This window comes from Roseofilum acuticapitatum BLCC-M154 (genome assembly GCF_030068475.1).
In the GTDB taxonomy this organism is placed as follows: Bacteria; Cyanobacteriota; Cyanobacteriia; order Cyanobacteriales; family Desertifilaceae; genus Roseofilum; species Roseofilum acuticapitatum.
Window position 1 is genome coordinate 1 of sequence record NZ_JAQOSP010000116.1, and the last position, 115,343, is coordinate 115,343.

At 45.5% G+C, this 115,343-nt stretch carries 102 protein-coding genes and 3 pseudogenes (1 of these 105 running past the window's edge); 51 read left to right on the forward strand and 54 right to left on the reverse strand.

Annotation, left to right across the window (positions count from 1 at the left end; translation table 11 throughout):
• Window positions 1-225: 225 nt before the first annotated feature.
• Both PMG71_RS18190 and PMG71_RS18195 read right to left on the reverse strand, forming a co-directional pair.
• A complete protein-coding gene (locus PMG71_RS18190) occupies window positions 226-1,623 on the reverse strand; it encodes a D-alanyl-D-alanine carboxypeptidase (protein WP_283755135.1) in 1,398 nt (465 codons plus the stop codon).
• Window positions 1,624-1,723: 100 nt separating this feature from the next.
• Window positions 1,724-3,235 carry an ABC transporter permease subunit gene (locus PMG71_RS18195; protein ID WP_283755136.1) on the reverse strand — a complete coding sequence of 504 codons (1,512 nt, stop codon included), beginning with the start codon at window positions 3,233-3,235 and terminating at the stop codon, window positions 1,724-1,726.
• Between the two features lie 149 nt (window positions 3,236-3,384).
• On the opposite strand from PMG71_RS18195, the gene PMG71_RS18200 reads away from it, so the two are divergent.
• From PMG71_RS18200 to PMG71_RS18215, 4 genes are read left to right on the forward strand one after another with little or no spacing between them, the layout of a single operon-like run.
• The gene (locus PMG71_RS18200) at window positions 3,385-4,137 is read left to right on the forward strand and encodes an amino acid ABC transporter ATP-binding protein (RefSeq protein ID WP_283755137.1); all 753 of its coding nucleotides are present in this window, start codon (window positions 3,385-3,387) and stop codon (window positions 4,135-4,137) included.
• 34 nt (window positions 4,138-4,171) lie between these two features.
• The gene (locus PMG71_RS18205; RefSeq protein ID WP_283755138.1) at window positions 4,172-4,378 is read left to right on the forward strand and encodes a HindVP family restriction endonuclease; all 207 of its coding nucleotides are present in this window, start codon (window positions 4,172-4,174) and stop codon (window positions 4,376-4,378) included.
• Window positions 4,375-5,322: a DNA cytosine methyltransferase gene (locus PMG71_RS18210; RefSeq protein ID WP_283755139.1), complete on the forward strand. Its 948-nt coding sequence runs from the start codon at window positions 4,375-4,377 to the stop codon at window positions 5,320-5,322. Before PMG71_RS18205 ends, PMG71_RS18210 begins: the two co-directional genes overlap by 4 nt.
• A complete protein-coding gene (locus tag PMG71_RS18215) occupies window positions 5,322-6,209 on the forward strand; it encodes a DNA adenine methylase (protein WP_283755140.1) in 888 nt (295 codons plus the stop codon). The genes PMG71_RS18210 and PMG71_RS18215 overlap by 1 nt, the downstream gene beginning before the upstream one ends.
• Before the next feature lie 157 nt (window positions 6,210-6,366).
• Here the strand turns inward: PMG71_RS18215 and selD are convergent, their stop codons facing one another.
• Both selD and PMG71_RS18225 read right to left on the reverse strand, forming a co-directional pair.
• A complete protein-coding gene (gene selD, locus PMG71_RS18220; protein ID WP_283755141.1) occupies window positions 6,367-8,604 on the reverse strand; it encodes a selenide, water dikinase SelD in 2,238 nt (745 codons plus the stop codon).
• Between the two features lie 34 nt (window positions 8,605-8,638).
• On the reverse strand, window positions 8,639-10,213 hold the full coding sequence (locus tag PMG71_RS18225) for a B12-binding domain-containing radical SAM protein (RefSeq protein ID WP_283755142.1): 1,575 nt from the start codon (window positions 10,211-10,213) through the stop codon (window positions 8,639-8,641).
• A gap of 187 nt (window positions 10,214-10,400) precedes the next feature.
• Here PMG71_RS18225 and PMG71_RS18230 point away from each other — a divergent pair, with 187 nt between their 5' ends.
• The gene (locus PMG71_RS18230; RefSeq protein ID WP_283755143.1) at window positions 10,401-11,150 is read left to right on the forward strand and encodes a GDSL-type esterase/lipase family protein; all 750 of its coding nucleotides are present in this window, start codon (window positions 10,401-10,403) and stop codon (window positions 11,148-11,150) included.
• 80 nt (window positions 11,151-11,230) lie between these two features.
• On the opposite strand, the gene amt is transcribed toward PMG71_RS18230, so the two are convergent.
• Window positions 11,231-13,732, reverse strand: coding sequence for an ammonium transporter (gene amt, locus PMG71_RS18235; RefSeq protein WP_283755144.1), 2,502 nt, complete (start codon window positions 13,730-13,732; stop codon window positions 11,231-11,233).
• A 149-nt stretch (window positions 13,733-13,881) separates the two neighbouring features.
• Between amt and PMG71_RS18240 the strand changes: the two genes are divergently transcribed.
• Complete coding sequence (locus PMG71_RS18240) at window positions 13,882-14,520, forward strand: ThiF family adenylyltransferase (protein ID WP_283755145.1); 639 nt, start codon at window positions 13,882-13,884, stop codon at window positions 14,518-14,520.
• 56 nt (window positions 14,521-14,576) lie between these two features.
• Here the strand turns inward: PMG71_RS18240 and PMG71_RS18245 are convergent, their stop codons facing one another.
• On the reverse strand, window positions 14,577-14,795 hold the full coding sequence (locus PMG71_RS18245) for a hypothetical protein (RefSeq protein ID WP_283755146.1): 219 nt from the start codon (window positions 14,793-14,795) through the stop codon (window positions 14,577-14,579).
• Entirely contained in the window at window positions 14,792-16,558 is a 1,767-nt protein-coding gene (locus PMG71_RS18250; RefSeq protein WP_283755147.1) for a S8 family peptidase, read from the reverse strand. The genes PMG71_RS18245 and PMG71_RS18250 overlap by 4 nt, the downstream gene beginning before the upstream one ends.
• A gap of 189 nt (window positions 16,559-16,747) precedes the next feature.
• Here PMG71_RS18250 and PMG71_RS18255 point away from each other — a divergent pair, with 189 nt between their 5' ends.
• The 4 genes from PMG71_RS18255 (at window position 16,748) to thiD (ending at window position 20,506) form a co-directional block, all read left to right on the forward strand.
• Window positions 16,748-17,167, forward strand: coding sequence for a hypothetical protein (locus tag PMG71_RS18255; protein WP_283755148.1), 420 nt, complete (start codon window positions 16,748-16,750; stop codon window positions 17,165-17,167).
• Between the two features lie 98 nt (window positions 17,168-17,265).
• Complete coding sequence (locus PMG71_RS18260; RefSeq protein ID WP_283755149.1) at window positions 17,266-18,099, forward strand: cell division protein FtsQ/DivIB; 834 nt, start codon at window positions 17,266-17,268, stop codon at window positions 18,097-18,099.
• 301 nt (window positions 18,100-18,400) lie between these two features.
• Window positions 18,401-19,687, forward strand: a complete 1,287-nt coding sequence (gene ftsZ / locus PMG71_RS18265) for a cell division protein FtsZ (protein WP_283755150.1) — start codon at window positions 18,401-18,403, stop codon at window positions 19,685-19,687.
• 12 nt (window positions 19,688-19,699) lie between these two features.
• Window positions 19,700-20,506, forward strand: coding sequence for a bifunctional hydroxymethylpyrimidine kinase/phosphomethylpyrimidine kinase (gene thiD / locus PMG71_RS18270; RefSeq protein ID WP_283755151.1), 807 nt, complete (start codon window positions 19,700-19,702; stop codon window positions 20,504-20,506).
• A 96-nt stretch (window positions 20,507-20,602) separates the two neighbouring features.
• Here the strand turns inward: thiD and PMG71_RS18275 are convergent, their stop codons facing one another.
• Genes PMG71_RS18275 through PMG71_RS18285 form a run of 3 tightly spaced genes read right to left on the reverse strand, consistent with a single transcriptional unit; the run spans window position 20,603 to window position 22,887 of the window.
• Window positions 20,603-20,920, reverse strand: coding sequence for a nucleotidyltransferase family protein (locus tag PMG71_RS18275; protein WP_283755152.1), 318 nt, complete (start codon window positions 20,918-20,920; stop codon window positions 20,603-20,605).
• A 44-nt stretch (window positions 20,921-20,964) separates the two neighbouring features.
• Complete coding sequence (locus PMG71_RS18280; protein WP_283755153.1) at window positions 20,965-21,675, reverse strand: HAD-IA family hydrolase; 711 nt, start codon at window positions 21,673-21,675, stop codon at window positions 20,965-20,967.
• An 18-nt stretch (window positions 21,676-21,693) separates the two neighbouring features.
• The gene (locus PMG71_RS18285) at window positions 21,694-22,887 is read right to left on the reverse strand and encodes an NAD(P)/FAD-dependent oxidoreductase (RefSeq protein WP_283755154.1); all 1,194 of its coding nucleotides are present in this window, start codon (window positions 22,885-22,887) and stop codon (window positions 21,694-21,696) included.
• A gap of 278 nt (window positions 22,888-23,165) precedes the next feature.
• Here PMG71_RS18285 and PMG71_RS18290 point away from each other — a divergent pair, with 278 nt between their 5' ends.
• A complete protein-coding gene (locus PMG71_RS18290; RefSeq protein WP_283755155.1) occupies window positions 23,166-24,020 on the forward strand; it encodes a prohibitin family protein in 855 nt (284 codons plus the stop codon).
• Between the two features lie 231 nt (window positions 24,021-24,251).
• On the opposite strand, the gene PMG71_RS18295 is transcribed toward PMG71_RS18290, so the two are convergent.
• The 6 genes from PMG71_RS18295 to PMG71_RS18320 all read right to left on the reverse strand — a co-directional run bounded on the left by PMG71_RS18295 (window position 24,252) and on the right by PMG71_RS18320 (window position 31,093).
• Window positions 24,252-25,190: an XDD3 family exosortase-dependent surface protein gene (locus PMG71_RS18295; RefSeq protein ID WP_283755156.1), complete on the reverse strand. Its 939-nt coding sequence runs from the start codon at window positions 25,188-25,190 to the stop codon at window positions 24,252-24,254.
• A 405-nt stretch (window positions 25,191-25,595) separates the two neighbouring features.
• Entirely contained in the window at window positions 25,596-26,618 is a 1,023-nt protein-coding gene (locus PMG71_RS18300) for a ParA family protein (protein ID WP_283755157.1), read from the reverse strand.
• Window positions 26,615-26,896 carry an ATP-binding protein gene (locus PMG71_RS18305; protein ID WP_283755158.1) on the reverse strand — a complete coding sequence of 94 codons (282 nt, stop codon included), beginning with the start codon at window positions 26,894-26,896 and terminating at the stop codon, window positions 26,615-26,617. The genes PMG71_RS18300 and PMG71_RS18305 overlap by 4 nt, the downstream gene beginning before the upstream one ends.
• 13 nt (window positions 26,897-26,909) lie before the next feature.
• Window positions 26,910-27,857 (reverse strand): GUN4 domain-containing protein, encoded by a 948-nt coding sequence (locus PMG71_RS18310; protein WP_283755159.1) that lies wholly within the window; start codon window positions 27,855-27,857, stop codon window positions 26,910-26,912.
• 188 nt (window positions 27,858-28,045) lie between these two features.
• On the reverse strand, window positions 28,046-30,334 hold the full coding sequence (locus PMG71_RS18315; protein ID WP_283755160.1) for a heavy metal translocating P-type ATPase: 2,289 nt from the start codon (window positions 30,332-30,334) through the stop codon (window positions 28,046-28,048).
• Between the two features lie 636 nt (window positions 30,335-30,970).
• On the reverse strand, window positions 30,971-31,093 hold the full coding sequence (locus tag PMG71_RS18320; protein WP_283755161.1) for a photosystem II protein Y: 123 nt from the start codon (window positions 31,091-31,093) through the stop codon (window positions 30,971-30,973).
• A gap of 325 nt (window positions 31,094-31,418) precedes the next feature.
• Between PMG71_RS18320 and PMG71_RS18325 the strand changes: the two genes are divergently transcribed.
• From PMG71_RS18325 to PMG71_RS18350, 6 genes are all read left to right on the forward strand, one after another.
• Window positions 31,419-32,297, forward strand: coding sequence for a response regulator (locus tag PMG71_RS18325; protein WP_283755162.1), 879 nt, complete (start codon window positions 31,419-31,421; stop codon window positions 32,295-32,297).
• Window positions 32,297-32,599 carry a circadian clock KaiB family protein gene (locus tag PMG71_RS18330; protein ID WP_283755163.1) on the forward strand — a complete coding sequence of 101 codons (303 nt, stop codon included), beginning with the start codon at window positions 32,297-32,299 and terminating at the stop codon, window positions 32,597-32,599. Before PMG71_RS18325 ends, PMG71_RS18330 begins: the two co-directional genes overlap by 1 nt.
• A 60-nt stretch (window positions 32,600-32,659) precedes the next feature.
• A complete protein-coding gene (gene kaiC, locus PMG71_RS18335; RefSeq protein ID WP_283755164.1) occupies window positions 32,660-34,195 on the forward strand; it encodes a circadian clock protein KaiC in 1,536 nt (511 codons plus the stop codon).
• Between the two features lie 17 nt (window positions 34,196-34,212).
• A complete protein-coding gene (locus PMG71_RS18340) occupies window positions 34,213-34,707 on the forward strand; it encodes a hypothetical protein (protein ID WP_283755165.1) in 495 nt (164 codons plus the stop codon).
• 109 nt (window positions 34,708-34,816) lie between these two features.
• Window positions 34,817-35,515, forward strand: coding sequence for a calcium-binding protein (locus PMG71_RS18345; protein WP_283755166.1), 699 nt, complete (start codon window positions 34,817-34,819; stop codon window positions 35,513-35,515).
• 90 nt (window positions 35,516-35,605) lie between these two features.
• Window positions 35,606-35,941 (forward strand): DUF4870 domain-containing protein, encoded by a 336-nt coding sequence (locus PMG71_RS18350; protein ID WP_283755167.1) that lies wholly within the window; start codon window positions 35,606-35,608, stop codon window positions 35,939-35,941.
• 1 nt (window position 35,942) lies between these two features.
• On the opposite strand, the gene PMG71_RS18355 is transcribed toward PMG71_RS18350, so the two are convergent.
• The 3 genes from PMG71_RS18355 to rimO all read right to left on the reverse strand — a co-directional run bounded on the left by PMG71_RS18355 (window position 35,943) and on the right by rimO (window position 39,286).
• Window positions 35,943-36,389, reverse strand: coding sequence for a hypothetical protein (locus PMG71_RS18355; RefSeq protein ID WP_283755168.1), 447 nt, complete (start codon window positions 36,387-36,389; stop codon window positions 35,943-35,945).
• Window positions 36,390-36,437: 48 nt separating this feature from the next.
• A complete protein-coding gene (locus PMG71_RS18360; protein ID WP_283755169.1) occupies window positions 36,438-37,874 on the reverse strand; it encodes a DEAD/DEAH box helicase in 1,437 nt (478 codons plus the stop codon).
• 89 nt (window positions 37,875-37,963) lie between these two features.
• The gene (rimO, locus tag PMG71_RS18365) at window positions 37,964-39,286 is read right to left on the reverse strand and encodes a 30S ribosomal protein S12 methylthiotransferase RimO (RefSeq protein ID WP_283755170.1); all 1,323 of its coding nucleotides are present in this window, start codon (window positions 39,284-39,286) and stop codon (window positions 37,964-37,966) included.
• A 406-nt stretch (window positions 39,287-39,692) separates the two neighbouring features.
• Between rimO and PMG71_RS18370 the strand changes: the two genes are divergently transcribed.
• Both PMG71_RS18370 and PMG71_RS18375 read left to right on the forward strand, forming a co-directional pair.
• Complete coding sequence (locus PMG71_RS18370; protein WP_347179330.1) at window positions 39,693-40,376, forward strand: Crp/Fnr family transcriptional regulator; 684 nt, start codon at window positions 39,693-39,695, stop codon at window positions 40,374-40,376.
• Window positions 40,377-40,434: 58 nt separating this feature from the next.
• Window positions 40,435-42,225 (forward strand): M61 family metallopeptidase, encoded by a 1,791-nt coding sequence (locus PMG71_RS18375; RefSeq protein WP_283755172.1) that lies wholly within the window; start codon window positions 40,435-40,437, stop codon window positions 42,223-42,225.
• Between the two features lie 139 nt (window positions 42,226-42,364).
• Here the strand turns inward: PMG71_RS18375 and PMG71_RS18380 are convergent, their stop codons facing one another.
• The 3 genes from PMG71_RS18380 to leuS form a co-directional block, all read right to left on the reverse strand.
• The gene (locus tag PMG71_RS18380; protein WP_283755173.1) at window positions 42,365-43,453 is read right to left on the reverse strand and encodes a PDDEXK family nuclease; all 1,089 of its coding nucleotides are present in this window, start codon (window positions 43,451-43,453) and stop codon (window positions 42,365-42,367) included.
• 2 nt (window positions 43,454-43,455) lie between these two features.
• Window positions 43,456-44,016 carry a Uma2 family endonuclease gene (locus PMG71_RS18385; protein WP_283755174.1) on the reverse strand — a complete coding sequence of 187 codons (561 nt, stop codon included), beginning with the start codon at window positions 44,014-44,016 and terminating at the stop codon, window positions 43,456-43,458.
• Window positions 44,017-44,099: 83 nt separating this feature from the next.
• Window positions 44,100-46,658 (reverse strand): leucine--tRNA ligase, encoded by a 2,559-nt coding sequence (gene leuS, locus PMG71_RS18390; RefSeq protein WP_283755175.1) that lies wholly within the window; start codon window positions 46,656-46,658, stop codon window positions 44,100-44,102.
• Window positions 46,659-47,087: 429 nt separating this feature from the next.
• Here leuS and PMG71_RS18395 point away from each other — a divergent pair, with 429 nt between their 5' ends.
• Entirely contained in the window at window positions 47,088-47,288 is a 201-nt protein-coding gene (locus PMG71_RS18395) for a hypothetical protein (RefSeq protein ID WP_283755176.1), read from the forward strand.
• On the opposite strand, the gene murG is transcribed toward PMG71_RS18395, so the two are convergent.
• Window positions 47,285-48,355: an undecaprenyldiphospho-muramoylpentapeptide beta-N-acetylglucosaminyltransferase gene (gene murG, locus PMG71_RS18400; protein ID WP_283755177.1), complete on the reverse strand. Its 1,071-nt coding sequence runs from the start codon at window positions 48,353-48,355 to the stop codon at window positions 47,285-47,287. The two genes, PMG71_RS18395 and murG, sit on opposite strands and share 4 nt — an antisense overlap.
• 186 nt (window positions 48,356-48,541) lie before the next feature.
• Here murG and PMG71_RS18405 point away from each other — a divergent pair, with 186 nt between their 5' ends.
• Complete coding sequence (locus PMG71_RS18405) at window positions 48,542-49,369, forward strand: hypothetical protein (protein ID WP_283755178.1); 828 nt, start codon at window positions 48,542-48,544, stop codon at window positions 49,367-49,369.
• Window positions 49,370-49,456: 87 nt separating this feature from the next.
• The gene (locus tag PMG71_RS18410; protein WP_283755179.1) at window positions 49,457-50,386 is read left to right on the forward strand and encodes a hypothetical protein; all 930 of its coding nucleotides are present in this window, start codon (window positions 49,457-49,459) and stop codon (window positions 50,384-50,386) included.
• A gap of 43 nt (window positions 50,387-50,429) precedes the next feature.
• Here the strand turns inward: PMG71_RS18410 and PMG71_RS18415 are convergent, their stop codons facing one another.
• The gene (locus tag PMG71_RS18415) at window positions 50,430-51,728 is read right to left on the reverse strand and encodes a flavin-containing monooxygenase (RefSeq protein WP_283755180.1); all 1,299 of its coding nucleotides are present in this window, start codon (window positions 51,726-51,728) and stop codon (window positions 50,430-50,432) included.
• A gap of 146 nt (window positions 51,729-51,874) precedes the next feature.
• Here PMG71_RS18415 and PMG71_RS18420 point away from each other — a divergent pair, with 146 nt between their 5' ends.
• Together PMG71_RS18420 and PMG71_RS18425 are read left to right on the forward strand one after the other, a co-directional pair.
• Entirely contained in the window at window positions 51,875-54,919 is a 3,045-nt protein-coding gene (locus PMG71_RS18420; RefSeq protein ID WP_283755181.1) for a GAF domain-containing protein, read from the forward strand.
• 50 nt (window positions 54,920-54,969) lie between these two features.
• Window positions 54,970-56,256 (forward strand): hybrid sensor histidine kinase/response regulator, encoded by a 1,287-nt coding sequence (locus PMG71_RS18425; RefSeq protein WP_283755182.1) that lies wholly within the window; start codon window positions 54,970-54,972, stop codon window positions 56,254-56,256.
• Window positions 56,257-56,388: 132 nt separating this feature from the next.
• Here PMG71_RS18425 and bfr (PMG71_RS18430) read toward each other — a convergent pair whose 3' ends face one another.
• Window positions 56,389-56,856 carry a bacterioferritin gene (gene bfr, locus PMG71_RS18430; protein WP_283755183.1) on the reverse strand — a complete coding sequence of 156 codons (468 nt, stop codon included), beginning with the start codon at window positions 56,854-56,856 and terminating at the stop codon, window positions 56,389-56,391.
• Window positions 56,857-56,915: 59 nt separating this feature from the next.
• Window positions 56,916-57,380, reverse strand: a complete 465-nt coding sequence (gene bfr / locus PMG71_RS18435) for a bacterioferritin (RefSeq protein ID WP_283755184.1) — start codon at window positions 57,378-57,380, stop codon at window positions 56,916-56,918.
• 203 nt (window positions 57,381-57,583) lie between these two features.
• Here bfr (PMG71_RS18435) and PMG71_RS18440 point away from each other — a divergent pair, with 203 nt between their 5' ends.
• The gene (locus tag PMG71_RS18440) at window positions 57,584-57,826 is read left to right on the forward strand and encodes a (2Fe-2S)-binding protein (RefSeq protein ID WP_283755185.1); all 243 of its coding nucleotides are present in this window, start codon (window positions 57,584-57,586) and stop codon (window positions 57,824-57,826) included.
• 57 nt (window positions 57,827-57,883) lie between these two features.
• Here the strand turns inward: PMG71_RS18440 and PMG71_RS18445 are convergent, their stop codons facing one another.
• The 8 genes from PMG71_RS18445 to PMG71_RS18475 form a co-directional block, all read right to left on the reverse strand.
• Entirely contained in the window at window positions 57,884-58,720 is an 837-nt protein-coding gene (locus PMG71_RS18445) for an inositol monophosphatase family protein (RefSeq protein WP_283755186.1), read from the reverse strand.
• 27 nt (window positions 58,721-58,747) lie between these two features.
• The gene (locus tag PMG71_RS24000) at window positions 58,748-58,906 is read right to left on the reverse strand and encodes a DUF6760 family protein (protein WP_347179331.1); all 159 of its coding nucleotides are present in this window, start codon (window positions 58,904-58,906) and stop codon (window positions 58,748-58,750) included.
• The gene (locus PMG71_RS18450; RefSeq protein ID WP_283755187.1) at window positions 58,894-59,223 is read right to left on the reverse strand and encodes a hypothetical protein; all 330 of its coding nucleotides are present in this window, start codon (window positions 59,221-59,223) and stop codon (window positions 58,894-58,896) included. Before PMG71_RS18450 ends, PMG71_RS24000 begins: the two co-directional genes overlap by 13 nt.
• Before the next feature lie 129 nt (window positions 59,224-59,352).
• Entirely contained in the window at window positions 59,353-59,670 is a 318-nt protein-coding gene (locus PMG71_RS18455) for a hypothetical protein (protein WP_283755188.1), read from the reverse strand.
• A gap of 128 nt (window positions 59,671-59,798) precedes the next feature.
• Complete coding sequence (locus tag PMG71_RS18460) at window positions 59,799-60,317, reverse strand: phage tail protein (RefSeq protein WP_283755189.1); 519 nt, start codon at window positions 60,315-60,317, stop codon at window positions 59,799-59,801.
• Window positions 60,318-60,411: 94 nt separating this feature from the next.
• Entirely contained in the window at window positions 60,412-60,912 is a 501-nt protein-coding gene (locus tag PMG71_RS18465) for a phage tail protein (protein ID WP_283755190.1), read from the reverse strand.
• A 320-nt stretch (window positions 60,913-61,232) separates the two neighbouring features.
• On the reverse strand, window positions 61,233-61,736 hold the full coding sequence (locus PMG71_RS18470) for a phage tail protein (RefSeq protein WP_283755191.1): 504 nt from the start codon (window positions 61,734-61,736) through the stop codon (window positions 61,233-61,235).
• Between the two features lie 176 nt (window positions 61,737-61,912).
• Window positions 61,913-63,628 carry a phage tail sheath family protein gene (locus PMG71_RS18475; RefSeq protein WP_283755192.1) on the reverse strand — a complete coding sequence of 572 codons (1,716 nt, stop codon included), beginning with the start codon at window positions 63,626-63,628 and terminating at the stop codon, window positions 61,913-61,915.
• Between the two features lie 368 nt (window positions 63,629-63,996).
• Here PMG71_RS18475 and PMG71_RS18480 point away from each other — a divergent pair, with 368 nt between their 5' ends.
• The 3 genes from PMG71_RS18480 (at window position 63,997) to PMG71_RS18490 (ending at window position 67,868) form a co-directional block, all read left to right on the forward strand.
• Window positions 63,997-65,301: a Pvc16 family protein gene (locus tag PMG71_RS18480; protein WP_283755193.1), complete on the forward strand. Its 1,305-nt coding sequence runs from the start codon at window positions 63,997-63,999 to the stop codon at window positions 65,299-65,301.
• A gap of 161 nt (window positions 65,302-65,462) precedes the next feature.
• Window positions 65,463-65,663 (forward strand): hypothetical protein, encoded by a 201-nt coding sequence (locus PMG71_RS18485; RefSeq protein ID WP_283755194.1) that lies wholly within the window; start codon window positions 65,463-65,465, stop codon window positions 65,661-65,663.
• 210 nt (window positions 65,664-65,873) lie between these two features.
• Window positions 65,874-67,868, forward strand: a complete 1,995-nt coding sequence (locus PMG71_RS18490; protein WP_283755195.1) for an ATP-binding protein — start codon at window positions 65,874-65,876, stop codon at window positions 67,866-67,868.
• Between the two features lie 111 nt (window positions 67,869-67,979).
• Here PMG71_RS18490 and PMG71_RS18495 read toward each other — a convergent pair whose 3' ends face one another.
• A complete protein-coding gene (locus PMG71_RS18495) occupies window positions 67,980-69,959 on the reverse strand; it encodes a response regulator (RefSeq protein ID WP_283755196.1) in 1,980 nt (659 codons plus the stop codon).
• 477 nt (window positions 69,960-70,436) lie between these two features.
• Here PMG71_RS18495 and PMG71_RS18500 point away from each other — a divergent pair, with 477 nt between their 5' ends.
• The 5 genes from PMG71_RS18500 (at window position 70,437) to PMG71_RS18520 (ending at window position 76,229) form a co-directional block, all read left to right on the forward strand.
• Window positions 70,437-72,497 (forward strand): adenylate/guanylate cyclase domain-containing protein, encoded by a 2,061-nt coding sequence (locus PMG71_RS18500; RefSeq protein ID WP_283755197.1) that lies wholly within the window; start codon window positions 70,437-70,439, stop codon window positions 72,495-72,497.
• A 94-nt stretch (window positions 72,498-72,591) separates the two neighbouring features.
• On the forward strand, window positions 72,592-73,242 hold the full coding sequence (locus PMG71_RS18505) for a DUF3386 domain-containing protein (RefSeq protein ID WP_283755198.1): 651 nt from the start codon (window positions 72,592-72,594) through the stop codon (window positions 73,240-73,242).
• Window positions 73,243-73,316: 74 nt separating this feature from the next.
• Window positions 73,317-73,571, forward strand: coding sequence for a NifU family protein (locus PMG71_RS18510; RefSeq protein WP_283755199.1), 255 nt, complete (start codon window positions 73,317-73,319; stop codon window positions 73,569-73,571).
• 112 nt (window positions 73,572-73,683) lie between these two features.
• Window positions 73,684-74,973, forward strand: a complete 1,290-nt coding sequence (locus tag PMG71_RS18515; RefSeq protein WP_283755200.1) for an ABC transporter substrate-binding protein — start codon at window positions 73,684-73,686, stop codon at window positions 74,971-74,973.
• A gap of 143 nt (window positions 74,974-75,116) precedes the next feature.
• Window positions 75,117-76,229 carry a trypsin-like serine protease gene (locus tag PMG71_RS18520; protein WP_283755201.1) on the forward strand — a complete coding sequence of 371 codons (1,113 nt, stop codon included), beginning with the start codon at window positions 75,117-75,119 and terminating at the stop codon, window positions 76,227-76,229.
• Window positions 76,230-76,555: 326 nt separating this feature from the next.
• Here PMG71_RS18520 and thiS read toward each other — a convergent pair whose 3' ends face one another.
• Together thiS and PMG71_RS18530 are read right to left on the reverse strand one after the other, a co-directional pair.
• A complete protein-coding gene (gene thiS, locus PMG71_RS18525) occupies window positions 76,556-76,765 on the reverse strand; it encodes a sulfur carrier protein ThiS (RefSeq protein WP_283755202.1) in 210 nt (69 codons plus the stop codon).
• Between the two features lie 2 nt (window positions 76,766-76,767).
• Window positions 76,768-77,853: a thiamine phosphate synthase gene (locus tag PMG71_RS18530; RefSeq protein WP_347179333.1), complete on the reverse strand. Its 1,086-nt coding sequence runs from the start codon at window positions 77,851-77,853 to the stop codon at window positions 76,768-76,770.
• 240 nt (window positions 77,854-78,093) lie between these two features.
• Between PMG71_RS18530 and bchM the strand changes: the two genes are divergently transcribed.
• Complete coding sequence (gene bchM / locus PMG71_RS18535; RefSeq protein WP_283755204.1) at window positions 78,094-78,798, forward strand: magnesium protoporphyrin IX methyltransferase; 705 nt, start codon at window positions 78,094-78,096, stop codon at window positions 78,796-78,798.
• A gap of 105 nt (window positions 78,799-78,903) precedes the next feature.
• Here the strand turns inward: bchM and PMG71_RS24205 are convergent.
• Window positions 78,904-79,062: pseudogene (locus tag PMG71_RS24205) on the reverse strand (SDH family Clp fold serine proteinase); the annotation flags it as partial.
• Between the two features lie 2 nt (window positions 79,063-79,064).
• On the opposite strand from PMG71_RS24205, the gene PMG71_RS18540 reads away from it, so the two are divergent.
• The 3 genes from PMG71_RS18540 (at window position 79,065) to PMG71_RS18550 (ending at window position 83,029) form a co-directional block, all read left to right on the forward strand.
• Window positions 79,065-80,564, forward strand: a complete 1,500-nt coding sequence (locus tag PMG71_RS18540; RefSeq protein WP_283755205.1) for a DGQHR domain-containing protein — start codon at window positions 79,065-79,067, stop codon at window positions 80,562-80,564.
• Window positions 80,565-80,714: 150 nt separating this feature from the next.
• Window positions 80,715-81,746, forward strand: a complete 1,032-nt coding sequence (locus tag PMG71_RS18545) for a DpnII family type II restriction endonuclease (protein ID WP_283755206.1) — start codon at window positions 80,715-80,717, stop codon at window positions 81,744-81,746.
• Entirely contained in the window at window positions 81,743-83,029 is a 1,287-nt protein-coding gene (locus tag PMG71_RS18550; protein WP_283755207.1) for a DNA cytosine methyltransferase, read from the forward strand. The genes PMG71_RS18545 and PMG71_RS18550 overlap by 4 nt, the downstream gene beginning before the upstream one ends.
• Before the next feature lie 49 nt (window positions 83,030-83,078).
• Here PMG71_RS18550 and PMG71_RS18555 read toward each other — a convergent pair whose 3' ends face one another.
• Complete coding sequence (locus tag PMG71_RS18555) at window positions 83,079-83,924, reverse strand: shikimate dehydrogenase (protein ID WP_283755208.1); 846 nt, start codon at window positions 83,922-83,924, stop codon at window positions 83,079-83,081.
• Here PMG71_RS18555 and PMG71_RS18560 point away from each other — a divergent pair.
• A complete protein-coding gene (locus PMG71_RS18560) occupies window positions 83,923-86,862 on the forward strand; it encodes a GAF domain-containing protein (protein WP_283755209.1) in 2,940 nt (979 codons plus the stop codon). The genes PMG71_RS18555 and PMG71_RS18560 overlap by 2 nt on opposite strands.
• A gap of 21 nt (window positions 86,863-86,883) precedes the next feature.
• Here PMG71_RS18560 and PMG71_RS18565 read toward each other — a convergent pair whose 3' ends face one another.
• The 4 genes from PMG71_RS18565 to PMG71_RS18580 all read right to left on the reverse strand — a co-directional run bounded on the left by PMG71_RS18565 (window position 86,884) and on the right by PMG71_RS18580 (window position 88,583).
• Window positions 86,884-87,465: a hypothetical protein gene (locus PMG71_RS18565; protein ID WP_283755210.1), complete on the reverse strand. Its 582-nt coding sequence runs from the start codon at window positions 87,463-87,465 to the stop codon at window positions 86,884-86,886.
• 74 nt (window positions 87,466-87,539) lie between these two features.
• Window positions 87,540-87,896 (reverse strand): VOC family protein, encoded by a 357-nt coding sequence (locus PMG71_RS18570; protein WP_283755211.1) that lies wholly within the window; start codon window positions 87,894-87,896, stop codon window positions 87,540-87,542.
• Window positions 87,897-87,905: 9 nt separating this feature from the next.
• Entirely contained in the window at window positions 87,906-88,280 is a 375-nt protein-coding gene (locus PMG71_RS18575; RefSeq protein WP_283755212.1) for a J domain-containing protein, read from the reverse strand.
• A 105-nt stretch (window positions 88,281-88,385) separates the two neighbouring features.
• Window positions 88,386-88,583 (reverse strand): hypothetical protein, encoded by a 198-nt coding sequence (locus tag PMG71_RS18580; protein ID WP_283755213.1) that lies wholly within the window; start codon window positions 88,581-88,583, stop codon window positions 88,386-88,388.
• Here PMG71_RS18580 and PMG71_RS18585 point away from each other — a divergent pair.
• Both PMG71_RS18585 and PMG71_RS18590 read left to right on the forward strand, forming a co-directional pair.
• Window positions 88,582-89,745 (forward strand): pyridoxal phosphate-dependent aminotransferase, encoded by a 1,164-nt coding sequence (locus tag PMG71_RS18585; protein WP_283755214.1) that lies wholly within the window; start codon window positions 88,582-88,584, stop codon window positions 89,743-89,745. The two genes, PMG71_RS18580 and PMG71_RS18585, sit on opposite strands and share 2 nt — an antisense overlap.
• A gap of 171 nt (window positions 89,746-89,916) precedes the next feature.
• Window positions 89,917-90,504: a class I SAM-dependent methyltransferase gene (locus tag PMG71_RS18590; protein ID WP_283755215.1), complete on the forward strand. Its 588-nt coding sequence runs from the start codon at window positions 89,917-89,919 to the stop codon at window positions 90,502-90,504.
• 390 nt (window positions 90,505-90,894) lie between these two features.
• Here the strand turns inward: PMG71_RS18590 and PMG71_RS18595 are convergent, their stop codons facing one another.
• From PMG71_RS18595 to rpaB, 7 genes are all read right to left on the reverse strand, one after another.
• Window positions 90,895-91,815: a DNA adenine methylase gene (locus tag PMG71_RS18595; protein WP_283755216.1), complete on the reverse strand. Its 921-nt coding sequence runs from the start codon at window positions 91,813-91,815 to the stop codon at window positions 90,895-90,897.
• 119 nt (window positions 91,816-91,934) lie between these two features.
• Complete coding sequence (locus tag PMG71_RS18600; RefSeq protein WP_283755217.1) at window positions 91,935-92,909, reverse strand: Gfo/Idh/MocA family protein; 975 nt, start codon at window positions 92,907-92,909, stop codon at window positions 91,935-91,937.
• Between the two features lie 12 nt (window positions 92,910-92,921).
• A complete protein-coding gene (locus PMG71_RS18605) occupies window positions 92,922-93,818 on the reverse strand; it encodes a phosphate ABC transporter substrate-binding protein (protein WP_283755218.1) in 897 nt (298 codons plus the stop codon).
• An 8-nt stretch (window positions 93,819-93,826) separates the two neighbouring features.
• Window positions 93,827-94,708 (reverse strand): ACP S-malonyltransferase, encoded by an 882-nt coding sequence (gene fabD / locus PMG71_RS18610; RefSeq protein ID WP_283755219.1) that lies wholly within the window; start codon window positions 94,706-94,708, stop codon window positions 93,827-93,829.
• An 89-nt stretch (window positions 94,709-94,797) separates the two neighbouring features.
• Window positions 94,798-95,790, reverse strand: a complete 993-nt coding sequence (locus PMG71_RS18615) for a beta-ketoacyl-ACP synthase III (protein ID WP_347179327.1) — start codon at window positions 95,788-95,790, stop codon at window positions 94,798-94,800.
• Between the two features lie 50 nt (window positions 95,791-95,840).
• The gene (gene plsX / locus PMG71_RS18620) at window positions 95,841-96,896 is read right to left on the reverse strand and encodes a phosphate acyltransferase PlsX (RefSeq protein WP_283755221.1); all 1,056 of its coding nucleotides are present in this window, start codon (window positions 96,894-96,896) and stop codon (window positions 95,841-95,843) included.
• A 90-nt stretch (window positions 96,897-96,986) separates the two neighbouring features.
• Entirely contained in the window at window positions 96,987-97,712 is a 726-nt protein-coding gene (gene rpaB, locus PMG71_RS18625) for a response regulator transcription factor RpaB (protein ID WP_283755222.1), read from the reverse strand.
• A 229-nt stretch (window positions 97,713-97,941) separates the two neighbouring features.
• Here rpaB and PMG71_RS18630 point away from each other — a divergent pair, with 229 nt between their 5' ends.
• On the forward strand, window positions 97,942-98,928 hold the full coding sequence (locus PMG71_RS18630; protein ID WP_283755223.1) for a helix-turn-helix transcriptional regulator: 987 nt from the start codon (window positions 97,942-97,944) through the stop codon (window positions 98,926-98,928).
• On the opposite strand, the gene PMG71_RS18635 is transcribed toward PMG71_RS18630, so the two are convergent.
• From PMG71_RS18635 to PMG71_RS18645, 3 genes are all read right to left on the reverse strand, one after another.
• Window positions 98,920-99,825 carry a DNA adenine methylase gene (locus tag PMG71_RS18635; protein ID WP_283755224.1) on the reverse strand — a complete coding sequence of 302 codons (906 nt, stop codon included), beginning with the start codon at window positions 99,823-99,825 and terminating at the stop codon, window positions 98,920-98,922. The genes PMG71_RS18630 and PMG71_RS18635 overlap by 9 nt on opposite strands.
• 194 nt (window positions 99,826-100,019) lie before the next feature.
• Window positions 100,020-101,474, reverse strand: coding sequence for an HlyD family secretion protein (locus PMG71_RS18640; RefSeq protein ID WP_283755225.1), 1,455 nt, complete (start codon window positions 101,472-101,474; stop codon window positions 100,020-100,022).
• Window positions 101,475-101,509: 35 nt separating this feature from the next.
• A complete protein-coding gene (locus tag PMG71_RS18645) occupies window positions 101,510-102,940 on the reverse strand; it encodes a M50 family metallopeptidase (protein ID WP_283755226.1) in 1,431 nt (476 codons plus the stop codon).
• Window positions 102,941-103,231: 291 nt separating this feature from the next.
• On the opposite strand from PMG71_RS18645, the gene PMG71_RS18650 reads away from it, so the two are divergent.
• The 9 genes and pseudogenes from PMG71_RS18650 (at window position 103,232) to PMG71_RS18685 (ending at window position 113,059) form a co-directional block, all read left to right on the forward strand.
• Window positions 103,232-103,417 carry a hypothetical protein gene (locus PMG71_RS18650; RefSeq protein WP_283755227.1) on the forward strand — a complete coding sequence of 62 codons (186 nt, stop codon included), beginning with the start codon at window positions 103,232-103,234 and terminating at the stop codon, window positions 103,415-103,417.
• Between the two features lie 604 nt (window positions 103,418-104,021).
• Window positions 104,022-105,632 (forward strand): group II intron reverse transcriptase/maturase, encoded by a 1,611-nt coding sequence (gene ltrA, locus PMG71_RS18655; protein WP_283755228.1) that lies wholly within the window; start codon window positions 104,022-104,024, stop codon window positions 105,630-105,632.
• A 125-nt stretch (window positions 105,633-105,757) separates the two neighbouring features.
• A complete protein-coding gene (locus PMG71_RS24010) occupies window positions 105,758-105,925 on the forward strand; it encodes an HNH endonuclease (protein WP_347179334.1) in 168 nt (55 codons plus the stop codon).
• 26 nt (window positions 105,926-105,951) lie between these two features.
• Window positions 105,952-106,290, forward strand: a pseudogene (locus PMG71_RS24015) (dCTP deaminase); the annotation flags it as partial.
• Between the two features lie 612 nt (window positions 106,291-106,902).
• Window positions 106,903-108,652 (forward strand): annotated as a pseudogene (gene ltrA / locus PMG71_RS18665) (group II intron reverse transcriptase/maturase).
• Between the two features lie 32 nt (window positions 108,653-108,684).
• A complete protein-coding gene (locus tag PMG71_RS18670; RefSeq protein ID WP_283755231.1) occupies window positions 108,685-108,840 on the forward strand; it encodes a hypothetical protein in 156 nt (51 codons plus the stop codon).
• A 91-nt stretch (window positions 108,841-108,931) separates the two neighbouring features.
• Entirely contained in the window at window positions 108,932-109,906 is a 975-nt protein-coding gene (locus tag PMG71_RS18675; RefSeq protein ID WP_347179335.1) for an acetamidase/formamidase family protein, read from the forward strand.
• A 77-nt stretch (window positions 109,907-109,983) separates the two neighbouring features.
• On the forward strand, window positions 109,984-110,763 hold the full coding sequence (locus PMG71_RS18680; protein WP_283755233.1) for a sulfite exporter TauE/SafE family protein: 780 nt from the start codon (window positions 109,984-109,986) through the stop codon (window positions 110,761-110,763).
• A gap of 67 nt (window positions 110,764-110,830) precedes the next feature.
• A complete protein-coding gene (locus tag PMG71_RS18685) occupies window positions 110,831-113,059 on the forward strand; it encodes a ComEC/Rec2 family competence protein (protein WP_283755234.1) in 2,229 nt (742 codons plus the stop codon).
• On the opposite strand, the gene PMG71_RS18690 is transcribed toward PMG71_RS18685, so the two are convergent.
• Window positions 113,056-114,543, reverse strand: a complete 1,488-nt coding sequence (locus PMG71_RS18690; protein ID WP_283755235.1) for a DEAD/DEAH box helicase family protein — start codon at window positions 114,541-114,543, stop codon at window positions 113,056-113,058. The two genes, PMG71_RS18685 and PMG71_RS18690, sit on opposite strands and share 4 nt — an antisense overlap.
• An 88-nt stretch (window positions 114,544-114,631) precedes the next feature.
• Between PMG71_RS18690 and PMG71_RS18695 the strand changes: the two genes are divergently transcribed.
• A protein-coding gene (locus tag PMG71_RS18695) for an ABC transporter substrate-binding protein (RefSeq protein WP_283755236.1) crosses the window boundary here: on the forward strand, window positions 114,632-115,343 show its 5' portion. 821 nt of this gene lie beyond the right edge of the window; the window shows 712 of its 1,533 coding nt (coding positions 1-712); the start codon lies at window positions 114,632-114,634; the stop codon falls past the right edge of the window.

Consider the following 115,343-nt stretch of genomic DNA (forward strand, 5'->3'; position numbering starts at 1 on the left):
CCGCGAAGCGGAAATACCCTAATTAAAAATCCAGGGAGCAAGATGCTCCCACTCCAGTCATATCAAAGAATTCGAGGAGTGCGGGCATCTTGCCCGCTTCTTAACAAATTTTCATGTCCGCTTGCGGAAACCGGACTTGATATAAGTCAATGAGTAAGGTGGGCAGTGCCCACCCTACTTGTTAGTGTCTCTTTTCCCATTAATCTGGACTTCATATTACTTTTGCTATTGTACTTTTTGAATCCGAGATCCAGTGACTGGGGACAAACTGGGTTTTAAGTTTTCCGGTAAACGTGATACAGCTCCCCATTGGCTCACGAATTGACTAAGAAAGGCTTCTTGCTCTGGGCGAAAATCTTCGTAATAGCTGCCACCATTAAATATGGCAAACCAAATAACCCCCTTTTGGCTGGTGGGTAAGGCTCCAGCTAAGGTGCTGACGGCATAGAGACTGCCTGATTTAACGACGGCAAATTGAGGTAAGGAGCGGGAGTTTAAGATGCCTTCATCTTGTCCGACAATGGCGACGACATCACCAACCGTCATTTGATGGGGCTGTAAAAGTTTCTCAATTCCTAAGAATAAACCGATCGCCGCTCGTGGGGACATTTGGTTTTCTTCCCCTAATCCCGACCCATTAATCAGTTTGATCTCGGCTGGGGGAATACCGGCTAAAGCAGCAGATTTTTGAGCGACTATTCCTGCTCCTCCCACCATGCGGGCGAACATTTCAGCCATGGGGTTATTGCTGTATTGGTTCATTTTTTTCAGCAGTTCAGCCACGGGTAGGGAGGAATAGCGCAGGAGGGGTTTAATATTAGTGGGGGCAGTGGTGACGGTTCTGACCAAGCCTCCGGCGCTCAGTGCGGGTTGTGGGGTGTCTGCGGGTAGGGTTTCATACTGCATGTAGGCTTGATCGGGCCAAAGCTGTACATTTAAGCCTTGGCGTAAGAGAGCGCCGGAGGTTTTGGGATTGTCTTCATAGTTCATGTAAAATGAACCGACGATGACTAGATCTCCGGTGACTTGTTTGATTCCCATCTCGGTTAAGGCATTGCCGAGGGCGATCGCATCTTCCCAGACAAAAAACGGGTCGCGATCGCCGATAATCACTAAATCCCCCTGAATTACTCCATTTTGTAGGGTTCCGGTATAGCCAATTTGGGTAACAAATTGATGTTTGGGGCCAAAAGTGTCTAATACCGCTAGGGTGGTAGCAATTTTGGTCACCGAAGCAGCCGGTAAAGGGGTTGTACCTTGATGATTAGCCAGTAAAGTATCTTCCGACTGCATCCATACACCTTGACTAGCTTTGGCATAGCCTTTGGTCGCCATAGTATCAAGCATTTGCTGCACTTGGGCATTCACCTGGGGATCGGGATTTTCGGGGGCAGCCAGTTGGGTAGTTGGTGCTGCCACAGGGGTTGGACTCGGTGAAGGGCTGGGGGTTACCGCTTCCGGAGTTGTAGGTACATTCGGTTGAGACACATCTGGGGGAGGTGCTGGCGGTATAAAAGCATCTTCAGATTCACAGCCGATCAATCCTAACGTGGCGATCGCCGGTAAAATCATTCCAGCACCCATACGAGAAACCAAACGCAACATCATTAACTTTCTCTCCATTACCGATTACCAGCGCTACTCAAACCTTACCACTTTTTGCAGGTTATTTTTGACCACAGAGACACAAAGAACACTAAGAGATGATGGTAGCTTGAAGGTTTTAAGTTTTAAGCGCTTTTTTCGGGCGCTGTAAGGGGTTCATTCTTGCTTCTAACCATTTAAAGGCAAAGGAGGAGAGGGTGGTTAAGATCAGATACATGAAAGCGACGGCGAGATAAATTTCAAAGGCTCGATAGGTCGTTGCTACCATCAGTTGTCCTTGGCGGAAGAGTTCTTCAAAGCCAATGACAGCAACTAAACTGGTGTCTTTAACTAGGGTAATGAATTCGTTGCCTAAAGGGGGTAACATGCGCCGTAAGGCTTGGGGAAAGATGACATCTTGCAGGGTTTGTAGGGGACTCATGCCCAGGGATTGACAGGCTTCCCATTGACCTTTATCAATGGATTCAATGCCACCGCGCATGATTTCGGCGAGGTAGGCGGCGACGTTTAAGCTTAGGGCTAAGACGGCGGCGGGGAAGCGATCGAAGCTAAAGTCTAGACCTAATTCTCGGAATAAGCCGGGTAGTCCAAAGTAGATCATGAAGAGTTGGACGAGCATGGGGGTTCCCCGGAAGAAGTCTACATAAATGCGGCAGAGCAGGCGCAGGGGTTTGTAGGGGGAGATGAGGGCGATCGCCACTGCTGTGCCGCCAATTAAGCCAAAGCCAAAGGAAAGGGCAGTCAGCAGTAAGGTGATGGTGGAGCCTTGAACTAAGTTAGCAAAGAGTTTGCCCCAGTCGAACGTAATCACTTGTTCGGTTTCGAGGGAGGGAGGAACTAGGGGTAATTCAGGGGGTTCGCCAGCAAACCAGGTTTGATAAACAGCTCGATATCCGCCATTTTGAATCAGTAATTCTATGGCGTTATTGATGTCATCTATATAAGGGGAGTCTTTAGGTAGGGCAATGCCATAGTATTCTTCGGTGACTAATTCTCCGACGACTTTTACGCCTTGTAATCCGGCTTCTTTGATGGCATATAAGGTGACTGGGCCATCATTAACTACGGCATCGACTTTGCCATTGATGAGTTCTTGTAGGGCTAAGGATGCGGAATCAAAGGAACTGACGGTTGCGCCTTCTATGGTGCTGGCTTGCTGGGCCCCCGTTGTACCAATTTGAACGGCGATCCGTTTGCCTTCTAAGTCTTCAAAGCTTTGAATATCGGTGTTATCGTTTTGAACGGCGATCGCCAAACCCGCTTTAAAGTAGGGACGAGAAAAGGATATGGTTTGCGCTCGTTCTGCGGTGATCGTCATGCCACTAATGGCAGCATCTACGGTGTTGGATTGGAGGGCGGGAATAATGCCATCAAAGGGTAAGCTGATAAATTCAATGTTCAGTTCAGCCGCTTCACCAATGGCTTTCATCAGATCGATATCAAAGCCAATCAAGTCTCCCGTGGCTTGATCTTGCATTTCAAAGGGGGGAAAGGTGGGTTCGGTGGCGACTTGGAGGGTGGGGGGGGATTGGGCAATGCTGGATACACTGGTGAAGAGGACGACCAGCAGACAACTGGCGATCGCCAGAAAAACCTGTATTTTGCGGGTGAATCCCTTACTCCCCATCATCCTCAACCCTCTCCTCTAGATAGAATCACGTTAGACCGTTGTTTAGTATCGACGGTTGATTCTGCAATAAAAGTAATGGCGGATACATTTTATCGATAGAGGATTTAGATATCTTAAAACCCAACTCCCCTAACGATGGTTTAAAAACTATGGTCAACTCAGCAACTGCCGTTATTGAATGTCAAGACTTACACAAAAGCTTTCACGATCTGGAAGTGCTAAAAGGAGTGACAACGACACTGCATGAAGGGGATGTGGTGTCAGTGATTGGCCCTTCTGGATGTGGTAAAACGACATTTTTACGGTGTTTAAATCGTCTGGAGTCGATCAATAAAGGACGCTTGGAAGTAATGGGGATTGATATTTCCCATGCCCAAGTGAGTCAAGCTACCCTGCGCCAACTTCGCAGTCGGGTGGGGATGGTGTTTCAGCATTTTAATTTGTTTCCCCATTTAACGGTTTTACAAAATTTGATGCTTGCCCCCATTAAGGTCTTAAAAGAATCGGAATCGGAGTGTCGAGAACGGGCGATTCATTACTTAGAAAAAGTCGGGTTAGGCAATAAGGCAGCGTTTTATCCGGAGCAGCTTTCGGGGGGACAAAAGCAACGGGTGGCGATCGCCCGCAGCTTATGCATGAAACCCAGTGTTTTACTGTTTGATGAACCCACCAGTGCCCTCGATCCGGAGTTAGTGGGGGAAGTCCTCAGCGTCATGAAGCAACTCGCGCAAGAGGGAATGACAATGGTGGTCGTCACCCATGAGATGCAATTTGCGCGGGAAGTCTCTAATAAGGTGCTATTTTTCCACCAAGGCATTATTGAAGAGTCGGGCGATCCACAAGCGCTCTTTACCCAACCGAAGAGCGATCGGCTCAAATCTTTCCTCAGCCGTATTAGTTAGAGTTAAGCTTAAGGAAGATAACAACCACTCTTCCATGAATTCTAACCTTCTCAAACCCAGTTTATTTGGGATTCAATATTCCAATCGAGATTTTACACGAAAAGAAGCTTGGGGTAAAAATTGCTTTAATTCTTCGTTTCCAGCTTCTCTTTGTGCTTATTTACATAGTCGTAATTTAGACAATATCTACCTGAAACTCAATTCCAATTTAGCCGTTGAGCATTCCACTGAAGCACAATGAAAACAGTAGACTTATTTGCTGGATGTGGAGGAATGTCATTAGGATTTCAAGAGGCTGGATTTAATCTAGTAGCCGCTTTTGATATCTGGGAAAAAGCCATACAAACCTATCAAGAAAATTTTGATCATCCCATTTTCAAACAAGATCTATCTGCTGTAGATGCTTACGAGAGAGTAAGCCATTTTCAACCAGAAATGATTATTGGGGGGCCTCCTTGCCAAGATTTCTCTAGTGCAGGGAAACGGGATGAAAGTCTAGGTCGCGCTAATCTGACACTTAGTTTTGCTCATATTGTTGTGAAGCTTAAACCCCAATGGTTTGTAATGGAAAATGTAGCTAGAATTTCTAAAAGCCAGATTCTAAAAATTGCATATAACCAATTCAAAAAAGTTGGATATGGACTTACCTCTTGTATTCTAGATGCCAGTTATTGCAGTGTTCCACAAACGAGAAAGCGCTATTTTTTGATTGGTCATTTACAGGGTAAAGATGATGCTCTAAAGCCAATTTTGCAAAAAAATAAATCTGAGAAGCCGATGACTGTGTTTGATTATTTAGGGGAAAGTTTAGGCATTGAATGTTTTTATCGTCATCCCAGAAGTTATAAGAGGAGAGGTGTGTTTAGTATTTATGAACCGAGTCCTACCATTCGGGGAGTCAATCGTCCCGTTCCTAAAACTTATCAAAAACATCCAGGAGATGCCGGAGATATCGATCAACATTTAAGAGCTTTAACTACTTTAGAACGCAGCTATTTACAAACCTTTCCAAAAACATTCAAGTTTCAAGGGAATAAATCTGAATTAGAGCAAATGATTGGCAATGCAGTCCCCGTAAAATTAGCTGAGTATGTGGCTTTATGTATTAGAGAATATTTAGTTACTGGCGATCCCTTAACCCAACATAATGTTAATAAAGGTTCAATAACTATGGGGATATACTAATGGGTAAACGAATTGCTTTTGGGTGGTATGGTGGAAAATTTAATCATCTTAACTGGCTTCTTCCTTTATTGCCAGAAGCCACCCATTATTGTGAACCATTTGCGGGATCTGCGGCGGTTCTCCTCAATCGTAAACCTTCTCCTGTAGAAACTTATAATGATATTGATGGAGAAGTGGTCAACTTTTTTCGCGTTTTGCGCGACCAAAAAGAAGACATCATTCAAGCCATTGGATTAACGCCTTTTTCCAGAGAAGAACTGAGAATTGCTGTTGAAGAACCCAGGGAAAATTGCTCAGAACTCGAAAGAGCAAGGCGTTTTTTCGTTCGCGCTCGTCAGGTGAGAACGGGACTTGCTCAAACCGCTAGTGCTGGAAGATGGGCCCATTGTAAGCTCACCAGTCGAGCAGGTATGGCAGGAGCGGTTTCCCGTTGGTTAGGTTCTGTTGAAGGACTCTCGGAGATTGTACAAAGACTGTTACGGGTGCAAATTGAACAGGGCAGAGCCATAGAAGTGATTGGGCGATATGATAGTCTAGACACCTTATTTTACTGCGATCCTCCTTATCCCCATGATACACGAGGCGATCGCCATGCCTATGCATACGAAATGACGGATGATGATCATCGAGAATTAGCCGCAGTTTTGAACCAGGTTCAGGGAAAAGTAGCGATATCCGGCTATGATTGCAATCTCTTTGCTCATCTTTACAAAGATTGGAACCGTATTGAAGCACCCTCCAAACAATGTTTATCTGTTAAACAACCTCGGACAGAGGTACTTTGGACAAATTATGATATTCCAAAACAGGGAAGTACATGCCAGAACCCATCGACATCCTCAATGCCGCTTTTAGACAAGCTAATGCCAACTTACACTCCTCATTGATTGATGATATCAATATTAGACAAGCTGCTAACTATATCGGAATACTACTAATGGGTTCAGAAGCAGGCAAGATGCTCGCATTCCTGTTGCAGTGTGGGAGAGTCTTGCTCCCTAATTCCTTAATTAGGGTTGTTTTTCTGGACTTGATATGACTCAGTTATTCCTCATTAACACTTAACTGGATGGGGGGCAGATCGCCAGAGGGAAGATGAACTTCACCGATAATAGCGCTTTGGGTATAGCCTAAATCTTGCAGGAGTTTTAAGCATTCATCCGCTTGAGGTTGGGGAACTCCTGCAACTAATCCCCCAGACCATTGAGGATCGAAGAGGAGGGGATAAAGGGGATGGGAGCTAAAACTAGAACTATTTTGCAAATAGCGATCGCTCCCCTGGTTTTGCTCATAGAATGGACTCAACTCCATTTGATGTAAACTCTCTGATGCTCCTTCTAAAACTGGGAGACAATCCAAATTAAGGCTCAGACTCACAGAACCGAAATCCACCATTGTTCCTAGATGTGCCAATAAACCCAAATTTCCCACTGCGGTGCAAGCGGTGGCCCCGGTTTCCACAAAGGTTAGGGATGCGGGATAATTGGATTGGGTCATCGTCGCGATCGCCCCTTCTAACCATCTTGCCCGACCCTTATACTGCTCTTGAGCCGCTAGGAGAGCGCCAACCCCTAGGGGTTTAGTCAGGATTAATACTTGTCCCGGTTGTAATTTTTGGGGATGTAAAAGCTGTTCGGGATAGGCATAACCTTGACTGGCAAATCCCAAGGATAAACTCGGCCCCAAAGAAGCACGACATCCGACCAACTGGGTTTGACTAACCATCAGCGCTTTTAGAACTCCAGAGATCAGTTGATAGAGGGTTTCTTCCTGTTGCGGGGGGAGACTATTGGGCAATTCTATCCAACCTAATAGACTGTGGGGAGTTGCACCCCTGGCCAAAATGGGATTCAAACAATGATGGGTGGCCGATATGCCGAATACATAGGGATCGCGCAGACGATCAGTGAGTAAATCCATACTCTCGATTAGGATACCCGGACTGACCGATGAGAGGGCTAAATTGGCCCCAGGATGGGTGATATTGATTAAGGATTCTAACTTGGGTTTTTCGGTAATAATCCGTTGGATGGCTGAAGATATGCGCTCTGGGGGAATAGGAAGGGGAGTGAAGGGGGGAGCAGTGGGCGATCGCCCCAAATCCTCAAACTGAGCCATAAATCGGCGATCGATCCAATCCTTCCAGTGCCAGAGGAGCGGGTTGGGCCCCAGTCCCCACTTACCCCAAGAGGCGATCGCCTTCCCATCCCCCGTACCAATTAACCCTAAGATCTGCTCTTGGGGGCGATAGGGTTTCGGTGCTTTCCCCAAAGCAGCCTGTTTCAAATTTTCATATAAAGGCTTGCCTTGGCGCACCGCAAACACCCCCGCCTTGGGGCGCGTATAATTCACCATGGTAGCAATATCGCCAGCCGCAAACACCTGGGGATGGGAAATCGACTCAAGAGAATCCTTGACTAAAATAAACCCATCCTTATCGGTGGCTAAACCGGCCGCCTTTAACCAGGGGGGAGCCGAAGCTTGAGTCACCCAAAAGATGCGATCGCACTCTAAGCTAAATCCAGACTCACACTGAATTCCCTGCTCTGAAACCTGGCTCACCCGTTCCCCTAAATGCAATTGAATATCCCGTTTCCCCATTAACTGGGTAAGCCGTTTACGCACCACTCGGTTATGGGAAGGCATAATCTCTTGCCCCTGATGGAACAAATGAATTTCGGGAAACGAAGCCGTATACATGACAAAAGAAGCGTCAATATTCCGCATTCCCCCCGTCGCTTGTCGGCACACAAATAAACCCTGTTGCATCGTCAGGGCTAACTCAACGCCCCCTGCACCTGCGCCCACAATGGCTAGTTTTAGGGTTTTGGTCGGATGACGGGCAAAGGCTTCAATGGTCTCTCGCCAACGGTTGAGAAACTGGGAAACCGGTTTAGCGGGTATAGCATACTTATCCGCTCCAGGCACTTGGAGTTGGTTGGGGGTACTGCCAATATCAATCGAGAGCAGGTCAAAGCGGACGGGGGGACGATGGGCAAGAGAGACTTGGTTGCGCTTTAAGTCTAGACCAATGGCCTGATCTCGGTACAGTTGGGCCCCAGCAAATTGACAGAGATGGTGTAGGTCGATGTGAGTTTGGTCAAAGCTGTAAAACCCGGCAATATGCCCCGGTAACATCCCAGAATAGGGGGTGTGTAGGGTATCGGTAATTAGGGTAAGACGCACGCCTGGAATGGGATTGAGAGCAAACTGACGAAGGGCGATCGCATGGGCGTGTCCTCCACCAATCAATACAATTTCTTTGCTCAGGGTCTGGGCCATGGGTTTAGAGCATATAAAACTGAACTATAGTTTATCAAGCAACCTGCTCTCTTGAACTCAAGTTGGGTTGGTAGGCTTTCAGCCATGGACTGAGATGACCATTAGAGTCCGTAATGGCGATCGGATCGAAGTATCGAGCTTTATCGGATGGAGTAATGTTAGGGGGGTAGCGATCGTATTGAGGATCTAGCACATCTTTGCCGCCAATATAATTCCTGATTAAGGTTCGAGAGCTAGTCTTGGATTCATTAATATGGCTTAAGCTCCCCGTATAAAACAAGTACATGGCTACGGGATGATTGAGTCCCATCTTCACTGTCTTTTTCAACAGATTCCAAAAAAACGTTTTGCGATCGCACAACTGTATCGTATCCCGGTAAAGCAAACTAAAAAACTGACCGTAATCTTGGTGAGCATCAATGGTATTACCATAAGCCAAGGCCTGACCATCCAAATCTCGCAGTCGCAAATTCGGTAAAAGTTCCCCCTTCTGTGCGCTTTCCCAGAACAATTGTGTACCGACCAATGGGGATACTGTAGTAAAGAAAAGCGGGAATGTCAGATTGTCCAGCTCGACAAGCTTTTGAATCTCCTGCTTCATCTGAGCCACAGAGGAAATGCGAGGATCGAACATATAGGGATAGGTCAGGACTATTCCTTGCTGTTGGACAAACCGAATGTCATCTAATACGTTGTCAAGATTACTTTTATTTTGCTTTTTGTTATGGCGATCGAGAAAATCATTATCAAACGACTCAATTCCTGTAAAAAGAACCTTACACTTAGAGTCAGCCATCATCGCAATCATATCCCGTTTCCGGAGCATGTTTTGAGTAATTAGAGCGCCCCAACCGCGAATTTTTTTAGATTTTTTCAAATAAGAGCATAGCTCGGTCATGTAAGGCAAATTGTTAGAAAAGTTATTATCAATAAAGAAAAGGAGAGGGAAAAGTCGCCGAATACTAAATCTAGGACTTGTGGCAATGGCTCGCTCTATGCTCTGTACAACGGTATCGATGCGATAGGTTGCATGATTAGCTCCTTCTGCCGGAATCACACAAAAGTCACACTTAAAATTACATCCACGAGAGGCTTCAACAAAGTGGTATTGGGGACGAATGCCACTGCGGGCTAAAAGCTCGTACTTAACAATATAATTGCTGACTTGAGTTTGGGGAGAACGATAAATCTGCTTCAGAGTTCCAGATTCAAAGTCGCGCAAGACTTCTAATGTACACTCTACCCCTCCCACACTCACCGCATTAAAAAACTCTGTTGCAAATTCCGGAAATAAAGTACAGATGTTGCCTCCAGCAACCACAATTGATCCCTGTTTTTGGAAGATATAGGATAATTGGCGCATCCGATCAAAATCTTTTTGTAAACCGGTTAAAAAGACGAGATCAGCTTGATCCGGTTGGGTAATATCATAGGGGCCTTGATAACTTTCGTGGTATAGCTTAACATCATATTTTTCAGTATCGATCTGGGACGCAACATGCAAACCGGCCATCGTTTGCATGGTGATTTTTTCCTGTTTATAGGAGCGATCTTGGTGAAAATGGGTGCAGATAATTAAAATGCGCTGTTGTCTTTGTTTTTTTGCCATTACTTAGACCTATTCAATTCTACAATAATCGACGCAATCTTCAACACGAATAAGATAATCTACATTAGAGGTTTAATTTGTAAATTTTCTGTTACAGTGTACAACTATATATGAAGCGAGTTCATCAGCCTGCTGGTGAATTGCGCCTGATGATACGGCTGTCCACCCTAGTTTGAGCGTTCTGTCCATGCACTATTGTCCTATTGCATCAGCGTCCCAGAGTTCAACTCGTCCCTCTCAGAAGGGTTCTACCCTGAAAATCATTGCCTTTGGCGATAGTCTGGTTTATGGCTTTGGGGATGTGGAAGGTGGGGGTTGGGTGGAGCGCCTGCGCCGCTCGTGGATGGCTCCAGAGAGTGCGGGCCATGTAGTTTATAATTTGGGGGTTCGAGGCGATCGCACTCCGCAGGTTGTCCAACGGTTAGAATGCGAGTTTTGTCGCCGGGGAGAGTTGCGAAATCGTCTCCCAGATTTGTTGATCTTATCAGTAGGATTAAATGATTCCGCTTGTGTGTCTCGTTCCCAAGGGCGCAACTATACCGATTTTGATAAGTTTCAGGCCGAATTGAATTATTTATTAGATCAAGCCCAAGACCTCTGTCCCGTGCTATTTGTGGGGATGGTTCCGGTGGATGAGTCTAAAATGCCCTTTTTAGATTGTTTGTACTATAACCATGAGCAACAATATCGCTACAAAGAAGCCACCCGCCAAGCTTGCCAACAGCGCCAAATTCCCTATTTAGATTTATTCGATCTCTGGATGCAACATTCCCTCAGTTGGCAACAGGAGCGCCTCGGCTCCGATGGACTCCATCCGAATGTGTTGGGATATCAAACCATTTTTCAACAAATTTGTGCGTGGGAACCCATTCAGAGATTGGATCGGGGGGTTATTTTACCTCAAAGCGTGGGGCGATCGCTGCAATATAGTGCTTAGAGCCTATTTGAAGGTAGCGATCGCCTCTAAAGTCGAAAGCAGCGCAAGTAAGCAGAGGCGGCGAATGGGTTCGATATTAACTATTTCCGCTTAAAGACCACCAATGTAATATCATCATACATCTTGTGGGAGCCGATATAAGAGCGAACATCGGTAATTAGGCGATCGCGGATTTCCTCGACTGAATGATGCCACACCTGAGTGATGCGATCGCAAAATCGCTCTAAACCATAATGCTCACCCGCCTCATTTTCCGCTTCCGTAATCCCATCCGTATACAAAATACCACCATCCCCCGGATTCAAATCCACCACCACTGAGTCAAAAAACGCCGAAACATCCTCCAACAACCCCAAAGGAATCCCCAAATCAATCGTATCAACACGCTCTATCTTGCCCTCTGCACGCACAATCAATAGCTCCTCATGTTGACCACTCAACCTTAACTTGCCTTGGGCATAATCCAAAATACTTAACGTTAAATTTTTCTCCGATTTCATGCGTTGCACATTATGATAAATGGTGCGATTCAAAATATCTAAAAAACGCTCAGGATCGGCTTCTTGCGTTTCTAACAACGTCCGTACAGCCGTTTGCACCATAATCGACAACACCCCACTTTCTAAACCATGACCCGTCACATCCCCAATGGCAATTTTTACCCCCTGATTGTGAAATAAAACATCATAATAATCCCCGCCCACCTCCGTAGCCGGTTCCATAAATCCAGCAATGTCTAAATCTGGAATAGCAGCCAACTCTTCAACTTTTGGCAATAAAATTTTTTGTAACTTTCGAGTGACCTCCAACTCCGAACTCATCCGGACATTCTCCTCTTGAAGTCTCTGATTCAAAGCCAAAATTTCCCGATTCGCTTTCGCCAAATCTACTTCCGTTTTCTTCCGTTGGGTAATATCTCGAAACGTCCCTACATAAAATGTGCGATACTCTCCTAAATTCGCTTTCATTACAGTTGCTTCTAGAGGAAACTCTTCCCCATTCGATCTCACGCCAATCACCTCATGTCTGCCCGGTTTAATCAACTCTCGAATCACCGTTAACCGGTCAGCTAGGGGATAATCTGGAATGGCAATCAATTGATGAATCGATAATCCCATAAACTCCGAGAGAGAATAGCCAAAAATCTTTTCTGCACTGGGATTGGCTTTAGTAATTTCTAAATTGTCTAGGGTAAAAGTTAAAATTCCATCGCTGGCTGTATTAAACACCGCCTGAGTTTTACTCACCGCTTCCTCTAAAGCTGCCATCACCTGATTATAACGATGGGCAATTTGTCCCACTTCCGTAAAGGGTTCTACCGGTACACGCAGAGCTAGATCCTGATTATTTGCCTGCTCTTGCATCACTTGAAACAAATCGTGGATTTCAGTTTTTGCCTGATGCTCAGAAATATTCAATCCCACCTTTTCTTCTGCTAAAGAAACCCGCAGAGCAATCAACTGATTGAGACCCCACAAAATTCCGTAAGTCAGAGAAAATGCCCAAACTCCAGCCACCACAATTCCTAATACTTGAATACCAAATTGTTCCCGCACTGTTAACCCTGTTCCCAGAATTCGGGGATCGCCAAACCAAGCAACGGCCAAGGTTCCCCAAATGCCTGCTCCTCCATGAACCGCAATGGCATCAACCGCATCATCAATTTTGAAATCTTCCAAAATTTGAGCGACAATCATCATAATCGTTGCACCAATAGTGCCAATAATAACGGCTTCTAGAGTCGTCACCGCATGACAAGAAGCAGTAACAGCAACCAAACCAGCTAAAGACCCATTCATTAGGGCTTCAACCTGGGGAATTTTCCGCCGATACCAACCAATAGCCGCACCGGTAATCATTCCTGAAGATCCAGCCATCAGAGTATTGACCATAATTCCCGGTACTTTCTCGTTGAGGCTTAAGGTGCTACCCCCATTAAATCCTAACCAGCCGAACCAGAGGAGTAGAGTGCCTAAAACTGCCAGTTGCATATTAGACCCATAGATTTTGCGAGGGAGTCCCGAATACCGAAATCGTCCGGCACGGGGGCCAACCACCATTAAAGTGGCTAAAGATACCCAGGCCCCAATGCTATGAACAACGGTGGAGCCAGCAAAGTCTACAAATCCCAAATGGCCTAACCAACCAGCCGAATTTCCGGAGTTCAAACCATTCCAGGCCCAACAGCCAAAGATAGGATAAATGAAGCCAGAAACGAGACCTGCAACCACCAAATAGGAGACAAATTTCATCCGTTCTGCGACTGCACCGGAAACAATGGTAGTTGAGGTGCTGCAAAACATGGTTTGAAAGAGAAAGAAAGTGGCGACGGAGGGGGTACTAATATTAATAAAAAAGTTACTGGTTCCTAACCATCCGCTAGGATTTTCTCCAAACATTAGGGCATATCCGATCGCCCAAAACAGGCTCACCGAAATTCCAAAATCAGCTATATTTTTAACTGCAACATTGATGCTATTTTTGGAACGAGTCAGACCGGATTCTAGACACATAAATCCGGGTTGCATGAGAAAGACCAGCCCGGAACAGACTAAAACCCAAAGAATATCCGTCAGATTCATAAAATAGGGGGATCGGCGATCGCCCCAGAGTCAGCAGATCTTGCTCTCTCCCTAAATCCTTCTCTCAGGGTAGAGAGAGTTTTCTCTAAGGCTTAAGTTTTAACATTATACAATGGAGATCCCCATTCTCAGATCTGGCAGGCATTACCATGTCCATGTTTTTCCATGAAGAATTACACCGTACAGCCGCCGTAATCCAAAAGCTGCAAAGCTTTCCAGTCACCATTTGTGGGGCGGGTGCTTTGGGTGCAAATCTGACGGAGAATTTAGCCAGAACAGGACTCACTCAGATTAAGGTGATTGATGGCGATCGCATTGAGGAACGTAATCTCTCTACCCAACCCTATTATCAATCGGATGTGGGCGCTTATAAAGTGAAAATCCTCACCAATACCCTCTATCGCGCTTTAGGCATCAGTTTGCAGGGTATGAATCAACGCTTAACCGATGACAGCGTTCATAAATTGCTCAAAGGTTCATCTTTGGTGATTGATACGTTTGATAATAGTCCCAGTCGCCAAAGTGTCAAAGACTATTGTCAAAGCAACCAGATTCCCTGCTTACATATGGGATTAGCTGCTGAATATGCCGAAATCATTTGGAACGATCGCTATCGCGTCCCTTCGCCAGCCAATGATGATGTCTGTGACTATCCCCTAGCTCGCAATTTAGTCTTGCTCACGGTTGCTGTTGCTTCGGAAGCGATCTTAAAGTTTATTAGCGATCGACAGCAGCACAGCTATACCATTACATTTGCCGATTTTTCCATTACTCCAATCAATCTTTGATATCAAGGCAGTAGGGTGAGTATTTCCCACCCTACCAGAGAGCAATTGACACCCATTCAAGACAGCAGTTCAAAGGCATTGACTTCTAGTACCGGCCCGATCGCGGCCATGGTCATCACATCATCACGAATTGTGCCTTCAACTGAGCACTTAAGTCCAGGTTGGAGTATTTCAGGCGGAGCATCCATGAGTTCAAAGACCTCGCCTGTTTCAGACAGTAAGGCCCAAGTTCCAACGCCGATCTCTTGACGTTCAATGGTACCAGTAACTTTCATACAGTTTTTTGTTCTCCTATGACGGCTAAACGAGCAAGGGCAAAACATAAGAGGGCGTTTACCCCTAGGAAGAGTTGCGCGAACCAACCTGAACCTAACCATAGCATTTCTGGATCAATAACAGCACTGATTCCTAGGAAACTGGCAAATCCTAAGCTTGTGCCGATCGCCAACCATTTTCCAGAGGGATGCCCCAAGAGGGCAATCACTAGGATGAGGGGAATCAGAAAACTGGCGAAGATGGGGTTAAGTAGGGGACTGCCGCTAATGATATTACCCCATTCGGCGATCGAACTACCCATCATGCGGAAGGGCCATTGGGGGACATCAAAGAAATACAATCCTCGGAGGAAAAATAGGCCCGTACTTCCGGCCACTAAACCCATGCTTAACGACCCACTCCAGGCAAAGGGGAAATAGTTTCGCAGCAGCCAAGCGAGGATATAGGAACCGAGTACCATAGCAATTTTGGGCATTAAGGCGATCGCCCCGCCATCGATCCAGAAGCGAGGATTCAGATAGCCATTATCCCGCAACCACCGGAAGAAGTCTTTGAACGTAATCTGACCTTTGATCGCCAGTTTAACGGCGGCTCCGGCATCTAATTGACCCGCGCCAAAATGATTCAGGGGGTCTTCTTCCACTGCGCGAGATGATTCTTTGAGGATTTTGAGGACATCTTCGGGGTCTTCTACGCCCACTGATTTAATTAAAGCAGCAACTCCGGCTACATGGGGCGCGGCCATGCTGGTTCCCTGATAGCCTTCAAAGACGGCTTTTCCGGTTTGGGGATCGATGGTGTTTTGCAGAATTTTACCGGCTTCTGAGCCTCCGGGAGCCGAGAGGTCTACCCCCGCGCCAAAGTTAGAATAGGGGGCTTTTGCGCCAGAGGGATCGAGGGCAGAAATCCCGATCGCATGGGGATAGCGAGCGGGATAGCTGGCGGCATTTTGATTGGAGTTCCCGGCTGCTGCCACGATGACCACTCCTTTGTTATAGGCATAATCGATCGCTTCTTTGAGCAGAGCGCTTTCCCCTGCTCCCCCCAAACTGAGGTTAATCACATCGGCTTCATGGTCGGCAGCAAATTTAATCGCCTCCGCAATATCGGCCACCGTGCCGCCCCCGCTTGCTCCCAAGACTTTCAGGGGCATTAATTTGGCTTCATAGGCGATCCCGGCTACCCCATAGTCATTATTGGTGGATTGGGCAATGGTTCCTGCTACATGGGTTCCATGACCCGCATCATCCTTGGCTTCGATGCGATCGTTTACAAAGTCATAGCCTTGGGTAAATTTTGTATCCTTGAGATCGGGGACTTGAGTAATTCCCGTATCAATGACTGCCACGGTCACTCCTTGACCTTTGGTCTCATCCCAAGCCGATTCCATATTGATGCTGCGGAGGTTCCACTGTTTGGCATAATCGGGATCGTTGGGAATCTCTGTGGCTTGATAAATATAGTTCGGTTCAATACTTTCGGTATAATTTTTTAGGTCTGTAGCTTGCAATTGCTCCAATAAGAGGCGATCGCCTTCGATAATATATACATGATCGTCAAGAGAAAATTCACTATTGAGCCGGGGGCTTACGCCATACTCTTGATTTAAAGATTGCACCCATTCGGGAATTTGATTGGCTCGCTCTTCACGAAAATCCAGGATAATCGATTGATAGGTTCCTTGAGTGGCTAACCCTTCAGAGTTGAAAAGGGCAAACCCTAATGTAAAAATAAATAAGCATAGGAGGAGAAATTTTTTCATGGCTGACACAATCAATGATTCGGTGGAAACTACAGATACAGGAGTAGAAGCTAGGGGGAAGCTTTTACAACCATAACTCATCCTTTTGGGGATTTGGGGCCCATGGAGCCGAATTGTTAACGATTCTTTTCACGTTGGCGATCGCAAAAAAACAGTTTTCCTCTCTAGCCATCATTAACGAGAAAGATTATGGAACGTGGTTTACTCTGGTTGCCTTTACTGGCCGTATTTATCGGTTTAACCTGGGCCGGATGGAAGGAATACCAAAAATTACAGGTTTATGAAGAGTGGGCCAAAGGCTTCGATCGCTCCAAGTATGATATCTATGCTGCTTTGGGACAAAAAGGAGACCAGTTAACCTGGGGTCAACCCACAGCATCCGGGGTTATAAACTGCCAAACCCTAACTCTGACTGACTTACAAGAGGTTCAACTGTCGGTTGAGGGTAAGAGGGTTAAGGACGATCTCCCCCAAGGAAAAACAGTGATGTTAGTCCTACAGTTTCAAGGGAAAAGCGAATCTGTGAACATTCCTTTCACAGATCCCGAATTAGCCCAGCAATGGGGGAATTATTTAAATCAGGAGTGGTTACAGCAAAAACCCGCTTAAAAACCCTCTGAGTAGAGGGTAAGAGCCACTCATCACCATGACCCAAAAATTTGTAAGCTATATTCTCAACCTTTGATTCCCTCTTGCCTATTTAAGCAATGACCCTTATTCAACCGATTTCTAAACAGGAATTACTGGAACGACGCAGAAAACTCCGCCAAAAACAACGGTTGAAGCTCCTGCAAACCCTTTGGCAAACTGTAGCTGTTGGGGCGATCGCCTATGGGGGAGGATGGCTACTGACTCAGCCGAATTGGGCGATCCGCGATCCTGAACAAGTGGTAATTAGGGGCAATGAGTTGCTCACCACCGAAGCCTTGCGAGAGCTGTTACCGATTAAGTATCCCCAGTCCCTATTTCGAGTCCAACCCCATGAAATTGCCCAGACCTTAGAAGCCAAGGGGCCAATCGCTCAAGCCCAAGTGACGCGGCAATTATTACCCCTGAGATTAACAATCGAGGTGAGTGAGCGCAAGCCCGTGGCGATCGCCATGGACTCTGGACAGAGTAAAACTGTGGGTTTAATTGATGAACAAGGCATCTGGATGCCCCTGGAAAGCTACACCCAGTTAACCTCCTCTGCTCTTCCCACCCTAAAAATTATTGGCCCGTTAGCCTATTATCAGTCCTCTTGGGCCGAAATATATGGGGTTCTCAAAACATCTCCTGTTCAAATTATGGAGCTGAACTGGGAAGATCCCAAAAACCTCATCCTGACTACCGAATTAGGAAAAGTCCATTTGGGAGTCTATACCCCCCAATTGGCCAAGCAATTGCAAGTTCTCGATCGAATGCGACAGCTCCCGCAGCAGATCCCTCCGGGGCAAATGAACTATATCGATCTGAGAAATCCAGACGACCCATCCATTGAGATCAAGTCCTCATCTACTCAATATAAGCCATTTGATGCCGGCCAGATCCCTCAAGAATAAACTGTAAATTTAGGGAAGACTTAACGTTTCGAGATTCCCCTTTGCCTAGGTGAAAGATAGTTAAACGGCAACCACTGAACTAATGAGTACAAGCTATGATAAGCTTCATCAAGGGTATGGTGAATCGGCATCAGCCCTCACTTGAGGTGGAAGCCTGGGAGATCATCCCCATCAGCCATTATGATAGGGGTGAGGAATTGAGCTACTGGGTGCGATTTGTGTCTGCCAGAGTTGCGATGTTATTCCTTAGCCAACTTGATACTATACATTCATTGATATTTATTGTGTAAAGCAACGGCCCATGACACCTCCCAATCAGAAGCTGGGGCATGTCCCCCTCAACTCTAATCGTGATAGTCAATCCAATCCTTCAATGGGAGTGGATTCAGGTAATCCGTTTAAAAATGCTGGAGTTTCTTCTTCTAATTTCAAAGGGCATCAACAAATGGTAAGCGATGAGGATCAACTACAAAACATTACACCCAGTAGTGTAGCCAAAATTAAAGTGATTGGTGTCGGAGGCGGTGGCGGTAATGCGGTCAACCGTATGGTGATCAATGAAGTCTCAGGGGTGGAGTTTTGGTCAATTAATACGGATGCCCAAGCTTTGGTCAATTCGGCGGCCCTGAATCGATTGCAAATTGGGCAAAAGCTGACCCGTGGCTTGGGGGCTGGGGGGAATCCGGCGATCGGACAAAAGGCCGCAGAAGAGTCCCGTGACGAAATTAGTCAGGCTCTGGAAGGTTCGGATTTGGTCTTTATTACCTCTGGTATGGGAGGCGGTACGGGTACAGGGGCTTCGGCTGTGGTGGCTGAAGTGGCTAAAGAGGTGGGGGCCCTAACGGTAGGGGTCGTGACTCGCCCGTTTTTGTTTGAAGGCCGGCGGCGCATGAATCAGGCAGAACAGGGGATTGAAGCGCTTAAAAGTCGGGTGGATACCTTGATCGTGATTCCTAATGATAAGTTGTTGTCGGTGGTTTCTGAGCAAACACCAGTACAGGAAGCCTTTACGGTTGCCGATGATATTCTGCGTCAAGGGGTACAGGGAATTGCGGATATTATTACGGTTTCGGGCTTGGTGAATGTGGATTTTGCTGATGTGCGGGCGGTGATGGCGGATGCGGGATCGGCTCTGATGGGTATTGGGGGCGGTTCTGGGAAGTCGAGAGCGAGGGAGGCGGCGATCGCTGCCATTTCTTCCCCCTTACTGGAGTCTTCCATTGATGGGGCTAAAGGTGTGGTGCTGAATATTACGGGCGGTAGCGATCTGACTTTGGTTGAGGTGAATGCGGCAGCTCAGGTCATTTATGAGGCGGTCGATCCCAATGCCAATATTATTTTTGGGGCGGTAATAGATGAGAAACTGCAAGGGGAAATCCGGATTACGGTGATTGCAACTGGTTTTACGGGAGAACTCCCTTCTTCTAATACGGTACAGCAGCAGCGATCGCATCCTAATATCTATCAAGCGCCCTTAACTCCTTCTCCTGCACCGGCTCCTTCTCCGAGTCCTTCTCCCCTGAATCCTCAACCGAAAGGGCTGGATATTCCCGATTTCCTCCAACGTCGTCGTCCACCGAGAACCTAGAAGGAAGAGCAGATGAAGTCTAAAATTCCGGTTGTACTGACGATCGCCGGCTCGGATAGTGGGGGAGGTGCGGGTATTCAGGCCGATCTGCGTACCTTCGCCTTTCACTGTGTTCATGGTACGTCAGCTTTGACTTGCGTGACGGCCCAAAATACGGTAGCCGTGAACCGGGTGGATGCCTTGCCTCCAAAAGCAGTGGTGGCTCAACTTGAAGCGGTGGTTGAGGATATGGGGGTTCAGGCCGTGAAGACGGGAATGTTACTGAATGCAGGGATTATCAAGGCCGTGAGCGATCGCCTGCAAGCCTTGCAACTGCGTCCCCTGGTCGTCGATCCGGTGATGGTCTCCCGTAGTGGGGCCCCACTGATCGACCAGGAAGCGGTTAGAGTTCTGCAACAGGAGCTGATTCCCCAAGCCACTTTGGTGACCCCAAATCGCTATGAAGCACAGTTGCTGACGGGTGTAGAAATTAACTCTTTGGACAAAATGAAGGAAGCCGCAGAAACCTTGAAATGGCAATCTGGAGTCCAGGCAGTTTTGATTAAGGGTGGGGGAATGACCGGAAAATTACGGGCTGTTGATATTTTTATTGACGATCGGGATATTACGGTATTAGAAACAGAACGTATTGATACATCAAATACCCATGGAACCGGATGTACCTTATCAGCAGCGATCGCTGCTAATCTGGCTATGGGTCATTCAATTCGAGACTCAGTACAGAAAGCGAAAAACTATGTCACCCAAGCCCTGAAATGGAGTTTAGATATTGGTCAGGGAACTGGCCCAGTGGGTCATTTCTTCCCACTGATGCCTTAATTAAAGTTGGGTTGCAGCTCTCTAACCTACTCAAAATTTTCATTAGCTTGAATCAGTTGGATACTCTTGAGGATATCCATCAGATAAAGGCTAAGTTTACGCGACATCAATAGCTTCCTGGATAATGTTTGTTCGGATTTGGGGTTTGATATCACTTTGAATCACTAAATCAACATTTCTTTGAAAAAGTTGTTCAAGAAACAATTTGAGACCCATATATAGTCCCAGGGTAGGATCAACTTGAAACTCTACTAAGAAATCTAGATCGCTGGTGGATGTTGCTTGATTGCGGGCTGTGGAACCAAATAGAGCCATCGTTTTGATTTGGTATTCTTGGAATAAATTGGGTTGTTCTCGTAGAATTTGCAGAACAGTCTCGGCCGTGAGTCCATTTTCCTGGGTTTGATTAGTCATCACTGTATTGCTATTGCCTATTGCCTTGTCAGTCGATCCATTGCTCATACAAAGGCTTGAAAACAAGACCAGACTTTACCTTTAGCTACCTTAAATAACTCCGGGTGTTGAGATTGACGTTGTAGCCAAATGGGAGAAAGTCCAGCTTCTATTGCACCTAAATAATCATCTTCATAACTATCGCCAATATGTAAGGCTTCATGGGGTTTGTAGCCATGTTTGGCTAGAGCTGTATGGAAAATTTTTGGATCGGGTTTAGCCGTACCCACTTCGGTGGAAATGGTAATCGACTTGAAAAAAGGTTTTAGGCCTAAGGCGTTGAGAACCTTATGTAAGCGGGAGTCAAAGTTAGAAATAACCCCCAGTTCAATCCCTTGATTTTTCCAACTTAAGAGAGAGGATTTGACATCGGGATAAACAAACCAAGGGTAAAACGTTGAGAAATAATGATAGAGTTCATTGAAAAAGCGGTCAAAGTCAGTAAACTGATCTATCACCTCCGCTTGTTTAAAGGTTTCAAACGCGATCGCTTTCCACCACTCGAACTCATGGGACTGTCGCTCTTGAGAGTCAATTCCTGGAAAAGCGGCTGGTGGGGCCTTTTTGAAGCTCTCGCTAAAGGTTTGGTCAATCAGATCGGCAGAAACTTCAACCCCAAATCCTTGGGCAAATTGGCTATAAATTTCGCCGACACTGCCGCGTACTCCAAAGAGCGTGCCCACGGCATCTAAAAAAATAACCTTTGGTTTTGACATGGTGATGCCTTTGATGATCTAATTTAACATTATCTCTTGTAAGGGTTGTGTCATCCAGTTAAAAGCGACTTTTAATTGGTGGTTGAGGGTGGGTAAACGATAGAGATAAATGAGACGACGGGCAATGTGGGCTAGGGGGCCATCGAGTTGCAGTCCTAAACCGGTTAAGGTAGCATTATCGATACCCAAAGCCATCATTTCACCAAGATGAGAGTAGCGAACGGGGAGCAGGGGGCGATCGCATAAAGAGGCCCAGATATTCCAGGCACAATAGTCTGCCTGTTGAATGGCGGCTTGGGCAGTTTTGGGGAGCATTTGACCGGTGGCATCACAGCAGTCAGAAAGGTCGCCTAGAATGAAATAATGGGGACGATCGATCGCCTGTAGAGTGGTAGTAGTAGTAATTTGACCGCGAGCATTCTTTTTGAGATCTAAACCTTGGACACTGGGCGGAATTTGGGTTCCCACTGTCCATAACACTACATCTACGGGAAGAGTATCTTCTTGGCCTTTATACAATAGGGAAATAGAGTCTGGGGCGATCGCCTCAATGGTGGTTTCTAAATCGATCCATACTCCTTTTTGTTTTAAGGCGGCTTCGGCTGCTTTGCGGTTAAACTCTGGGGAATTGGCTAAAATACAATCGCCTTTTTCTACCAGGCGAATGCGTCCGCGATCGCCCAGGCGATCGGCTAATTTACAGGCTAATTCTACCCCACTATAGCCTGCCCCGGCGATCGCCACCCGAATTACTTCTTGCTCCGATGCGATTAAGGGGCGTAAACTTTCTTCTAAGCGATAGACATCTTCCAGAGTCCGAAAGGGAATCCCATATTCTTGGCATCCGGGAACCCAAGTTAACGGGGTTTCTCCTCCCAAAGCTAACACGATGCGATCGCCATGCAAAACCTGTCCTGAGTCCAGAGTAACCTCTTGAGTCTCCAAATTAATTTGGCTCACTTCTGCTTGCATAAACCGCACCCCAGTATCTGCCAACAGCTCTGCATAAGGCGGCGCTATTTCCCAAGTCTGCATTTCCCCAGTAATCAGCTCATATAATAGGGGCATAAACAAAAATCGGTCTTGGCGATCGATCAAAACAATCTCTGGCTTTTCCCGTCCCTCCCAAGAAAACTCACTCAAACGCAGGGCAGTATACAACCCCCCAAAACCACCACCAAGGATACAAATGCGCGTAGATCGTTGTGACATAACAGAAGACTCGGACATCCACAAGAGAACTTCTTACAGCATAACAATGAGTCATGAGTCATGAGTCATGAACAATGAACAATGAACAATGAACAATGAACAATGAGTAAACAAGCGAGCAAGATGCTCGCACTCCCCATCCCCCCATCACCCCATCACCCCATCCCCCCATCCCCCCATCACCCCATCCCCCCATCCCCCTATCACCCCATCCTCCCCATCTCCCCAAAGCACTGTAAGATGATCGAGGCAAGACACTCGATCGTAAGGAGGTTATCATGTCCAGAAATCAATCAGACCTTGGCGTATCCGGAATCCTATTTGGCATTATTGCTGCCTTAATTATCTTAATTGGCGCAAACAGCTTTGTGATTATCAATCCCGGTCAGGCAGGGGTTCTCAGCATTTTAGGGAAAGCCAGAGATGGGGCACTCCTAGAAGGCATTCACTTCAAACCCCCCCTCATTTCAGCCGTTGATGTTTATGATGTCACTGTACAAAAATTTGAAGTTCCTGCCCAAAGTTCCACCCGCGACTTACAAGAATTAACCGCTCGTTTTGCGATTAACTTTCGCCTCGATCCGCTTAAAGTTGTGGAAATTCGCCGTACCCAAGGAACTCTAGAAAATTTAGTTTCTAAAGTAATTGCTCCCCAAACCCAAGAATCTTTTAAAATTGCGGCAGCAGTGCGAACGGTAGAGGAATCGATTACCAAACGGGCAGAATTGAAGCAAGATTTTGATATCGCCTTAGATCAAAGACTGCAAAAATATGGCATTATTGTCCTCGATACCAGCGTCATTGACCTCACCTTCTCGGCTGAATTTGCCCGTGCGGTAGAAGACAAACAAATTGCCGAACAACGGGCGCAACGGGCGATTTATATTGCTCAAGAAGCCGAACAACAAGCCCAAGCCGATATTAACCGCGCTAAAGGGAAAGCCGAAGCTCAACGGTTATTAGCAGAGACATTGAGGGCCCAAGGGGGGACATTGGTGCTGCAAAAAGAGGCGATCGAAGCCTGGAAAGAAGGGGGGGCACAAATGCCCAAAGTTTTAGTCACTGGCGGTCAATCCAATTCCGGTGTACCCTTTTTATTCAATCTCGGTAATCTGGATCAAGCCGTAGATTAGTAGATTCCCAGTAGGTTTGGTCAGCACCTAACAAAATCTGTAGGGGCGAACGGCCGTTCGCCCCTACAAAAATGTCTCACTGTTATTTGAATTGGCTATAAATTCGGTGAAACACCATAATTTAAAAAAATTTAGGGAGCGAGACGCTCCCACTCCAGTAATATCAGAGGATTAGAGGAGTGCGGGCATCTTGCCCGCTTCTCTTTTTCCATTCACCGGATTTGATATGATTTAACTCTGTTTACGCAGTTTGCTACCCGCGAACATTAAGCCAACCAGGGCTAAACCAGCAACTGCGGTGGGTTCGGGAACGGGAATGCTAGGTACTTCTACTTCTTCAAACGTTCCTTTCAGAGCGATACCATCGTTGGTGCATTCAGCGAACAGATAAGAGACGAACTCACCCAGCATTTCTGGGGTTTTGGTGAAGCTAAAACCAAAGGTTTGAGTTCCCAGTTTATTGTTTTCTACTCCAAAAGCGTTGGAAAAGTTTAAACCTAAGTTGCTCAGTTGAGTTGAATTGAGCAATTGGAAATTGTCGTTTTCTACTTTAGTTCCAGACGCGATGGAAGTAGGAGCGCCACGGTTAGCAGTATAGAAAGAGGTTTCAGAGGCTTCTAAATCACCCAAGGATTTAACACCAGCATTGCGGTCTGCAACATTCTGGGCGCGGCCTTTGGTGTGGTCGTAATGTTTTTCAATTGTAGACCAACCAGAGTTAACAGCAGTGACGTTTTTGGTGGTGATATCTTTGTACAAACCTACAGGGTTGGTTCCTTGGGCCGCATCAAGGGTAGCGTCATTGAGTCCACGTCCGAAAGAGTCGTTGGTTTCGGCGAAATGAATACCGTATTGCTCTCCACCGACACTGAAGAGGAAGTCACTCCAACCGATATTTTTGTCGTTGGCACCGTTATAAGATGCTCCCTGTAAGCCTAGGTTAGTGTTGATCCCAACTGTGATGGTGTCTCCATCTTGGTGAACTGCCATACCATAGATTTCGTAGACAGATACACCGTTGACTTCGCCACCTGTACCGTCGTTGAAGTAGTCACGAGCATAGTTCCAACCGTTGACGAAGGTTCCGGCTTGGGCAACTCCAGTCATACTGAGTAAACAAGCGGTGGTTGCAGCAGTACCGATAAGAGTTTGAATAGAATTAAGTTTCATGAGGTTTGCTCCTTCTGTTCTGTGTTGTGTACTAAACCGCCGTCCTCAAGGTTAATCAAGATGAGTCGTCATCTTTGCTTTAACAGATGCACGGAACACTAACGACGTTCAGTAGGCTTTGTTTTTACCCTATATTCAGCATATGCCAGTTCTTCAACTGTGCCATCAGGAGAGTTGCTGAATTTAGATTGCACCTAAAATGAAGGATGGGTAAGGGATACGGAGCCGAGGAAAGGAATGCCCCTAGAAACCCGTATTTTTAAAGCCAAGCTTTATATCTCTGACGAAAGAATATAACAATTTACGCAAATCCCCTGTAGTTCTGGCAGGTTGTAGAGAAAGACTGCTAGAGCTGGCCCAGAGTAACCTCATCGTTGTCAGGGTCAACTCCGGATGAAGTGAGGATTAATTTTGGAGACCGACAGGATTTAAAGCTAACCCATCGGTTTGATCCACAATGTTTCGTGCTAATGCCTGGAAGTCTTTGTACACATTTTTTACAGCGTACACATGAGCGCCGATCGCCCCATCAGCCGGTTTAAGATGAAAGATGGGTTTGTGGGACTCTTGCGCCATGGGCATTAGGCTCTGATAATGTCTCAGGAGTGCCAAACAATTGGGATCGTTCGGTGGAGTTAAGATGGTATCACTCCGTTCTGCCAGGACTTCAACATTATAGATTTCTGGAATTCGGGCGATCCATTTTTGAAACGCTTTCACTGGACGGTCGTAGCGGACACCATGCTGGAGAATCACATAACCCATCGGTTGCATTTTCCCGGTAGGCAAATCTAGATCGGAGGCTGGATTTTTCGGAATCCTCTCTTGCCATTCTTCTCGCCATCGTCTTAGCGTTGGGCCAAGGTTTTTCAGTCCTTGTAAGGAAAACAGATCGGGTGAGAGCGGTACAACCACATAATCTGAAGCAATTAGAGCCGCTCGATTAATTGCACCCAAATTCGGCCCTAAATCAACCAAAACCACATCAGCATTGTGAATTTTACCCGCTTCAGTTAAGATTCTCCAAAACGCAGAGATCACCCTGAAGGCTCGTTCTTTGCGATCTAAACAATCTGGCCACTGAGAAGATAATTCATCTTCAAATCCAGATAGTTGCAAATCTCCAATTAACAGGTGCAATTCATCTTCTATTCGTTCTAGACTGGGAGACGCAATATCGCCAATTCCGCTCAATAATGGCTTTACACATCGAAAAATGGTGTCGTAGCGATTGAGGGAACTACTTTCTAAAATCTCTTCTAGTCGATCTTCGTCTAAAAAGGCTGCGGTTAAATTGGCTTGTGGATCTAAATCGGCCGCGATAACTTTGAGTCCTAAATCAAAATACATCCAAGCTAAATGATAGACCAGAGAAGTTTTCCCTACTCCACCTTTATTATTGAAAAAGGTAATAATCGGCGCGTTCATGGTTTTCTCCTGATAATCACCGAGATGTAAGAATCTTCCAAGATAAATTCTGCTGGTGGGTTGCCATTTTTTTGTAACTCTTTCTGAGCGATGGGAATACCAATCCCAAACCGTTGCACATAGCCTAAATTTTTCATTGCTTCGGCTAAATGGGGATTGCGATAAGGTGCATGGGTTTCTTCATAGGAGCGGAGTAAGTTGGATAGAGCTTTATCACCGAGGGGAAAAAACCGGGTTTGTACCAGAACCTGGGATAGGAGTGATAAAGTTAGCCACAAACCCGGTTTCTTATCAGGTTTGCAAGTGTTCTAGCAGTTGTTCGCGAGACCATTGTCCGAGTTTGAGCAGTGCGTCGGCAAACTTGTCTTTGGGAAGGGCGAGCATTTTCTCCTTGACGGCTAAGAGTTCTTCATCTATTTCGGTAAATTTGTCCTTGAAGAAGGCATCGATGAGAGTGGCTCGCTCTTCTTCCCGTTCCCTGGTGAGTTCTTCTTGGTAGAAGTTAGAGGATCTTACCTTTTCTCGTTCTGTAATGAGTTGTATCTGGGCTTCCATTTCTGGAATAGGTGGAAATTGAGACCATTCTTCACGACACAGAAGAACTTTATAAACAGATGGCGTTACTCCTCTTAGACAAGGTAAATGTCCTCTTACAGCTTTTTCAGGATCAAAAATCAAGTCTTCATACTCAATCCAATCACCATCTTTATACCAACAGAGAATATCAACTAGATCTGTAAATACTGTATCCCTAGATTCTAAGTTACCTCCCACTTGTTTATAAAATTGACTTTGAAGACTAAAGCCAAATTTTCCATGACTATATTTGAGCCAAAGACGCTCAATAATCTGTAAATCCTCAGAAGTAACCATTTGCCATTCACTTTGGCGCAAACCCTGAAACGACCTATTTCTCGTCAACTTAAGAAAATGTAAGCATGTTTCTTCGTGCGCTTCTTCCCAGCGTCCACTCCTGAACAGAAAATCTAACCGTAGATAATCTTGTCCAGAAGAAGATTGTAAGGGGATGTCATCTGAAGGTACATCGAGTTCACTTTCTGACTGTAAGGGTTGAGCGTCAGCAGGAGGAACCGGTCGTGCTTGTATCGTAGCGGATAAACCAGAACCTTTCATCTCTGCAAGCTGCACTTTAAGCGCTTCCTGTTCTTGAGTTAACCGATCCACCTGTTCCGCGAGCTGGATCAAACGCACCTCAAACCGAGTCTCTACCTCTTCCATAGTGTTCTCCAAGGGGATGTAAGATTGAGTGGGGGATGACCGGATGTTACCGTGATAACCGCGATCAACCCCACCCATGAGTATATCAGGATTGAAGCAATATTAAGCACTCGCTCGTGGTGAGGGCGGGTTTATAAAATTGATGGGTTGGTATTGTAGATTTGGGTAGAACCCGCCCCTACGGGGAATTAATGGGGTTGAAAGTTTTGTAATCTTAAGGCGTTGGTGACGACGGAAACGGAACTTAATGCCATGGCTGCTCCGGCAATCATGGGGTTGAGTAACCAACCGAAAATCGGATATAAAATACCGGCAGCAATGGGAATCGATGCGGTGTTATAAACAAAGGCGAAAAAGAGGTTTTGGCGGATGTTCTTTAAGGTGGCATGACTGAGTTGAATGGCGGTGATAATGCCTTGTAAGTCGCCAGAAATTAAGGTGATGTCACTGGCAGCGATCGCCACATCGGTTCCTGTACCGATCGCTATTCCGACATCTGCCTGGGCTAAAGCTGGGGCATCATTAATACCATCACCCACCATGGCGACGATATGTGGATGGGTAGGGGCGTGGGGCCCCTCGCCCCTACGGTTTTGCTGGAGCTTACGAATGATATCGGCTTTGTTTTCGGGACGGACTTGGGCGAAAATCTGGGTAATTCCCACTTGAGCGGCGATCGCCTCTGCGGTATGCTGATTATCTCCCGTGAGCATCACCACCTCTAACCCCATGCGCTGGAGTCGCTTAACGACAGCTTCCGAGGAAGGTTTCAGGGCATCGGCGATCGCCAAAATCGCCTCCACTTCTCCATCTACCGCCATCCAAATCACCGTTTTTCCGGCACTCTCCCATCGATCTTGATACTCGCTCAAGGGCGCATCCTGAGAAGTTTTCACCCCCAGATTCACCCCCAATTCTTCCATCCATCGCCGAGTTCCCAGTTGGATCAGGTGGTCAGAAATATACCCCTGCACCCCACAGCCAGGAATAGCCTTAAACTGCTCCGGCTCGCTCAAAGGTTTTTTCACCCCCTGACGCTCGCTATAGTCCACTACCGCCTTTCCTAGGGGATGCTCTGAGGATTTTTCTAGGCTGGCTGCCATCTCTAACAGTTTCAATTCATTGCCGTGGGCAGTTCCCAACGTGGTGATATAGTCCGTAACCGTGGGTTTGCCTTGCGTCAGGGTTCCAGTCTTATCTAAGACAATGGTTTGCACCTGATGAGCCAATTGCAAACTATCTGCCCCTTTGATTAAAATCCCCTGTTGTGCCCCTTTTCCCGTTCCCACCATCACCGAGGTAGGGGTGGCTAACCCCAGAGCGCAGGGACAAGCAATGACTAATACGCTGACAGTGGTTACCATGGCTAGGGTAAGGTTGCCGGTGAGCAGTATCCAGGTGAGAAACGTGAGGATGGCAATGACTAAAACCGCAGGCACAAACCAGGATGTCACGCGATCGGCTAGTTTCTGAATCGGAGCTTTAGAACTTTGAGCCTCTTTCACTAACTGGATAATCTGGGCTAAAACCGTATCTTTGCCGACGCGCAGGGCTTCGAGCTGAAAACTACCGGTTTGATTGATGGTTGCACCAATCACTTCATCACCGGGTTGCTTATCCACCGCCACACTTTCCCCGGTAACCATGGATTCATCCACCGTTGAGGAACCCTTAACGACTTTACCATCAACGGGAATTTTTTCGCCGGGACGCACCAAGAGGCGATCGCCCACCTGCACCTCAGTTAAGGGAATATCCTGCTCTTCCCCATCCCGAATTACCCGTGCTGTTTTCGGCTGCAAGCCAATCAGAGCGCGAATAGCCGATGAAGTTTTAGATCTTGCTTGATGTTCCAGCATTCTGCCCCACAAAATCAGGGTAATAATCACCACTGCTGCCTCATAATACACATCCGCGCTCAAGCCTGCGCCCACAAAAAAACCAGGAAACAGAGTCGGAAACAAAGAATAGAGATAGGCTGAACCCGTCCCCAAAGCCACCAAGCTATTCATGTCCGCGCTCTTGTGTTTCAAGGCTTTCCAAGCACCCACAAAAAACGAGCGACCACACCAAAACAGTACCGGAGTGGACACCACCCACTGCAACCAAGGGTTATGGAGCCACATGGGCCAACCCGGTATCGAAAGTCCCGTCATCATCGGCAAAGACCCCACCACCAACAGCAGCGAAGCGGCTCCCCCAAACCAGAGTTTATGCTGTAATTTCTGGAGTTCTGGATCAGCCTCTGCTTCCCCCTCTTCCTCTAAGGGAAGATTGGCTTGATATCCTGCATCCGCCACGGCTTGCTGAATAATCTCTAGACTAACCGCACGAGGATTATACTTAACCGTCGCCTCTCGCAGCGCAAAATTAACGGTACAGTCTGTAACCCCTGATACTCCTTCAATGGCACTTTCAATCCGTTGGGCACAAGCTGCACATCCCATCCCTTCTAACTGTAGCGTTTGTTTTTGCATTACCTTTACCCTCCAATCCATTCCCTAGAGTTTAAAATCTCCAGTTGGGTGGAGAGTCAAGTCATACAGCGCTTCGCGCTGTATCGGTGGACAGTAGGAAAAGATCCCCCCTTGCCCCCTGCTTTTTAAGCAGGATTTTCCGCAAGCGGACATGAAAGGGGGATCAAGATGTCCCACATAAAGCGCGAAAACTGCTGTATCAAGTCCGGATAAAGGGTGAAGAAGCGGGCAAGATGCCCGCACTCCTCAAATCCCTTGAAGAAGCGGGCAAGATGCCCGCACTCCTCAAATCCCTTGATATGACTGGAGTGGGAGCATCTTGCTCCCTAAATTTTTAATCAGGGTATTTCCGCTTCGCGGACATGAACAATCGGACTTGATATGATATCAAGTCCGGTTTCCGCAAGCGGACATGAAAATTTGTGAAGAAGCGGGCAAGATGCCCGCACTCCTCAAATCCCTTGATATGACTGGAGTGGGAGCGTCTCGCTCCCTGGATTTTAATCATGGTATTTCCGCTTCGCGGACATGAACAATCGGACTTGATATCAGAGGGAGGAAAAGGCGATCGCCAAAATTAAGGGGCTAGAGTTTTCTAGCCCCTTAACCCATAAAGGAGTGACCTGGTGTGGAAGTCTAAGCTTCTCTATTGTTTAAGAAGGTCTGAATCTGATTTAAAGCGGCTGCACCAATATTGAACAAAGCCCATCCTCCAGCTACAGCTAAGGGTAATAAAACGACCACTACGCGCCAATCCATGATCTATCCTCCAGATTCAGTAAAGTTATTTATCAATTTCTCATACTTCTAGTTGTACCGCAAAGTGGCAGAGTTGGGTAGGTTGGAGAGCGATCGCCGCCCCCTCTCTTCAGGCCCTCTCCCACATTCATTGAATTAAGAATAGCAATTCTATTGTATAAAAGCTTCATCCTAGTATAAGCTAAGTTCATTGATTTGAAAAAAATGTTTACATTAACAGGAGTAAACCCTATTTAGAGAGGGCATTTTGGCACAACTAAATTATACTTTAATTCATCCGCTTCATATTACCCAACCCACCGTTTTGGGTATGGAAGGTTAAGCCATGATCGTTTATTATGTACTATTAATTACCAAAAATACTAATGATTACACTCAAATTAATCGATTTTTAAATGATGTTCCCAGTTCAGCCACAGCCGATCTAGAGTTTCAAGTGGACTGCTGTCATAACTTAGAAGAAGCGATCGCCCAACTGCGTGCCAAACACTTTGATGTCTTGCTGCTCTCTCTCAATGCCGCAGATAGTCAAGCAATGGACACCTTACAGAGCTTCCAACAGCAGTTTCCCTACCTTCCCATTGTCGTATTGACCGATAGTAAGGATGAAACCCTGCGGGTTCAATGCCTGCAACTGGGGGCCCAGGGCTATCTGGTCAAAGATCAAATCGATAGTAAGCTGTTAGTCTACTCCCTCAGATTGGCGATCGAGCAAAAACGCGAACTAGAGATCCTACAACAAAATCAATTAAAACGACTACAAGAACAAGAAATTCTCGGACTAAGGCAAATTGCCGACACTGCCAAAACCCAGATTACGGCCAAGCTTTTCGGATTATCCCTATTACGAGAATCTTCCCCCGAAATTTTTCAGGAAATCGTGCAACAATATGGAGACTTGATGGACTTGTCTATGGAACAAAGAGCATATAAAGTTGAACATAATATTTCTGAACAGCTCAGAAACATGGGAGAACAACTCGGTTTCCTAAAAGCATCTCCTAGAGATATAGTTGATATTCATACTGAAGTGTTGAAACAAAAAACCCAGAAAAGTAATCCCGTAAAAGCCCAAGCTTATGTTTCCGAAGGACGATTAATGGTTTTAGAGTTAATGGGCTATTTAGCCTCTTACTACCGTAAATATTTTATTGGTTTAAGTAAATTAAACGTCACCAAAAACTACCAAAATCTGAAACCGTAATGCATTACTATTTACTCAAGCTCTATATTACTGGGAATACGCCTAAATCCCAGCGAGCGATCGCCAATCTTATAGAGATTTGTAATACTCAACTTGAAGATCAATATGAACTCAAAATAATTGACGTTTTAGAAGAACCTGAATTAGCGGAAACGGAACGAATTTTAGTCACTCCTACCCTAATTAAGCAACTCCCTCAACCCATTCAGAGGATTATTGGAGACCTCTCCAATGCAGATACACTACTCTTGGGACTAGATTTGATTCCAGAGAAGAGGCACAATGAAAGACAAGAATCTTAAGATTCCGATCTATTCTATCCTTAGCAATCAAAACACTGTTTCCGCTTCGCGGACATGAAGATGACTGTAGACAAGTATTCAGACTCAGACGCAATTGAGAAGCTCGAAACCGGTATTCCTGGATTTGACTTTCTCTCCCAAGGGGGACTACCCAAACACCGAGCTACCTTAGTGGTGGGCACAGCAGGGAGTGCAAAAACCGTATTTGCCACCCAATTTCTGGCTGAAGGGATTAAACGGGGAGACAACGGTATATTTATCACATTTGAAGAACCCCCAAAAGCCATCCGTAAAAATATGCGCGGGTTTGGTTGGAAAATTCAGCACTGGGAAGAGAATCGTCAATGGGCCTTTGTGGATGCTTCTCCCCAACCTGGAGATAAACCGATCGTCAGTGGGGAATACGATCTCGGTGCATTATTAGCCCGGATCGAATTTTCTATTCGTAAATATAAGGCTAAAAGAGTATCAATGGACTCTTTGGGGGCCATTTTTTCTCACTTGAGTGATAATGCACAAGTTCGCAGTGACTTATTTAAAATTGCCTCCGTCCTGCGAGAGTTAGAAGTAACTTCTATTCTCACGGCTGAACGTACCTCAGAATATGGGGAAATAAGTCGCTATGGGGTGGAAGAATTCGTGGCGGATAATGTGGTCATTTTACGCAATGTTCTCTGTGAAGAGAAACGTCGCCGCACCATCGAGATCCTTAAATATCGGGGCACAGAACACCAGAATGGGGAATTTCCGTTTACGATCATTCCTAGACAGGGGATTACGATCATACCCCTATCGGCGATCGAACTCGAACAACGCTCTTCTAATATTCGGATTAGTTCAGGTAGCTTAGAACTCGATCGCATGTGTGGGGGTGGGTTCTTCCGCGATTCCATTATTCTCGTTTCTGGAGCTACCGGAACCGGGAAAACTTTAATGGTGACCGAATTTATGGTAGGTGGGTTTAAAAATAACGAGCGCTGTCTGCTGTTTGCTTTTGAAGAGAGTCGCGAACAACTCTATCGCAATGCAATTGGATGGGGGGTAGATTTCCAAAAAATGGAACAAGAAGGCTTGTTAAGAGTCGTCTGTCGCTATCCAGAAACTACGGGTTTAGACAGTCATCTGATTCAGATGAAAGAAATTATTGAAGACTTTAAACCCAATCGTGTTGCTGTTGATAGTCTTTCTGCCCTAGAGCGGGTCTCTAACTTAAAAGGATTTCGAGAATTTATTATTGGCTTAACTTCTTTTATTAAACAACAAGAAGTCGCCGGATTATTTACCTCAACTACGCCCACATTGGTTGGGGGAACCTCAATTACGGAAGCCCATATTTCCACTATTACAGATTCGATTATTTTACTCAGGTATGTGGAAATGTATGGAGAAATGCGACGGGGACTGACCGTTTTAAAAATGCGCGGTTCGATGCATGATAAGGATATTCGTGAGTTTGCGATCGATGGGGAGGGAATGCACATTGGTAAACCTTTCCGTAATGTGACCGGTATTTTAGCCGGAAATCCTATGTATATTGCCCAAAGTGAGGTCGATCGCCTGACCGGTTTATTCGATCAAGGTGTTGATTTTAGCTAAAGTAAAAGAGTATTACGATGACTTCTCCCGAACCCTCCCAAGAAGATCGGCAACTCGAACAGGATGCTCGTGCGGGACGCGAGTTTTCCTTAGCCGAACTCATCTCTCGTGAAGGGGGAGATTTCTTAAAAGGGGAATCTCCTATTCCTAAACTCGCCCAAGCGAGGACGGCAATTAACCGTTTTATTGTTAATCATTTACCGGATTCATCTGGATGTTTACAATCGGTTTTACAAACCTGGGTCACTCTGGATGAAGCGAAGATAAGTCAACATTTAGACAAACCGTTACGCGCTCTTGAGGAAATCCTTATCTCCATTTTAGAGAATCAACAGTTACTTTATGAATTGGTTAAGCAAGTGGATTTTAAGTGGGGTCAACTCTACGACGAGAAACCCTATTTTCAGCAACCGGGCGAACCTCCTCATCCAGAGGATGAATATACCCATGAATCGGTCTATGAAACCCTGAATGAGTTTCTGGTCTGTGTAAAGTCAGGGAATGGGGAATAGAATCTCGCTTAAAGATTAAACTTTGTCGGTTTTTCTGGACAAATACCCCCTAGACTTGCGATCATGCAGGGGTGATAAGCGATTGTTTTGGTGGTGAGGAGAGAGAGTTATGGCAACCATTACGGGAACCCCTTTTAATGATTTTCTGGGTGGAACGCCCTTTTCCGATCTGATTTTAGGTTTGGAGGGTAATGATAGCCTCTATGGGGTTGATGATAACGATGAAATCTATGGCCATCAAGGAGTGGATTTAATTTTGGGTAACCGAGGAGATGATGCAATCTTTGGTGGCCAAGGGAATGATGTGATCTTTGGGGGACAAAATAACGATCGCATCTTTGGCAACCGAGGAGACGATCAGATCAATGGTAACCGGGATGAAGACCAGATTTATGGGGGCCAGGGAAATGATATTGTTCGAGGAGGCCAAGGAAATGACCAATTATGGGGGGATTTTGGGGATGATATTCTCTATGGGGATAATGGTAGCGATACGGTAACGGGGGGCGCAGGCAATGATATTTTTGTGATGGGTACGTCTGCTGCACCCAATGCTCGCACTACGGGGGGCCCTCGTTTGGAAGATGCGGATGTCTTTACGGATTTTCGTTTGGGAGAAGATGTTATCGGTTTAACGAATCGTTTGCGTTTTGAGGATTTGGAAATTTTGCCGGGAATGGGCAATCAAACGATTATTAAGGATATACAAACGGGGGATTTTCTGGCTATTGTTGAGGGGGTTAATTCAACTCAGTTGACTGCTGCTAATTTTCGGACTGTACCGGGTGAATTTACGATTTGGGTTTAGTTGCTTTTGAATGAGGTGACGGTAATCCGTATGGAAGCTCTCCCATGGGATTGATTATCATAAATATAGCAATTGTTCTTGGAGAAGAGAATGTACGATCCAGATAAGCGCAAGTTACTCTCGGCCCTATGTCAAGGCTCTATTTTCTTTAGTTTATTGTGGGTTTCGGTGGGAGTGCCGATCGCCATTTCGGTCATCTCTGACGATCCGGTAGTCAAGGAGAATGCGAAAGAATCGCTTAATTTCCACTTTAATGTCTGGTTATACGAAATCATTTTTGGCGTATTAACCCTGGTTTTAATTGGTTGGCCTCTGTTGGGACTGTTGCAAATTATGAGCGTGATCTTACCAATTTTGGCGATCGCCCATTGCCTGAGTCAACCGGAAACCAGCTATCGCTATCCCTTTATCTTTCGCCTCCTCTAGGTTAACTCAAATAGGCCATCACCCCACCGACCATTAAGCCGAAAGCCGAGGTGATGGCTAAAATAAAAAAGGCGTGCCACTCATTAAACCCCAAGGTTTGTAGATCTAGGCGAGCTAATGCACCGGCACAGAGCAATACAAATCCCCGATAAAACACATGAATTCGGGATAAAATCAATACTGAGAAAAAGCCTAGGGTGACCACCCCTAAAAACAACCCTAGATCGCTTTCAAATCCCTTCACTACCCCCTGCTTGAGTTGTCGCAAAGGAGCAGTAAGCAAGGCTGTAAAACTGAGGGCTAACAGGGTTGCCAGAATCCAAAGACGAACCTCCGCCGAAAAGGGCGAAGATTCGTTTAAGCCATTCAGGGGCGGTAGGGCTGCTGCAAAACTGGTATAAGAAATAAGCAAAATAGCCAGGGAAGGCCAGGGCAGCTTTTGAATCATTTTAAACTAAGACCTCCCTGATTATACTAGAACTAATTCAGCAGCATTTTAGGATTTATCACTTGCTCCTACTCTATCTTCGCGCTTATCTCGCAAGGAAGATGCACTTTTACCGCGTTTTACCAGCTTGGGCTTAGGAGTGCTGTATTTAACATCATCTTCCGTGGCATCGTAATCCGTTTGTGTCCAAGCGGGACGAGTGCTATCATAAGCCATTTGCAGGGCAGCCGCCGCGATCGCATGGGGTTCATAGCCTTCTTCACTCAATTTTGCCACCAAAGGCAAGAAGGAAGCCATCCGCTCCCCAGTCACTGCACTACCCACTTGCTCTTGCAAGCGGTCAATATGCCGGGCTTCAATCTGAGCGCGAGTGGGAATCCGATTCACCGTTAACCGTTGACGCACATAGCGTTCAATTTGGGTCAGTTTACGGCGTTCAAAGGATTGTACCAAACAGATGGCTGTACCATCCTTACCTGCGCGTCCTGTCCGACCAATACGGTGGACATAATTTTCCAGGTTATCGGGTAAATCGTAGTTAATTACATGGGAGAGATCGTCCACATGCAATCCTCGCGCCGCAATATCGGTTGCCACCACCCAACGCACCTGACGATGGCGGAAGCGAGTCATTAACCGCTCCCGTTGGGATTGGCTCAAATCTCCATGATACTCATCCACACTATAGCCAGCCGATTGCAGTTGACTGGTTAATTCAGCCGCTTGGCGACGGGTACGCACAAAGATAATCGCTGAATCCGGGCTTTCCATTTCTAGAATCGGTTGTAGGGCCCGTTGTTTCGTCCATCCTCGCGGAATCATATAGGCAATTTGCTCAATATGAACCGGAGCCGCTTTGGTACGCTCCACGGTCACCGTAATGGGAGATTTCAGGAACCGTTGCACTAGGGAGCGAATGGAGGGGGGCATAGTGGCAGAGAAACAAGCGGTTTGTCGCTCCGTGGGCACTTGGGATAAGATTTTCTCCACATCTTGGATAAAGCCCATATTCAGCATTTCATCGGCTTCATCTAAGACCACCCAAGAGAGGTCTTGGAGGGTTAATTCTTGGCGATCGAGTAAATCAATCACCCGTCCTGGAGTTCCTACCACGATATGCACTCCATTTCTGAGCCGTTGGATCTGGCGCTCAATGGACTGCCCACCATAGATAGCACTCACCCGAATCCGTTTATCTCCGGTTAAATCACGAATGGCTTTGCGGACTTGTTCTGCTAATTCCCGCGTTGGAGTCAGAACCAGGGCTTGGGGGTTGCGGGCCTCAAGATCGAGGCGCTCTAAAATCGGTAGGGCAAAGGTTGCGGTTTTACCGGTTCCCGTTTGCGCTTGGCCAACCACATCTTGATTCTGAAGTAGATGGGGAATGGCTTTGATTTGAATTTCTGTGGGTTCAACAAACCCAATGCTTTCTAGGTATTGGGCACGATTTTCAGAAATTCCGAGGTCTTGAAATGAAACAGTCATTAATACTCCTTAGTATGAATGGAAATTTTACGTCCGATGTCAACGTGAGTTAACGCCCGAAGGCGAGGGTTATTAGTCGAGGTATTGCTCTAAACCCAATCGCCATAGAGGTCATAGGCATCCGCATCTGTAATCTTGACCCCAATGAGTTTTCCTAGGGGTTCCGAATCGTCTTGGGGTCTGACATAAACCACGCCATCAACTTCTGGGGCAAATCGGGCAGAGCGACCGATTAAATCTTGGGTGTCTGGGAAGGTTCCTTCCACTAGCACCTGGACTGTTTTGCCAATTTCTGCCTGATTTCGCTTCAGGGAAATGGGTTGTTGTCGCTCCATCAGTTGATTTCGACGTTCTTGTTTGACGAGTTCTGGAACTGGGTTTTCAAAACTAGAAGCGGGGGCTTCTTCTTCGGGAGAGAAGGCAAATACGCCGACATGATCGAATTGATGACGCTCTACAAAGTCACACAAGTGATCGAAGTGGGTTTGGGTTTCACCCGGAAAACCGACAATAAAAGTCGTTCGGAAGACTCCATTAGGGATCGCTTGTTTCAGGTTCTCGATGATTTGATCGTTGACCTGACCTTGCCAAGGGCGATTCATAGCCCGAAGAATATCTGGATGGGAGTGTTGCAGAGGTAAATCGAGATAGGGGAGGATGTTGGGGGTTTCTTGGATGGCGGCAATCACCTCTGGGGTAAAGCCAGTGGGATAGGCATAGTGCATCCGAATCCAAGGAACATCCACCTGTCCGAGCGCTCTCAGGAGTTGAGCCAGTGCTGGCTTTCCATAGAGGTCAGCTCCGTAATTGGTGGTAATTTGGGAGATCAAGACCAGTTCTTGAACCCCTTCATCCGCTAACCGGTGGGCTTCAGCAACGATGGATTCGATGGGGCGCGATCGCTGCTTTCCACGCAGGTGGGGAATAATGCAAAACGCGCATTTATAATCGCATCCTTCGGCAATTCTCAGATAGGCCACCCCTTCGGTTGTTGTCCGATAACGGGGGGTTTGGTGGTCGGCGATGTAGGTGGGGTTGCTGGAAACGGCGATCGCCCGTTCGCCTCCTTGCACCTTCTCCATCACCTCTACAATTTTCTGATAATCTCCTGTCCCCACCACCGCTACCGCTTCCGGTAGGGCATCGAGTAGGTCTTGTTGATAATGTTGGGCCATACAGCCCGTAATCACGATTTTTTTATCAGCCTCTGCGAGTTCGACGAGGGTTTGAACCGATTCTTGTCGAGACTGTTGGATAAAACTACAGGTGTTAACAATGACATAATCGGCTAACTCTTCGTTTGAATCAACGCCGTAGCCTGCTTCAACGAGCAAACCGAGCATATGTTCGGTGTCGATTCGGTTTTTTTCACAGCCCAAGTGGGCGATCGCAATCGTTGGCTTATTGCCCATGGAGTTTTTCAATCAGTGGATCGCAGGATTTAGATCAGCTACACAAGGCTACAACAGCTTTGCTGCTCTCTCTAACCAGTTGATAATGCACCGCTTTCGTGCCGTTTGATCCACTCAAGAGGTAGTCCTCGGCAATTCACGGTGACTTTAACGATTATCCTAGCGCAAATTTGAAGTTTTGCAACATTCCTAAACATTTTCATTGGATCTGGGCGGCTCTTTCTCCTCTATTCCGTCGTGTCCTACTGCCCACCAACCGATAGAATTAACGTAGGATAGAACGATTAGGACTCGGAGCAGCTCTAGCCAAACTCAGCCGATCCGAAATCTTCTCTATCCTGTACTTCCCCAACCCTGGGCCGACCTCTAACCCCTTCTGTTAAGCTTAATGCCAACGCCTTTCATGTTGACTACTGAAGAATTTAGTGAACGATTTCCCCTATTCAATACCGCCAACCCGGAGACCCTCGATCGCCTATTGTCCATTGCCCAAGAACACGAATATCCAGCCCAACGAGCGGTGTTAATGGAAGATGCCTGGGGAAATGCGGTGTTTTTCATTGTCTCTGGTTGGGTCAAAGTCCGCCGTCTGTCGGATAAGAATGATATGACGATCGCCATCCTCGGCCCGGGCAACTTTTTTGGCGAAATGGCGATTTTAGATGAATCTCCGCGATCGACTGATGTGATTGCCCTCTGTCCGGTAAACCTAGTGAGTGTATCGGCCCAGCGTTTTATTCAAGCTCTGTTTAATGATTCCCAGCTCCATCATCGCATGTTGCAATTAATGGTTCGCCGTCTGCGTCAAAATAATGTCCGCTTTCAACTGCGAAACCAACCACCAGCCGTTAAACTGGCTAATACCTTGGTGCGGTTAGCCGAAGACTATGGCACGGATACTCAGCAAGGCGTAGTCATTTTTAATGCAGACTTTCAAGATTTGGCGGATGTCTCCGATATTGGTTTACAGGAAACTCAGAAAATTATGGAAAAGCTCCAAGAAAAAAAATGGATTGCGATCGATGCGGACAAAAACCGACTGTGTTTAATGAATAAAAAGCAACTCAAGCATTTAGCTGGCATGGCTTAAATCTATCTCCTGATGTCTATTCTTATCTGCCCTTAAATCATTCATGACTCAAGTTTCTATGTCTCAAACCACCCTCTCTGATAACGCTCAAGTAGCGCTCTTCTATCAAGTCAGTATGCCTCAACCCAGCAATCACTTCTATGAAGTGAGCCTACATATTTCTGCTTGGCAAGCTGACCAACTTGACCTGCTCTTTCCCGTTTGGAGTCCTGGCTCTTATCTTATCCGGGAATATGCTAAAAATTTACAAGACTTTCAGGTTCATGACAGAGAAAGAAATGCCTTATTTTATCACAAAAAGAGTAAAAATCATTGGCAAATTAATACCAAAAATAATTCAGAACTTTTTATTTCTTATCGCATCTATGCCAATGAACTCACTGTTCGTACAAGCCATTTAGATGCTTCCCATGGCTATTTTAACGGTACTTGCCTATTTTTCCAAGTTCTGGGCAAGGAACAAACCCCCATTAAAGTCAAAATTGTTCTTCCCGATCCCACTTGGAACATTAGCACCGCCCTCCCCAAAGTTGCCGGAAAAACGTCCACATTTCAAGCCCATAATTTCGATCATCTAGTTGATAGTCCCTTTGAAATAGGCGCTCATGCCATCTATCATTTTCAAACCCTCAACAAAAACCATGAATTAGCCGTTTGGGGACAAGGTAATCTGCTTGCCGAAAAAGCCATTCATGATATTGAAAAAATCATCCATGTTGAATCAGAACTCTTTGGCGGACTCCCCTACGATCGCTACCTCTTCATCCTCCACCTGGCTCGAAGTCGGGGCGGCTTGGAACATAGAGACTCCTGTTCCCTAATTTTCGACCGCTTCAGTTTCCGCGATCGCGAAAAATACGCCTCCTTCATGCAACTGGTTGCCCATGAATTTTTCCACCTCTGGAACGTCAAACGCCTGCGTCCTATTGGACTAGAAACCTACGACTATACCCAAGAAAACTACACCTCATCTCTGTGGTTTTGTGAAGGGGCAACCTCCTACTATGATATGATCATTCCCCTGCGAGCCGGAATTTATGATGCTCGCCATTTCTTGAACGAACTGAGCAAAGAAATCACCCGCTATCAAAACACCCCTGGGCGTTGGATTCAACCCCTGCACGAATCGAGTTTTGATGCTTGGATTAAGCTCTATCGCTCTGATGCCAACAGTCGCAATAATCAGATGTCTTACTATCTCAAAGGCGAGTTAGTCTCCTTCATTCTCGATCTGATGATTCGCGCTCACCATGAAAATCTGCGATCGTTCGATGATGTCATGATACAAATGTGGGAAAAATTCGGCAAAACCGAAACCGGTTATACTCCAGAACAACTGCAAGCCACCATCGAATCCATTGCCCATATTCCCCTAGAAAAATTCTTCCATACTGCTCTAAACACCACTCAAGATCTAGAATTCAACACCTATCTAAAACCCTTTGGCTTGCAACTCAAAGCTGAGATTAAATCTCTCGATATTCCCCATCTAGGTATCACCGTTAAATCTGAACATGGCATGACAGTTGTTAAATATGTAGAACTTGATTCTCCTGCCTATAATATCGGCATTGATGCGGGAGATGAACTGTTAGCCTTAGACGGGTTGCGCGTCAGTGCAGACGATCTCAATCACCGCTTAAAAGACTATAATCCCGGAGATTCCATTACCCTAACCCTCTTCCATGGAGATCAACTCAAAACCCTAATCGTCACCCTAGCCGAACCCAAACCTACTTCTTATTATATTGCCCCTTTACCGAACCCTTCATCCCTGCAATTGAAAAACTTTGAAGGATGGTTAGGAGTATCTTTGAAAAATGTCTTTAGTAACGGAGGAAAAGAGTAAAGAGGCAACATTAAATCACAAAAATATCGGATACAGGAATTACAAGGATGCCACTCTCGATCATGTGATGGTATTCTTCAACGCTGAAATGGGCAATTTTTGGAGCTATAATGGTCATTTCATCCTCCTTTCGATTTTCCTATCGCACTGACCAATCCTCTAACGCCATTTCAATTACGCTATCGACGGACTTAAAATCATCATGAGTTATAGGTCTCAGCTTCTGACGAGATTTAATCTGTTTTCGGTAATTCATATAGTAGTCTTCAAAAGAATAATATGTTTCATGTTTTTTAAACGAATATCTTAATTGTGTATTCAAGTAATTACTCATCCACGTATTATAGTCAGTTACCTTTGTCGCACGATAAAAGTCATCTGTTTGGATGCTAATTCCACCCAGTATTCTACTTCTTTGAAATCTTCTATTTCTTAAATTCGCTCGTTTTGGAATAATCCACATAGTTGGCAAGTGAACAACAAGAGATAATCTTTTTTCTTGATCTTTTGGGCCACAATAATAGCTGAAATGGGCGCAAGTTTTTTGGTGACTCATTTTTCCTTGCTTGTTAAACTTGCCAAATTTCAGATCTTTGGTATCATAATAGCGATTGGCCTCAGCCTCAAATTGAATCCTGGGATCATAATCCAGAATCTTCTGAATAATTTCCAAAATTCTATCTTTAATCTCTGGCTGTGTCAGTAAATAGGCTTGAAAAAAGGGTGGCAAAGAATCAAATAGGGAATCTTCATCCACTTCAATGTCTTGTTTGCGATAGACTTTTCCGTCCAAATCTCGCAAAATCAGACAATAACGGTTGTCTTTCGTGCGATCGATTTCATATTGTAACAGTAAGCTATTCGGCATGTTATGAGCAGCATACTCTTTAGCCGGAGTCGAAAAATCAGCAGCAATTGAAATTAAAGAAAACTCTTGTTTCCAGTCCACTGGTGCAAATTCTTCACCGTCAGGAGGATGGCGCATTAATGCTTTTTTGTATCGCAGTAACTGATTGAGGCTTGCTTTACCTCCGCTATTTTTCAGTTCGATAATCGCTAATCGGTTTTGTGCATCAACGGCTAAAATATCCGATCGATTTTTGTCATTAATGTAATATTGTTTAGCCACCGGATTTAAATCTAGGAGCTGAGGTAGATGCAGCCAGATAAACTCCTCAAGCAAGGCTTCTGATTTAAATAAGAATTTTCCTTTATGAAATTTGATCATTTTCAGATGACAAAAATATCGGATACAGGAATTGAAAGATCGGGAAATGCCAAGGGGGTGACTTCTTCTGTGACTGAAAAATCCTGCCTGTCTCGATAGTCATTTCCTTGAGGAAAGCGATAAACTATTACTATTCTAGAGTTAATATCCACAATCCAATATTCTGGGATATTTTCTTGGGCATAGAGTTCTTTTTTTGCGGACATATCGTAACTTCGAGTTGCCTTGGATACTTCAACAACTAGCTCGATATCCTGGGGAAAAGGGTGATGGTCGATATATTGCGATCGCGGCAACTTTGCGACCACAATATCGGGTTCTGGTTCCGATGTCGATAAGGTAATCGGTTTAGCTTCTCGGACATAGGCTCGTCCTGCGATTAGCCGTTCCAATTTTTTCGCTAAATTTTCTTCAAAATAAGCGTGTTCCGTGCCTTGAGGAGACATTTCTATAATCAGTCCATTAATCAATTCTACCCTGCGTTCCTTGAATATACCACTCTCGATCATTTGATGATATTCTTCAAGGTTGAAATGGGCAATTTTTGGAGCTACGATCATCATTTTATCCTCCCTTAGAAAGCCCTCTCCCTCCATCCCTCTCCCATGGGAGAGGGACTTTTTGGGGGATGAGGGCATAATCTCTCTTAACCAGCAACGACAAAGTTAACTAATTTGCGTTTAGGCACAACAATCACCTTCTTCACTTCCTTACCCTCAATATAGCGTTGAGCGACTTCTGAATCGCGGGCATATTGTTCTAAAAGCGCTTGATCTTCGGTGGCGGGGACTTCGATTGTGCCCCGTGTTTTACCCATAATTTGAATCACGAGGGTGATCTCATCGACGACTAGGGCGCTCTCATCGACAATGGGCCAAGATTGACGGTGAATGGACTCCTGATGACCCAAACTTTGCCATAATTCTTCTGCTAAGTGGGGAGCAAAAGGCGCAAGCAAAAGCAATAAAGTTTTGATGCCTTCTGTGTAAACGGGAGAGGATTTACAGAGGGCATCATTGAGGGCGTTACTGAGTTTCATCATCTCGGAAACGGCGGTATTAAACTGATAATCCCCTTCTAAGTCATCGGTGATTTCTTTAATGGCGGTATGGATGGCGCGACGGAGGTCTTTTTCGGCTTTGGAATTAGTGGCTTCCTTGTCAGAAGAAGCTTCTGAGAACTCCATCACCAAGCGCCAAACTCGGTTGAGGAAACGAAATTGCCCTTCTACATCGGCATCATCCCATTCGAGGTCTTTTTCGGGAGGGGCTTTGAAAAGGATAAACATCCGTGCGGTATCTGCGCCGTATTTACCCAAGACGGTTAAGGGGGCGATACCGTTGTATTTGGATTTGGACATTTTCTCATAGCAGGTGATGAGAGCTTCGCCAGTATTGGGATCAGTGGGTTGGCTCAAGTCGGCTATGTCATCGGTGCGAATATATTTGCCGGTATTGGGATTTTTGTAGGTAAGTGCCTGTACCATACCTTGGGTGAGCAACCGTTGGAAGGGTTCATCGAAATTGAGTAAGCCGCGATCGCGCAAAACCTTAGTAAAGAAGCGAGAATATAATAAGTGGAGAATCGCATGTTCAATCCCGCCCACATATTGATCCACCGGCATCCAATCATTGGTTTTCGCCGAATCAAACACTGCTCCATCATTCTTCGCATCGGGATAGCGCAGGAAATACCAAGACGAATCAATAAACGTATCCATCGTATCCGTTTCCCGTTTCGCCGGAGTGCCGCAACTCGGACAAGGGACATTCACCCAATCTGACAATTGCGCCAAGGGAGACGCACCCTTACCCGTAAACGCCACATCCTCCGGCAAGCGTACCGGGAGTTGCTCGTCGGGAACCGGAACCGCTCCACAATTGGGACAATGAATAACAGGAATGGGAACCCCCCAATACCGTTGCCGAGAAATCAACCAATCCCGCAAGCGGTACTGCACCCGTGCTTTTCCATATCCCTTACTTTGGGCATAATCAATGATTGCCTGTTTGCCTTGGGTGGAAGGAGCGCCGTTAAAAATCCCGGAATTCACCATATAACCCGGTTCCGTATAGGCTTCGCTCAAGCTTTCCGGCACTTCCCCTTGAGTTGGGGAAATCACAATCTTAATCGGTAATTCTTGCTGAGTGGCAAACTGGAAATCGCGCACATCATGGGCGGGAACCCCCATCACTGCGCCGGTTCCATACTCGTACAACACATAATCGGCAATCCAGATGGGAATCTCTTCCCCCGTAAACGGATTAATTGCCCGTCCTCCGGTGGGTATGCCGCGTTTCGGCTTATCTTCGGCCGTGCGGTCAATATCGCTCTCCCCTTCCAGGGATGTGATAAACTCACTCACCGCTTGCTGTCGGTCTGGGGTGGTCACTTGGGGGGTTAAGGGATGTTCCGGAGCTAAGACTACATAGGTCACCCCATAAACGGTATCGGGTCGGGTGGTAAAGACGGCAATTTTGTCATCGCGTCCAACAATGGGAAATTCCAGATAAGCGCCCACGGATTTGCCAATCCAGTTGGCCTGCATAAGTTTCACGCGCTCTGGCCATCCGGTGAGCTTATCCAAATCTTGCAAGAGTTCTTCGGCGTAGTCGGTAATCTTCAAGAACCATTGTTTTAAGAGTTTGCGCTCGACTTTGGCTCCGGAGCGCCAGGAATTGCCCTCGCTGTCTACCTGTTCATTGGCGAGTACGGTTTGGTCTACGGGGTCCCAATTGACGGCTGCTTCTTTCTGGTAGGCTAAACCCGCTTGGAAGAATTGTAAGAAAATCCATTGCGTCCATCGGTAATAGTCGGGGGAACAGGTGGCGACTTCCCGATTCCAGTCGTAGGAGAGTCCTAAGCGCTTGAGTTCTGCCTTCATCTGGGCAATATTTTGGTCAGTCCATTTGGCCGGATGGATGCCCCGCTCAATGGCTGCATTTTCTGCCGGTAGTCCAAAGGCATCCCATCCCATGGGGTGCAGGACGCGATAGCCGCGCATCCGATAGACCCTAGCGATCACATCAGTTATTGTATAGTTTCTGACGTGACCCATATGCAGGTTTCCTGAAGGGTAGGGAAACATGGAAAGGGCGTAGAATTTAGGTTTCTCTGGGTCGGTCAGTGTGGTGTCTACTCCTTGTTCTGCCCAGGTTTGTTGCCATTTTTCCTCGATTTCAACTGGATTATAGCGAGATTCCACGAGTTAAACTCCTGCGGGGTCATTCTTTACTGTTTGACTATTTTGACACAATCTGGGATGGGTCGGCCCGTTCTCTGGAATTTTGCGGGGCTATGGCCTGGGTTGGGGGGTCTGTCGGTCAGTAGAAGCCAGAGAATTTAACTTATCTTCATGAAGTTTTGTAAAAATATCCGTGGGTTTGCGGAATCTAGAATTCTAAAGCTGTAGTCAGCATTTGAGGATTAAGTACACTTATGTAAGCAAGAAATCAAAAAAGTTCAAAACTTTTAGGGAAAACTAGCAAATTTTGTAAATTTGCGGTTATGATGTTCAAATCTTAATAAAATCTAAAGTCAATACTGTGATGGCAGCTCAGTCAACCGACTGAGCCTTTGTGAAGGCAAACCCTACCCATCGGGTCATCTACTACTACCGGAGTGAAGCAATCTTATGTTAATTCGAGATATTGTTCAACAAAGTCTAACCGTTGGCTATCTGAGCCTGGATGCAGAAGAAAAACTGCGAGCCAATTTGAGCCACAAGTATGATGTGGAAGATTTCCGGGCATTTATGCAATTGCAGTTTGCGATCATGAATGGACAGGTAAGGCAGGAGGCTCGCGAACAGTTTTTGGTTGCAGTGACCAACTAAGTTAAGGGGCGCATCATGCTCAGGATTAATTGGGCTAACTGCTGGGCACTGTCGGGTTGAGCAAGGGCAGCCATGGCTTGTGACATTTTCTCTAGGGTTTCTGGAGATTGAAGCAGTTGAGAGACGGCTTTTTTTAGGGTTTCAGCCGTGAGTTGGTTTTGCTCAAAGAGTTGTGCGGCTCCGGCTTGGACGAAAATCCGGGCGTTATAGGTTTGATGATCGTCGGCAGCGTAGGGATAGGGAATGAGTAGTGCGGGTGTTTTGGCGATCGCCAATTCCGTCAATGTTCCAGCTCCAGCACGACTAATCACTAAACTCGCTCGATGGAGTAAAGCGCCCATATTATCGTAAAACGGTAGGGTTAAATAGCGCGGATGCTGAAGATTGTTCGCTTCGGGATCATTATTCCCCGTTAAATGAACGACTACCACACCTTGATCTAACCACTCTGGCGCGGCTTGGCGCACCAATTGATTCACCGCAACAGCGCCTTGAGATCCCCCAACCACCACAATAAGGGGGGCATCTTCAGGAATATCTAGGGTGAGGGGTTGGGGATTCAGAAAATCGGCACGCACGGGAGTCCCCATCGTCACGACATTGGCTCCCTTGAGATAACTTTGGGCGGCTTCAAACCCTACGGCTACTGTGGTACACCAGGGAGCCAGAAGGCGCGTAACTTTACCGGGTAAGGCGTTCGACTCATGAAGGAGAACGGGTAAATTGAGCGATCGCGCCGCTAGAATAACGGGAGCAGCAATATACCCTCCAGTAGTAAACACCCCTTGAAATCCACCAGTTTTCAGCAACCGACGACAGACTCCAATGGAACTCACCAGCCCTTGCAACACTCTAAGACTCTTGAGACTTAAGCCACCCTGAAAGCCTTCAACGGCGATCGTATGTAGGGGATATTGACTAGGGACTAACTCGGTTTCTAAGCGGTTGGGAACCCCCAACCATTCAATCTGGCAGTTCTCAAGTTGCCCAGCAACTGCTAAAGCGGGAAACAAATGCCCACCAGTTCCACTAGCGGCAATTAAGAGTTTCAAGGGTGAGTTTGACATAAAGGAGCTATATCTGAATCAGGTACTCTAGAGTATAGTAATAGGGTTTTGCGGGCAGTTTCTGCTAATCCGTTATTTTCCCATAAACCGTTTTACCTTCTCCTTACTTTCCCCCCTTCTCCTGTGGGAGAAGGGGTTGGGGGATGAGGGCAAAGGTTGAGACATTATTTTTAGATAGGTCAATCCATGAGCAAGAATATGATAAATACTATTTCCAGCCACCAGAGACGATGGGCAACATTACCCGGTAGTCGCCTTTGGGCTACCCTGCTGTTGAGTCTCTCCATCGTCACGACTGGGGTGGGGGTACAAGCGGCTGAAACCGTACCCAATGAACTCAAACAAGTGATCGAGCAAATTGACAGTAATGCCAGTCAACAGAACTTAGAAGGGGTTTTAGCCTTTTACGATCGCCAGTTCAAGAGTGACGATGGCTTAACCCGCTCTAGTCTGGCAGAAGTGTTAGCGGGATTTTGGCAGGATTATAGCCAGATTCGCTACAGCACCGAAATCGAGTCCTGGAAACAAGAGGGTAATGCTTGGATCGCGGAAACGGTGACTAAAATACAGGGTCAAAAAATGATGATGGGGCGATCGATGGATATGCGATCGGAAATTCGCTCCCGACAACGACTCGAAAACCAAAAGTTAGTCCAACAAGAAATTCTCTCCGAACGCACCATTTTAACCTCTGGAAATAATCCCCCCACCGTTGATTTTCTGCTTCCTGAACAGGTTTTAATTGGTCAAAGGTTTAGTGTAGATGCGATCGTTCAAGAGCCTTTAGGGAATGATGTTCTCTTAGGTGCTGTTCTAGAAGAGCCGATCAACGTGGACAATTATCTGGAATCTGAATCCATCGATTTGGAGTTACTCTCGGCTGGCGGTTTATTCAAATTAGGAACGGCTCCTGTTATTCCCGAACCAAGATGGATTTCAGCCGTATTAATTCGTGGGGATGGCATTACTATGATTACGCAGCGTTTAAGAGTCGTGAAGTCAATTAATAATTAACCCTGAATCAGGGCTGTGGGGATGTGGGGGAATGGGGAAATCGCCAATGACCAATGACCAATTATCAGCGTGAAGCGTTTAAGATCTATGTCTCAGTTCAAAATTGATGTATGGGGGATAGTATTTGCGAGTTTGATTGGGGTGAATCCCCTGTTAACAAACCCTGCATTTTCTTTTCCTGTACTGGCTCAAGATATCCCCATTAATTCTGATAAAATTCAGAGGGTTCCGCAATTTTTAGTTGATGCCGTTCGTTGGGATTTGAGCCTTGAATTAGGCGTACATCCCGATCGCCTTTCCTTTGTGCAAGCCAGTCGCCAAGAATGGCCCGATACCTGCCTAGGATTGGCGAGTCCTGGGGAATTCTGCGGTCAGCAAATCCTTCCCGGATGGCGCATTGTCCTATCCGATGGGTCTCGAAACTGGGCTTATCGCACCGATGTTCAGGGACAAATTAGGCGAATGGAAGCTATCCCCGAAGAGATTGCTTTTCCCCTATTTTTACAGGAAATTGTCCTAAAAGCGGCGGCTGAAGAGTCTCAACAACCCATCGATTCTTTGGCATTTCAACAAGCCCTTCCCCAAACTTGGCCCGATACTTGCTTAGGCTTAGGAGGCAATAATTGCACGGCGATCGCCATTCCCGGTTGGCAAATTACGGTCATTAGCAATTCTCTGGGTAAAACTTGGAACTATCGCACCAATCGCAATGGCTCTATTGTTCGGCAAGCGATCGAGGGATCTGCGGCTGGAACCATAGAAGGATTACCAACATCAGTCAGGCAAGCCGTCTTCAAAGATTTGGCCCGTCGCCGTAGGTTACCCATGCGTACCCTAGAAGTCGTAGAAGCTACTCCGCAAATTTGGTCTAATCACTGTTTAGGGCTGCAATTTTGGAATACCGAATGCCCAGCAGAAGAGCTAGAAGGCTGGCGAGTGGTGGTCAAAAATTCCCGTCGCAGTTGGGTGTACCGGACAGATAATCAAGGCGAGATTGTTTATCCCGAAAGCAATTAAATGAGTCATGAGTTATGAGTTATGAGTAATAAAGTCCCATTTTTTAAGGCAAAATTTGATTTTCAAAATCAGGAGACTGAGAATCGAGATAATGGGCAAATTTGCGAATCACAGGAAAAGTAAGACGAGCTAGTTTAAGTTGTCTCAAAACAGCTTGTGGATCGGATAAATGAGTTTCAGGTAATTCTTGACCCAGTTTTTTGAATACTAACCCGATAGGAATTTTTATTTGTTCTTGTAAGCGCAAACAGTTAACTAAAAATTGGCTGTAAGGGCCAATAATGGAACCGACACCGCCTCGTGCTTGTCCCCAACCAATATAGTAAATGCCTTTATAATCATCTAAAAAAGTCCCTGCATAACATTGAACCGTTGCCCCTTTAATCCGTTGCAGTTCATCCGGTAAAAAGGGATAGGCAAGATGATAGCCAGTGGCGCAAACCATCAAATCAACTGGGGCAGAAGTGCCATCTACAAACTTCACCCTAGAGTCATCTAAGCGATCGATACCCGGCTTAGGAATAATTTTCCCTTGTTTAATATAGTAAGGGACTTCATTATTAATCGTAGGATGTTTGGTAAATAGGCGATGGTTGGGTTTAGGTAAACCATAGCGTTTATGGGGGCCAAAGGTGAGGTTTATAATAGTATGAGCCATAGCTCGCTGTACCCATTCTGGCATCCACCATTGAACCAGATTAACAACCGGAATTCCGGCAAAGGTTTTGGGGATAAACCAAACGGACTCGCGCAAGCTCAAAAAAGATTTTTCGGCCACTCGTGCAGCTTCGGCGGCAATATCACAACCGGAGTTACCGCCGCCAATGACGAGGACTCGTTTACCGCGCAGTTGGTCGGGATGTTTGTAATCTTTAGAATGAATCATTTTGCCTGTAAACTCTCCCTGAAATTCGGGAAAGCGCTTGCACCAGTGATGGCCATTGCAGATTAATATGCCTTTGTAAATCCGTTCTTCTCCGTTGTCAAAGATAACCCGCCAAAGGTTATTGGAGATGGGATAAATGGTGGTGACTTTGCGGTTAAGTTCGATGTTTTCTTGTAATTGATAATGGTCGGCAAAGTTACGCAAGTAGGCTAACATTTGGGCGGCACTGGGAAAGTCGGGATAGTCCCCCGGCATGGGGAAATGGGGAAACTCGGTGACTTGGCGAGAGGAGATGATATGGGCAGTTTCATAAACACCGTGATACCAATTTCCGCCTATATCATCGCTGGCATCCACTTGATCGTAGGGAATTTGGGCAGATTTAAGGGCTGCGGCAATGCCGAGTCCGATAAAACCTGCCCCAAGGATGAGGTGTTTTTCAGTAGTTGGGGACATAATCCTAGTTAATTAACCATCGCGAACTACAAGAATGATGAACGAATGACAACAGAATAATTGAACTCTAGTAAGAATAGATGATTTTCGATAGAATAAATTGATTAGGCGCTGTTTCTGCTTCATCGCTCACCTTGACTTCATCTATGTGGAACTTTTTACAAAATATTTTCTCTCCTAGCCAATATATGCCCCATGGTTCGTGTTATTTGTGGCAAACCCCCCTGATTTGGCTGCATGTCACCAGTGATGCGTTGATTGCGATCGCCTATTTTTCTATTCCCGCTCTCCTGATTTACTTCGTCCACAAGCGCCGTATGCCCTTCATGGGCATATTTTACCTGTTTGGAGCCTTTATCATTTGCTGTGGCATCGGACACCTGCTCGATATTTGGACGCTTTGGCATCCCGCCTATTGGCTCTCTGGCATAGAACGGGCAATCACAGCCTTAGTTTCCTGTTGGACAGCCGCTCAAATGGTGGTGCTATTGCCCCAGTTCCTCGCTCTGAAAACTCCAGAAGAACTCGAAGCCATCAATCGAGAGCTGCAAGCAGAAATGGAGCAACGCCAGCGCACAGAACAGATTTTAAGCAATATTGTCACCGGAACGGCTGCGGTTACCGGAGAGAAATTTTTTCCCGCTCTCATCCATCATTTAGCTACTGCCCTTCAGGTAGAGTATGTGGCGATCGCCCAAAAAGTCGATCAAAATCTGCAAACCCTCGCCATTTGGATGGACAGTCAACTGCAAAACAACATCGAATATCCCCTGGCTGGAACCCCCTGCCAAGATGTCATCAAGCAGGGTCAACCTTGCTGGTATGGGGACAACCTACAAGCCCTCTTTCCAGACGATCCCCTCCTACCCCCCCTGAACGCTGTCAGTTATTTAGGCGTACCCCTCATCGATGAACAACAACAGATCATGGGCAACCTCTGCATTGTAGACTCCAAACCCCTACCCAAAGACGATCGCACCCAAGGACTCTTGCAAGTCTTCGCTGCTCGTGCTGCCGCCGAACTGCAACGGCAAGAAGCCACCGAAGCCCTCACCCAAGCCAAAACCGAACTCGAACAGCGCGTTGTTGAACGCACGACCGACTTAGAACAGGCCAATACCATCCTGCAACACATTGTCAAACGGGAACAAACCATCACCCACATTCTGGAGCAAATGCGCCTCACCCTGGACATCAGGGAGATATTTCAGTCTACCACCGAAGAACTCCGTTTAGCTCTAGAGTGCGATCGCCTCGTCGTCTATCGTTTCGATCCTGACTGGAGCGGCGAAATTGTTGCCGAATCCGTCACCCAAGGTTGGATACCCCTCCTCTCCCCAGACTGGGAAAGCCTACCCGAACTCTATCAAACCACCGACACCGAAGAATGCCGACTTAGCACCTCAGAACCCTTCATCGAAGATACCTATCTCCAAGAAACCCAAGGCGGGCGCTTCTACGAAAAAATTGCCTGTAGTAGCGTACCTGACATCGAAACCGCAGGCTTTAGCCCATGCTATCTAGCACTCCTGCGGAAAATGCAAGCTAGAGCCTATCTCATCGTTCCCATCTTTGCCCACAATAAACTTTGGGGATTACTCGCTGCTTACCAAAACTCTACGCCCCGACCATGGCAAACCCCAGAAATCACCATCTTCTCCAAAATTAGCAATCAATTGGGCGTTGCCGTCCAGCAAGCTGAACTCTTTGAGCAAACCCAACAGCAAGCCAAAGAACTCGCCCAAGCCAAAGAAGCCGCCGATAGTGCCAACCGCGCCAAGAGTCAATTTCTCGCCAACATGAGTCATGAATTACGCACACCCCTGAATGCCATTTTAGGCTTCAGTCAACTCATGACGGTCAATCCTGGCCTCCCCGAAAAATGCCGCCAATACATCGAAATTATTAATCGCTCTGGAGAACACTTATTAGCCCTCATTAATGACATTTTAGAAATGTCTAAAATTGAAGCGGGGCGTACCGTACTGCGAGAAAATGATTTTAACTTTCCTCAATTACTCAACAATCTTCAGGAAATGTTGGCTTTAAAAGCCGAAGGTAAAAACCTCAATTTACACTTTAATATTGACGCAGATGTACCCCAAATCATTCGTACCGATGAGAGTAAACTGCGGCAAGTCCTCATTAACTTATTGGGAAATGCGATCAAATTTACTCAAACCGGTTCAGTCACTTTAGACGTTCAACCCATTAGCCATCCAGAATCTTTAGTCCTCTACTTTGCAGTAGAAGATACCGGCCCAGGAATTGCCCCAGAAGAACAAAATAAACTATTTCAAGCCTTCGAGCAAACTCAAACCGGACTAGCTTCAGAAGAAGGAACAGGACTGGGGTTACCCATCAGTCAACAATTTGTAAAATTAATGGGAGGTGAAATCACAGTTGAGAGTCGTTTAGGTGAAGGGGCTAAATTTAGCTTTGTCATTCCCATCACTCCTGTGGTTTATGAAGTGATAGAATCTGAGAGAGAAAATTGCGGTCGTATCGTTGGATTAGCTCCCCATCAACCCACCTATCACATTCTAGTCATTGAAGATAATTCTGCTAATCGCTTACTGTTATCGGATCTTCTAGATCGCATCGGTTTTATGGTTACTACGGCTAATAATGGACTTGAAGGCATTGCGGCTTGTGAATCTGACCATCCAGACTTAATTTTTATGGATTTACAAATGCCACAAATGGATGGCTATGAAGCGCTGAGAAATATTCGACAGAAACAACAGAACAACCCTCAACTCGGTGCTGTTCCCGTTATCGCTATTAGTGCTAGTGCTTTTGAAGAAACCCGCCAGAATGTTCTGGATACTGGATTTAATGATTTTGTCCGTAAACCCTTCCAAGAACAAGAATTATTAGAGATCATCGCTAAACATTTAGATGTGGTTTATGAATATGAGCAAGAAGCCTCTGGAACGGTAAATGAATCGGCTTCATACTGCAATAATGACCCGGAATTAGAAGAGACTAGACTCGCTTTATGCCAAATGCCTCCGGATTGGATTGAAGCCTTATCTGATGCGGCAGCTCAAGGGAGTGACAAAATCATACTAGACTTAATAGAAGATTTGCCGGATGAACAGGCTTTACTGGCTTCCGATCTCACCGTAATGGCAATTGATTTTCGATTCGATCTGATACTGCAATTAGTCGATCAATTGGATCGATAAAAGATCGAGTTCTACTGATTTGATAAAAACTCTAAAAATGGTAACTTTCTATGATTTTATCTGAAACTGCATCCGATCCTATTGATATCTTGATTGTTGATGATACACCGGTCAATCTTCGTCTACTCTCGGATATGCTAGAACAGCGCGATTACAATGTCCGCAAAGCTCTGAATGGTAAAATGGCATTGCTGGCAACTGAAAATAAAATCCCTAATTTGATTTTGTTGGATATTAACATGCCGGAAATGAATGGGTATCAGGTTTGCGAACAGTTAAAACAATCGGAGAAGACTCAGCAAATTCCTGTAATTTTTATTAGTGCTTTAGATGAACCGACAGATAAAATCAAGGCTTTTCAGGTGGGGGGAGTCGATTATGTGACTAAACCCTTTGCTGTGGAAGAAGTTTTAGCCCGAATCACTCATCAATTAGAGTTACAAAGACTGACTCGTGATTTGCGCGATCGCAATCAAGAGCTAGAGGCTACTTTAACTGAATTAAAGATGACTCAAGTGCAATTAATCCAAAAAGAGAAAATGTCGAGTTTGGCAGAATTGGTTGCAGGAGTCGCTCACCAAATTAATAATCCAATTAGTTTTATTTATGGTAATTTTGAGCCGGCCAAGGAGTATATTAATGATTTAATTAAAATCATTCATTTTTATGAAGAACACTATCCAGAATCTTTGCAGAGAGAGGATAATCCTGTAAACGAATTAGATTTTGAGTTCCTGAAATCTGACTTAATGGATTTAATGCAATCGATGTATCATGGAGCCGATCGCATTCGCTCTATTGTTTTAACTCTGCAAAAGTTTTCCCATCTGGATGAAGCGGATGTCAAGATTTTAGGCATTAATCAAGAACTGGAAAGCACTCTAACCTTGATTCAATATAGTCTAGACTCTTATAAGAATCATCTATCTGTTCATTGGATTAAAGATTATGGTAATCTCCCTAAAATCACCGGTTGTCCGAGGGATTTAAATCAGGCTTTTTTAAATATTTTTAATAATGCTATTGAAGCACTAGAAGACTGTCCGGAAATGCTTGAACCTACAATTGGTATTCAAACGAAGGTTGCAGAAAATAATCGGGTAAAAATTGTAATTAAAAATAATGGTAGGGGTCTCTCAGACCAAGTACGCTCGCAGATTTTTAATCCATTTTTTACAACTAAAATGGATCGTAAAGCTCAAGGCTTAGGGTTGTCTATTAGCCATCAAATTATTGTGGAGCAACATGGGGGCAGTTTAAGTTGTGAGTGTTTGCCCGGTGGAGAAACGGCTTTTATTATTGAATTGCCGATTAAGGGAAAAATTAAGGAGCGGTAGGTTGGAGGAGTGCGGGCATCTTGCCCGCTTCTCTTTTGCCCTTTTCATGTCCGCTTGCGGAAACCGGACTTGAGATCGGGGATAAGGGAAAACCTGCCCTAACTCAAGACGACTAAAAATGATGAGGGTGGTCTACATCTGGGATTGTAGATAGTTGGGTAAGCCAATTTTCTCAATTAATCCCAATTGCTTTTCTAACCAATAGGCGTGATCTTCTTCTGTGTCTGCTAGAATGACTTTGAGGATTTCACGGGTTTGATAGTCTTGTTCGGTTTCGCAAATGGCGATCGCCTCTTTTAGGTCTCCAACAACCCTATACTCTAAATCTAGGTCGCTTTTAAGCATTTCTGGCACAGTGGAGCCGATGCTTAAGCCGTCCTGTTGGGATAAATCGGGGGTGGTTTCTAAAAATAATAACCGCCCAATAATGGCATCTGCATGTTGGGTTTCTTCTTCCATTTCATGGTTGATTCGCTCGTAGAGCTTGTTTAAGCCCCAATCGGCGTACATGCGAGAGTGGGTGAAATACTGATCCCTCGCTGCGAGTTCACTTCTGAGTAGTTTTTGCAGTTGGGCAATGACGCGATCGTTCCCTTTCATCTTTCGATTCTCATTTAATAACTGGTGTAGTTGATAATTGACCTAGGGATAGCCTATGGTTACATCATCGATTGTAAGTAGTTTTCTAATCCTGAATTTTGGATTAGCCATTGTTGGGATTCTAACCAATCAATGGATTCTTCTGTCTCCTCTAGAATGCCTTCTAGCATATCCCGACTGATATAATCTTGAAGGGATTCGCACAGTTGAATTGCCTGTTGCAGAGTAGTCCGGATCTCTTGATACATCGTCAAGTCGTTTTGCAAGACTTCCGGTACATCTTCGCCAATGAGCAGTTTCCCTAAATCTTGCAGGTTGGGTAAACCTTCTAGGAACAAAACTCGCTCAATCAGCTTGTCGGCGTGTTTCATTGCTTCAATCGATGCTTTGTATACTTTGTCGTTGAGCTGATGAAGTCCCCAGTTTTTGCAGATTCTGGCATGGAGAAAAAACTGGTTAATGGCTGTCAATTGAAGTTTGAGGGCAGCATTTAATTGGGCTTTGACATTGGGATCACCCTGCATTCGTGTACTCCTAACTGATTGATTAGACGGCTTTTAGAGTTTTGGTTTAGAACGGCTCTGGATTTCAAGCGGTCTTTGCCGATCCTACTTGACTTCCTGGGGGCTGTCAATGCATAATGGACTGGTTACTTGAGAATTCTTTTCATTAATATGGGATTAGGTGAAGAGAAGGTTTTTAAATCTAGTGGAGGCAGTGAACTGGGATGTACATTTGTATCTGTCATGCTGTTACAGACCGCGATATTCGCAAGGCGGTGGCTCAGGGAGCGTGTTCTGTGGATATGGTGTGCGATCGCCTGAAAGTCTCTAGTAGTTGTGGTCGCTGTTGGGAACATGCCCACCAAGTGGTGGAGGAAGCGATAGTTGAGCATCAAGCGCCGGTGGATATTCATGCGATCGCCCAGAAAACTCAAGAACGTTATGGCGATCGCCGTAAAGCTTCTTAACAATAACTTAAAGTTTGTTGCATTAAACTCTTAATAAGAGAAGTCCCTTAAATCCGCCTATTGAGTAAGAGTGACTAGCCAGGGTTGGAACAGCTCCACCCATTGGGAGCGACTAACGATCAGGGTGGGATAGGGACAATGATGATAATCTGCACCCACGATCAGGGGAAAGGGTGCGGAATCGGTGAGAGGAACCCAGACTGCACCGGCAGCATGGGCGATCGCCCAAACTGCGGCAATATCCCAGATTTTTGGGGTCGCTTCTACCCCACCGATAGCAATTCCAGCCGCAACGGTGAGCATATTGTAGGTTGCAACCCCCAACATACGAATTTTACAGGGAAAAGGGCCGCGATCGCTCTGCAATACAGAAATACTACGAGCGCAAAGATTAAAGAAATGATTTCCACTGGGGCGATCGGATGTGGGGGTAATCCCTCGATCTTGCAAAAAAGCCCCCACTGGATGGCCGTTGAGTTCTGGGGGAGCATTCCAAAACCCATAAAAGGACTGACGAGTGGGGGGAAAATGGACATAGCCAAAGACAGGAGTCCCTTGATAGAGCAGGGCCATGGAAATCCCCCACAGAGGAACCCCACGAGTAAAATTAGTGGTTCCGTCAATGGGATCGACGATCCAACAGAAGGGAGTATCGGGAAACTGTTTGGCCGCTTCCTCCGTTAAGACTCCATGATCGGGGAACTGGGCTAAAATCCGATTTTGCAGTTGGCGATCGGCCCATCGATCGGACTGAGTTACCAAGGAACCATCCGCCTTTTCCTCTCCCTGCACCCGGCCAAACTGCTTCAGGAGTTCTTCCCCGACTTCTTGGGTACTCACTCGCGCAAACTCCAACACTTGTTTCCACAGGGGATCATTGCTCAATTCCATCATGCTTTAGCCCAAATCAATACCATCAGACTACTCAGGATTTAACATCCCCGCAATTTCTACCACCCATTGCTGACGCTCTTGATGATCGAGGGCGAGAATTTCGGCCCTAGACCAGTGAAAATGAAAAGCGATAAAGGCTACCTCCCGATACAACTGGGGTAGGGGGTAGCCAGTTACTCCCCCGATAGAATTAATTCTGCCTCCGTAGGGTTAATGCTGTTGTAGACATCGAGCAGGTAATCTAAATCGATGAGAAAGAGGTTTTCTAAGGCTTCTGGAGTGAGGGAGGGGAGTGTACCGAGTTGCACAATGGTGCGCGAGAGCATGACGAGAGGGCGATAATCGGGGTAGTCGGAGAGAGTCGGGTGGCGATCGCCCATTATCTCATCTTGTCCTGTCGCTAGACGTATAATCCCTTCTCGATGCACCGTTCCTTCCTCATCCACCAACCCTTTCGGTAAGACAAAGCTAAACCCGATTAAATCATCCCTTTCTTCAGTCATATCAAGTCCGATTGTTCATGTCCGCGAAGTGGAAATACCATGATTAAAAATTTAGGGAGCGAGACGCTCCCACTCCAGTAATATCAAGGGATTAGAGGAGTGCGGGCATCTTGCCCGCTTCTTAACAAATTAACCGGACTTGATATCATTCTCTACCGGTTCCAACTCATTAATTTGACGATAAAAATCCTGAAGATAACTTAAATCTACAGCAAACATATTTTCCACCACAGCCGGAGAAATTTCCTGTAGTGTTCCCAATTGAATAATCACCCGCGCCAAAATAATCACCGTCGCATAAGCCGGATTATCCATCACCCTCGGATCGCGCATGGGGATAATCTCATCCATCGCACGAGATAAGCGCATCTTTCCCTGACGGTGCAGATTTCCCTCGGAGTCTAAATAGCCTTTCGGCAACGTAAAATCAAACTCAGTTTGCAGCATAGAGTAGTTTCAATTGATCGGTTAACTCGACGGAGCTTTGTGCTGTGATAGGGGGATAGGGAGATAGGGGAGCAGATAACAGATTTAATTTTTAATTTTTAATTTTTAATTTTTAATTTTTAATTCCCCTACGGGGGCGAAATCCGCTTAAACACCTCACAAGCCATTTCCAACTCTTCGCAAGCGAGTTCTGAACTCGAAGCCGTGTTATCCGTGACACTATAGCTAATCGGCCAAGCATTCTCAAACTGAAACAGAGCGCCAATATCACCATTCTGACGATAAATGGCGATCGACCCACTGCGGCGCTGCCTAGACCAATTCCCTTGCTGTACTGCATTCAACCAGTTCCAAAGAGTTTCTGAGCTACTTAATCCGCGTCTAAGGCTAATATTATCTACCGTTTTTTTAGCACCAGGCAGTTTAGAGGTATACAATCTGCCTCGCTTGGCTTTACCCCAAGGTTCCGGAAAAATTTCCGTAAATTCCACTACTTCTTGAGCAACCTTAAAGCCTTTGCACTCCATAAATAGTCCATCAACCCCATCCTTTGACTCATCTAAATGCAATTCCACGTAAAACCGGCAAGCCGTCAGAATTTCAGGGTACTTCAGTCTATTCTTAAAAGCATCTTTACTTTGTGCCATTTCTGTTTAAGCTTACAATCCATAAGATACTGGAAATCAAACCGATAAGACAAGGGATTAAAATCCCTTGTCTTAATTTAATTGTCTTCTGGAATTATACGGTTGGCACTGGTGCAATCTGTGTTCCTTCCGTCGGGACTTTTCTAATCCCAGTATGGCTAATTTCTATCGTTTCCTTAAATAAATCACTGCTGTCAGCGCCAGCTTGAGTTGTCGTATATTTAGCCGGAATAGCATTCAGAATATTATACCTTGCGCCTTCCTTCCCATCCTGCTTATACATAATCAAAGAAGCATCGCCAGCTTCTTGTACAGCAGTAGTTGTACCCCCAGTCATGGATGAGGGATGGGAGCTGGTATACCAGTTAATGAGCGCATCATTTTCTACGGTTGTCACAAACTCTAAGGTCATATTCTCATAGCTTACATGAGAAGGGGTAATCTGGGTTCCAGCAGACACATCCTTGCCGGCATAAATGGCTTGTCCTTCGGCTGCGGGTTCAATGCTCATGGAAATACCACTCACTTTTTGTAATTGTAGGGTGGTAATGCCTTTCAATTCAAAATAAAACCGGGCTTGGGTTAAATATTCCATAGTTGAATATCCTCTTTAGATAGTTAGGAGAAACGGAAAAAGGTACAGAGGTTAAGTTTCTAGTGCCCTGATGCAGCTCATTGGGTACTTTAGATGTTGGGTAATGCGAGCATCTTGCTCGCTAGAGGAAGGCAGCGAGCAAGATGCTCGCACTATATAGCAGTTTTTGCTGTTATGAGGTACATTAATGACTGTTTTGAACGATCGCTAAAATAGCTCAAAGCGCTACCCAGTCTGCTGTTTGTTCCCCCCATTCCCCCATCCCCCCATCACAGCGCGAAGCGCTGTATCTATTGCATCATTTTAGATGAAACCATCCACTAAGCTGCGTTTGACATGGCGACAACTTTAGTGATTTTCTCAGCGACAAACTCATAGGTTTCCATGACCAATTCCCCAGAAGTTGCATCGACATCAGAAACTGAATACTTTTTAATCCAAGCTCGGTCTAGATTCCATCGTAGAACTTCCTTATTACTAGGATCGTAGACAACCAGCGAACCGGATTTACGACTATTGGCCCAATTGCCACCCCCCTCTTCTTCTTTAGGCATCACATCGATAAACCAGTCAAATAGCCGTCGAGCTGCGCCTTGGGTATCATCATTGACGTAAACTTCAATGGTCATGGAGGGGTTGGTTTCATAACCGGCGACCGTGGTATGTCTGGCTCCACCATGTCTACCACTGTGAATGGGTTTATCGCCACCGGTTACTTTACCTTCATAGGTTAGAGCTGCCATACTTTTGACTTCTAATTCTTCTAAGCCTTCAAAGTTTAGATAAAATCGGTTGGCTGTAGTTGTATAAACTGGAGGTGCCATGGTGTGAGTTTCCTTTTACTGATGGGTAATGGGTAATAAGTAATGGGTAATAGGTAATGGGTAAGAATTTACAGCAGTTTTTGCGCTTTATGTGGGACATTGCCGATCCCCCTAAATCCCCCTTTTCAAGGGGGACTTCTAATGCCCCCCTTTTTTAAGGGGGGGGTTGGGGAGGATCAACCTTCGCCTTCAGCCGTCCACTGACTGATGCGGAAGATGACAAATTCAGCCGGTCGCACGGGAGCAATACCGACTTCTACATACAATCGACCGAGCATCATACTTTGGGGCGTATTGATATCGGCATCGCACTTAACATAGAATGCTTGAGCGGCAGATCCTCCCATGAGAGCGCCCGATCGCCACAAATCTGTTAAGAAGCTGGTAATCGTGCGTTTAACCCGTTGCCACAGGTCTTCATCATTGGGTTCAAACACTACCCATTGCATTCCATTTTCGATGGATTTCTCGATGTAGCTCATCAAGCGGCGAACGTTGATATAGCGCCATTGGATATTATCTGGCTCAACCAGAGTTCTCGCTCCCCAAACCCGAATGCCTCGGTTGGGGAAGGGACGGATACAGTTAATTCCGGCCGGATTGAGCAGTTCCTGTTCCCGGAAATTACAATCGTAGGCTAAACCCATCACCCCTCTAGGCACTTCATTGGCGGGTGCTTTATAAACGCCTCGCGTTTCATCGGTGCGAGACCAAACCCCAGCCATATAGCCACTGGGAGGAATTGCGACTGGGCGACCGGAATTTCTGGGATTGGGAACGCGAATCCAGGGATAATAGAGGGCAGCAAACTGGGAACGGCGATTAAATTCTTCTCGCAGCCAACGACTGATTTCTTGGGGTTTTACCCGGTCTGGGGGCGGATCGAGAATCACCATCCGGTTGGGAGCGTTGGGAATATCCCCATCGGCCGCTCCTTCACAGAGACTGACCATGACATCCATAATGCCGTGGAGTTGGTCGATGTTGATCAGCCCCGCTTCGTAGACTTTCATTAGATCGGGGCAAGCCATGATCGTTACTTCGTCAATCTCGAAGAGTCCGCGAACCCCGGTGCGGTCATCTCGTACCCCTTCAATGTGTTGGGAGAAGCGATCGGGGGGAGGCATCACCAGGGGAGGACTGATTTCATATACTCCATTACTGGGTCGTCGGGCTAGGGGAGAGCCACTTATGGATAGGTCTACGGCCGCAATATATTCCGATTCTTCTAAGGCCGTCACCACATAATTGGCCACAGAAGTCTCGATTTGGGGATTCATGGTCAAGTTTTCAAACCGTTCGAGTTCTTCATCTCCTTGGGCGACGACTACGGTGAAAAATTCCCCGGTATTGGCGGTGATGGTTGTGCTAGAAGCTTCTGACTCTTCCGGTGGCGGTTTGGGTTCTCCGTCCATAATTTGCACCCGAACGGAGCGATCCATGGGTACGAGGGCGGCATTGATGGAGCCACTATCGCCAGTGGTCGTTAGGTCAGAACCGGCACGGATGGAAAACTTCAGGGAGGGTCTGTTTCCCCGGTTCATAATGCTGGTTCCGGTTTCGGTGGCTTCGGGTTCTGGGGAACCAGGTAAGCGCGTGCCGATGCTGACGATCCAGCAACGGCCGCCGCCATTGAGGAACCATCCGTAGACACTTAAGGGGAGATAAGCGCCAAAGTCGGTAAACCCATCGGAGTTGGGTCGGCCAAAATATTGCAGATATTGATCCCAAGTGGTAACCAACATCGGTTTAAAGGGTTCTGCGCCCCCTCGGATGTCTTCGGTAAAACCGACAAAGCCACCTACAGCAGTCGGAACCCCTTCAATGGGACGACTGCCGCGATTGACTTCTTCGATATAAACACCGGGAGCGTAATAATCAAGTCTCGCCATAATGGATTCCTTCCGAATACCAAGTTACTGTGGAGATTTCCGGTTAAGAGATGACTGTATCCAAAAACGGAGATCAAAATCAGAAAATAGGGAGTTTTTCCTAAATTACTCTTGACCACGATAAGTGCAACGATACAATAACGGAATTCTAAATGGCTAGTTCTTTAAGAGATTTTTTTGAAGGTTTACTTTTTTTTACTTTTCTTAACGATTGATAATAATTAAGCAAAAAATATCCATAAAAAATGACAAAAATTAATCCATAGATGAATGGCCGATCCTAGGCTAAGATAGCGGCTAAGACCCGATGAGCTATTCTGGGGCAGGATCAGGGCTGGCAATAGAACTGAAGCGAGTGAGTGAATTTAATGGCTAATTATTTAGCGATCGCCACGGCCACAGCGACCATGCAGCGCATTATTCAACAAGCGATACAAACGGATGTGGATGGTTCTAGGGTAACTACGGTGCGCCCGGATGGTGCGGGGGGCGGTATCCCAGAGACTGGGGTTAATCTCTATTTATACCACATCAAACGCAATCCGGCTCTAACAAATCAAGATACTCCCAACTTTCAAAGACGGGGGGATATGGTTAAGCGCAGGCAAGCCGCCCTAGATTTATTTTACGTGATTTCTTGTTATGGGAATGATGCAGAATTAGAACCGCAACGACTTTTAGGGTGTGTGGCTCGTGCCCTAGAAGACCAATTGGTTTTTACACCGCAAATGATTCAGGAAACGATTAACGATCCGACGTTTGACTACTTAGAAGGGTCGGATTTAGCTGACCAAATTGAACAAATTCGGGCGGAATTCATCTCTGTTTCTACGGATGAACTCTCGAAAATTTGGTCGGTCTTTTTCCAGACTCCCCATGCTTTATCGGTGGTCTATAAAATTAGTGTGATTCTGATTGAAAGCGATGTATCGGCTAAATCTGCACTACCAGTGCGCGATCGCCGCATGATCGGCGGCCCCTTCCCCAAACAACCCATGGTCGATCAAGTCGTCAATACCACGGGCAAATATATGCCGATTTTAGCCAACAGCACCCTCCGTATTCGCGGCCGCTTCCTCTCCCATTCCGTCACCCAAGTGCGGATCAATCAAGCGGAAGTGACTCCGCAAATTATCAACGACACCGAATTAAACCTTCCCCTGCGTCTGGTTCCCAATAGCCATTTGCGGGCCGGAGTTCAGTCCCTGCAAGTGATTCATCCCCAACTTCCCTCCCTTCCGTCTCAAAATGGTCGCTCTCGTCCCCGTCGCAGTGCCACGACTGAACCCATTCAAAAAGTGGAATCTAATGTTTTTCCCTTTGTGATCCGGCCGAGTTTTCTGGGTTATGAACTGGTAGACATAGAAGGAACGGAAGAAGACCGACGCTTGGGTAAAGTGATTATTCGCACTAACCTCACCATTGGGCCGGGTCAGCGAGTAGTGCTGATGCTGAATGAATATTCTAGCGAAAGTGCGATCGCCTATCTCTTCAACAGTACCCCCATTCGCGACAATACCCGCACCCCAATCATTCCCATCAGCAACGTGCAACCGGGAGACTATTTTGTTCGCATTCAAGTTGACGGTGCAGAGAGCTTACTGGATGTAGATCTCGATCCCAATAGTCCCACCTATGAACAATATATCGGCCCCATTCTCAGCTTGGAATGATTTCATGCAGCGCTTTCTTCTCTGGGGGATGGGGGGAGTGGGGAGGGCGGGTTTCCGCAAGCGGACATGAATACAAAAATAGTTGTCAGTCTACAAGATTTGGGTATAACCCGCCCCTACAGAGATAGGTAGCGTAAATAAATAGATTTGATATTAGATTCATGAACGCTTACAAAGTCACTGCTATCCTGAAAGAAGACGGAACCTTACTACTCGAAGGATTACCGTTTCAGGCTGGAGACGCAGTAGAAGTGATTATTTTAGAACAGTCTAAAGAACATCCCCTTCAGGGTACAGTTTTACGCTATGACGATCCTTTTGAACCGGCTGTAGTCGATCAAGATTGGGATGTGTTGAAATGATTGTTTTAGATACTCAAATCTGGATCTGGTGGGTTTATATGGCGTTTTTAGATGAGTTTGAAGCGTGTGCCCCTCATCCCCCAACCCCTTCTCCCGCAGGAGAAGGGGAGCATAAGTCCCTCTCCCGTGGGAGAGGGATTTTCCTTCGGACATGAAAGGGAGAGGGCAAAAGCCTTATGTCCAAATTATTAACTAAATTTTTATTAAGCCATGACTGATTTATTCAACACCACCTGGCAAAACGCAAATCAACAGGCTTTAATCCAAGCGTTGGCACAACTGCAAACCAGGATTTCGGACTTCGTCCGACATGAAAATGACAAAATAAGTCGGGAATCGGTTACTGAGGAGATGGTTACCGATCAAGGGGAATCCATTCCCGATTTAGAAGAGTCTGAATTTGCTCTGGATCGACTGTGCAGTACGTTTAATCTTTCGAGTTTTGAGAGAGATATTTTACTCTTGTGTGCGGGAGCAGAATTAGATGAACAGTTTTTAGATTGGTTGAGCCATCTACAAGGAACAGGGCAGAAATCTTACCCTACATTTGGGTTAGCGTTGAAACTTTTAGATCGCCCCCATTGGAGCGCTTTAACTCCGGAATCTCCCTTACGGTATTGGCGCTTAATTGAATTGGGAGCGGGGCCGTCGTTTACCCTCAGTCCCCTAAGAATTGATGAGAGTATTCTGCATTATTTGGCGGGGGTAAAGACTCAACCGTTGCAACTCGAAGCGTTGATCCGACCCGTGGATGTTTCGGTATCCTTAATGGAACATGACCATGAGTTGATCCAAGTCTTGGTAGATACCTGGGTGGGTGCAGCGAATGGCCAGGAGTTTCCCTTGGTACAATTATGTGGGGAAGATAGTCAGAGTAAACAGGCGATCGCCGCTACCGCATTCTCTAGTCTTAATTTAACCCTCCATCATCTCGATCCCGCTCAACTTCCCTCTAGTCCCCATGATGTCCATCAACTGCTGAGATTATGGCATCGGGAAGCCTTTCTGAAAGGGTATGCGCTGTTGATTAACTGCGATCGCCTTGCTACTCCCCTGAACCAAAACCTCGCCCTAGTTAAGCTCATTCAAGAGATTAGCACGCCGGTGATTCTCACCAGTGGCGATCGGCTCTCCATCCCCAACCGCTCCATCATCAACCTCGAAGTCCACAAACCCACCCTCAGCCAACAATCCCAATATTGGCAAACTCACCTCGACGCTTGGGGTATCGAACTTAACGGCCAAGTGCAAACCCTAATCTCTCAATTCAACCTCACCAGCACCCAAATTCAAACCATCTGCGCCCATACCCTCAGTAAAAACCGCAATAAAACTCCAGAAATCATTACCCGTGAACTCTGGAGCGCCTGTCGCCACCAAGCCCGCCCCCGCATGGACGACCTCGCCCAACGCATCGAAGTCCAAGCCACCTGGGAAGATCTGGTACTTCCAGATACGCAAACGCAAACCCTAAAAACCATGGCCGCCCACCTGCGCCAACGGGCAAAAGTCTATGAAAATTGGGGCTTTCGGCGCAAAAGTGGACGCGGTTTAGGCATCAGTGCCCTATTTTCTGGCCCCAGTGGAACCGGGAAAACCACAGCAGCCGAAGTGCTTGCCAATACCCTAAAATTAGACTTATATAAAATTGACCTCAGTTCCGTGGTTAGTAAATACATTGGCGAAACCGAAAAAAACCTGCGCCGCGTGTTTGATGCGGCAGAAAGTGGGGGAACCATACTATTATTTGATGAAGCTGATGCTCTGTTTGGAAAACGTTCAGAAGTCAAAGATTCCCACGATCGCCACGCGAACATCGAAGTCAGCTATCTGTTGCAACGGATGGAAGCCTATCAAGGTCTCGCTATTCTCACCACCAACCTCAAAGGAGCCTTAGATAATGCCTTCATGCGACGCATCCGGTTTATTGTCCCCTTTAACTTTCCCGATATTAAACAACGGGCAGAAATTTGGCGCAGAATCTTCCCCCCAGAAACGCCGACTCAAGATCTCGATATGAACAAATTAGGAAAACTGAGTATTTCTGGGGGAAATATTCGTAATATTGCCCTGAATGCTGCATTTTTAGCCGCAGAAGAGGACGAACCGGTGCAGATGAAACATATCTTGCAAGCAGCGAAAAGTGAGTATGTCAAACTGGAAAAACCTCTGCTCGATAGCGAAGTCAAAGGATGGATCGCTTAATCTGGGACAATGGAACCTGATTGCCCTTCTGGTTGTACCATGCCTGCGTTAAGCCAGATGGCAAATACTATACAGCGCAAAGCGCTGTAAATAAGTCGGTTGAGGTCTTAATTAGTCTGAGTTGGCAATCTCTTCGGTAACTTGGGTAATGGTCTCGAAGTCAAAGTTGTTGACCAGATGAGTTAAGGTATGGCTGAGGGGGCGATCGCGCTCTTGAATTTCGGCAATCAGATCCAGCAGCAAATCGCTATCTGCTTCAATGGCTGCCTTCTGGAGGCGATCGAGCCAGGTTTGAGGGAGGGGTTTTAGGCGATCGGGGGTAAGGGCGATCGTCTCCTGCACATCTCCCTGGGCGATCGCTTTTTCCTCTTCATAAACATAGGCAATATCCAGATATTGAGCCATCTTTTCCAGCAATTCCACCTCATCAAACGGTTTACTTAAATAATCATCACAACCACTCGCCAACATCTTTTCCTTATCCTCAGCAAAAGCATTTGCACTTAAAGCAATAATCACCGTTTCTTTTCCCCCTGGAGACGACCTAATCCTTCGAGTCGCCTCATATCCATCCATCACCGGCATTGCCATATCCATCCAAACCAAATCAGGATGCCAAGTTTGCCACATTTCTATCGCTTCAAGTCCATTCAGCGCTTCCTGAACTTCAAACCCAACTTGTTTTAACAAATTCACCAGCAATATCCGATTCGCCCAATGATCCTCTACCACCAAAACCTTATACGTTGGATCATCTTTAGTCAGACCCATAATCTGACGATGGTGACTCAGGGAATTTTGAGTTGTCCAATCCGCCACTTTGACCGGAATAAAAAACTCAAACACTGTCCCTTTACCCAAAGTGCTACTGACCCAAATCTCACCCCCCATTAACTTGATAAATTCACGAGCGATCGGTAAGCCTAATCCTGTTCCCTGGTTGAGTTTCAGCCCTTGATTAGTTTGAAAGAAAACATCAAATAAATTATCCATCTCTTCCGGCGAGATCCCAATCCCCGTATCTTGAATCTTAAACATAAGACACTGATGGTTTTCTTCACCCTTTGGAGTCTCTTCTTCATACTGACCCACTTCAACTTTAATCCATCCCTTTTCTGTAAACTTAATTGCATTATCGACTAAGTTAATCAATATTTGCCTTAATTTACTTTCATCTGCTATAATCACTTCAGCACCATCATCTAGGATTTCAAAAAGTAAATTGACCGATTTGCATTCAACCTTAAGGGATAACATCTTTTCAAGGCTTTCCATCATCGTCCATAAATTGAAAGTAGATTCATTGAGATGAGACTTACCCGCTTCGATTTTAGATAGCTCTAAAACATTATTGATTAACTGTAATAAATGTTCTCCACTATGAATAATAATATCCAAATATTGATCTTTATTCTTATGCTCACCCTGTTCCTTTCTTAACACCTGGGAAAAACCCAAGATCGCATTTAAGGGGGTTCTTAGTTCATGACTCATGCGTGCTAAAAAATCACTTTTTGCTTGACTTGCTCGATCCGCTTTTTCTTTCGCAATTTGCAATTCAAGAGTTCTATATTTAATTCTAGATTCCAATTCTTGAGTCAATTTTTTCAAATCACATTCTACTTTTTCCCTTTCTTTAATTTCTTCCTGGAGCTGCTTGTTTTTCTTTTCTAAATCAAGATTTAAAGTTCTCAGAGTTAAATGGACTTTAATACGAGCTAACACCTCTTCTTGACGAAAAGGTTTCGTAATATAATCCACTGCACCAACATCAAAACCCCGCATTTTATCCTCAATTTCTCCTAATGCAGTCGTAAAAATAATCGGAATATCTTGAGTAGAAGGTGACGACTTGAGACGACGACAGGTTTCAAATCCATCAATACCCGGCATCATCACATCTAAAAGAATCAAGTCAGGTTGTGCATATTCAGCCTGTTCAATTGCACTTTCTCCATCAAGAGCCACTAAAATTTCCCATCCTAAATCTTTGAGAGTATCCGATAAAACTTTTAAGTTCGTCGGATTATCATCTACAATGAGAATAACAATGTCTTGAAAATCATTCTGAAAATCTGCAAAGGAATACATTAGAGGAGTTTTTTCTGTAGAACCACAATAGAAAGATGATGAATATCTCAATCTTAGGTTAAAACTGGATGAGATGACTACAAGAGTTAATCCTTATGATTTTACTGCCCTATTTACAGGGTGGTCAGATGGGTTTGATTTTAGACAATGAATCAGCGATTCGGTTCATCATTCTCTACTCATTTGGGATTTTCGTTAAATAAACTACTTAAAGTAAACTATAAATACTGAATTATTGTAACAATTATAATCTAAAACCAGTGTTAATGTAAAGTTTTGTTGAATTCAATCTAAGAATTTGAATATTGAGAATAAGTATCTCCTGAAGATGGGATTTTCCAGGGAAAGCGTTATAATAAAATCTACCCCGATCCAAACCATGGGTAAAGAGTGACATTAAGGGTTCATCAAGTTTAAAATTATTAACACTTGTCATGATCTATGGTGGAGACCAATCTCAAACCAAAGGAAACCAGTATGAGAGAGATTGAAGAGAATGACCCTTTACAACATCAACCGTTAGTTTCTAAACCAAAAAGCAAAATTTCGGGAGATCAATCTCTGAATCTATCTCAAGATATCCCCCTCAGATTACTGTTAGTGATTCCCTTTATTTTACAAATTGTAGGAGCAGTGGGATTAACGGGTTGGTTATCTTTACGCAATGGTCAACAAGCGGTGCGGGAAGTCACTTTACAGCTTAGGGATGAAGCTAGTGCTAGAATTAAGCAAAATTTAGATGATTATTTAGAAGCACCTCGAATTATTGCTGAAGTCAATACTAATAGCTTAGAATTAGGACAATTAGATCCACAAGATTATTCCCGTTTAACTCGTGCTTTTTGGCGACAGAGAGATTTGTTTGCTCCCATTAAGGTTTCAGCGATTTATTTTGGTACGCAAGAGGGAGAATTTACGGGTTTAGGATTTCAAAACGATCAAACTTGGCAAGTGGGAAGAGCGGGTATAGAAACTGGGTTTCACTTTTATAGTTATGCCACAGATAGTCAAGGGAATCCCACTCAACTTTTACAACAGGGAAATGCCTATGATCCGAGGGTGCGTCCTTGGTACAAAAAAGCGGTAGATACTCAAGAGGCGACTTGGAGTGATGTTTATACAGATTTTAAGGAACCGCGATTAAAAATAACGCTTGCTCAACCGGTTGTTGAGGAGTCTGGAGAATTGTGGGGAGTATTAGGAGTGGATTTTGTTTTATCTCATATTCGTACTTTTTTGCAAGCGATTAAAATTGGTGAGTCAGGAAAAACTTTTATTATGGATCGCTCTGGTTTTCTGGTGGCAACTTCTACGTCAGAATTGCCTTTTGTGATTAAACCAGAGACTGTGGAGCGCTTGCCAGCTATTGAGAGTGAGAATGGAGTGATTCAAAAAACTGCTTTATATTTGTACGATCGGTTTGGTGATTTAGAGAAGATTAGAACAGCGCAAAATTTAGAATTAAAGGTGGATCGGGAGCGATATTTTTTGCAAGTTTTGCCCTTTGAGCAAGGACAGAATTTAGATTGGTTGATTGTGGTGATGGTTCCAGAGTCGGATTTTATGGGACAAATTCATAAAAATACACAACGGACGATCGCTCTGTGTGTGATTTCCTTAGTGGTTGCTACGGGTTTTGGATGGGTGAGTGCAAAGTGGATCACCGATCCGATTATGCAGTTAAGTGCGGGAAGTCGTCGGTTAGCAAGTGCTGCTCTAACACGCTGGAGCCATGGGAGTTTAGCGGAGAATGTGGAGGTTAAAGGGGTGGCTGAGTTAAAAATTTTGGCCCAATCGTTTAATCAAATGGCTAATCAGCTTCAAGCCTCGTTTACGGCTCTAGAAAAAAGTAATGAGGAATTGGAGTTACGGGTGGAAGAGAGAACGGCGGATTTGCGTCGAGAGCAGGAGAAATCGGAGACGCTGTTGTTAAATATTCTGCCGGAGGCGATCGCGAAACAACTGAAGCAGGAAACCCAGGCGATCGCAGAACATTTTGAATCGGTAACTATCTTGTTTTCAGATATTGTGGGTTTCACGTCTTTATCGTCTCGTATGGCTCCGATAAATTTAGTCAATTGGCTTAATGAGCTGTTCTCTAGTTTTGATTATTTAGCCGAGAAACATGGTTTGGAAAAAATAAAAACTATTGGTGATTCTTATATGGTGGTAGGTGGTTTACCGGTTCCCCAAGCGGATCATCAAGCAATTATGGCTGCTATGGCCTTAGAAATGCAAGATTGTATACAACAGTTTTGTTTGAAAAATGGGGAATCTATACAAATTCGCATTGGGATTCATACCGGGCCAGTGGTCGCTGGAGTGATTGGTGTGCGTAAGTTTAGTTATGATTTATGGGGTGATACGGTGAATGTGGCTTCCCGGATGGAGTCTTCGGGGATGCCGGGAAAAATTCAGGTGAGTGAGCAATTTTATCAGTGTCTTCAAGACCGGTTTGAGTTTGAAGAACGGGGGATTATTTCGGTTAAAGGGAAGGGGAAGATGAAAACCTACTGGTTGGCAGGGGTAATGAGTTAGGATTAAAAACCTTATCTCCCTATCTCCCCATCCCCCCATTATGTAAAAATGGTAGATGTGCAAAATTGATGATCCGAATTAGATCGTAGTTAAGATGACTCAAACCACCAACGCCCGTGACCTTTTCCAAAGTGCTTACGAAAATCGTTATACCTGGGATGACCCGTTTCCCGGAATGAGTGCTGAGATTGATGTTGAACAAGGCAATGAAATCTATAGCGGTTCTATTCAGATTAACCGAGATCTGACGATTGAAGTTTCGGGGATTGAGAATGAGACGGTGAAAAAATCGGTGGAAACCCAACTGAAGGATATCATTACCCATCGTAAACGTAGTCCTTTTGAGGATACCCATGGTAAAAATAGTTTTACTCTGGGAGAAAGGGATGATACGGGAGCGGTGGAGATCCAGGTTTCTGGTGCAGCTATGGGTTCAGAATATAAAGTGCGCGATCGCACGATTTGCTATGTCAAACGGGTGGTCGGTCAAATGACCTTTTATATTGATACCCATGAAACCTTGGATACAGGCAAGGGCTATCTACCCACCCGTTATGATGCTGTGTTTCGCAAGACGGAAACGGGGGAGTTAATTCAGCAGGTGCAATTTGAAGACCGCTATCAACTCGTTGGTGATTATTTTATGCTCACCCATCAAACCCTGCATACGGAACGGCCAGAGGAAAAGGTGACGACCCAGTTTACTTATTCCAAGATTAAACTGTTGGAGCCGAGTCTGGTTTAGGGCGATCGCCGAATTTCATTAATCGCGTTAGGATAATTGAAAGCATTTGAAGTCCATTGTGGTGAATAAAACCTATGTCTAGCACTTTAACCCCTCCCCTGGAACTAACCCCGGATAATGTAGAAGCCGTTTTAGATGACCTCCGTCCCTACCTGATGGCTGATGGGGGAAATGTGGAACTGAGCGAAATTGATGGCCCCATTGTGAAATTGCGTTTACAAGGTGCTTGTGGCTCTTGTCCGAGTTCGGCAATGACGCTAAAAATGGGAATTGAACGCCGTTTGCGCGAATTTATTCCGGAAATTGCTGAAGTTGAACAGGTTCTCTAGGGCTGGTAATGGGCCGTGATTGTAGGGGTGGGTCTAAAACTCATCCCTACTGGTGAATTGATTATTGAGCCTAGATGCTTGATAATTATGGTTTTCCTGTTTAGGTTGGTTTATGATGCTCTCTGTTCGTCGCAAGTCGTTTTGGGTATGGATGGCGATCGCCTTTTGTCTCACTTGGCTGATCAGTTGTGGCACTCCCCAACCCAAGGATTCTGCTTCCGGGGAAGTGGAGTTCTGGACGATGCAATTGCAACCTAAGTTTACGGATTATTTTAATACCCTAATTGCTGAGTTTGAGGCTCAAAATCCTGGAGTGACTATTCGTTGGGTGGATGTGCCTTGGGCGGCAATGGAGAGTAAGATTTTAACGGCAGTAGCGGCGCAAACAGCTCCGGATGTGGTCAACTTGAATCCCAATTTTGCCTCGACCTTGGCGGCTCGTCAAGCTTGGTTGCCTTTAGAAGATCGCATGAGTGAGGGCGATCGCAACCTCTATTTACCGGGAATTTGGAAAGCCAATACCCTCAAGGAGATGACATTCGGTTTACCCTGGTATCTGACGACCCGGATCGTCCTCCATAATCAATCGATTTTACAGTCAGCAGCCATTACCGAACCCCCGAAAACCTATGCCGAACTAGCACAAGTTGCCCAACAAGTCAAGGAAAAAACCGGAAAATTTGCCTTTTTTGTTACTTTTGTGCCTGAAGATTCCTCGGAAGTCCTAGAGTCGATGGTACAAATGGGGGTAACGTTAGTCGATGAGCAAGGAAAAGCCGCGTTTAATACCCCTGAAGGAAAAGCCGCCTTTGAATACTGGGTTGATTTATACCAAAAAGGTTGGTTACCCAGGGAAGTGCTAACCCAGGGACATCGGCGAGCGATTGAGCTGTACCAAGCAGGGGAAGTAGCCCTATTATTTTCCGGGCCAGAATTTATGAATGCGATCGCCACCAATGCCCCCACCATCGCCGAAGTGACCCAAAGTTCTCCGCAAATCACCGGAAGCACGGGTAAAATCAACGTCGCCGTCATGAACCTAGTCATCCCCCGTCAAACCGATCAACCCGAAAACGCCCTCAAATTCGCCCTCTTCGTCACCAACCCCGAAAATCAGCTTGCCTTTGCCCAAGCTGCCAATGTCTTACCCTCTACGGTAGAATCCGTACAAGAGTATCAAACCCAACTTAAATCCACCGCCCAATCTACTCCCCTAGAAACTGCCCGCTTGATCGGCTCCCAACAATTGGACTCAGCAGAAGTGTTAATTCCCGCCATGAAAGGACTAACCGAGTTAAAAGCAGCCATTTACGACAATCTACAAGGGGCAATGTTAGGGGAAAAAACAGTGGATCAAGCCCTATCAGACGCAGCCGAAACCTGGAATAGTATGAGTTTTTAGGGCTATGCCATAAGAGTCTCAGGGGATTGCCAGGCTACCCACCCCCAACGATGGTGACAATAATGCCGCTAGGATTACTGATTTATTCTCCGCGCAAAAATAGGTAAATTTGACGATCCTCGTAAGATTGAGAAACAATCACCATGGAAAACGATAAAATCCAATCCTTGTCAGTATCCTCTGCACTCTTAGCGCTTACCGCTACCGTTGGACTGAGTGCGATCGCCGCCCCCGTACAAGCAGGTACAATCCGTCACGATCGCTCCGACTCCCAATATCGCAATCTGGCTAACTTATTTCCCAGCGTCGGCTATCTCAGTGCCCGCAACTCCAGCAGTAGTTGGGGATGTTCGGGAACACTCATTGGCTCCAGATATGTCATGACCGCCGCCCACTGTGTCGAAAATGGCTCATACATGAATCAAGGCACATTCTGGGTAGGCAATAATCGTTATTCTGTCACCGGATTAACCGCTCATAGAGATTGGTTTGCAACCGGTCGCAATTTCGCCTTGGGTAATGACATAGCCCTTCTGGCCTTATCTGAATCCGTCAGGGGAGTTAATGCGGCTTCACTTTATACTGGTTTTGATGAAGATATAAGTTTGGGCACTTATGTTGGTTATGGTCAAAGCGGTAACGGTTTGACGGGAGCTATTTCTAACGGTGGAACCAAGCGAGCTGGACAAAATGTCATTGGCACGGGTAATCGACTAGGATACAGTACCAATCTTTTAGTCTCTGACTTTGACGACCCTGGTACTAGCAGATGGTGGGACTCCTTAAGCCAACCCCTCGATTTAGAATATCAGCTTGCCAAAGGCGATAGCGGTGGGGGTTTATTTATTAATGGTCGAGTTGCAGGCGTTCATTCCTTTATCAGTTCCCGTGATGGTAATACCAATGCCAGCTACAGGGACTACTCTGCTTCTACCCGTGTTTCCACCAAGAAAAACTGGATTTGGGGAGGATTAAACGCTCTCGGCAAATTTTTTGGAGGGTCTACAGTCGCTGAGTCTAATCCTAGTGTACCCGCCCCTGCTGCGGCTCCCCCTGGTGGCTCCTTGATTCCCTCTCTAATGGAGCTTAACCCAGAATATAACTACTTTGATCCGAACCATAGAATCCGTGTTCTTGAGGATACAGGTTTTTACGCCGATCGCGCAGATGTCCCAGAACCGAGCAGTCTTTTCGGGTTGGGCTTAGTCGGTGCATTCCTTGTCAAACTCCGGTTCCGTTCAGCAGGTAAAAAGTAATCTTCTTGCTCGATTAAGAAGTCAGCCATAGAGCTACAGAACATTACTCAGGGTGGAATATCATCTTCCACCTCCTGTTCCTGCTGGCTTCAGATTGACCATAGCCAAAAACCCTTCAACTGGGCCAGGCCAGTTAATTTTTTTTGTCTAATGGTGTTGAGGGTGGGCAGGGTCTACTTGTAGAATTGGAATAATATTGCAGTCTTCTCCTGCCCACCTTGCTGATATAGATTAATTGATTACCCGGACTTAATACTATTCGGCTTTTTGAGTCACTTCTGCTGCTTAACTGATCCCCGTAGTAAAAACACAGTTAACCGGATAGGCTACCCACCGCCGACGATGGTGACGATTTCCAGGCGATCGCCCTCTTTCATCTCAGTTGTATCCCAAAACTGGCGATGGAGGATTTCCCCGTTATACTCCACCGCCACCAAGCGCGGATTTAAGTCTATGGATTCCAAGAACTGGGGCAAACTCATGCCGATGGCACAAGTTCGGGATTCCCCATTCACCTGTAAGGTGACTTCTGTCATGCTCAACCCCTCCCGACTTGAGTATTTTGAATCGCTTTCATGGTTTCCATCCGCACCAATTGGGAGAGGAAATATTGAGTCACTAAGGTGGGTTGTTCGGCTTCCATAATCGCTCGCACTACGGCAATACGATTAGCGCCTGACTCTAGCACCTCATTAAAATTATTCACATCGATACCACCGATCGCAAACCAGGGAATGGGACAATGTTGGGCCGCATAGCGCACATACTCATGGCCAGCCGCCGCCTTATTGGGTTTCGTCGGCGTAGCAAACACCGGCCCAACGCCCACATAATCAGCACCTTCGGCGATCGCCCGTTTCATCTCTTCCGGGTTCGTCGTCGAGCGGCCGATGATTTTCTGGGGGCCCAATAGTTCCCGCGCCACAGCAATAGGCAGATCCTGTTGTCCCAGATGGACTCCATCCGCATCCACTGCCAACGCCAAATCTACCCGGTCATTAATCAAGAATAAAGCACCATAGCGATCGCACAATTGGCGCAAACTCTGAGCCAAAGCAAAACGCTCCCCATCCTCAGTATTCTTATCCCGATATTGAATCAGCTTCAGCCCCCCTTGCAGAGCCGCCTCCACCACCTCCAACAACTCCGGCATCGGAGAAGTCACCAAATATAACTGAGCCTCCAAAAGCTGCTGATGGCGACCATAGGCCATGAGCTGGCTCTCCAGGGTATACACCCGATAGCGCATTTGCTTACACACCCGTCCCATCTGCCGGTCTTCCAGTTTCCCATACTCCTCCAGAACCCGCAGCGCCTCCTCAACCCGGCACAAATTCGCCTGGAGCAACTGATGAATCGTTCCCCGATACTCTTCCCGCTCATGGGTTAACTGGGTTCCCGGATCGTCCGGCGTATTCCGCGCTGCCCGAATTTCCGCCGTATGCCATTGGGCCAATTCCTGGCGCAACCGCTTACACTCCTCCGTCAGATCCGGATTATTCAACCCAAACCGACACCACTCCTCAATAATCCGCAGTCCTTCTCTGGCGCGGTCTAGATTAGCATCCAAAATGCGATAAATTACAGATTTTCCCATAACGTGACCGTTGTATAGCTCCGCCATTACCCCGTTTTGATGATTGACCATTAGGATATCCTGCCATATAGTGCTTTCCACTGGTAATAGGTGAGCTGTCAACTCTCAATCTTAATGGCATCTCCCAAGGAGCGATCGCCCCGTCATGCAGAGCATTCTTGATCACAGAGTAGCAAAGAGTACCTAGACTAAGAAACCGTAGCCTAATTATGGTATGCTCAAAAACTGGAGACTTTCCCATCCTGTGTAAAACGTCCTGTAATTCCTATGACCCTGGCAGAAGAGAAAAACCTAGTAGACGATAAGACCATCGTCAAAGACTACTTTAACCAAACCGGTTTTGACCGATGGCGGAAAATTTACGGTACAGAAGAGGTTAACCGCGTCCAACTTGATATCCGTAAAGGCCATCAACAAACCGTTGATACAGTTCTAGACTGGTTAAAAGCAGATAATAACCTCAAGGAACTGTCCATCTGTGATGCTGGGTGTGGAGTCGGCAGCCTCAGTATTCCCCTAGCTCAAGCGGGTGCTAAAGTATTTGCCAGTGATATCTCGGAAAAAATGGTGGGAGAAGCACAAACTCGCGCTCAAAACGTTTTAGGCAATTTGGATAATATTCAATTTACTGCCCAAGATTTAGAGAAACTCGAAGGTGAATATCATAGTGTAATTTGCCTGGATGTGCTAATTCATTATCCCCAAGAAAAAGCCGATGAAATGATTGGTCATCTCTGCTCTTTAGCCCAATCACGGGTCATCCTCAGTTTCGCCCCGAAAACCTGTGCTTTGGCGATTTTGAAGAAAATTGGCAGCTTTTTCCCCGGCCCTTCTAAGACAACTCGTGCTTACATGCACAAGGAGAAAGATGTGATTGCCAGTTTAGAGAAATATGGCTTTAAGGTTGAGCGCAATGCCATGACGAAAACCCGCTTTTATTTCTCTCGTATTTTAGAAGCAACTCGTTCTTAGAGTGGTTTTATCCCCCAAAATTTCCCTTTCTAAGGTAGATTTTGGGGATGAATTCTATGGTTTAAACTGTAGACATTGTGATGGGTTGGGGTTGAAAGTCCAGAATAGGGGAGCCAAACTTTTCCCAAAAACGACCTTAAGAAGACTAGCGGCAGGAAAATCACCTAATTGTGGATCAACAGGCCCTAAAACAGCATTTTCATCCATAACAATTTCAAATGAGATAATCAACCTTAACCCCAAATTCCCCATTCCCCCGCTCAAACATGCCCCAACTCCTCGTGCAACAAACCCAAATGGGACAAAGCCAAGCCTACCTCGCCTCCGTCACCCTCGAATGGCTTGCCAACCATGTCCGGTTTGCCCACCAACTGCCCCTCTTTCAAGACAAATTCGACCCCCAAACCCACAACCCCATCCGGGATGCCGAAACCATTGAACAATTGCAACAGCGGCCCCTCGACTGGTCGCGCCAAGCCCCCCTCGCCCAATATCTGGCCGTGCGTCCCAACCACAAATTCCCCCCCATCCTGGCCGTCATCAGTCCTCCCTGGGTCGATGAACCCCATGCTCCTGAATGGGACAGCCAAGACCGGGCTACTGAGTCTGCCGCCCAATTCACCCCCCTAGATCTCCACCCCACCCTGGGCCAGCTCAACCTCGATCGCAGCGTCTCCCTTTTTGCCCTCGACGGCCAACATCGGCTCATGGGCATCCAAGGACTCATGGAACTGATCCGCACCGGTTCCCTGCCCAAATACAAGAAAAACAAAAAGCCCACCGGCTCCAGCATCACGGCTGAAGACCTCTATCAGCACTACCCCATCGCCCCCAGTCAACTGCAAAACCTAGCCCAAGAAACCATCGGCCTAGAGATCCTGCCCGCCGTCCTCCCTGGGGAAACCCGCGACCAAGCCAGGGGGCGCATCCGCTCGATTTTCGTCCATGTCAACCTGATGGCCGTGCGCCTGAGTGCTGGTCAACTGGCGCTCCTGAATGAAGATGACGGCTTCTCCATTGTCGCCCGTCGTATCGCTGTTCACCATCGCCTACTGAAAGCAGAGAGCGATCGCCACCCCAGAGTCAACTTCGACAGCGCCACCGTCTCCGCCAAATCCACTGTTCTCACCACCCTCCCCGCCCTCAAAGACATGGCCCAAGCCTATCTCCAGCATCCCTATCCCCACTGGAAACCCACCGACAAAGGACTGATCCCCCTGCGTCCCGAAGATGAAGAACTCGATGAGGCGATCGCCACCCTCTCCAGCCTCTTCGACCACCTGGCCACCCTTCCCAGCTACCAAGCCCTCGAAACCGGAGCCTTATCTACCGACCTGCGCCGCTTCAGCTTTGAGAGCATGGATGGCAAGGGTCACATGCTCTTCCGTCCCGTCGGTCAAATTGCCCTCGTTCGGGCGATCGGTATCCTCGTTTACCAACACCACCTCAGCTTAACCCGCATCTTCACCCAACTGTACACCTACGACACCCAAGGCGGCTTCAGTCACATCGATCACCCCGAATCCCTCTGGTACGGCATCCTCTTCAACCCCACCAAAAAGCGCATCCAAGTCTCCGGCCGAGATCTCGCCACCCGTCTGATCATCCACCTCATCAACGACACCCCCGATCCCCTAGAAAGGGCCCAACTCCGCCAAGACCTCGCCAACGCCCGCACCTTCCAAGACAAAGCCCTCAACTTCGACGGTAAACTCGTCCACCCCCGGCAACTCACCCTCCCAAGTCAACTCAAAATCAAAAATTAACTCTTCACCCTCTCCGTGTCCCTCCGTGGTATATCCGCTTCAAATGTGTCAAAATAAATTCACACTGCAAAAATAACAACAGGACAGAAAACCTAGGGGCCGGCGATCGCAATTCTTGCTAGTATTTAACTACACTATTTTTTCATGATTATGGAAAACTATACTAGAGATATCACCACCTTACAATCTCAGGCAACCCTTTGGTGGCCTGACACTCTAAAAAAACAAAATACAGCCATCAGTATTTTACCCAGATTACTAGAAACACAGGATGATTTTATTGCCCTGTTACAACTTAATAAAAGTAGTCCTACACAAATTTTTAATTTAATTAAAGCAGCCAATTTTCCTGCCAATTTATTTCTTAAGCATTTATGTATTCTTTCTGACTATGGTGGAGAACCTATGCAACGTCTAGGAAAAAGCTTTACCCATATTTTTACCAAAACTGATTACACAGGAAAGCGAGTTATGGATTATATGTGGCGAGGCAACAGTTATCAGTATCTTTTTGAGTCAATGCCTGTTAAAAATTTGAGTAATGCAAAACTTCATATTGATGGTCGTGGATTACAAAAAAATAAACCTTTAGATGGACTTAAACGTGATATGGTTATGGTATTGCTACATGCCAGCACTTCTAATGTATCAGATCGAGCGGGTTTAGATAATTGTCTGATTGGTTCTTTACTTGGGGATGAAGTTGCATTACAGAATTACATCCGACAAAGATATATCGTTGTTAGCCGTATTACAGGTGGCTCAAATGCAAATTCTATGGGACAATTAGCCCAGAATTATGTTGTTGAATATTTAAAGCAAAAACTGGGAAATCAATTAGATATTATCAGTAATAGTTCAATTGAAATAGAAACTCAACATCACAAGCAAACCATACCTTTTGATATAGTAGTCAGTAATCCAAACAAAAAAGTTGGTATTGAAGTCAGTTTTCAAGTGACTACAAATAGCACTATAGAGCGTAAAGCTGGTCAGGCGGCAACCCGAAAAATGATGATCGATGAAGTTGGCTATAAAATCGCCTATATTATTGATGGAGCAGGAAATTTTCAGCGCTCTGCCGCTATTTCTAGCTTGTGTCAGAATAGTGATTGTACAGTGGCTTATTCCGATCAAGAATTTGATGTTTTGGTTGATTTTTTGCGTGAGACTTTACTATGATCCGTTTTATTGATATTTTTGCTGGTATTGGGGGAATGAGACTGGGTTTTGAGAAAGCCTGTAACGATTTTGGCGTAGACTGTGAATGTGTCCTGAGTTCGGAAATAGATAAAAAGGCAATTGAAACTTATAAACTCAATTTTGGACAGGAACCCTATGGAGATATTCAGAAAATTGATCTTGTCCCTAACTTTGATTTTCTGCTGGCAGGTTTTCCCTGTCAACCCTTTTCGTATGCTGGTAAGCAAAAAGGGTTTGGTGATACTAGGGGAACCCTATTTTTTGAAATCGAAAGACTACTGAAGTCTTATCAACCTAAAGGGTTTCTTTTAGAAAATGTTAGAGGTCTGACCAGTCACGATAAAGGTAGAACATTTAAGACTATTATTCATCGTCTAGAAAAATTAGGCTATGGAGTCAGTTATTTATTGTTAAATAGTAGCAATTTTGGCGTACCTCAAAATCGTATTCGTATTTATATTATAGGGGAATTAGGAACAAAACCCATTCTCACACTGAAGTCTGATCGAGGTGCTACCGACTCCCATTCTTTTAAAAAAGAGTATTATCAAACCAGTCTTTTTAATCAAGGTAAATATCTAGTTAAAGTTAAATATATTTTGCAAAAAAAAGTATCAGAAAATTATTTTTTGTCGCCACAATTTGAACATCAGCTATATAATGCTGTTCAGGGTCAATGGGAAAAACTCCATGGAGTTCGTTTAATTGATTTTCGCGGCGGAAATTCTCTACATTCCTGGGATTTAGGGATTAAAGGTGAGTGTAGCGAAGATGAAAAAGATTTTATGAATGCCTTGATAGCCCATAGAAGGCATAAAAAATTTGGAGTTCACCAAGATGGAAAAAGTTTAACTTTAGAGCAAATCAGGACTTTTTTCCATCGAGATAACATGGATAAGATTATCGACTCGCTTATTCAAAAGAAATATTTAAAAGAAGTTGAAGGTAAGTATAATCCCGTGAGTGGGAATATGTCCTTTGAGGTGTTTAAATTTCTCGATCCAGAGAGTATTTCTATCACTCTGACTTCATCTGATGCTCATAAGTTAGGTATAGTCCACAATAGGAGACCGAGACGAATAACGCCTCGTGAATGTGCGAATTTACAAGGTTTCCCAGAGAGTTACAGGATTCATCCAGATGATAGTGCAGCTTATAAGCAGTTGGGTAATACCGTAAGTGTGCCAGTTATTCAAGCTATTGTAGCCGATTGGATCGAGAATAATTACTTACACAAAAGCAACGTTGCCCATCAAAGTTAATCCTGAACCAATGATTGTATGTTGACCACTTTTCTGTGTAAACACCCGCTTAGAGCGCATCCAGGAGCGCCCGACGCATCACCCCGACGGGAACTGGTTCATCGAGCCAGATCTGGAGGGCGGCAGCTCCTTGCTGAACGAGCATTTCTGTGCCATCAATAGTGAAGAGATCGAGCGATCGCCCCAATTTCAACAACTGAGTCGGACGGGGATTATAAATCAAGTCGTATACTATCGCTCCCTTGGGCAACTGAGCCAATAGTTCCTGCTCTACCGGAGTAGCATTAACATGGGGAGACATACCTATGGGTGTGGTATTCACCAACAAGGTGGTCTCAGAGAGCAGCTCCGGTAACTCATGCCATAAATGGACAATTACAGGATCTGACCAACTCTGTTGAAAGGCTTGCAAGCGCTCCAGATTCCTTCCCACCACATGCACTTGCTTAACCCCTAACTCGAAACAACCCGCCACTACTGCTCGCGCCGATCCCCCATTGCCTAAAATCACCACTTGTGATTCTGACCACTTCTGGCGCTCTTCTTTCAAGGGGGCAATAAATCCCAGCACATCTGTATTGGTTCCTTCCCATCCTCGCTCCGTGCGCCAAACCGTATTCACAGCACCCATGGCTTGGGCTAGTGGAGAAATCTGGGATAGATAGGGCATGATGGCCTGTTTGTGGGGAATGGTAACATTAAACCCAACCACGCCAACGGCTTGAAATCCCTCTAGAACAATGCCCAGTTGCTCTTGTTTGACGGGAAAGGGGACATAGACGTAATCAGCCCCTAGATGGGAAAGGGCGGCATTTTGCATAATAGGCGATCGCGAATGCTTAATCGGATCGCCAATAATGCCTAGTAACCGGGTGGTTCCTTGAATCTCATGCATGGGTTTAATCTCTCGCCAAAAGAAGGCCTTGTACAATCAGGGTATCATTGAGATTGATTGCATAGCTAAATCCGTTCAGATCAGGTTGTACGATATGATCGCCCATGAGAGCCACTCCCTGACTCCTTCTGCCAAATACTCTACTGGCCTCGATTTGGCCAGGGGAATGAAAGCCAAAACCCGGAATTATCGCACCCTGATTTCCACTGTGTTTTTCTGGACTTCTGCCCATCCTCTGCTGACGATTAAGGTCTGCCAGGTGATTGCAGATGCCGAAGATGCGCCTATGATTGGTCGCGAAGAAGAATGGATTTCTAACTTAGTGCAAAGGGAATTAATTCAGAATTGGGAAAATCATGAAGAATTAAAGCATTTACGCAGTATTCGCGATCGCCTCTTACAGCCGCAACTGGTAACCTTGAATCTGCTTAAATTGTATAAAAAAGTATTGGTAGAACAGACAATACTGGCTAACGAAAGTCCGGAACAGCGAGAGTTACGGACAATGGGGTTAGTGATGCGGGAAGAAGGAAAGTTATTAATCCATAACCGTATTTATGCGGGTATTTTCAATACTCAATGGGTGGAGCAGGCGATCGAAACCATCGAAACGGAGCTAGAAGTTGATGAAACGGAATTCCTGAAAACCTTTACCCAACTAGAGCGCAAATTACTCGTTTCTCAAGTCGATTTCCTCTCTGAAGGTCAAACCCCGGAAGAAGGTCATCAATCCGCCCAAGCGCTTTATGAAGTGCTGCGAGATGTGACTTCTACGGTAGGGCAGTTGCTCCGAGCCGAGCGAACCACCATCTTTTTGCTCAATGACGAGAAAACCGAGTTATGGTCTTTAGTGGCTCAAAATGAACAGGGTGAATTTTTGGATATTCATGTGCGAGTGGGTGAGGGAATTGCGGGAGGAGTAGCCCAATTGAAGCGGGTGATTAATATTCCTAATAATGTTTATGATGACCCCCGATGTAAGTTGGTGAAGGAATACGATCAAAAGTATAATTATCGCACTCGAAATATTTTAGCTTTTCCCATTTTAGATGAGCAAAAGAATGTGGTAGCCGTTATTCAATTGCTCAATAAAATTCAGCCCAAAATCGGCAATACTCAATCAAGCCAAGTGCAAGGATTTACCCGCAAAGATTTAGAGCGCTTGGTCAAATGCGTGCTTCCCATTCGGCAAATTTTACAAGCTTGTCAATCCTCCTATAAAGCGACTAAAAAGTTACGCGCAACTGCGGCACTTACGGAAGCGACGCGATCGCTCGATCAGATTAACCTCGATACTCAAACCGTCTTACATCGGGTGATGAATACGGCGAAAAAACTGATGAATGCTGACCGCTCTACCCTGTGGTTATACGATCCTCAAGCTGGGGATTTATGGACAGAATTACCCGGAAAAGGTAAAGTTCGGTGTCCAATTGGGGTGGGATTTGTCGGTGAAGTTGCCCAAACCAAACACACCCTCAATATTCCCTTTGACCTCTACAACGATCCCAATGCGGAAAATGCTAAACGCACCGATGCCCAAACCCGCTATCGGACTTGTAGTTTGCTCTGTATGCCCATCGAAAGTCCGGAAGGGGAATTACTCGGTGTGACTCAATTGGTCAACAAACGTAAACCGGGTAATCATCCTGAATATAATAAAGACGATTGGCCGGCAGTTCCCGATTATTTGAAAGCGAGTTTTGACCGCAACGATCAACAAACCATGCAGTTATTTAATGAACGGGTAGCCGTACTGCTTCAGTTCATTAGAAGCCATGAAACCTTGAAAAAACAAGCCCAAATTAATCCCATTGAGGTGACCCAACAAAGCTTGATTCTGCTCAGTCAAATGGAGCTGGATCGCACTTCTAATCAGCAGGCTGCTTATCATTCTTTAGTGCATTTTCTCCAACCGTTACATCGTTCTATTGAACAGGCGATCGGGGTGGCTAAAGCAACTCTATTTATTTTGGATTCTAGCCGCCATCAACTCTGGTCTGTGGTTTTAGATGCCGAGAAAAACCCTAAGTTTATTACGGTTTCTACAGAGCAAGGGTTAGCGAAGACTATTGTCAGTACCCAAGACTTTAAGGGAACGAATAAATTAGGGAATTTAGCCGATCCGCTTGTGGTTCAAGGGGCAGGGAAACTGGCTAATTATAGTCAGTTATTTCTCTTTCCTCTCATCAGCGATCAAAAGGAATTAGTGGGAGTGGTACGCTTATTTAATAAACAAACTGACGGCCGTCTCGATCCCAAAGGATTTAACCGTAGTGATGCCGATCGCCTTCGGGAGTATACCCAGTTAATTACGCCTATTCTCCAAGGCTTCCAATCCTTCTATACTGAGATTCCGACTCTGAAAAAATCAGGTCTCATGGTCGATCCGTTAACTCATGCTCTGAATCTAATTAAAAGCAGTAGCAGTTCTGAAGAAGAAATCATTCGTAATGTGATGCAAGCGGCTAAAACTTTAACGGATGCTGACCGTTCTACCCTTTGGTTAATCGATCGAGCGAATAAACAGTTATGGACGAAATTGCCTCAAAGTGATGGCTCTTTAATTGATATTCGTATTCCGATGGGAGAGGGATTTGCTGGTCGTGTTGCTCTGACGGGACAACCGTTGAATATTCCTTTTGATTTGTATGATTATCCGGGATCGGAAATTGCCCAACAAACGGATAAAAAGACGGGTTATAGAACCTCTAGTTTACTCTGTATGCCGGTGTTATCCAAAGATGGGCAACCCTGGGGAGTTACCCAGTTAGTGAATAAGCGTAAATCAGGACAGTTTGCTGCCTACGATCCCAGCACTTGGCCCCAAGCTCCAGAACAATTTAAGACGAGTTTTAGTGTTAAGGATCAAGAGGATATGGAGGTTCTAAATGCCCAGGTGGGAGAGGTTTTACCTGGAATTTTAGAGGAGAGTTAGGTGGGGACTTTAGGGTAGGGTCTATCGGGAAGACAACCACTGAGCGTCGGGTTCTAAAATCCAGAGGGTATACTCTGGAGAATTGGGAATAATGATAATTTTATCGCCTTTTTGGGCGAGACGTAGGGCGATTTCTGAGGCTTGATGAATATCAGAAAAAGTTTTAAATAGGCTGTAATATTGGTTGTCAAATTGGAGGGCTTCTAGGTCATCGTTTAAGTCGGGAACTTTAATATATCCGAGCTGATAGACTTCTGGATCGTTGAGAATTTTATAGGGAGGTTCAGGAGGATTGGCAGGGGTTTGAGTTTTCTCTGATTTTTTTTCGGAACGGGAAACGGGAGAACCTTGGGCTTCTTCGACCCAAACAGCGCTTCCTTTGGGAGTCGGGGTAATGATGACTTCATCTCCTCTTTTACTGAGGCGTTGGGCAATGGTTTCGGCGCGTTTGCTGTCTGTAAATACTTGAAATAGACTGTAGTAGCGTTCGTTGACTCGAATGGCAGCAATGGCATGATCTAAGTCGGGTACGTTAATCCGACAAGGTTTATATTGACTGCGATCGCTGAGAATTTGGTAAGAGGTGGCTGGGGAATTGACCATTATAATTTAGAGAGAGATAGATTCACGGCTTTTATTTATTGTAAAAGCGGTTGGTCAGAATGTCTTAAGGAAAATTACAGATTTTGATGGACGATCAACCGATTGCCATCGGGATCGTAGGTATAGATTTCCTGACCATGGGAAGCGGTTTGAATTTCTCCAGGAGGAGGATAACCTAAATGATGTAAGTGGGCGATCGCCTCCTGAATGTCTTCAACTTCTACACATAAACTCATTGTGCCTGGGGTAGAGGACTGAAATTCCTGGCGATCGCGGGGCTGAAATATCCCCAAGCGCAACCCCCCAACGACAAACTCTATATAAACCCCTGGAATTTCTCCCTGTGCTTGTGTCTGGAGCAAGCCGCTATAAAAAATTTTGAGCTGTTCTAAGTTTTCCGTTGCGATCGTAACCCAGAGTTCGGAAACCATGTTACTCCACTAATCCAACCAGTTTTGCATATCCCGGCTATGGTGACGAATATAATCATCCAGCACCCGGTTATAATCTTCTCTTGTGGCTTGTGAAAAGCCAGAGGACTGATAAGCCTGTGGTTCAGGGGTTTTTGCTTGTCTCCAAGGGCGATCGCCCCCATGCACCGATGGCATCATCCAATTTTGTTTTGACTTGAGTTGCTCATAGGCTCCATTAAGCTGTTTAATTTTTTCTTGGGCTTTGTTATAGAGGCGGGGATGATGCACAAAGCGGTCAGGATGCCAGACCATCACTAAATCCTTGTAGCTTTCGTGAATTTCCTCAAAACTAGCGTTAGGGGCCACTTCTAGAATCTCATAACAGTGATGTAAGTGACGCATAACGACAACTCCTGTCGAGAAATAAAGAATAGTTTGCAGCAAATTAGGTCAGTTCAGGGACTTTCCACACATCAGTTCAAAAAACATTGCGTTTCCAGTTTTTATTTAAATTAACTTCACAGAAGGATTAGTAACTTGGATTACCGAATGTAAGGCATACGTTACAAACTCAAAGGCTAAAAAAAGTTGAATCTCTACCAGAAACTGGGAATTCTCTGCCAGAATAGACAGTTGGCGATCGCCAAGCGACTGGGCAGGAGTATCGCCCTTAATCAACCTATAACCAGGATCTGGAGCAACCATGAAGTTAGCATCTCGTGTGGCACAAGTAACCCCTTCATTGACCTTAGCAATCACGGCTAAAGCCAAGAAAATGAAAGGATCGGGGTTAGATGTGTGTAGCTTTAGTGCGGGGGAACCGGACTTTGATACCCCCGATCACATCAAAGCGGCTGCACAAAAAGCCCTGAGTGACGGAAAAACCAGATATGGCCCAGCATCAGGAGAGCCAAAACTGAAAGAGGCGATCGCCAAAAAGTTACAAAAAGACAACACTCTTAACTACCAACCGGAAAATATCATTGTCACCAATGGGGGTAAACATTCCCTCTATAACTTAATGATGGCCCTGATCGAAGCGGGAGATGAAGTGATTATCCCCGTTCCCTATTGGGTGAGCTATCCGGAAATGGTGGCTTTAGCGGGAGGAAAATCGGTTTTAGTTGAAACTGATGCTTCTACAGGCTATAAAATTACCCCAGAACAACTTCAAAACGCCATTACCCCCAACAGCAAGCTGTTTGTTCTCAACTCCCCCTCGAACCCCACAGGAATGGTTTACAGTCCAGAGGAAATTAAGGCGTTAGCCGAAGTGGTGGTCAAAAATAACCTGTGGGTGGTCTCTGACGAAATTTATGAAAAAATTCTCTATGATGGTTCAGTGCATCTGAGTATTGGTGCAGCTAGTCCAGAAGCCTTTGAACGCACCATCATTAGTAATGGGTTTGCTAAAGCCTATGCCATGACCGGTTGGCGGGTGGGCTATCTGGCTGCCCCTGTAGAGCTGATTAAGGCTTGTAACACGATTCAAGGCCATAGTACCTCCAATGTATGTACTTTTGCCCAATATGGGGCGATCGCCGCTTTGGAATCTTCCCAAGACTGTGTAGAAAAAATGCGCCTAGCCTTTGATGAACGACGCAAAGTAATTGTAGAGCGCATTCAAGCCATTCCCAAACTCTCGGTCGCTGAACCCAACGGTGCGTTTTATGTCTATGTCAACATTGGTCAACTGGGTCTCAACTCCACTGATTTTTGCGATCGGTTCCTAGACAACTACTATGTAGCCACTATTCCCGGTGTTGCCTTTGGTGCAGATGACCACATTCGCCTCTCCTATGCCACGGATATGACCTCTATCGAAAAAGGGATGGAGCGGTTAAGCCAATTTGTACAAACTCTGTAAATTTGGCGATCGCTCCTAGTTGGGCAATTCTAAAGACTCTATGCTACAGGATTTCTTCGCGACCATCCTAGGGCATAGATCTTCCTTTTCAACATCGCTTTAGGAGAGTCACCTGTATTAATAACTCACTCTCCTCAATTAGTCATCCTCATTTTCAAGGAACACTTTTGGATGAACAGCATCAAAAACACCGTTGTCAATCATTTTAATTTTTTAGCCAATTACTATGATGAAAAATGTCTCAACCGCAAAGCATACTTGCAATCCATTGATGACTTAATCTTGGCCTATTTACAGAAAAAACATAGCAAACCACTCAAGATCCTTGATGTCGGTTGCGGAACAGGAAAAAGAACCGAAAAATATAAATTAAGCTTGGAGGAATCCGTTGTTTACGGATGCGATATCTCTCCGATCATGATCGACATAGCCCAAAAGCGAAATATAGACAAAGCGATCTTATCTGATATGGCTCACCTGCCCTTCAGTCAGGAGTCTTTTGATGTTATCCTGTGTCTTTTTAATTCCTTTGGTTATGTCCCCGATCAACAGAAAAGATTACAGGTACTAACCCAATTTAGCAAAATATTGAAAAACAACGGTCTATTATTTATTGATGTTATGAACAAGTGGCACATGGGGGAAGGGTTAAATTACAAAAAGTCGATCTATTCTATTTTACGGACATATATTACTTCAGCATTCTCCTCTTCTATGTACGGAACAATGCTTTTATCCGCTTTGATGCGGACTTTTTGACGACAATTATAAATTTCTAGGGGATAGGTTGTATCATTGACGCGCACAGAAGCACGATATTCCCAATAATATTTAGCACTCCGCTTAATAGAGAGAAGACAAATGACATTATTCCCCTGTTGACGGCAAATAGAAGCTTGTGCAGGGGACAGATTAAGGGTTAAGACTACTCCAACAATGAATAGCCCTAGCAAAAGACGAGATAAAAACGGTTGGCTGGGTGTAACTCTCATTATTCCGGTAAAAAATCAGAGCAAAAAATACAGCGCTTTGCGCTGTATCGGTGGACAGTAGGAAAAGATCCCCCCTTGCCCCCCTTAAAAAGGGGGGAATAGGAAAACCCCCTGCTTAAAAAGGGGAATTTAGGGGAATCAAATTTCTCTATAATTTTCAATAATTTCTCACCACAATCTCCTGAACTAACCCCCGTTTCTTACCCTTACTATTAATCATCCGATTCGCCGATACCCGCTCAATGGTAAACCCCTCATACAACCGTTCAAAAAAATCGTCAGTTGGGTCTTCATTTTTCGGATCGGAATTACTCAACATCATCTTCACATCATACAGTCGATCTAACTTGCGGAAAAACTGCCCTAACCTTTCCTGCTCTCGCTCTGCAAACTCCGATTGAGCATAAGCGGTAAACTTCGCTGTTTGACTCAGGGGGCGATAGGGAGGATCGAAATAAATAAATGAATCATCTGTAACCACGGATTCAGAGGTCTGAAAATCTCCGCCGATAATTTCTGCTTTCTGCAAGACCTCAGACGCTACTTGCAAGTTCTTTGCATCCAAAATTTTCGGATTTTTATATTTCCCCGGAGGCACATTAAACTCCCCCTTACTATTGAGCCGAAACAGACCATTAAAACAAGTGCGATTCAGGAAAATTAGCCAACTCGCTCTGACTGTCGAATCTGGAGAATACTTTTCATAATTAAACTCTAGTCTTTGGCTATTATAATGTTCCCGAATCAGAAAATAGAAATCTTTGCGCTCAGAATGGGTCAAACCATGATATTTATTTTCCAGTTGTTCTAATGTCGCCATCAAGTCGTCTGGATAGTGCTTCACCACCTGATACACTAACACCAGTTCCGGATTCACATCATAGAGAAAAGCGGAATCAAACTCATAGGTTTGCGCTAAATCAAAAAAGACCGCACCCCCCCCTAAAAATGGCTCAATATAGCGCTTTATTTTTCCCTGTTTTAATTCAGGGGGATAGTGTGCTTCAAATTGAGAGAGCAGTTGAGATTTACCCCCTGCCCATTTTAAGAAGGGTTTAGCGCGTTGATTTAATATCATTCCATTTCCCCTCATCCCCCTACCCCCTTCTCCCGCAGGAGAAGGGGGAAAGTCAAGAATTATATTTTTCCTATAAAACTAAGGTTAATCGTAACCGATGGAGAAGATTAAATCAACGCCTAATTTACAGTAACTTTTTGTCCCGTTAATGCCGATCTTTCGGCAGCGCAAGCGACTTTAAGGGCGTATAAACTGGACTGAGGATTAACATAGAGTTCTGTCCCTTCTGTTAAATACTCTAAGACTTGCTGAGTGTCTTGGGCAAAGAGTCCCCGGCGAGTGCCTACGGGGATTTCTGTGATTTTGTCCAGTTGAATGAAGGAGCCTTTATCCCCTTCAAAGATTAGGGTTCCTTGGTGTCCATGGGCTTCTAATTTTCGTTCAGGTTGCCAAAAAATATCCCCTTTGCCATAAATAATATCGGCAATTGTACCGCTAGTAAATTGGAGTTGGGCGGTGCAGAAACAGCCGTGATAATAGTCGGAATTCTCTGGCCAATAGCGGTTTTGGGCGTAAACTGTTTCCACAGTACCTAATGCATCGGTGAACCGGTGGATAGAAGGGAGGGAGGCGACTAAGGGAAAGCCGAAGAGGTCTTTGTGATAATTCCAGCGCTGGGGTGCGGGATGAATGGGGGCAATTTTGCTATAGCGCAGATAGCTAATTTCTCCAAGTTGGGGGAGGGTTTGCTTAAAGGCTTGGTGGAGTCCGCCTAAGAGTTCGATATGCTCGATATGGAGGAGTTTGTGTTGGGTTTTGGAGAGTATCCAGAGGCTTTTGGCTCCCTCGAAGTTCAGGGATAGGGGATATTCAACGACGACATGCTTTTGTGCGGTTAAGGCGGCTTTGGCGATCGCCCCATGGTCTCGATTAATCGTACTAATTATAACTAAATCTAAATCATCAAGCTGCACCAATTCTTGCCAAGATTCTAGCACCCGCGCCCCATATTTTTGGGCAAACTCAGCCGTTTTATCTGGATTATAACCCACCACTGCCACTAGACGGCTACGGGAATCACTCTGTAAAGTTTCTGCCCTTAAGCGAGCCGCAAATCCCGTACCCACTAGACCCACATTCAAAGGATTCTGCACTGATTTCCCCCATCAATTCATACTGTCTACATAGCCTAAAAATGCCGTTACCACCTCATTGGGGGGACTTTTATAGACATAATATAAGGTGCGCGTATAGGGATAACCGGAAAATCCCGGTAATACCCCATCAATCGCCACTGCTCTGACGGTTTGCTGATTGATAATTTGATCGGCTGTGGCATAACCGATACCATCCTCACCTAATGCCTGTAACATGGGGGTTGTAGCATCTCGGTCTAGGGTCGTAATATTTGCGCTTGTACCAAAATTCTCCCCTTGTAGGGCCAATTCTTGAAAGGCTTGACGGGTTCCACTCACCACTGGTCGATTAATGACGCGAATGGGACGATTAGATCCCCCAACTTCTGACCAATTGGTAATTTTACCTTGAAAGATGTCTTTCACTTGTTGCATAGTTAACCCAGCAGATAGGGAATTACTGTTGCTGACGGCGATCGCAATTTGATCTGTCGTCACCGGAAACGCCATCAACCCCTCCTGAGTTTCTTGCGACGACAGGGGACGAGACACAGCCGCTAAATCCAACTGTCCTATCAACACCCCTTGAATTCCCTTATCCGAACCATTGGCTTGAGTTTCTACCGTGGTATTTGCAAATTGCCCCTCAAACCCCTGCTTCAGAGTCCGATTTAACGTCACCATACTCGTACTACCATCAATACGAATCACCGTACCCCCAGCAACCGATGTGGGTTTAGGAAATTTAGCAGTTTCGGCAGTGGGGGGAGTTTGTCCAGCAGAAGTAGGCGCTTGATTCGGTGCGACTGTTTCCATCGGTTGCTCAGGAGAAGGTTGGCGCACGAAAAACCAATACCCTCCTCCCGCTCCAAAGATCAAAAACAGGCCAATAAACAGAAATGGAGATGGATCGTTATTTTGAGCCATAATCTCAGTTAGCTCGGTACTTGAGCTAAAGTTGCAATATTCTCTAAGGCTAACCCCGGACAGGTGCGTTTGACCAGTCCCGTCAACACATTACCGGGGCCAATTTCCACCACTTTTTCTATTCCTTCATCTACCAGTTTTAAGCAAGTTTCTCGCCAGCGCACAGAACCGGTCATTTGCTCTAGTAGACGGTTTTTCAGGGTGTGAGAATCCGTAGATGGAGACGGATCGACATTGGAAAGAACGGGAACTTTAGCTTCAGCAAAAGATGCAGTTTCTAGAACGGCTTGAAACTTTTGTGATGCCTCTTCCATGAATGGAGAATGGAAAGCTCCAGAAACGGGAAGAGCAACGGCTTTTTTGACTTTAATTTGTCCCATCACCTGCTCGACGGCTTCGGGTTTGCCCGAAATCACGACTTGCATAGCGCTATTGTCATTAGCAAGTACCACATCGGGCGTTTTTTCTAAAGCTTCCTGGAGTTGGTCAGATTTAAAGCCAATTAGGGCGGCCATTTTGCCCCCGGAAGCATTTTCCATCAATTCTGCACGGCACTTTACTAATTCTAGTCCCGTGGCAAAATCAAAGACTCCGGCAGCATAAAGGGCGACATATTCACCAAGACTATGGCCGGCGACGAGATCGGGGGAGTGTCCTTGTTCTCGTAAGAGGTCAATCAGAATGGTTTCGATGACATACAAACAAGGTTGGGTGTAAAGGGTACGGGATAAGATATCGGGTTCACTTTGACAGAGATCGAGGACTGACCATCCTAAAATTTGTTCAGCTTGAACAAAACGATCTTGGCCAATTTTGGTATCTTTAAGGTCGATGCCCATGCCTGTTTTTTGCGATCCTTGTCCAGGAAATAACCAAGCTGTTTTTGTCATAGATTTATTGGGTAATAAGTAATGGGTAATGGGTAATGGGTAATAGGGAATCGAAGCCTACCTCTGTTCCCTATTCCCTATTCCTTTAATTAACGTCCCCAGCGAAAGATGGCCGATCCCCAGGTCAAGCCTGCACCAAATCCAGAAGCGGCAATCAGATCGCCGGGTTGAATTTTTCCAGAGCGGACGGCTTCATCGAGTACCAGGGGAATGGAGGCAGCCGAGGTATTGCCATAGTTGGCTAAGTTACTCAATACTTTTTCATTGGGAATATTGAGCCGTTTAGCCACAGCATCAAGAATCCGTTGATTGGCTTGATGGAGGATGAGCCAATCAACTTGCTCGGTACTAATTTGAGCATGAAAAAGAGCTTTTTCAATAACTTCAGGGACTTTTTGCACGGCAAAGCGATAGACTTCTTTGCCGTTCATGCTGATGAATTGATAGGTTCCTTGACCGACGCTGAAGTTAGGAAGGATTTCCTCATATTTGGGTTGGTAAGCCAGTTGTAAACAGTGGTTTTGAGTGCCATCGCTTTTGAGTTCAAAACCGAGAAGGCGATCGTCTGGGTTGGCTTCCATGACGATCGCCCCTGCACCATCGCCAAATAACACGCATGTGGTGCGATCGCTCCAATTAACCCATCGAGAGAGTAGATCTGCGCCAATCACCAATACTTTTTGGTATGCTCCCGTGCGGATATATTGGGCCGCTGTCACCAAAGCAAAAAGGAACCCAGAGCAAGCAGCCGTTAAATCAAAAGCGACGGCTTGATGGGCCCCTAATGCGGCTTGGATTTGACTGGCATTACCAAATAAATCATCAGGAGTTGAGGTAGCCAGCAGGATTAAATCGAGATCGGCAGGGTCAATTCCCGCTTGCTCTATGGCTTTGAGTCCTGCTTGGGTGGCGATCGCCGTTAATGACTCACCCTCTCCAGCCAAGCAGCGATTTTTAATTCCCGTCCGAGTAGTAATCCACTCATCTGAGGTTTCCACTCGCTCCGATAGGCCCTGATTGGTCAATTTTGCGCTAGGAGTAGCCGAACCACTACCGGTTATTGCAATGCCCATATGTTTCATATATCTTGTTTATTTTCTTAAGGGAAGTCTTCCGGCTTCAATCACCCAAGTTATCCCTCACTCTCCTGCTCTCCTGAAACTGCTCCTAAACCGGCGACTGTTTTTTGGTATTGTCCTCGGAGTCGGTCTAAGACACGATTATCTACAGCGTCTTTACCTAAACGAATGGCATTAAAAATGGTTGGCGCTTGGGCAGAGCCATGACTAATAATACAAACCCCTGCAACTCCCAAAAGAAGGGCCCCACCATGTTCGGCATGATCTAACCGTTGTTTAATCCGTCGCAGATTGGGTTTCAAGATTGCCGTCCCAATTTGGCCATGGAGACCTTGAGGCAGTTCTTCCCGCACAATCTGTAACATGACGCTCCCCACTGCTTCCGCAAATTTGAGCAACACATTACCGGCGAATCCATCACAAACGATCACATCATAATCACCGGAGAGAACATCCCGGCCTTCAGCATTGCCGATGAAGGGAATTAGGGGATTTTCATCTAATAACTGGTGAGTGCGAATGGCTAAATCATTTCCTTTACAGGATTCTTCGCCAATGTTTAATAGTCCCACTTTAGGCTGGTCAATTCCCAGGACATACTGACTATAAACCGTACCCATGAGGGCAAACTGTTCTAAAAATTGGGGGCGACAATCGACATTAGCCCCCACGTCTAGAATTAAAACCGATTTATTGGCCATCAGAGTCGGAAACATGGCCCCGATCGCCGGACGGTCAATCCCTGGTAAGCGACCTAAGCGCAGCAGAGCTGCTGCCATTGCTGCCCCAGAGTGACCGGCAGATACCACGGCATCGGCTCGGTTTTGCTTAACTAAATTCATCGCCACACTAATGGAGGCGTTTTTCTTGCGTCTGAGGGCAACCAGGGGTTCCTCATTCATAGAAATCACGCCTTCGGAAGGCACGATTTCCAGTTGGTGGGATTGGGTGTGTTTACCCATGGATTCTTCAATCCGATCTGGATCGCCCACCAGCAGGATATGGACATCGAGTTCCTCTTTTGCCCTTAGCGCTCCTGCGACAATTTCATCGGGGGCGAAATCCCCACCCATTGCGTCTATTGCGATTCTTGCCGGAGTTGATCCCATTGCTCGCCAGTGATAAAAGCCTTACAAATTCTACCAAATCGTTTCACCCCAGAGATCGTCTTCTGAAGGCGATCGCCGAATTTTCTAGGGTTATTCCTCCATTCCCGGTTCGAGAATCCGTTGGAATAAATACCCTGTACCCCTAGCGGTAAGGATTAATTCCGGATTACTGGGATCTTCTTCTAACTTGGCTCGAAGCCTTGAGATATGAACATCCACCACACGGGTATCTACATGGCGTTCTGGGGTATAGCCCCATACCTCCTGTAGAATCTCGGAACGGGAAAAGGGTTCTCCCGAACGACTCACCAAAAGTTCCAGAAGGCTAAACTCCATCCCCGTCAGGCGAATGCGTTCATCTCCTTTATAAACTTGTCGTTTATTGGTATCGATGCGGATATTGCTCACCTGGATCACGCCAGAGCTAGGAATGCCAGAGGTGCTAGTTTTATCCACACGGCGCAGAACTGAACGAATGCGAGCTTCGAGTTCTTTGGGGGAAAAAGGTTTGACGACATAATCATCAGCTCCCAATTCCAGACCCGTGATGCGATCGGCTACATCTCCCAGGGCAGTTAACATAATGATGGGCACATCCGACTCTTTACGGAGTTCTTGGCAGACTCCATAACCATCGAGCTTGGGCATCATCACATCTAAAACCACCAAATCCGGTAAGATATGGCGGAAGGTTTCTAAGGCTTCTTCCCCATCACCAGCCGTGACCACATCATACCCGATCATCGATAGCCGGGTTTCTAAGATGCGTCGGATACTGGCTTCATCGTCAACAACCAGAATTTTTTCTTTGTCCAAGTGCCGTAACTCTCCTTGACCTCTGAATTCTGCTGCAAAAGTTTACTTAACTACTCTTAACACTACGATATTATGTTATTGGGCGTTTGGGCAATACAGAGGGAAAATCGAGGTAAACCTCTCGCTGATAACAATAACCCGGCTTCAGGAAACCGTTGGATGCGATCTAAAACTATGTGACTATGAGTCAGTGGACTAGGAGTCACTATTCACAGATAATCCATAAATTATGGATCATCAACTTAACAATGCAATAAAAAATGCCAGAATTAAGGCTGGTCTATCACAAGAGCAACTGGCTGAATTAATCGGTGTTGATAGAACTTATATTAGCTTTCTGGAGACAGGCAAGAGAAGCCCTTCAATGGAAACCTTTTTTCAGCTATTGAAATATTTAGATATTGAGTTAGACTTCTTGCCCTACGAATGGCTCAAAAAACTATACTTTGTCTGTAAACAGTATAATTTAGAAATAGAAACTTTAGCAGATACGATTAACGATCCAAAAGTGATTCCCATGCTTCGAGGAAAAGCTTTTGAATTCACTGCTTGTAAAATCCTAAACGAAACTCTCGACCCTCGTAAATATCAAGTCTCCAATCCTAGGTTAAACGCACAATCAACGCAAAAAGATATAGATATTGAATTAACCGATCTTATTTCCACAAAACAGTATGCGATTGAGTGTAAATTATCTGCAAAAGGGAGTTTTGAATATAATGTTAAAGGTCAAGAAGATTTAGTGTCTATGAAAGTCAAGTGTATGAGATCTAGAACATTAGGACAGGTTGCAGCACAAAGAAAGTCAAAAAATGAACGGATTGATTCAAGTCTTCTAATGATTCATAACGATCAGTATTTATCCTCTGATTTTGACTTTGTTATTACATCAATTGCGAATGCTTTTTATAAGACAAACAAAGATAATGGACTATATTATTGGTCTCCGTCAAAAGATGGAGAATTTTTTTTGAATCTTATAGGAGTCAACAATCAGGAAGAAGCATTTTATAAAACCTATATTGCTAAAAGTAAAGATTTAGCTGTATATCCAGAAAATAATATCCAGTGTACAAGAAGAAAGTGTGAATCTAAAAAAAATTGTGGCTTTATACCAAATTATCCATACATTTATTTTCATAAAAGCACAGGAAAAGTAATGCACCCTTGGGTAGAAACTAAAAATTTCATGATTCTTCTTGAAGATTTAAAATAAGCTTAGTTGGTTATAAAAAATAGATTGTTGGATTCCCGAAAATTTGCTGATATCGTAGTTAGTTATAAAAACCTCCTTACCTTTATATCGATTACTTTTATATCCATCAGAAAGTTTTTTATTATTTTTTTGATCGTCTGTACGATTAATCGTATAATTCCATTCATTGTCTTGAATTGATGTACACCAACCATACATTTCCCGCACTTCAGGAACATTATCATAAGTAATCAAAAATTTAAATCGGTATGCATTTTTTTGCAAAATAGATTGAAGCCGATAATGATCTTCTAGCTGAAAACTGCATGAGTAAAACTTGTCTTGATCTGCACCAAAGTATGGGGGATCGATAAACAAAAAAAAGTCGTCATCAAGAGATGAAATTATTTCTTCAAAATCCAATGAAGTCAACTCAACTGATTGTAATTTTTCAGAAGTAGTTCTTAAATGTTTAGGCCAGTTCTCCGGGCGCATAGAATACTTATCTCCATAACCCCAATAACAATTAGCATGTTTCATAATTCCTGAATATGATGTCCGGTTTAGATAAAACCACCTCATTGCTTTTTCTAAATTGTTTGAAGGGACATAGTTAAGTTTGTAATAGGTATGGAGTTCTTTGCTGGCAGGAATACCTTCCAAAAGTTTAATTAATGATTCAACATTGTCTCGAATTTGAATATAAGTATTAATTAAATCAGGATCTTTATCATTGAGAATATTTATAACACTTTTGGATTTTGCAAAAAAGATAGATCCACCTCCAACAAAAGGCTCACAATATTTGTCATGTTGGGGAATACAAGGCAAAATTAATTTACGAGCATAAAATTTTCCACCAGGATATCGAAAGGGTGAGTTACTTAATTGTTTTGCTTTTCTCTTAAGCTGAACCACAGGGACTGAAAAAATACAATACTATATGCCATTAGCTTCACAATAACAAAATTCTTAGCAGAAAGTCAAAGCGATCGCCGGGAGATTTACACCAATATACTCGCCCTATGCGTCCTTCGACTCCGCTCAGGGCGCATAGTCGAAGGGCGCACGGAAAGACGGAAAGCAACAATTTCAGCTAACTCCTAAAATACTTAGAAATATTGCCGCAATTTTAACACTTTTATTGCCTCGCGGCGTACCCGTTCATACAAGGGTAGGCTTCCCACCTGAATCTCTGCATAGAATTCACCATTGATCAACTCTTTCTCATTTGAATTATCCACCGTTGCGGTTAAAACCACTTGTTTAGTGGTTTGAGAAGGATCGGGTTGTGCCACTGGTTCCATATCGCTCAGTTTTACCGTTTGGGGTTTATAACCCGGTTGCCTGGGTTTTAATTTCACTTCTGCCGATTTTGCATCAAGCAAGGGTTGAAGTAAATCAAGATCCGCTTGATCGACAAAAATTGTCGCCTCCAGTGGATCGATTTTGACAACTTTCATAATCTGATCGTGGCGCTCTAACCATTTACCCTTATTTTCTGATAAATTTTCGGCAAAAACAATGCCTTCATGTTCGGCTTTAAGGGTTTGATTTTTATCCTGTTGTTCTTGCAGCGCTGCGATCGCTTTTTGACGCATGTTCACTAGCTCCGCCTGAGCCAGTTTTTCTTGCTCCGCAGACTCCAATTCCTGACGTACTGTCTCCAAACGCTCTTCTTCCATTCTCAATTCATCTTGAACATTCTCCAAGTCACGCTCTAGATTTTGACGAATAGCATCAATCCTCGCTTTTTTAGAGAATTGATTGCTCTCCAATTCCCCGACTCTTGCCTTGGAAGTTTCTAGCTCTCGTTCCAATCGTTTGATTTCTGTTTCAATATTTAGCTGATACTCAATAGAAATAGCACCCTCGTCAATGGCTTGTGAAACTTTCTCCAGTCTGTCTTGATGAATTTGAATCTCTTCTTCAACCGAAACAATTACCGGTTCTAATCCCTGAATATCTCGGTCTATGGAAGCAATTTCATGGTTTATGATCTCAATTTCTGGAGGAGGAGAACTACTCAATAAGCGATTCACATCTTCCTGGGCATCATCTACTTGACGCTGCATCGCTCTCACTCGTTGCTCTGCCTCACTTTCTTGGGATCTTAAAATTCCAATCTTTTGCTCGGCAGAAGTTAACTTGGCTTGTTCTTCTTGCAGTTTAATTTGTTCGGCTAGAATCTCTTCTTTCAAGTCTTGACTTTGCACTTCTGCTAGAGTCTCTCCAGCTTGGACTCGATCTCCATGTTGCACCAGGAAATTATCAATTCTTCCCGGTTCTTTCAAATAAACCGGGTGGATATTATTTTGTAATGCGGTGAGTTTTGCTTCTCCTCGCACTGAAACAGGAACTTCCAGTTGAGAGAGCCAAAAGCCACCGCCAACAACAGCACAGAGAAAGACAATTCGGCCCCAGTTGATGCCAGATTCTTCGGGAACAGGTATAGATTCTTGGGCGGGCATTTCTCGTGATTTGGGTGCTGATTGGGTTGAGGGTTTAATCTGATTGGGGGGAACGGCTTTTAAGGAAGCGGGTTGTTTTTCAGGGGTGCTAGTCATGGTAGATACAAAGAATAAAATAACAGCAAGAAAAATTAGTCTCTAGGACAGAAATAATAAACAGCCCAAATGGCGAGTAAGAAGAGGACTGTAATGGGCATTTGAGTCCAACTCCAGGTGAAAATTCGCCAAAATAGAAAGCCAAATACAAACCAGATATAGAGCAAACTAAAAGGAGCGTAAAGGGCTAAAATCCAGAGGTCTTTTTGCGGTTCGCGGATGGGTTTTCCGGTGAAGAAATTGATGTATAATCCAAAGGCGCGACCTCTTAAGTTGTTAATGCCGGTGGCAGCAACGGCGAGATAATAGCCGTCAAATTTGGCGACGGGGTTGAGGTTGAGAGCGAGGGTAAATAGGGAGGCAGCCATGAGCAGAAAACTGCTGGTATGTAACCAGATGCCGTCGGTGGAAAAATACCAGATCCAAAAGCCGATCGCTGCTAAAATGAATTGTACTAAGATGCCAGCTCCGACTACAAAGAGCCGTTTCCAGCGCGGTAAACAGTAACTATCGCTGGTGTTGGTGTAGGCTGCGGGGATGAGCATCATGAATAATAGACCGATTTCGGGCACGATTCCCCGATAATGTTTGAGGGTGAAGGCATGGCCGAATTCGTGGAGGGTGACGACAAAGGCGCTAGAGAAAATGAAGGGTAATGTCAGCGATGCTCCGTTTTCAAGAAGTTGTTGCCCTTGATGCACAATGATGTTCTGCTTGTGGACTCCGAAGGCAGCCGAAAAGCTGAGAAAGCCGAGGAGGAGAACAAAGGCAGGTTGGGAAAATACCCAGCGTATTTTGTCGATATGGGCGTTGAGGAAGCGATCGGGGTTAAAAAGGGGAATTCGGAAAAAGAGCAGTTGTAGGGGCGTAAATTTGCCTCTACGGGGCTTCGCGGGTTCCGTCCCCACTAACATGCCGGTGGCTGCCAGCATTTGCAGCAGACCTTTGAGATGGTGGGGGGGAATGCAAAATTCTTGGATAATGGCTTGGGGCGATCGCACCCCAATCTGTTCGATAATCGTCTTATCTTGGTCACATACTTGCAGAAAAGTGACGTTTTCTGGGTTTCGCAGTACCCAATAGTCCCGATGTTCAATCCACTCTAGACAGGGTTTGAGTTGGGAACCCCCAGCCGTCGCAGCTTGAGGAGTTTCCGTTGCTTCCACTTCATCAAAAGTCAAAATTCCCAAACCGATCAGTTTTTCCAGCAGTTGCTCTGCAAACTTGGGATCTAGGGTATCTTCAAACTCATCTTGGCAGGCTTTTTGGATACTCTCTAGGCTAAATTGACCAGTAAAGTAGCGCAGAGCATAGCCTTCTTCTTTAGAGAAGAGGAACTGCTGTCCTGACGCTTTGAGGATAATTTGGTCGGAGTCTTTAAGTTTACCGAGTTTCCAATATTGTCCCAAGTTCGGACAAATCAGGGTATCGAGTTCTGAACGCGGGGGGGATGATTCGGAGTTCATCTTCTTAGGTAGACGCAATGGATAGAGGAAAGAAGGAGAAGTTGTTTCTCCTTCGGGAGGATAGCGGTAGGATTGAGTGCTTCACTCACCTCCTATAGAGTTCTCAGTTTTTTGGGGCGGTTTTTATGCGAAATCCCGAAAACTGTAATATTTCTTTATATTTTCCCTCTGCCTTTCTCTAGCGAGCATCTTGCTCGCACTTCTCTCCCTCTTCCCAGAGGAGAAGGAGGTAGGAGGATGAGGGCCAAGAGGGTTATGATTGCTAAAGTTTTGGAAAAGTAGAATCCAGATATGCTCAAGAATGATAAGTGGATTGCAGAACAAGCCCAAAAGGGGATGATCGACCCGTTTGAGCCTGCATTAATTCGGGCGATCGAAAAAGAGGAGGAATTGACGAGAAAAGTTCTAAGCTACGGAGCCTCTTCGTATGGGTATGATATCAGATGTGCGACTCGTTCCTGTCAAATGAGCAACTAGGCTCAGGGAAACAGGGCATTGTGTTCATAAATGTTAAGGATTCAATGAATCTTTACATTAGTGATTTCACAATGACAACTTAGTATCCATAGAGGTGAGTCGATTAAAGACAACCCCTCTCGCCAAGGTACATGGTTGAAAACACTTCCCCAACTCAGGAGACTGGTCATCAACTGGGTTGAAGCGGGAAGGAATGTTGGTAACTTCAAACCCGATGAGGAACCCCAGCTAGTAGGTTAGCCATGAGTAGGAAACGAACTTCTGTTTAACCCATCGTCACGTAGAAGTAGCCAAAACGGGTTGATAGGCTGCGAGACAAAAGTCAATAGAGTAAAAAGGATGAAGGGGTGTCGGATCTCTTCATTTGTACCCAAAGAACTCTCGGTGGAAAGGAAGACTCTAAAGCTAACGAAAAATGGATACTAGGAACGAGGTAATCACTTATGTTTCTCTCAACCCAGGTCGAAAGTTGAGTAGTAACCAGCGCAAGGACATAAGTGACAGGATTGAGTCAAAAGCGAAAGCCTCTCTGTAATGGAGATGGATAGGCTGACAGACTCACGAAAACTTGGAAGATAAAGTCACAAGTAACAGTGTATATGTTATGAACCCAGTCAATCTGAGGTATAAATGGAGCGACATCCCCTGGAGACAAATCGAGAGGATGGTGTTCAAGCTGCAAAAGAGAATTTATCAAGCTAAAAGTAGTGGAAACGTCAGATTAGTTCGCCGACTCCAAAAACTGCTAAGTAAGTCCTGGTCAGCTAAATTGTTGGCAACGAGAAAAATTACCCAAGATAATAGGGGTAAGAAAACAGCAGGGATAGACGGAGTTAAATCTGTTGACCCTCGCAAAAGACTTGAACTCGCCAATAATATTAAGCTAGATGGAAAGGCTAAACCGGTAAGAAGAATCGAGATTCCCAAACCTGGAAAAACAGAAAAAAGACCTCTAGGAATTCCTACTATTGAAGATAGGATAAAACAAACTTTGGTCAAATTCACTCTGGAACCAGAATGGGAAGCGGTATTTGAACCCAATAGCTATGGATTCAGACCAGGTAGAGGTTGCCATGATGCTATAGAGGCAATATTCAACGCAGTCAGGTATAAGCCGAAATATGTGTTGGATGCAGATATAGCCCAATGCTTTGACAAAATAGACCATGACAAGCTATTAGAAAAGATCGATACTTATCCTTCCCTAAGAAGGCAGATAAGGTCTTGGCTTAAGGCAGGCTTCATGTCCCAAAAAGAATGGTTCCCCACGGACGAAGGAACCCCTCAAGGGGGAGCAATATCCCCGCTCCTGGCAAACATCGCCTTACACGGGATGGAAAACAGGATTAAGGAATTTGCAACAACCCTGAAGGGAACAAACAACCTGAATCTAAAGGAAATCCAACTGATCAGATACGCAGATAATTTTGTGGTTTTACACAAAGATCTAGAGGTCATTAAAAAGTGTAAGACAATCATCTCGGAATGGTTAAAGGAAGTGGGACTAGAGATCAAACCTGAAAAGACGAGTATCACCCATACCCTAGAAAAACACGAAGGTAAAGTGGGATTTGACTTTCTAGGGTTTAATGTCAGACAGTACAAACATGGCGTACACTCCAGTGGTAAAAATACCCAGGGTACACCCAAGGGATTCAAAACCATTGTGAAACCCTCTAAAGAAAGCATCAAGAAGGTATATAGAACCTTAGCCAAGGAAATTGAGAAACATAGAGCCGTCAAACAGGAGATTCTAATTAAAAGAATCAACCCGATAATACGAGAATGGTGTAACTATTACTCGACGACCTGCGCTAATGATGCTTTCTCCTTAATACAATACTTACTGTTTTGGAAGTTGAAAAGATGGGGATTCCACAGACATCCCAACAAAACCTCACAATGGATTAATGCCAAATATTGGTTCCAAAGAGGGGATAATAAATGGGTGTTCGGAGTTAAAGACATCTGTGAACTAATCGACCCTAGATATACAGAGATTAAACGGCACACAAAGGTCAGAGGTAACGCCTCCCCTTTTAATGGAGAAGACACCTACTGGGCAACCAGATTAGGTAGACATCCCGAAATGCCCAATAGAATCTCAATGCTTCTTAAAAAGCAGAAAGGGAAATGTAATATCTGCGGGTTAACATTTAAAGACGGTGACGTAATGGAAGCTGACCATATCATATCAATTCCGGATAAAGGGTGAAGAAGCGGGCAAGATGCCCACACTCCTCTAATCCCTTGATATTGCTGGAGTGGGAGCGTCTCGCTCCCTAAGTTTTTAATCATGGTATTTCCGCTTCGCGGACACGAACAATCGGACTTGATATCATTCCGAAATCCAAAGGAGGAAGGAATGATTACAAAAATGTCCAATTAATACACGGTCACTGTCACGACGTTAAAACATACTTAGACTTTAGTGCTAATGACAATAGCCAAGTTTTTGAGGAGCCGGATGAGGCGAAAGTCTCATGTCCGGTTTTGAAGACGAGTTAGAAGGGTGACCTTCTAGCTTAGTTTAACTAAGCCCTAAAGAATTCCTGATCTTTAAGCACATTCCTGGTACAGTCGTCGATCCGAAAAATTTTAATCCCGACAACCTCGAATCTGTTCCCCTGCACCAGGATGAACAGGGAGACTTTTTTATCATTCCCGCCCACAGCTACGGCTTAGGGGTTGCTTTAGAGCGTCTAGAGGTTCCGCCCAATATCACTGTCATTTGTTTGGGTAAATCCACATATGCTAGATGCTCGATTATCCTGAATGCGACCCCCGCAGAAGCCTGTTGGCGCGGTCATCTCACCTTAGAATTATCTAATTCTTCGAGTGCTGACTGTCGGGTTTATGCGAATGAGGGGATTGCCGTGTGATTCGTTCAGTACAAAAGTAGATAGGGCAACCTTGAAACGTGGTACTGGCAAGGGTTACGACCCTTGACAACTGAAAGATTGTTCCCAATCGGTGGGAGCGTCTGGACTCCACTCTCAATAAAAAGAGAGTAGACGACAGGACAACACCCCTAGTTCTGAGACTCATTATCAAAGGATTAAAGCGGGGTGTAACGGGAAACCTGACTCTAGCCAAAGGGTTAAAATGTATCCCAAGTCAACTAGCAATGGTGAGCGAAAGCGAACTACTGGATGGAACCTTCAATACCTCAAAGCGGTGAAATAGGCTGATACACCGCGTCCAAAAGGACATAGGGAATAGATAGGCGTATGGCAATGCGACCTATTAAGGAGTCCCAAAAGTATCTTGGGGGAGAGGTAGCACCTAAAGTTAGATAACCCAATCTTTCGGAACGAATTAATCCCATAGATTCTCCTGCATAAAGGTCGGTGAAGCAGGTAGTGACAAATGTAAGCGCAAGGTCTATGGGGGTGAGATGGAGTAAGAAGCAAATGCCCATTTGTAATGAATGTGGATAAGCTGACGTACTCCGGCTTAGTCAAAATGTAGAGTGGTAAATAGTGATGAATACGCCAATAGCGAGTTTAGAGACTACGAACAATGGATGGAATACAACCCCCTGGAAGAAAGTACAGAGGAAAGTGTTCAAGTTGCAAAAGTCAATCTACAAAGCGGTTAAATCGGAACAGTTTGCTAAAGCTAGGAAACTCCAGAAAATCCTTTCAAAGTCATACTACGCTCGACTCTTAGCAGTTCGGAAAGTATCACAAGATAACCCAGGAAAGAAAACCGCAGGTATTGATGGGGTCAAAGCCATCACGCCTAAGCAAAGACTGGAATGGGTTGACGAACTGAGAAACGTCTACAAAGCTAAACCGCTCAGAAGGGTATGGATTCCCAAACCTGGAAGAGAAGAAAAGCGACCATTAGGCATTCCAACCTTAAGAGATAGAGCAATGCAAGCCGTGGTCAAACAAGCGCTTGAACCTTACTGGGAAGCTAGATTTGAAGGCACGTCCTACGGATTTAGACCGGGTAGATCAGCACAGGACGCTATAGCGCAAATCTTCACAAAGATTAATCATCAACCCTGTTATGCACTGGATGCTGATATTGCTAAGTGTTTCGACAAAATTGACCATAGCAAATTGCTGTCCAAATTAGAATGTCCACAATCCCTGAAGCGGCACATCAAAGGCTGGTTAAAAGCAGGAGTAATGGACAAAGGCGTATTTGAAAACGTGGTAACAGGGACACCGCAAGGTGGAGTTATATCACCCCTGTTAGCAAACATCGCGTTGGATGGAATGATTGAGGACATAAGGGACTTATTCCCGAATTTTATGGTAAAAAACGGGAAAGGAAACCAGAAATACAAGCCAAAAATCATCAGATACGCCGATGACTTCGTTATTCTGCACAAGGATATCGAAGTCATTCAACAATGCAAGGTTGCCATTTCCAACTGGTTATCGCAAGTTGGACTAGAACTCAAACCGGAAAAAACTCGAATCTGTCATACGTTAAACCCAATTAACGTAAATGGGAAAGAGGAACAACCCGGCTTCGATTTCCTAGGATTCAATGTGCGGCAATACAAGGTTGGAAAGTATAAAGGAGGCAAAAGTGGTGGGACAAATTCTAGAGAGCTAGAGTTCAAAACCATAATCAAACCTTCAGAAAAGGCAATCAAAGCCCACAGGGAAGCGGTGAAAACGGTCATTATCAACCATAAAACAGCACCTCAATCCGCACTCATAAAGCACTTAAACCCGGTTATACGAGGGTGGTGCAATTATTATAGTGGAGTCGTATCTAAGGATGTGTTTGCTTATGAAGACAACATTACTTGGTCAAGACTAAGGGCATGGACAGTAAGCAGAACGGGGAAAGCTAACGCCCAAAAGCTGAGGAAATACTTCAGTCATGGGAAAAACGGAAAATGGACGTTTCAGACAAGAGAAGAGGGTTTACGCCTGTTAACTCACGCGGAAACGCCCATCAGACGACATACAGCAGTTAAAGCAGACCAATCCCCTTATGACGGAGACTGGATATATTGGAGTAAACGTAGAGGTAAAGACCTGGATACCCCCACGAGGGTAGCCAAACTCATGCAAAAACAAGAAGGCAAATGTAACCATTGTGGGCTGTACTTCACGGATACAGACCTAATTGAAGGCGATCGCATCATCCCAAACGCTAATGGTGGAAAGGATGAATATAAAAGTCTTCAATTGTTGCATAGGCACGCTTCACGATTATGAAACTTCCAGAGATGGAAGTCTAAACCGTACCAATGACAAGGATTGACTAAGTTAGGAGCCGGATGAGGTGAAAGTCTCATGTCCGGTTCTGAATGGGAGGGGGAGATGGTAACGTCTCTCTCGACCCCTAATCAATTGTTATTTTTTGAAGGAGAACCCTGTAATGTCACGTATCAAGACCGGTTAGGTAAGTATCAGGATCAAACCCACCAAGTGGTTTTGCCGAAAGTGTAAGTTGAAGATTGTGCCTTATCCCCCTGCTCCCAAAGCAGGGGGACTTTCAGAGAAAAAGAGTTGACGAATTACCGATTCCCCACCCATGGCCATGAAAGAACATATTTTAAGAGCAACCTGCGAGACTGTTCATCTGGGGGGCTTTTCGGAGAATATTCCGCCTGTGCTTAGGGTGGAGTCAGGCGATCGCATCCAGATCGAGACCTATACCGGATTTTACCTGATTCAGGAGCATGATCGCGCCCCCCAAGCCTTCTTTCCTCCAGAACTGCTCAACATCTGTCACCATCTGCCCCCTGAGCGCAAAATTGGCCCCGGCCCCCACCTGCTCACCGGCCCCATCCACATCCAAAATGCCCAACCTGGCGACATCCTGGAAATCCGTCTAGAGCGCATCACTCCCAGTTTACCCGTTGGGTTTAACGCCATTCGCGCTGGTTGGGGAGCCTTACCCCAAAAGTTCCCCCATCCCGCGCTGCGCTTCATTCCCCTCGACCTCGACCAACAAATTGCCCACTTCCCCGGCCATCCAGAGATTAAAATCCCCCTTCAGCCCTTTTTTGGCATTTTAGCCGTTGCACCCCCCTCAAAACCCCATTCTTCCGTCCCTCCGGGCACATTTGGCGGCAATATGGACAACCGGGAATTGCAAGCTGGATCTCGGCTCTTTCTCCCCGTGCAAGTGCCTGGGGCCCTGCTCTCGGTTGGCGATGGTCATGGGGCCCAAGGGGATGGGGAAGTCAATGTGACGGCGATCGAAACCTCCATGAATGGCACAATTCAAGTTATTCTGCATCAAAACTTTCCTCTTCCCGTCCCCCTCGCCCAAACCCCCACCGACCTGATTACTATGGGATTTGCCCCTACCTTGGACGAAGCCTTAGAACAAGCCTTAGAACAGATGATCCAGGTGCTGGTATACTGCGGAGGTCTTACCCCAGAAGAAGCCTATGTTCTCTGTAGTTTAGCCGCTTCTTTTCGGATTACCCAAGTGGTGAACCAGCCCCAAAAAGGGGTTCATGGCCTATTTCCCCTGAAGATGCTCCCCCAAGGTTTTCCATTCTGAAAATGTTTAACGTTTAATTTTTTCGGCTGTCGCCGACATAAAAATTTTTAATTTTTAATTTTTAATTTTTAATTGACATGACTGTAACCCAAATCATTTTATTAGCCAGTGGAGGACTCTTTGCGGGAATTCTCGCGGGTTTTTTAGGCATTGGTGGCGGAACCGTCTTAGTTCCCCTCTTGACTACATTAGGCTATTCTCCGGTCGAATCTGTGGCCACCAGTAGCCTCTCGATTTTAATCACTGCTAGTTCAGGAACCGTGCAAAATTGGCGCATGGGCTACTTAAAATTATCTAAAGTTCTACTCTTAGGATTCCCGGCAATTATTACAGCTCAAGTGGGCAGTATTTTTGCCGATCGCCTCCCCTCCTATCTTCTCCTCTTCTCCTTCGGACTGCTCTTACTGCTCAACCTCTACTTAGTCCAAGTCCGCAAGAACCTCACCCAGTCTGAACCCACCATCGAAGAACCCCAGTTTAATCCCAGCTTGGCGAGAGTTATTACTGGCTCAATTGCCGGATTTATGGCGGGGTTTTTAGGGGTAGGGGGAGGGGTAATTATGGTTCCCCTACAGATTTTATGGCTCGGAGAAACGATTAAAGATGCCGTCCGCACCAGTTTAGGGGTGATTGTATTAACTGCCCTCTCCGCTTGTATTGGTCATACTCTGCAAAATAATATTGTTCCTTTAGCTGGAATTATCTTAGGAACCGGGGGACTTATTGGCGCGCAGGTGAGTACCCGATTTTTGCCGACATTGGACGATCGCACTATTACTGTTTCCTTTCGTCTGCTGTTGGCACTATTAGCGATTTATGTTTTTTGGCAAGCTTGGGTGCAGTTCAATACTTTTTAATTCCTACTGAGTGCTATAGAATATAGGGATTAATCTTTTTGGTGTGTATTCTATCTTTTAGTGAACCATGTCCCGGACAAGCGGTGTATTGTTATGTCTGGCGTATATCATGGGGTTGCTGCTGGTTCCAGTTCCTGGGGGAAATTATGGGATGCTGGTTTTGGGGGCGATCGCCGCATTTACCCTCCCCCGATATTGGCCCATGGGGCCCAAGTTTCGGATATGGCTACTGGCGGGAATTGTGGGATTTCTAGCGGGTTTTTATTTTCATTTTCGCACCCCCCAACCTCCAGAAATAGACTTCAGTGCTTGGATGGGTGAACCGGTGACAGTGCAAGGAAAGGTACTTGATGAGCCTCAGTTGACGCGATCGCAACGTATCCGGTTTACGCTTCAGGTGAGTCAGATTGACAACCAAGCCGTTCAGGGAAAGTTCTATACTACCATTCCCCGATTGCAAGCTACAGGATTACATCCAGGGTATTCAGTGGAAGTGAGGGGAAAACTCTATAAACCCCAACCGGCAAGCATCCCCAGAGGGTTTGATTTCCAGCAGTATTTAGCCCGCCAGGGCATATTTATGGGGCTGAGTGCCAAAAGTGTCAAATTTGACCCTAATCAGGGTTCCTGGGGCTGGTGGTGGGTGCGTGGGCGAATTTTGCACTCCCTGGTGCAGGGGTTGGATGTGCCGGAAGGTATCGTTATTGCTTCCATGGTGTTGGGTCGGCGATCGGTGGATTTACCCTTTGATATTCGGGATAATTTTGTTCAGGTGGGACTCGCTCATGTATTGGCAGCTTCTGGGTTTCATGTATCGTTGTTATTGGGTTTTGTATTAGCTCTCACTCAGGGATTCTCAAAGCAAATTCAGTTTCGGGTGGGCATGATTACCCTGATTCTCTATAGCGCCTTAACTGGGTTTGCCCCTTCAGTATTACGAGCATCATTAATGGGGTTTGGCGCAGTTTTAGCAAAATTATTAGACCGTCGAGTGAATACTTTAGGCTCCCTATTACTGACGGCAACAATATTACTTTTTCTCAACCCATTGTGGATTCAAGATATAGGATTTCAGTTGAGTTTTTTGGCGACATTGGGGTTAGTAGTAACGGTTCCCGTGTTGATGGAAATGTGGGATTATCTGCCACCTGCGATCGCCTCTGCATTCGCCGTTCCTGTCAGTGCTTTTCTCTGGACATTTCCCCTACAGTTGTATCATTTTGGCGTACTGCCCCCCTATGGCATTTTAGTCAATTTAGTAACTTTGCCCTTGGTAGTGCTGCTCACTCTGGGAGGGATGTTAATTGCTTTTGTAGCAGTCATTTCTCCCTGGTTGGGAAGTTGGGTTTCGACCCTGTTGTATTATCCCACGGTGGTGTTTCTAGGGATCATTGATGGGTTTACTCAGCTACCGGGAAATTCGGTTGCGGTAGGTAAAATTTCGGCACTTCAGTTACTGGTGTTATATGGGGTAATTCTCTTGTTTTGGGTGAAGGGGAGAATTTATCTTAAGTCTAGGATAGTGCTGGGGATTGCGGTGGGTTTCGCGATCGCCGTCATAGTCATTCCCCTATGGTACACTCAATCCTATCTCTCTCAGGTAACAGTGTTTGCCACTCGCACCCCAGTAGCGACAATTCAGGATCGGGGTAACGTAGTGCTGCTCAATACGCCAGATTTCGCAGTTGCTCAGTATACTCTCATTCCCTTCTTTCAGTCTCAAGGGGTGAATGCATTGGATGCTGGGATGATGATCAATGCAGACAATCCTCCCATGGACGGATGGTTAAAGATTTTGGACACATTACCCATACAGCGATTTTATCAGATTGGCGACCCTGGAACTCAACCAGAGCCGAAGATTGAGGAGCAGGTAAAAACCTATCAAGTTTTACAGGTGAATCAGGGTTTAAACTGGAAAACCTTGAGCGTTGAAAGCTTGAGTTTAGATCCGCAAGTTTTGGAATTTGAGTTAGAGAATAAACGTTGGTTAATGTTGGAAGGTAGAAGTTTTACGGATGCTTTTTGCCAGACTCAGAGTTGGTGTAAGCCTGATAGTAGGGAGACAGTATTGATTTGGTCGGGTCAAGGTTTGGCAGTAGAGATGATCCAAAAAATACAACCAGAGGTGGCGATCGCCCTTTCTGATGCTCTTGATGAAGATATTTTATCCGCACTGAGAGCGACCAATACCACCATTTTTTTAACCGAAAGAGATGGAGCAATTCAATGGAATTCCCAACAAGGATTTAGCAAAACTTCTGATTTAAACTCTCAAAGTGATTTCGCTTTTTAAGTGTCTCCCTTTTCCTCTTCCGATTCTGTAGTATAGGAAGAAGATTTTTCTGCTGCTCGCTGGGTTTGAGCCTCTCCTTTGCCATAAACTAAACGCAAGGGAGTAAGAGATTTTTGCGGTTCTCCCCGACGACGTTCTGAAGTACGTTCTTCCGCAGTATCTTCAGCAATAACTTCGTAGAGAATAGCTCGTTTATTCTTTTGGGAACCTTTCCGTAAAACTCGCCCTAACCGTTGAATATATTCCCGCTTAGATGCCGTTCCAGATAAGATAATCGCAATGCGAGCATCCGGAACATCAACCCCCTCATTTAAAACATGGGAAGCCACTAAAGTTTTATATTCTCCTTGACGAAAACGGGTCAGAATATCATGGCGTTCTTTCACCGGGGTTTGGTGAGTAATGGCGGGAATGAGGAGAGTTTCAGAAATCTGGTAAACGGTGGCATTATCTGCCGTAAAAATGAGAATTTTTTCCGAATAATGTTGGCTCAGGAGGTCTTGAAGCACCCGCAGTTTACTATCAGTAGAAAGGGCGATCGCCTTCGCCTCTCGATGAGCTAACATCGCTCTACGTCCTTCCGGAGAGCGACAACTAGCGCGGACAAAGAGTTGCCAGCCTTTGACAGAACCCAGGAAAATATTCGACGATCGCAGAAATTGATTCCTTTCTTCAATTAGCGCCTCATATCGCTGCTTCTCCTGTTGCGAGAGCTTCACCTTAATTTGCACCACCTCATGGTGCGCCAACGCCTTACCCGATAACTCCTGTGCCGTTTTCTGATAAACCGTTTCCCCCAACAAAAACGCTAAATCTCGGTGTCGTCCATCCCCTCGCTCCAACGTCGCGGTTAACCCCAACCGATAGGGTGCGATCGCATATTCAGCAATCACCCGACTAAACTCCGTCGGTAAATGATGACACTCATCGCAGATTAACAACCCATAGCGAGACCCCAGCGCCTCCGCATGAATTGCCGCACTATCATAGGTGGCAATCAGAACCGGAGAGCGATCGCGAGATCCGCCCCCCAACAAACCCACCTCCACATCCGGAAACGCCGCCTTCAGATGGGCATACCATTGATGCATCAAATCTAACGTCGGCACAACAATCAACGTCGTTCGGGGCGTAATCTGCATCGCCAACTGTGCCAAATACGTCTTCCCCGCAGCCGTCGGCAACACCACCACCCCCTGACGTTGAGCATCCCGCCAAGCTTGCAGCGCCTCCACCTGATGCGGATAAGGAGTCATTTCTAAAGCCGGAATTAACTCCACCGGATAAAATTCCTTCGCCCGATCCTCAAATACCGCCTCCTCCTGCCATAATGTTTCCATCAACCGGCGATAATGCATCGCCAAAATCCGAAACTTTTCAATTCGGTCATCCCAAGTCGCATAATCAACCCAAGTTTTTCCCCTCGGTGGAGGATGCAAAATCAATGTCCCGCGATCGTAAGTTAACTTTGAAATACCAGTCATAAACTCACCAATTGACCAGAAACAAGCCCGTCTAAATTGTTCAGTAAACTACTTGCCATCACTGCCTAAGATCCAACTACCATAAATCATGCACATTTCCCTCGATCGCCTCAAAAAATCCATCCTCCCCCTCAGCCTTACATTAGCCCTATCTGCTTGCAATACTCCCCCCCCTCCCATCACCGAAACTCCCACTCCTAGCCCCTCCAGTACCCCAGTAGCAAACCTTCAAGGCATAACCCTAAACGTATTAACCGAAGTTGGCCCCACCATCTCCGAACCCCTCAAACGTCGTGCCCCTGACTTCGAGCGTCTCACCGGAGTCAAGATTAACATCGTCACCGTTCCCTTTGGCCAACTCTATCAAACCATTTTGGACGACTTAAGCCAAGGGAAAAAACAATACGACCTGATCGTATTTGCTCCCCAATGGATGGTCGATTTTGCCGCTCCCGGATACTTAGAAGAATTAAGTGAGCGCATCGCCAACGACCCCGCCCTAGAATGGAACGACATCGCCCCCTTCTTTCGAGAATTTAGCGCCACCTACGACGGCAAAATCTATACCATTCCCCTCGATGGTGACTTTCAAATCGTCTACTATCGCTCCGACTTACTCGCACAAGCAGGACTCAACCCCCCGAAAACCTGGGATTACTATCTAGCCATCGCCCAAACCTTCCATGGAAAAGACCTCAATGGCGACGGCGAACCCGACTATGGCTCTTGTATCGCGAAACAACCCAATTATCATGCCTATTGGATGTTTGGCTCTATTCTCAGCCCCTTGGTTCAAAATC

What these genes read in the sequence shown, in the direction of transcription:
- bfr (WP_283755184.1), bottom strand. Translation starts at nt 57,380, where the DNA reads ATGCAGGGTGATCCCAATGTCAAAGCCCAATTAAATGCTGCCCTCAAA.
- PMG71_RS18420 (WP_283755181.1), top strand. Translation starts at nt 51,875, where the DNA reads ATGTGGAACTTTTTACAAAATATTTTCTCTCCTAGCCAATATATGCCC.
- PMG71_RS18395 (WP_283755176.1), top strand. Translation starts at nt 47,088, where the DNA reads ATGTTAATTCGAGATATTGTTCAACAAAGTCTAACCGTTGGCTATCTG.
- plsX (WP_283755221.1), bottom strand. Translation starts at nt 96,896, where the DNA reads ATGGGATCAACTCCGGCAAGAATCGCAATAGACGCAATGGGTGGGGAT.
- PMG71_RS18410 (WP_283755179.1), top strand. Translation starts at nt 49,457, where the DNA reads ATGTCTCAGTTCAAAATTGATGTATGGGGGATAGTATTTGCGAGTTTG.
- selD (WP_283755141.1), bottom strand. Translation starts at nt 8,604, where the DNA reads ATGGCCCAGACCCTGAGCAAAGAAATTGTATTGATTGGTGGAGGACAC.
- murG (WP_283755177.1), bottom strand. Translation starts at nt 48,355, where the DNA reads ATGTCAAACTCACCCTTGAAACTCTTAATTGCCGCTAGTGGAACTGGT.
- PMG71_RS18355 (WP_283755168.1), bottom strand. Translation starts at nt 36,389, where the DNA reads ATGATTCAAAAGCTGCCCTGGCCTTCCCTGGCTATTTTGCTTATTTCT.
- PMG71_RS18510 (WP_283755199.1), top strand. Translation starts at nt 73,317, where the DNA reads ATGTCTAGCACTTTAACCCCTCCCCTGGAACTAACCCCGGATAATGTA.
- PMG71_RS18375 (WP_283755172.1), top strand. Translation starts at nt 40,435, where the DNA reads ATGTCTCAAACCACCCTCTCTGATAACGCTCAAGTAGCGCTCTTCTAT.
- PMG71_RS18640 (WP_283755225.1), bottom strand. Translation starts at nt 101,474, where the DNA reads ATGACTAGCACCCCTGAAAAACAACCCGCTTCCTTAAAAGCCGTTCCC.
- PMG71_RS18310 (WP_283755159.1), bottom strand. Translation starts at nt 27,857, where the DNA reads ATGGAAGAGGTAGAGACTCGGTTTGAGGTGCGTTTGATCCAGCTCGCG.
- PMG71_RS18670 (WP_283755231.1), top strand. Translation starts at nt 108,685, where the DNA reads ATGTCCGGTTCTGAATGGGAGGGGGAGATGGTAACGTCTCTCTCGACC.
- PMG71_RS18360 (WP_283755169.1), bottom strand. Translation starts at nt 37,874, where the DNA reads ATGACTGTTTCATTTCAAGACCTCGGAATTTCTGAAAATCGTGCCCAA.
- PMG71_RS18690 (WP_283755235.1), bottom strand. Translation starts at nt 114,543, where the DNA reads ATGACTGGTATTTCAAAGTTAACTTACGATCGCGGGACATTGATTTTG.
- PMG71_RS18550 (WP_283755207.1), top strand. Translation starts at nt 81,743, where the DNA reads ATGATCCGTTTTATTGATATTTTTGCTGGTATTGGGGGAATGAGACTG.
- PMG71_RS18570 (WP_283755211.1), bottom strand. Translation starts at nt 87,896, where the DNA reads ATGGTTTCCGAACTCTGGGTTACGATCGCAACGGAAAACTTAGAACAG.
- PMG71_RS18465 (WP_283755190.1), bottom strand. Translation starts at nt 60,912, where the DNA reads ATGGAATATTTAACCCAAGCCCGGTTTTATTTTGAATTGAAAGGCATT.
- PMG71_RS18340 (WP_283755165.1), top strand. Translation starts at nt 34,213, where the DNA reads ATGACTTCTCCCGAACCCTCCCAAGAAGATCGGCAACTCGAACAGGAT.
- PMG71_RS18245 (WP_283755146.1), bottom strand. Translation starts at nt 14,795, where the DNA reads ATGAAAGTTACTGGTACCATTGAACGTCAAGAGATCGGCGTTGGAACT.
- PMG71_RS18300 (WP_283755157.1), bottom strand. Translation starts at nt 26,618, where the DNA reads ATGAACGCGCCGATTATTACCTTTTTCAATAATAAAGGTGGAGTAGGG.
- PMG71_RS18415 (WP_283755180.1), bottom strand. Translation starts at nt 51,728, where the DNA reads ATGTCCCCAACTACTGAAAAACACCTCATCCTTGGGGCAGGTTTTATC.
- fabD (WP_283755219.1), bottom strand. Translation starts at nt 94,708, where the DNA reads ATGACAAAAACAGCTTGGTTATTTCCTGGACAAGGATCGCAAAAAACA.
- PMG71_RS18515 (WP_283755200.1), top strand. Translation starts at nt 73,684, where the DNA reads ATGATGCTCTCTGTTCGTCGCAAGTCGTTTTGGGTATGGATGGCGATC.
- PMG71_RS18315 (WP_283755160.1), bottom strand. Translation starts at nt 30,334, where the DNA reads ATGCAAAAACAAACGCTACAGTTAGAAGGGATGGGATGTGCAGCTTGT.
- PMG71_RS18645 (WP_283755226.1), bottom strand. Translation starts at nt 102,940, where the DNA reads ATGAACTCCGAATCATCCCCCCCGCGTTCAGAACTCGATACCCTGATT.
- PMG71_RS18595 (WP_283755216.1), bottom strand. Translation starts at nt 91,815, where the DNA reads ATGATATTAAATCAACGCGCTAAACCCTTCTTAAAATGGGCAGGGGGT.
- kaiC (WP_283755164.1), top strand. Translation starts at nt 32,660, where the DNA reads ATGACTGTAGACAAGTATTCAGACTCAGACGCAATTGAGAAGCTCGAA.
- PMG71_RS18250 (WP_283755147.1), bottom strand. Translation starts at nt 16,558, where the DNA reads ATGAAAAAATTTCTCCTCCTATGCTTATTTATTTTTACATTAGGGTTT.
- thiS (WP_283755202.1), bottom strand. Translation starts at nt 76,765, where the DNA reads ATGACAGAAGTCACCTTACAGGTGAATGGGGAATCCCGAACTTGTGCC.
- ftsZ (WP_283755150.1), top strand. Translation starts at nt 18,401, where the DNA reads ATGACACCTCCCAATCAGAAGCTGGGGCATGTCCCCCTCAACTCTAAT.
- PMG71_RS18605 (WP_283755218.1), bottom strand. Translation starts at nt 93,818, where the DNA reads ATGGCTCAAAATAACGATCCATCTCCATTTCTGTTTATTGGCCTGTTT.
- PMG71_RS18560 (WP_283755209.1), top strand. Translation starts at nt 83,923, where the DNA reads ATGGGTTTAATCTCTCGCCAAAAGAAGGCCTTGTACAATCAGGGTATC.
- PMG71_RS18575 (WP_283755212.1), bottom strand. Translation starts at nt 88,280, where the DNA reads ATGCGTCACTTACATCACTGTTATGAGATTCTAGAAGTGGCCCCTAAC.
- PMG71_RS18490 (WP_283755195.1), top strand. Translation starts at nt 65,874, where the DNA reads ATGACTGATTTATTCAACACCACCTGGCAAAACGCAAATCAACAGGCT.
- PMG71_RS18405 (WP_283755178.1), top strand. Translation starts at nt 48,542, where the DNA reads ATGAGCAAGAATATGATAAATACTATTTCCAGCCACCAGAGACGATGG.
- PMG71_RS18285 (WP_283755154.1), bottom strand. Translation starts at nt 22,887, where the DNA reads ATGTCACAACGATCTACGCGCATTTGTATCCTTGGTGGTGGTTTTGGG.
- PMG71_RS18190 (WP_283755135.1), bottom strand. Translation starts at nt 1,623, where the DNA reads ATGGAGAGAAAGTTAATGATGTTGCGTTTGGTTTCTCGTATGGGTGCT.
- PMG71_RS18450 (WP_283755187.1), bottom strand. Translation starts at nt 59,223, where the DNA reads ATGACTGAAGAAAGGGATGATTTAATCGGGTTTAGCTTTGTCTTACCG.
- PMG71_RS18505 (WP_283755198.1), top strand. Translation starts at nt 72,592, where the DNA reads ATGACTCAAACCACCAACGCCCGTGACCTTTTCCAAAGTGCTTACGAA.
- bfr (WP_283755183.1), bottom strand. Translation starts at nt 56,856, where the DNA reads ATGAAAGGGAACGATCGCGTCATTGCCCAACTGCAAAAACTACTCAGA.
- PMG71_RS18500 (WP_283755197.1), top strand. Translation starts at nt 70,437, where the DNA reads ATGAGAGAGATTGAAGAGAATGACCCTTTACAACATCAACCGTTAGTT.
- PMG71_RS18290 (WP_283755155.1), top strand. Translation starts at nt 23,166, where the DNA reads ATGTCCAGAAATCAATCAGACCTTGGCGTATCCGGAATCCTATTTGGC.
- PMG71_RS18350 (WP_283755167.1), top strand. Translation starts at nt 35,606, where the DNA reads ATGTACGATCCAGATAAGCGCAAGTTACTCTCGGCCCTATGTCAAGGC.
- bchM (WP_283755204.1), top strand. Translation starts at nt 78,094, where the DNA reads ATGACCCTGGCAGAAGAGAAAAACCTAGTAGACGATAAGACCATCGTC.
- PMG71_RS18455 (WP_283755188.1), bottom strand. Translation starts at nt 59,670, where the DNA reads ATGCTGCAAACTGAGTTTGATTTTACGTTGCCGAAAGGCTATTTAGAC.
- PMG71_RS18565 (WP_283755210.1), bottom strand. Translation starts at nt 87,465, where the DNA reads ATGGTCAATTCCCCAGCCACCTCTTACCAAATTCTCAGCGATCGCAGT.
- PMG71_RS18295 (WP_283755156.1), bottom strand. Translation starts at nt 25,190, where the DNA reads ATGAAACTTAATTCTATTCAAACTCTTATCGGTACTGCTGCAACCACC.
- PMG71_RS18275 (WP_283755152.1), bottom strand. Translation starts at nt 20,920, where the DNA reads ATGACTAATCAAACCCAGGAAAATGGACTCACGGCCGAGACTGTTCTG.
- PMG71_RS18685 (WP_283755234.1), top strand. Translation starts at nt 110,831, where the DNA reads ATGTCCCGGACAAGCGGTGTATTGTTATGTCTGGCGTATATCATGGGG.
- PMG71_RS18675 (WP_347179335.1), top strand. Translation starts at nt 108,932, where the DNA reads ATGAAAGAACATATTTTAAGAGCAACCTGCGAGACTGTTCATCTGGGG.
- PMG71_RS18225 (WP_283755142.1), bottom strand. Translation starts at nt 10,213, where the DNA reads ATGGCAAAAAAACAAAGACAACAGCGCATTTTAATTATCTGCACCCAT.
- PMG71_RS18210 (WP_283755139.1), top strand. Translation starts at nt 4,375, where the DNA reads ATGAAAACAGTAGACTTATTTGCTGGATGTGGAGGAATGTCATTAGGA.
- PMG71_RS18555 (WP_283755208.1), bottom strand. Translation starts at nt 83,924, where the DNA reads ATGCATGAGATTCAAGGAACCACCCGGTTACTAGGCATTATTGGCGAT.
- PMG71_RS18630 (WP_283755223.1), top strand. Translation starts at nt 97,942, where the DNA reads ATGGATCATCAACTTAACAATGCAATAAAAAATGCCAGAATTAAGGCT.
- PMG71_RS18240 (WP_283755145.1), top strand. Translation starts at nt 13,882, where the DNA reads ATGTCCATGTTTTTCCATGAAGAATTACACCGTACAGCCGCCGTAATC.
- PMG71_RS18255 (WP_283755148.1), top strand. Translation starts at nt 16,748, where the DNA reads ATGGAACGTGGTTTACTCTGGTTGCCTTTACTGGCCGTATTTATCGGT.
- PMG71_RS18260 (WP_283755149.1), top strand. Translation starts at nt 17,266, where the DNA reads ATGACCCTTATTCAACCGATTTCTAAACAGGAATTACTGGAACGACGC.
- PMG71_RS18440 (WP_283755185.1), top strand. Translation starts at nt 57,584, where the DNA reads ATGTACATTTGTATCTGTCATGCTGTTACAGACCGCGATATTCGCAAG.
- ltrA (WP_283755228.1), top strand. Translation starts at nt 104,022, where the DNA reads ATGAACCCAGTCAATCTGAGGTATAAATGGAGCGACATCCCCTGGAGA.
- PMG71_RS18445 (WP_283755186.1), bottom strand. Translation starts at nt 58,720, where the DNA reads ATGATGGAATTGAGCAATGATCCCCTGTGGAAACAAGTGTTGGAGTTT.
- PMG71_RS18205 (WP_283755138.1), top strand. Translation starts at nt 4,172, where the DNA reads ATGAATTCTAACCTTCTCAAACCCAGTTTATTTGGGATTCAATATTCC.
- PMG71_RS18460 (WP_283755189.1), bottom strand. Translation starts at nt 60,317, where the DNA reads ATGGCACAAAGTAAAGATGCTTTTAAGAATAGACTGAAGTACCCTGAA.
- PMG71_RS18580 (WP_283755213.1), bottom strand. Translation starts at nt 88,583, where the DNA reads ATGGTTGCTCCAGATCCTGGTTATAGGTTGATTAAGGGCGATACTCCT.
- PMG71_RS18380 (WP_283755173.1), bottom strand. Translation starts at nt 43,453, where the DNA reads ATGATCAAATTTCATAAAGGAAAATTCTTATTTAAATCAGAAGCCTTG.
- PMG71_RS18650 (WP_283755227.1), top strand. Translation starts at nt 103,232, where the DNA reads ATGCTCAAGAATGATAAGTGGATTGCAGAACAAGCCCAAAAGGGGATG.
- PMG71_RS18385 (WP_283755174.1), bottom strand. Translation starts at nt 44,016, where the DNA reads ATGATGATCGTAGCTCCAAAAATTGCCCATTTCAACCTTGAAGAATAT.
- PMG71_RS18590 (WP_283755215.1), top strand. Translation starts at nt 89,917, where the DNA reads ATGAACAGCATCAAAAACACCGTTGTCAATCATTTTAATTTTTTAGCC.
- PMG71_RS18495 (WP_283755196.1), bottom strand. Translation starts at nt 69,959, where the DNA reads ATGTATTCCTTTGCAGATTTTCAGAATGATTTTCAAGACATTGTTATT.
- PMG71_RS18195 (WP_283755136.1), bottom strand. Translation starts at nt 3,235, where the DNA reads ATGATGGGGAGTAAGGGATTCACCCGCAAAATACAGGTTTTTCTGGCG.
- PMG71_RS18540 (WP_283755205.1), top strand. Translation starts at nt 79,065, where the DNA reads ATGCCCCAACTCCTCGTGCAACAAACCCAAATGGGACAAAGCCAAGCC.
- PMG71_RS18325 (WP_283755162.1), top strand. Translation starts at nt 31,419, where the DNA reads ATGATCGTTTATTATGTACTATTAATTACCAAAAATACTAATGATTAC.
- PMG71_RS18680 (WP_283755233.1), top strand. Translation starts at nt 109,984, where the DNA reads ATGACTGTAACCCAAATCATTTTATTAGCCAGTGGAGGACTCTTTGCG.
- PMG71_RS18520 (WP_283755201.1), top strand. Translation starts at nt 75,117, where the DNA reads ATGGAAAACGATAAAATCCAATCCTTGTCAGTATCCTCTGCACTCTTA.
- thiD (WP_283755151.1), top strand. Translation starts at nt 19,700, where the DNA reads ATGAAGTCTAAAATTCCGGTTGTACTGACGATCGCCGGCTCGGATAGT.
- PMG71_RS18215 (WP_283755140.1), top strand. Translation starts at nt 5,322, where the DNA reads ATGGGTAAACGAATTGCTTTTGGGTGGTATGGTGGAAAATTTAATCAT.
- PMG71_RS18615 (WP_347179327.1), bottom strand. Translation starts at nt 95,790, where the DNA reads ATGAAACATATGGGCATTGCAATAACCGGTAGTGGTTCGGCTACTCCT.
- PMG71_RS18330 (WP_283755163.1), top strand. Translation starts at nt 32,297, where the DNA reads ATGCATTACTATTTACTCAAGCTCTATATTACTGGGAATACGCCTAAA.
- PMG71_RS18345 (WP_283755166.1), top strand. Translation starts at nt 34,817, where the DNA reads ATGGCAACCATTACGGGAACCCCTTTTAATGATTTTCTGGGTGGAACG.
- amt (WP_283755144.1), bottom strand. Translation starts at nt 13,732, where the DNA reads ATGAATCTGACGGATATTCTTTGGGTTTTAGTCTGTTCCGGGCTGGTC.
- PMG71_RS18585 (WP_283755214.1), top strand. Translation starts at nt 88,582, where the DNA reads ATGAAGTTAGCATCTCGTGTGGCACAAGTAACCCCTTCATTGACCTTA.
- PMG71_RS18480 (WP_283755193.1), top strand. Translation starts at nt 63,997, where the DNA reads ATGGCTAATTATTTAGCGATCGCCACGGCCACAGCGACCATGCAGCGC.
- PMG71_RS18280 (WP_283755153.1), bottom strand. Translation starts at nt 21,675, where the DNA reads ATGTCAAAACCAAAGGTTATTTTTTTAGATGCCGTGGGCACGCTCTTT.
- PMG71_RS18425 (WP_283755182.1), top strand. Translation starts at nt 54,970, where the DNA reads ATGATTTTATCTGAAACTGCATCCGATCCTATTGATATCTTGATTGTT.
- PMG71_RS18545 (WP_283755206.1), top strand. Translation starts at nt 80,715, where the DNA reads ATGGAAAACTATACTAGAGATATCACCACCTTACAATCTCAGGCAACC.
- PMG71_RS18230 (WP_283755143.1), top strand. Translation starts at nt 10,401, where the DNA reads ATGCACTATTGTCCTATTGCATCAGCGTCCCAGAGTTCAACTCGTCCC.
- PMG71_RS18475 (WP_283755192.1), bottom strand. Translation starts at nt 63,628, where the DNA reads ATGGCGAGACTTGATTATTACGCTCCCGGTGTTTATATCGAAGAAGTC.
- rimO (WP_283755170.1), bottom strand. Translation starts at nt 39,286, where the DNA reads ATGGGCAATAAGCCAACGATTGCGATCGCCCACTTGGGCTGTGAAAAA.
- PMG71_RS18320 (WP_283755161.1), bottom strand. Translation starts at nt 31,093, where the DNA reads ATGGATTGGCGCGTAGTGGTCGTTTTATTACCCTTAGCTGTAGCTGGA.
- PMG71_RS18200 (WP_283755137.1), top strand. Translation starts at nt 3,385, where the DNA reads ATGGTCAACTCAGCAACTGCCGTTATTGAATGTCAAGACTTACACAAA.
- PMG71_RS18470 (WP_283755191.1), bottom strand. Translation starts at nt 61,736, where the DNA reads ATGGCACCTCCAGTTTATACAACTACAGCCAACCGATTTTATCTAAAC.
- PMG71_RS18530 (WP_347179333.1), bottom strand. Translation starts at nt 77,853, where the DNA reads ATGGCGGAGCTATACAACGGTCACGTTATGGGAAAATCTGTAATTTAT.
- PMG71_RS18485 (WP_283755194.1), top strand. Translation starts at nt 65,463, where the DNA reads ATGAACGCTTACAAAGTCACTGCTATCCTGAAAGAAGACGGAACCTTA.